The 115343-nt window shown below is 60.3% G+C and carries 94 protein-coding genes, 1 tRNA gene, 6 pseudogenes and 2 riboswitches; of the genes and pseudogenes, 47 read left to right on the top strand and 54 right to left on the bottom strand.

Annotation, left to right across the window (positions count from 1 at the left end; genetic code table 11):
* Nucleotides 1-82 precede the first annotated feature (82 nt).
* The 3 genes and pseudogenes from ASC85_RS01015 to norR all read right to left on the bottom strand — a co-directional run.
* Nucleotides 83-466, bottom strand: a pseudogene (locus ASC85_RS01015) (hypothetical protein); the annotation flags it as partial.
* A gap of 245 nt (nt 467-711) precedes the next feature.
* Nucleotides 712-1062 (bottom strand): hypothetical protein, encoded by a 351-nt coding sequence (locus ASC85_RS01010; protein ID WP_013692885.1) that lies wholly within the window; start codon nt 1060-1062, stop codon nt 712-714.
* 431 nt (nt 1063-1493) lie between these two features.
* On the bottom strand, nt 1494-3017 hold the full coding sequence (norR, locus tag ASC85_RS01005) for a nitric oxide reductase transcriptional regulator NorR (RefSeq protein ID WP_013692882.1): 1524 nt from the start codon (nt 3015-3017) through the stop codon (nt 1494-1496).
* Between the two features lie 163 nt (nt 3018-3180).
* Here norR and norV point away from each other — a divergent pair, with 163 nt between their 5' ends.
* The 3 genes from norV to ASC85_RS00990 all read left to right on the top strand — a co-directional run bounded on the left by norV (nt 3181) and on the right by ASC85_RS00990 (nt 6797).
* Complete coding sequence (gene norV / locus ASC85_RS01000; RefSeq protein ID WP_013692881.1) at nt 3181-4623, top strand: anaerobic nitric oxide reductase flavorubredoxin; 1443 nt, start codon at nt 3181-3183, stop codon at nt 4621-4623.
* Complete coding sequence (gene norW, locus ASC85_RS00995; RefSeq protein ID WP_013692880.1) at nt 4620-5747, top strand: NADH:flavorubredoxin reductase NorW; 1128 nt, start codon at nt 4620-4622, stop codon at nt 5745-5747. The genes norV and norW overlap by 4 nt, the downstream gene beginning before the upstream one ends.
* Before the next feature lie 735 nt (nt 5748-6482).
* Nucleotides 6483-6797, top strand: a complete 315-nt coding sequence (locus ASC85_RS00990; RefSeq protein ID WP_013692879.1) for a c-type cytochrome — start codon at nt 6483-6485, stop codon at nt 6795-6797.
* A 122-nt stretch (nt 6798-6919) separates the two neighbouring features.
* Here ASC85_RS00990 and ASC85_RS00985 read toward each other — a convergent pair whose 3' ends face one another.
* The 6 genes from ASC85_RS00985 to nosR all read right to left on the bottom strand — a co-directional run bounded on the left by ASC85_RS00985 (nt 6920) and on the right by nosR (nt 14721).
* A complete protein-coding gene (locus ASC85_RS00985; RefSeq protein WP_057447879.1) occupies nt 6920-7429 on the bottom strand; it encodes a nitrous oxide reductase accessory protein NosL in 510 nt (169 codons plus the stop codon).
* Nucleotides 7430-7453: 24 nt separating this feature from the next.
* Nucleotides 7454-8284 (bottom strand): ABC transporter permease, encoded by an 831-nt coding sequence (locus tag ASC85_RS00980; RefSeq protein WP_057447878.1) that lies wholly within the window; start codon nt 8282-8284, stop codon nt 7454-7456.
* On the bottom strand, nt 8281-9204 hold the full coding sequence (locus tag ASC85_RS00975; RefSeq protein WP_013692876.1) for an ABC transporter ATP-binding protein: 924 nt from the start codon (nt 9202-9204) through the stop codon (nt 8281-8283). The genes ASC85_RS00980 and ASC85_RS00975 overlap by 4 nt, the downstream gene beginning before the upstream one ends.
* Nucleotides 9201-10442 (bottom strand): nitrous oxide reductase family maturation protein NosD, encoded by a 1242-nt coding sequence (locus ASC85_RS00970; protein WP_156395608.1) that lies wholly within the window; start codon nt 10440-10442, stop codon nt 9201-9203. The genes ASC85_RS00975 and ASC85_RS00970 overlap by 4 nt, the downstream gene beginning before the upstream one ends.
* An 86-nt stretch (nt 10443-10528) precedes the next feature.
* Nucleotides 10529-12466 carry a TAT-dependent nitrous-oxide reductase gene (gene nosZ / locus ASC85_RS00965; RefSeq protein WP_057447876.1) on the bottom strand — a complete coding sequence of 646 codons (1938 nt, stop codon included), beginning with the start codon at nt 12464-12466 and terminating at the stop codon, nt 10529-10531.
* 65 nt (nt 12467-12531) lie between these two features.
* The gene (gene nosR, locus ASC85_RS00960; RefSeq protein ID WP_057447875.1) at nt 12532-14721 is read right to left on the bottom strand and encodes a transcriptional regulator NosR; all 2190 of its coding nucleotides are present in this window, start codon (nt 14719-14721) and stop codon (nt 12532-12534) included.
* 1820 nt (nt 14722-16541) lie between these two features.
* On the opposite strand from nosR, the gene ASC85_RS00955 reads away from it, so the two are divergent.
* From ASC85_RS00955 to ASC85_RS00940, 4 genes are read left to right on the top strand one after another with little or no spacing between them, the layout of a single operon-like run.
* Entirely contained in the window at nt 16542-17399 is an 858-nt protein-coding gene (locus ASC85_RS00955) for a c-type cytochrome (protein ID WP_057447874.1), read from the top strand.
* A 15-nt stretch (nt 17400-17414) separates the two neighbouring features.
* Complete coding sequence (locus ASC85_RS00950) at nt 17415-18782, top strand: cbb3-type cytochrome c oxidase subunit I (protein ID WP_013692871.1); 1368 nt, start codon at nt 17415-17417, stop codon at nt 18780-18782.
* Nucleotides 18783-18796: 14 nt separating this feature from the next.
* A complete protein-coding gene (locus tag ASC85_RS00945) occupies nt 18797-19612 on the top strand; it encodes a CbbQ/NirQ/NorQ/GpvN family protein (protein ID WP_013692870.1) in 816 nt (271 codons plus the stop codon).
* A complete protein-coding gene (locus ASC85_RS00940) occupies nt 19613-21634 on the top strand; it encodes a nitric oxide reductase activation protein NorD (RefSeq protein WP_057447873.1) in 2022 nt (673 codons plus the stop codon).
* Nucleotides 21635-21823: 189 nt separating this feature from the next.
* Here the strand turns inward: ASC85_RS00940 and ASC85_RS00935 are convergent, their stop codons facing one another.
* On the bottom strand, nt 21824-22180 hold the full coding sequence (locus tag ASC85_RS00935) for a hypothetical protein (protein ID WP_013692868.1): 357 nt from the start codon (nt 22178-22180) through the stop codon (nt 21824-21826).
* A 29-nt stretch (nt 22181-22209) separates the two neighbouring features.
* Between ASC85_RS00935 and ASC85_RS00930 the strand changes: the two genes are divergently transcribed.
* The 9 genes and pseudogenes from ASC85_RS00930 (at nt 22210) to ASC85_RS00900 (ending at nt 30013) form a co-directional block, all read left to right on the top strand.
* Entirely contained in the window at nt 22210-22473 is a 264-nt protein-coding gene (locus ASC85_RS00930; protein ID WP_041931148.1) for a hypothetical protein, read from the top strand.
* Nucleotides 22474-22681: 208 nt separating this feature from the next.
* Nucleotides 22682-22801, top strand: a pseudogene (locus ASC85_RS33480) (type II toxin-antitoxin system RelE/ParE family toxin); the annotation flags it as partial.
* A 908-nt stretch (nt 22802-23709) separates the two neighbouring features.
* A pseudogene (locus ASC85_RS33630) lies at nt 23710-24834 on the top strand (nitrate- and nitrite sensing domain-containing protein); the annotation flags it as partial.
* Nucleotides 24835-24987: 153 nt separating this feature from the next.
* Nucleotides 24988-25695 carry a methyl-accepting chemotaxis protein gene (locus tag ASC85_RS33625; RefSeq protein WP_420893660.1) on the top strand — a complete coding sequence of 236 codons (708 nt, stop codon included), beginning with the start codon at nt 24988-24990 and terminating at the stop codon, nt 25693-25695.
* Between the two features lie 250 nt (nt 25696-25945).
* Nucleotides 25946-26113 carry a periplasmic nitrate reductase, NapE protein gene (gene napE, locus ASC85_RS00920; protein ID WP_013692865.1) on the top strand — a complete coding sequence of 56 codons (168 nt, stop codon included), beginning with the start codon at nt 25946-25948 and terminating at the stop codon, nt 26111-26113.
* 35 nt (nt 26114-26148) lie between these two features.
* Nucleotides 26149-26409, top strand: coding sequence for a chaperone NapD (locus tag ASC85_RS00915; RefSeq protein ID WP_013692864.1), 261 nt, complete (start codon nt 26149-26151; stop codon nt 26407-26409).
* Nucleotides 26406-28910, top strand: a complete 2505-nt coding sequence (gene napA / locus ASC85_RS00910; RefSeq protein WP_057447871.1) for a nitrate reductase catalytic subunit NapA — start codon at nt 26406-26408, stop codon at nt 28908-28910. Before ASC85_RS00915 ends, napA begins: the two co-directional genes overlap by 4 nt.
* Nucleotides 28911-28921: 11 nt before the next feature.
* Nucleotides 28922-29407: a nitrate reductase cytochrome c-type subunit gene (locus ASC85_RS00905; RefSeq protein WP_057447870.1), complete on the top strand. Its 486-nt coding sequence runs from the start codon at nt 28922-28924 to the stop codon at nt 29405-29407.
* Nucleotides 29408-29416: 9 nt separating this feature from the next.
* On the top strand, nt 29417-30013 hold the full coding sequence (locus ASC85_RS00900) for a cytochrome c3 family protein (RefSeq protein WP_057447869.1): 597 nt from the start codon (nt 29417-29419) through the stop codon (nt 30011-30013).
* A gap of 58 nt (nt 30014-30071) precedes the next feature.
* Here ASC85_RS00900 and ASC85_RS30675 read toward each other — a convergent pair.
* Nucleotides 30072-30242, bottom strand: a pseudogene (locus ASC85_RS30675) (transposase); the annotation flags it as partial.
* Nucleotides 30243-31087: 845 nt separating this feature from the next.
* Here ASC85_RS30675 and ASC85_RS00895 point away from each other — a divergent pair.
* Nucleotides 31088-31300 carry a hypothetical protein gene (locus ASC85_RS00895; protein ID WP_025214377.1) on the top strand — a complete coding sequence of 71 codons (213 nt, stop codon included), beginning with the start codon at nt 31088-31090 and terminating at the stop codon, nt 31298-31300.
* Between the two features lie 131 nt (nt 31301-31431).
* On the opposite strand, the gene ASC85_RS00890 is transcribed toward ASC85_RS00895, so the two are convergent.
* From ASC85_RS00890 to ASC85_RS00835, 12 genes and pseudogenes are all read right to left on the bottom strand, one after another.
* Entirely contained in the window at nt 31432-31680 is a 249-nt protein-coding gene (locus tag ASC85_RS00890; protein ID WP_057447868.1) for a hypothetical protein, read from the bottom strand.
* A gap of 249 nt (nt 31681-31929) precedes the next feature.
* The gene (locus ASC85_RS00885; RefSeq protein ID WP_047882826.1) at nt 31930-32637 is read right to left on the bottom strand and encodes an RES family NAD+ phosphorylase; all 708 of its coding nucleotides are present in this window, start codon (nt 32635-32637) and stop codon (nt 31930-31932) included.
* Nucleotides 32630-33301: a hypothetical protein gene (locus ASC85_RS00880; protein WP_047882825.1), complete on the bottom strand. Its 672-nt coding sequence runs from the start codon at nt 33299-33301 to the stop codon at nt 32630-32632. Before ASC85_RS00880 ends, ASC85_RS00885 begins: the two co-directional genes overlap by 8 nt.
* Before the next feature lie 601 nt (nt 33302-33902).
* Nucleotides 33903-34223, bottom strand: a complete 321-nt coding sequence (locus ASC85_RS32800; protein WP_057447867.1) for a hypothetical protein — start codon at nt 34221-34223, stop codon at nt 33903-33905.
* A 253-nt stretch (nt 34224-34476) separates the two neighbouring features.
* Nucleotides 34477-34833, bottom strand: a complete 357-nt coding sequence (locus ASC85_RS00865; RefSeq protein ID WP_177343148.1) for an RES domain-containing protein — start codon at nt 34831-34833, stop codon at nt 34477-34479.
* 154 nt (nt 34834-34987) lie between these two features.
* Nucleotides 34988-35254, bottom strand: a pseudogene (locus ASC85_RS30670) (Arm DNA-binding domain-containing protein); the annotation flags it as partial.
* Between the two features lie 225 nt (nt 35255-35479).
* Nucleotides 35480-35555, bottom strand: a tRNA-Gly gene (locus tag ASC85_RS00860).
* Between the two features lie 63 nt (nt 35556-35618).
* Nucleotides 35619-36179: a CDP-diacylglycerol--glycerol-3-phosphate 3-phosphatidyltransferase gene (gene pgsA / locus ASC85_RS00855; RefSeq protein ID WP_018608070.1), complete on the bottom strand. Its 561-nt coding sequence runs from the start codon at nt 36177-36179 to the stop codon at nt 35619-35621.
* 32 nt (nt 36180-36211) lie between these two features.
* Complete coding sequence (uvrC, locus tag ASC85_RS00850) at nt 36212-38035, bottom strand: excinuclease ABC subunit UvrC (RefSeq protein ID WP_018608068.1); 1824 nt, start codon at nt 38033-38035, stop codon at nt 36212-36214.
* A gap of 2 nt (nt 38036-38037) precedes the next feature.
* Nucleotides 38038-38679 carry a response regulator transcription factor GacA gene (gene gacA / locus ASC85_RS00845; RefSeq protein ID WP_003200277.1) on the bottom strand — a complete coding sequence of 214 codons (642 nt, stop codon included), beginning with the start codon at nt 38677-38679 and terminating at the stop codon, nt 38038-38040.
* A 126-nt stretch (nt 38680-38805) separates the two neighbouring features.
* Nucleotides 38806-39240 (bottom strand): GNAT family N-acetyltransferase, encoded by a 435-nt coding sequence (locus ASC85_RS00840; RefSeq protein ID WP_057447865.1) that lies wholly within the window; start codon nt 39238-39240, stop codon nt 38806-38808.
* Nucleotides 39241-39247: 7 nt separating this feature from the next.
* Nucleotides 39248-40009 carry a carbon-nitrogen hydrolase family protein gene (locus ASC85_RS00835; protein ID WP_057447864.1) on the bottom strand — a complete coding sequence of 254 codons (762 nt, stop codon included), beginning with the start codon at nt 40007-40009 and terminating at the stop codon, nt 39248-39250.
* Nucleotides 40010-40163: 154 nt separating this feature from the next.
* On the opposite strand from ASC85_RS00835, the gene ASC85_RS33425 reads away from it, so the two are divergent.
* Complete coding sequence (locus ASC85_RS33425) at nt 40164-40292, top strand: hypothetical protein (protein ID WP_269085234.1); 129 nt, start codon at nt 40164-40166, stop codon at nt 40290-40292.
* Between the two features lie 332 nt (nt 40293-40624).
* Nucleotides 40625-41695: a 3-deoxy-7-phosphoheptulonate synthase gene (locus tag ASC85_RS00830; RefSeq protein ID WP_057447863.1), complete on the top strand. Its 1071-nt coding sequence runs from the start codon at nt 40625-40627 to the stop codon at nt 41693-41695.
* 273 nt (nt 41696-41968) lie between these two features.
* Here the strand turns inward: ASC85_RS00830 and ASC85_RS00825 are convergent, their stop codons facing one another.
* A complete protein-coding gene (locus tag ASC85_RS00825) occupies nt 41969-43069 on the bottom strand; it encodes a hypothetical protein (protein ID WP_236712299.1) in 1101 nt (366 codons plus the stop codon).
* 283 nt (nt 43070-43352) lie between these two features.
* Between ASC85_RS00825 and ASC85_RS00820 the strand changes: the two genes are divergently transcribed.
* The 10 genes from ASC85_RS00820 (at nt 43353) to ASC85_RS00775 (ending at nt 56504) form a co-directional block, all read left to right on the top strand.
* The gene (locus ASC85_RS00820) at nt 43353-44222 is read left to right on the top strand and encodes an esterase/lipase family protein (protein WP_057447861.1); all 870 of its coding nucleotides are present in this window, start codon (nt 43353-43355) and stop codon (nt 44220-44222) included.
* Between the two features lie 96 nt (nt 44223-44318).
* Nucleotides 44319-44600 carry a peptidylprolyl isomerase gene (locus tag ASC85_RS00815; RefSeq protein WP_003200262.1) on the top strand — a complete coding sequence of 94 codons (282 nt, stop codon included), beginning with the start codon at nt 44319-44321 and terminating at the stop codon, nt 44598-44600.
* A 200-nt stretch (nt 44601-44800) separates the two neighbouring features.
* On the top strand, nt 44801-46669 hold the full coding sequence (locus ASC85_RS00810; RefSeq protein ID WP_057447860.1) for an extracellular solute-binding protein: 1869 nt from the start codon (nt 44801-44803) through the stop codon (nt 46667-46669).
* On the top strand, nt 46669-47727 hold the full coding sequence (locus tag ASC85_RS00805) for a microcin C ABC transporter permease YejB (RefSeq protein ID WP_057447859.1): 1059 nt from the start codon (nt 46669-46671) through the stop codon (nt 47725-47727). Before ASC85_RS00810 ends, ASC85_RS00805 begins: the two co-directional genes overlap by 1 nt.
* Nucleotides 47727-48749 (top strand): ABC transporter permease, encoded by a 1023-nt coding sequence (locus ASC85_RS00800; protein WP_018608049.1) that lies wholly within the window; start codon nt 47727-47729, stop codon nt 48747-48749. The genes ASC85_RS00805 and ASC85_RS00800 overlap by 1 nt, the downstream gene beginning before the upstream one ends.
* A gap of 25 nt (nt 48750-48774) precedes the next feature.
* Nucleotides 48775-50355, top strand: a complete 1581-nt coding sequence (locus tag ASC85_RS00795) for an ABC transporter ATP-binding protein (protein ID WP_057448216.1) — start codon at nt 48775-48777, stop codon at nt 50353-50355.
* 142 nt (nt 50356-50497) lie between these two features.
* The gene (locus ASC85_RS00790; protein WP_057447858.1) at nt 50498-51913 is read left to right on the top strand and encodes a sigma-54 interaction domain-containing protein; all 1416 of its coding nucleotides are present in this window, start codon (nt 50498-50500) and stop codon (nt 51911-51913) included.
* A gap of 301 nt (nt 51914-52214) precedes the next feature.
* Nucleotides 52215-53606, top strand: coding sequence for a GntP family permease (locus ASC85_RS00785; protein ID WP_057447857.1), 1392 nt, complete (start codon nt 52215-52217; stop codon nt 53604-53606).
* Nucleotides 53607-53613: 7 nt separating this feature from the next.
* Nucleotides 53614-54390, top strand: coding sequence for a 3-hydroxybutyrate dehydrogenase (locus tag ASC85_RS00780; RefSeq protein ID WP_057447856.1), 777 nt, complete (start codon nt 53614-53616; stop codon nt 54388-54390).
* A 158-nt stretch (nt 54391-54548) separates the two neighbouring features.
* Nucleotides 54549-56504: an acetoacetate--CoA ligase gene (locus tag ASC85_RS00775; protein WP_057447855.1), complete on the top strand. Its 1956-nt coding sequence runs from the start codon at nt 54549-54551 to the stop codon at nt 56502-56504.
* A 191-nt stretch (nt 56505-56695) separates the two neighbouring features.
* On the opposite strand, the gene ASC85_RS00770 is transcribed toward ASC85_RS00775, so the two are convergent.
* Nucleotides 56696-57814, bottom strand: coding sequence for a PilT/PilU family type 4a pilus ATPase (locus ASC85_RS00770; RefSeq protein WP_057448215.1), 1119 nt, complete (start codon nt 57812-57814; stop codon nt 56696-56698).
* 132 nt (nt 57815-57946) lie between these two features.
* On the opposite strand from ASC85_RS00770, the gene ASC85_RS00765 reads away from it, so the two are divergent.
* Nucleotides 57947-60484 carry a hybrid sensor histidine kinase/response regulator gene (locus ASC85_RS00765; RefSeq protein ID WP_057447854.1) on the top strand — a complete coding sequence of 846 codons (2538 nt, stop codon included), beginning with the start codon at nt 57947-57949 and terminating at the stop codon, nt 60482-60484.
* A 48-nt stretch (nt 60485-60532) separates the two neighbouring features.
* On the top strand, nt 60533-60808 hold the full coding sequence (locus tag ASC85_RS00760; RefSeq protein ID WP_003182808.1) for a peptidylprolyl isomerase: 276 nt from the start codon (nt 60533-60535) through the stop codon (nt 60806-60808).
* Nucleotides 60809-60898: 90 nt separating this feature from the next.
* On the opposite strand, the gene ASC85_RS00755 is transcribed toward ASC85_RS00760, so the two are convergent.
* The 14 genes from ASC85_RS00755 to cobW all read right to left on the bottom strand — a co-directional run bounded on the left by ASC85_RS00755 (nt 60899) and on the right by cobW (nt 76953).
* On the bottom strand, nt 60899-61816 hold the full coding sequence (locus tag ASC85_RS00755) for a sugar kinase (RefSeq protein ID WP_057447853.1): 918 nt from the start codon (nt 61814-61816) through the stop codon (nt 60899-60901).
* 154 nt (nt 61817-61970) lie between these two features.
* The gene (locus tag ASC85_RS00750) at nt 61971-63188 is read right to left on the bottom strand and encodes an amino acid deaminase (protein WP_057447852.1); all 1218 of its coding nucleotides are present in this window, start codon (nt 63186-63188) and stop codon (nt 61971-61973) included.
* 40 nt (nt 63189-63228) lie between these two features.
* The gene (locus ASC85_RS00745) at nt 63229-63993 is read right to left on the bottom strand and encodes an IclR family transcriptional regulator (RefSeq protein ID WP_003200234.1); all 765 of its coding nucleotides are present in this window, start codon (nt 63991-63993) and stop codon (nt 63229-63231) included.
* 140 nt (nt 63994-64133) lie between these two features.
* Nucleotides 64134-64523, bottom strand: coding sequence for a RidA family protein (locus ASC85_RS00740; RefSeq protein WP_013692714.1), 390 nt, complete (start codon nt 64521-64523; stop codon nt 64134-64136).
* A 26-nt stretch (nt 64524-64549) separates the two neighbouring features.
* On the bottom strand, nt 64550-65371 hold the full coding sequence (locus ASC85_RS00735) for an amino acid ABC transporter ATP-binding protein (RefSeq protein WP_057447851.1): 822 nt from the start codon (nt 65369-65371) through the stop codon (nt 64550-64552).
* Entirely contained in the window at nt 65368-66030 is a 663-nt protein-coding gene (locus ASC85_RS00730) for an amino acid ABC transporter permease (protein ID WP_057447850.1), read from the bottom strand. The genes ASC85_RS00735 and ASC85_RS00730 overlap by 4 nt, the downstream gene beginning before the upstream one ends.
* A 9-nt stretch (nt 66031-66039) precedes the next feature.
* Complete coding sequence (locus ASC85_RS00725) at nt 66040-66702, bottom strand: amino acid ABC transporter permease (protein WP_018608019.1); 663 nt, start codon at nt 66700-66702, stop codon at nt 66040-66042.
* Nucleotides 66703-66756: 54 nt separating this feature from the next.
* Nucleotides 66757-67605, bottom strand: coding sequence for a transporter substrate-binding domain-containing protein (locus ASC85_RS00720; protein ID WP_003200222.1), 849 nt, complete (start codon nt 67603-67605; stop codon nt 66757-66759).
* A 398-nt stretch (nt 67606-68003) separates the two neighbouring features.
* Nucleotides 68004-68345, bottom strand: a complete 342-nt coding sequence (locus tag ASC85_RS00715) for a hypothetical protein (RefSeq protein ID WP_057447849.1) — start codon at nt 68343-68345, stop codon at nt 68004-68006.
* A 56-nt stretch (nt 68346-68401) separates the two neighbouring features.
* Nucleotides 68402-70048 (bottom strand): phospholipase D-like domain-containing protein, encoded by a 1647-nt coding sequence (locus ASC85_RS00710; RefSeq protein WP_057447848.1) that lies wholly within the window; start codon nt 70046-70048, stop codon nt 68402-68404.
* A gap of 196 nt (nt 70049-70244) precedes the next feature.
* Entirely contained in the window at nt 70245-70802 is a 558-nt protein-coding gene (locus tag ASC85_RS00705; RefSeq protein WP_082534304.1) for a vWA domain-containing protein, read from the bottom strand.
* 101 nt (nt 70803-70903) lie between these two features.
* Nucleotides 70904-71902: an ATP-binding protein gene (locus ASC85_RS00700; protein WP_057447846.1), complete on the bottom strand. Its 999-nt coding sequence runs from the start codon at nt 71900-71902 to the stop codon at nt 70904-70906.
* A gap of 209 nt (nt 71903-72111) precedes the next feature.
* Nucleotides 72112-75885: a cobaltochelatase subunit CobN gene (cobN, locus tag ASC85_RS00695; protein ID WP_057447845.1), complete on the bottom strand. Its 3774-nt coding sequence runs from the start codon at nt 75883-75885 to the stop codon at nt 72112-72114.
* 3 nt (nt 75886-75888) lie between these two features.
* Nucleotides 75889-76953, bottom strand: a complete 1065-nt coding sequence (cobW, locus tag ASC85_RS00690; protein ID WP_057447844.1) for a cobalamin biosynthesis protein CobW — start codon at nt 76951-76953, stop codon at nt 75889-75891.
* Nucleotides 76954-77051: 98 nt separating this feature from the next.
* Nucleotides 77052-77265: riboswitch (cobalamin riboswitch) on the bottom strand.
* A 213-nt stretch (nt 77266-77478) separates the two neighbouring features.
* A riboswitch (cobalamin riboswitch) is annotated at nt 77479-77701 on the top strand.
* A 100-nt stretch (nt 77702-77801) separates the two neighbouring features.
* Between cobW and ASC85_RS00685 the strand changes: the two genes are divergently transcribed.
* The 4 genes from ASC85_RS00685 (at nt 77802) to cobM (ending at nt 79922) form a co-directional block, all read left to right on the top strand.
* Nucleotides 77802-77990, top strand: coding sequence for a CbtB domain-containing protein (locus tag ASC85_RS00685; protein WP_014338677.1), 189 nt, complete (start codon nt 77802-77804; stop codon nt 77988-77990).
* Between the two features lie 11 nt (nt 77991-78001).
* The gene (locus ASC85_RS00680; RefSeq protein WP_057447843.1) at nt 78002-78697 is read left to right on the top strand and encodes a CbtA family protein; all 696 of its coding nucleotides are present in this window, start codon (nt 78002-78004) and stop codon (nt 78695-78697) included.
* A complete protein-coding gene (locus tag ASC85_RS00675; protein ID WP_057447842.1) occupies nt 78694-79098 on the top strand; it encodes a cobalamin biosynthesis protein in 405 nt (134 codons plus the stop codon). The genes ASC85_RS00680 and ASC85_RS00675 overlap by 4 nt, the downstream gene beginning before the upstream one ends.
* A gap of 77 nt (nt 79099-79175) precedes the next feature.
* On the top strand, nt 79176-79922 hold the full coding sequence (cobM, locus tag ASC85_RS00670) for a precorrin-4 C(11)-methyltransferase (protein WP_053187130.1): 747 nt from the start codon (nt 79176-79178) through the stop codon (nt 79920-79922).
* A gap of 180 nt (nt 79923-80102) precedes the next feature.
* On the opposite strand, the gene nfuA is transcribed toward cobM, so the two are convergent.
* Together nfuA and ASC85_RS00660 are read right to left on the bottom strand one after the other, a co-directional pair.
* On the bottom strand, nt 80103-80687 hold the full coding sequence (gene nfuA, locus ASC85_RS00665; protein ID WP_003182850.1) for a Fe-S biogenesis protein NfuA: 585 nt from the start codon (nt 80685-80687) through the stop codon (nt 80103-80105).
* Between the two features lie 115 nt (nt 80688-80802).
* Nucleotides 80803-83094, bottom strand: a complete 2292-nt coding sequence (locus tag ASC85_RS00660; RefSeq protein ID WP_057447841.1) for a fatty acid cis/trans isomerase — start codon at nt 83092-83094, stop codon at nt 80803-80805.
* A 156-nt stretch (nt 83095-83250) separates the two neighbouring features.
* Here ASC85_RS00660 and metH point away from each other — a divergent pair, with 156 nt between their 5' ends.
* Nucleotides 83251-86961, top strand: a complete 3711-nt coding sequence (metH, locus tag ASC85_RS00655) for a methionine synthase (RefSeq protein WP_057447840.1) — start codon at nt 83251-83253, stop codon at nt 86959-86961.
* Nucleotides 86962-87015: 54 nt separating this feature from the next.
* Nucleotides 87016-87234 (top strand): DUF2970 domain-containing protein, encoded by a 219-nt coding sequence (locus ASC85_RS00650; RefSeq protein ID WP_057447839.1) that lies wholly within the window; start codon nt 87016-87018, stop codon nt 87232-87234.
* A 74-nt stretch (nt 87235-87308) separates the two neighbouring features.
* On the opposite strand, the pseudogene ASC85_RS00645 reads toward ASC85_RS00650, so the two are convergent.
* Nucleotides 87309-88447 (bottom strand): annotated as a pseudogene (locus ASC85_RS00645) (ABC transporter substrate-binding protein).
* A gap of 503 nt (nt 88448-88950) precedes the next feature.
* Between ASC85_RS00645 and ASC85_RS00640 the strand changes: the two are divergent.
* On the top strand, nt 88951-90609 hold the full coding sequence (locus tag ASC85_RS00640) for a nitrite/sulfite reductase (protein WP_057447838.1): 1659 nt from the start codon (nt 88951-88953) through the stop codon (nt 90607-90609).
* Nucleotides 90593-91087, top strand: a complete 495-nt coding sequence (locus ASC85_RS00635; RefSeq protein WP_057447837.1) for a DUF934 domain-containing protein — start codon at nt 90593-90595, stop codon at nt 91085-91087. Before ASC85_RS00640 ends, ASC85_RS00635 begins: the two co-directional genes overlap by 17 nt.
* Before the next feature lie 112 nt (nt 91088-91199).
* Here ASC85_RS00635 and sohB read toward each other — a convergent pair whose 3' ends face one another.
* Complete coding sequence (gene sohB, locus ASC85_RS00630; protein ID WP_003200184.1) at nt 91200-92231, bottom strand: protease SohB; 1032 nt, start codon at nt 92229-92231, stop codon at nt 91200-91202.
* Nucleotides 92232-92457: 226 nt separating this feature from the next.
* On the opposite strand from sohB, the gene ASC85_RS00625 reads away from it, so the two are divergent.
* The 4 genes from ASC85_RS00625 to ASC85_RS00610 all read left to right on the top strand — a co-directional run bounded on the left by ASC85_RS00625 (nt 92458) and on the right by ASC85_RS00610 (nt 96394).
* Nucleotides 92458-93168, top strand: a complete 711-nt coding sequence (locus tag ASC85_RS00625) for a histidine phosphatase family protein (protein WP_057447836.1) — start codon at nt 92458-92460, stop codon at nt 93166-93168.
* A 51-nt stretch (nt 93169-93219) separates the two neighbouring features.
* Entirely contained in the window at nt 93220-93534 is a 315-nt protein-coding gene (locus ASC85_RS00620) for an SCP2 sterol-binding domain-containing protein (RefSeq protein ID WP_057447835.1), read from the top strand.
* Between the two features lie 214 nt (nt 93535-93748).
* Complete coding sequence (locus ASC85_RS00615) at nt 93749-95467, top strand: hydrogenase maturation protein (RefSeq protein ID WP_057447834.1); 1719 nt, start codon at nt 93749-93751, stop codon at nt 95465-95467.
* Between the two features lie 63 nt (nt 95468-95530).
* Nucleotides 95531-96394, top strand: coding sequence for a LysR family transcriptional regulator (locus tag ASC85_RS00610; protein WP_003200177.1), 864 nt, complete (start codon nt 95531-95533; stop codon nt 96392-96394).
* Between the two features lie 245 nt (nt 96395-96639).
* Here ASC85_RS00610 and ASC85_RS00605 read toward each other — a convergent pair whose 3' ends face one another.
* Nucleotides 96640-96876: a YdcH family protein gene (locus ASC85_RS00605; RefSeq protein WP_003200175.1), complete on the bottom strand. Its 237-nt coding sequence runs from the start codon at nt 96874-96876 to the stop codon at nt 96640-96642.
* A 217-nt stretch (nt 96877-97093) separates the two neighbouring features.
* Between ASC85_RS00605 and ASC85_RS00600 the strand changes: the two genes are divergently transcribed.
* The gene (locus tag ASC85_RS00600; RefSeq protein ID WP_057447833.1) at nt 97094-97615 is read left to right on the top strand and encodes a DUF4142 domain-containing protein; all 522 of its coding nucleotides are present in this window, start codon (nt 97094-97096) and stop codon (nt 97613-97615) included.
* A gap of 49 nt (nt 97616-97664) precedes the next feature.
* On the opposite strand, the gene ASC85_RS00595 is transcribed toward ASC85_RS00600, so the two are convergent.
* From ASC85_RS00595 to ASC85_RS00565, 7 genes are all read right to left on the bottom strand, one after another.
* Nucleotides 97665-97862 carry a hypothetical protein gene (locus ASC85_RS00595; protein ID WP_233903645.1) on the bottom strand — a complete coding sequence of 66 codons (198 nt, stop codon included), beginning with the start codon at nt 97860-97862 and terminating at the stop codon, nt 97665-97667.
* A gap of 96 nt (nt 97863-97958) precedes the next feature.
* The gene (locus ASC85_RS00590; protein WP_082534281.1) at nt 97959-100070 is read right to left on the bottom strand and encodes a PAS domain-containing hybrid sensor histidine kinase/response regulator; all 2112 of its coding nucleotides are present in this window, start codon (nt 100068-100070) and stop codon (nt 97959-97961) included.
* Between the two features lie 307 nt (nt 100071-100377).
* Nucleotides 100378-103476: an error-prone DNA polymerase gene (locus tag ASC85_RS00585; RefSeq protein WP_430458883.1), complete on the bottom strand. Its 3099-nt coding sequence runs from the start codon at nt 103474-103476 to the stop codon at nt 100378-100380.
* Nucleotides 103452-104873 carry a Y-family DNA polymerase gene (locus tag ASC85_RS00580; protein WP_057447829.1) on the bottom strand — a complete coding sequence of 474 codons (1422 nt, stop codon included), beginning with the start codon at nt 104871-104873 and terminating at the stop codon, nt 103452-103454. The genes ASC85_RS00585 and ASC85_RS00580 overlap by 25 nt, the downstream gene beginning before the upstream one ends.
* 7 nt (nt 104874-104880) lie before the next feature.
* Nucleotides 104881-105513: a translesion DNA synthesis-associated protein ImuA gene (gene imuA / locus ASC85_RS00575; protein ID WP_057447828.1), complete on the bottom strand. Its 633-nt coding sequence runs from the start codon at nt 105511-105513 to the stop codon at nt 104881-104883.
* Nucleotides 105513-106130, bottom strand: a complete 618-nt coding sequence (gene lexA, locus ASC85_RS00570; protein WP_013692700.1) for a transcriptional repressor LexA — start codon at nt 106128-106130, stop codon at nt 105513-105515. The genes imuA and lexA overlap by 1 nt, the downstream gene beginning before the upstream one ends.
* Nucleotides 106131-106412: 282 nt before the next feature.
* On the bottom strand, nt 106413-107456 hold the full coding sequence (locus ASC85_RS00565) for an AraC family transcriptional regulator (RefSeq protein ID WP_057447827.1): 1044 nt from the start codon (nt 107454-107456) through the stop codon (nt 106413-106415).
* A 206-nt stretch (nt 107457-107662) separates the two neighbouring features.
* On the opposite strand from ASC85_RS00565, the gene ASC85_RS00560 reads away from it, so the two are divergent.
* Nucleotides 107663-108607, top strand: a complete 945-nt coding sequence (locus ASC85_RS00560) for a SphA family protein (protein ID WP_057447826.1) — start codon at nt 107663-107665, stop codon at nt 108605-108607.
* 245 nt (nt 108608-108852) lie between these two features.
* Here the strand turns inward: ASC85_RS00560 and ASC85_RS00555 are convergent, their stop codons facing one another.
* From ASC85_RS00555 to ASC85_RS00545, 3 genes are all read right to left on the bottom strand, one after another.
* Nucleotides 108853-110151, bottom strand: coding sequence for a D-arabinono-1,4-lactone oxidase (locus tag ASC85_RS00555; RefSeq protein WP_162254861.1), 1299 nt, complete (start codon nt 110149-110151; stop codon nt 108853-108855).
* Nucleotides 110152-110266: 115 nt separating this feature from the next.
* Nucleotides 110267-110638, bottom strand: a complete 372-nt coding sequence (locus ASC85_RS00550; RefSeq protein WP_057448214.1) for a c-type cytochrome — start codon at nt 110636-110638, stop codon at nt 110267-110269.
* Nucleotides 110639-110936: 298 nt separating this feature from the next.
* Entirely contained in the window at nt 110937-111821 is an 885-nt protein-coding gene (locus ASC85_RS00545; RefSeq protein ID WP_014338655.1) for a LysR family transcriptional regulator, read from the bottom strand.
* A 130-nt stretch (nt 111822-111951) separates the two neighbouring features.
* Between ASC85_RS00545 and ASC85_RS00540 the strand changes: the two genes are divergently transcribed.
* Together ASC85_RS00540 and ASC85_RS00535 are read left to right on the top strand one after the other, a co-directional pair.
* The gene (locus tag ASC85_RS00540; RefSeq protein ID WP_057447824.1) at nt 111952-113595 is read left to right on the top strand and encodes a GMC family oxidoreductase; all 1644 of its coding nucleotides are present in this window, start codon (nt 111952-111954) and stop codon (nt 113593-113595) included.
* A 120-nt stretch (nt 113596-113715) separates the two neighbouring features.
* Nucleotides 113716-115338, top strand: a complete 1623-nt coding sequence (locus ASC85_RS00535) for an MFS transporter (RefSeq protein WP_057447823.1) — start codon at nt 113716-113718, stop codon at nt 115336-115338.
* The last annotated feature ends 5 nt before the right edge of the window (nt 115339-115343 follow it).

Below are 115343 nucleotides of genomic sequence, written 5' to 3'. Positions count from 1 at the left end.
GCTCCCGCAGTTTATGCGTTCAACTAGTGGGAGCGAGGCTGCTTGGGAACAAGAGTCAGGGCTGTTGCCCAGAAAATCCAACTCAGAAGTAATAGCCGATATTCATATACAACTGGTTTTCCCACTGATCACTACCACCAGCCCCCAGACTCTGGGTAAGGCTGCTGCCACCGATGACCGGATCATTCTTGCCGTACAACCATTCCGTGGCGATCCACAGTTTGCTGAGGGAGAACGAGGTGCCGAAAATCATCCGTTGCGAGGTCTTGAAATCGTCTGCGGATTTATCGAAGGCACTGTAGTTGGCGTACAGCTGTACACCGCTGATCTGATCGAACAGGTACTTGCCGCCAACGTCGTAGCTCACATCCGCCACGTACAAGTTGCCGCGACTGGCGACGTTGTAAGTGGCGTCGTAACCGCCGAAAGCCACCAGTTCATCAGTGCCGGGGTTGCGCGGTGACATCGCCCGCTCACCCTGGTCGGCTTCGCCTTATATCCGGTTCTTGTTCATCGGCTCACGGCTTCGCTCCACGCTTCCTCCCCACACTCGGTCGCCCTCATGCAGTTGCGCTTCACTTCATTCGCTGTGGTCAGCTTACGGCGGGACTTTCACCCACAAGATTGCGCCCATGCTGGGCGCACCAAAAAAAGACCCGCAAGCGGGTCTAAAAGGAGTTAGTTTATCACCTGAAACTGTTTAAGCTTTTCTTACTCGTCGGATGCCACCAAACGAGCACCTTTACGCGTTACCTGTTGCCCCACTGCAAAACTCGCATTGGGTGAGCGCACTGTACTTATTTCGCCTTGCGCGTTTTTCACTTCATAAGCGGTTTCAGACTTTCCAATCCCTGCCTGCAACGCGCTGCCTGCAAAAAAACCGCCGGCTGCGCCGACTAATATACCTATCGGGCCACCTGCCGCTCCAACCATCAGTCCCGTCAAGGCGCCGAAGCCTTTGCCGGCGGTTGTGTCGGGAACTTCACGGATTACCTGGTCTGCTTGGCACAACGGAACCAGCATTAGGTACATGGTAAAACCAAGCGCGATTGAACGAGTCATAACATTGCCCTTTCATATTGACGTTAATTGCATTACTTAATACACAAAGCGGGCCAATAATTTTATTGTTACATATCAAATAGTTAGAATAGAAATAGTCATCATGACCCAACCAAAAATTAGTCACAATGACAAAGGCTTAGTCAATATGACTGTTTATTGGGCGCGCCCTGGACGATGTCACAGCAGCAGGTCAGAAGATCTAAATAACGCATTGATGATCGTGAGCGCTGCCAAATTCGCCCGACTGCTTGAAGTAACTGGGCTCTTGCGGGGTGACCGGCCGGCTGGTGGAGATTTGTATTGGGCCCAGCTTTATGAGGGGGGGACTACTGAAAAAAATTTTGGGTCAGCGGCAACATCATTGACCTGCAGCCGCCCCTTCAATCAGCGCTGGGTTCTGGCTGGATAGCCCAGACCGGCAGGGATTACTATTTCAAACCAAGCCGCTTCGCCAGTCGGTGCAAGTTGGCCACGTCTAAATCCAGCATTCGAGCACAAGCAGACCAGTTCCTCATGCACTTTTTCAACGTGTTTTCAATCAGCTGACGATGGAAGTCATCCGTCGCATCCCGCAGTCCCTGGCCCACTTTGAGGAAGGGAACGTCCAGCGCAACAGGCGGCATGTCGACCTGCTCGAGCACTTGATTGAAATGCTGTGATTCAAGCAGCAGTTCGTCACTTTGCTGGGTTGCTCGAGCAATGATTGTCGCTCGATAAATCGCGTGCTCTAGTTCGCGCACATTTCCTGGCCACGTGTACTTTTTGAGCCACGACAGACAATTGGCAGCCAAAGCCACCCGTTTCAACCCCATGCGCTCCCGGCTTTGCTCACAGAAGAAGCCAGCTAGCAACGTGATGTCCTGCTCACGCTCACGCAGTGGTGGTACATGGACAGGAAATACGCTTAAACGATGGAACAGGTCCGCACGGAACCGATTGTTAAACACCTCCTGCTTCAGATCTCGATTGGTCGCGGCAAGCACCCGTACGTTGACCCGCAGGACGTTATCATCACCGACCCGTTGCAGATCACCGTATTGCAATACCCGCAACAGTTTCGCTTGCAGATTCAGCGACAGCTCACCGATTTCGTCGAGAAACAATGTGCCGTTATCAGCCATTTCGAACTTACCGGTGCGATGATGGATAGCGCCTGTGAACGCCCCTTTTACATGGCCGAACAACTCACTCTCGGCGACTGACTCCGGCAGCGCAGCGCAGTTCAGATAGACGACTGGCTTACCAGAGCGGGATGAACCTTCATGTATGGCCTTGGCCACCAATTCCTTACCGACTCCGGTTTCCCCAGTGATCAAAACGTTCAGGTCGGAACCCGCCACCATCTCGATCTCTCTTTTCAACTGTTGCATTGCGTCGCTGAGCCCTACCATTTCGGTACAGGGCTTACCCGCCGGGATGCTACTGACGGAGGGAGGAGTAATGGTCTGGCTTTCCAGTTGTTCCACCAACAACGCATTGGTCAATGCAGCAGAAGCGAGGGCTCCTACCAACCGCAGCTCTTCGTCGCTGAAGTGATCGAATTGCGACGGGTCCATGCCATCTATCGTCAGCGCTCCAATCAATGTCTGGTCCGCGAATAAAGGCAACCCAATGCAGGCATGCACTTTGAGATCTTGCTGGTTTGGTATCAGTCCGTCATAGGGGTCGGGCAAGTGACTCTCTGCCGGAAAGCGCACCACGTCACCGGCACGAGCGATGGCTTCCAGTCGCGGGTGTGCGTCAAGACTGAAGCGGCGCCCCAGTACATCTGGCGCCAAACCGTCAATCGCCAGCGGACGAAACTGTCGCTGTTCATAACGCAACAAGGCAGAGGCGTCGCAACCCAGCAACTGGCGCAAGGTATTGATCAGACGTTGAAAGCGGTCCTGATGAGACATACCGCTTTGCAGCTGGATAGCAATGCCTGTGAGGGATTCAACGGAGAGACTCATGGCTTTGTCACTTTGACAATAAATTAGTCATATGGACAGTAATTGGACTTTGTCATAAAGACAAGCATAGTTTATTTTTTACTTATAAATCAATAGGTTAAGACATGGCACGAACGTTGCCCTCCTCCGGTATAGAACTTCATTTCGATACCGAGGTAAGGACATGTCTATTCACGTAAAAAACAACATTCATTGGGTCGGCCAGCGCGATTGGGAAGTGCGCGACTTTCACGGCACAGAATACAAATGCCATCGAGGTAGCAGTTACAACAGCTACCTGATCCGGGAAGAAAAGACCGTACTGATTGATACCGTCGATCATAGGTTCAGCCGGGAATTCATACAGAACCTGGCGATGGAAATAGACTTGAACACGCTGGACTACATTATCATCAATCATGCGGAGGAGGACCACGCGGGAGCGCTGACAGAGTTGATGGCACTGATACCCCATACGCCGATCTATTGCACCGCCAATGGCGTGGACTCGATCAACGGTCATCACCATCATCCAGAGTGGAATTTCAACGTCGTACATACCGGCGATACCTTGGATATCGGCAATGGCAAACAGCTGATTTTCGTGGAAACACCAATGCTGCATTGGCCGGACAGCATGATGACGTACTTGACTGGTGATGCCGTACTGTTTAGCAACGACGCCTTTGGCCAACATTACTGCGACGAACACCTGTTCAATGATGAAGTGGATCAAAATGAACTGTTCGAACAATGCCAACGCTACTACGCCAACATTCTCACGCCATTCAGTCGCTTGGTCATTCCCAAAATTACCGAGATCCTCGGTTTTAATCTGCCGGTCGATATGATTGCCACTGCTCATGGCGTGGTATGGCGAGATAATCCGACGCAGATTGTGCACCGCTACTTGGAATGGGCGGCGGATTATCAAGAAGACCGCATCACGCTGTTCTACGACACCATGTCGAACAATACACGCATGATGGCAGACGCCATCGCACAAGGCATTTACGAAGTCGATCCAGGTGTAGCGGTGAAGATCTTCAACGTCTCGCGCCACGACAAAAATGAAATCTTGACCAATGTATTCCGTTCAAAAGGCGTTTTGGTCGGCTCATCCACCATGAACAACGTCATGATGCCAAAGGTAGCCGCCCTCCTGGAAGAAATAACCGGGCTGCGTTTTCGTAATAAAAAGGCTTCGGCGTTTGGCAGTTACGGCTGGAATGGCGGAGCGGTAGACCGTATTCAGACGCGCTTGATGGATGCGGGTTTTGAAACCACGTTGGCGCTCAAAGCCAAGTGGCGACCGGACGGTGACTCGCTTGAGGTTTGCCGCGCCCATGGGCGCGAAATAGCCATGCAATGGGCGTTGAATCCACCTACACACGCATGTCTCACGAGCCCCGCAGTCACGGCAACTGCCCCGGTAGAAGCGATTTCGGACAGCGGCCCGCGCATGCGGTGCAGTGTCTGTCAATGGTGTTACGACCCTGCGATTGGCGAACCTATGCAAGACGTGCAGCCCGGTACCGCCTGGTGTGACGTTCCTGATTACTTCCTGTGCCCTGAATGCTCAATGGGCAAATCGGTGTTCGATGAGCTTGCTGCGGAGGCGAAATGAACAAGGAAATTGTCATTGTAGGCTCTGGCTTCGCAGCTCGTCAGGTCGTCAAGAACTTGCGCAAGCTCGATGCAGCGGTGCCCATTCGGTTGCTCGCCGCAGACAGTTGCGACGAGTACAACAAGCCTGACCTGAGTCACGTCATCAGTCTTAATCAGACCGCGGACGACATGACTCGCCAATCTGCGGTGGACTTTGCCGACATGTATGGGCTGACCCTTAATGCTGATCGCCATCTGACTGCAATTGATCGCCTGAACAAGCGTATTAGCGTGGGTAACGAAACCATTAGCTACGACAAACTGATTCTTGCCATGGGCGCACAAGCCATAGTTCCAGCGATTCCCGGGCACGAATGGATGGCGACACTGAACAGTCAACAAGAATACCGTCATGCGCAACATGCTCTGAGAGCGGCGCAACGCGTGTTGATATTAGGGGCAGGCTTAATTGGCAGTGAACTGGCCATGGATATGAATCGGGCCGGAAAGCTGGTGACACTGGTGGATCAAGCCTGCAGCCTGTTAGCGTCGTTGTTGCCTGTCGAGGTGAGTAGCCGCCTGCAGCACCGGTTATGCCAGATGGGCGTGGAAATGGTATTCAACCAGTCTTTAGAATCCATTGAAAAGAAAGACGATAGCCTGTTGGCAACCCTATCCAATCGCCGGCAAATTACCACCGATGTGATCATTGCCTCTGTCGGGTTGAAGCCCAATACGACAATAGCAACGCAGGCTGGACTGCGGGTGGATCGTGGGATTGACGTTGATGATTGCATGCGTACATCTGATCCACACATATTCGCCATTGGCGATTGCGCGCAAATCCAGGGCAAGCTATTGCCGTTTCTGCAACCTATTCAATTAAGCGCCATGACCTTGGCGCGTAACGCACTCGGCGGCAACGAGCAAGTGAAGCTTCCGGCGATGCTGATAAAGATCAAGACCCCGGAAATGCCGCTGCACCTGGCCGGAGAGACCAGCCGTAAGGACTTGCAATGGCAGATCAGCCTTGAGTCACAGGGCTTGGTAGCCAAGGGGCTTGACATGGCAGGGGGGCTGCGGGCGTTCGTCGTTAGTGAAGATCAAATGAAGCAGGCTTTTGCATTGTTGCGGCAACTTTAGTTGTCAGGCCAACCAATCGCACTGAGTGTTTTTGTTCTTTCCCAGCTTATCGATGCCGGTCTGCAATCACCAGATCGGCTTCAAAAAAAACAACAGATCATCTCGGCTAATTGAGCCTAGCGCATGCCACCACCATGCATCTTTCCTTCAGCTAATTCAGACGGTGTGAAAAAACAGTTGGGTTCAATGGGCGAACTCCTATCGGCAATTGATCACTCCTGTCATTACACCAGCCATTGAATTCAACACCCTGCGCTCGCCTGAATTTTAGCTCCTTAAAATAACCGACGGCTGCAAAATTTAAATTTATACCATACGCCATTGATTCCAACCCTTTGAACAACCACAAACTTTCAGCACAAAATCCGAAGCGAAATTTGAGTTACGCTAGCATCCAACCCACTGAATTATAATTATATTTTCGGCAAAAAACCTTGATCCTGGATGATGATTTTGGGAGACATTGACAAAACTAACAAATCGTACCGAACATCGAGCTTCGCTAAAATGTCACATATCTGAACGACCAACTGCAGCGATCCCACCATAAAAGTGAATGCCTCAGTCGAGATACTCAGAAATCCCTACAGAAGTTTATTGAAAATCTCGGAGCCTCAACTACACTTTCCACTGCATCCGAAGCTGACCCGCGCGGATGCTGTATTGATTGATTAAAACGATACAGATTACTGACAAGCGGTACTAGCAAAGCACACCCAGATGAGGAAATAAAAAATGAAGAAAAAACTTATGCATCTTTTTATCCTTGGCACTTTGCTGAACCTTCAACCAGCCCAAGCCGTTGATGGCGAAGCACTGTTCAAGAGCAAACCCTGCGTAGGCTGCCACATGATCGAAGCGAGACTAGTCGGTCCTAGTTATAAGGAGATCGCAGCTAAATATGCCGGACAAGCTGATGCCTCGGCCACCCTGGTAAAAAGCATCAAGGAAGGTAGCTCTGGAAAATGGGGCGCCGCGCCAATGCCGGCCAACCAAGTAACCGACGAAGAAGCGAAAACGTTGGCAGACTGGATCTTGACGCTCAAATAATTTTTGCTAAAGCAAGGTACCGCAATCCGACCGCCAATAAAATCGCAGAAGTGGGTCCAGCTCTCTTCTGCGAGTCGGTTCGGTAAGTTCCTCAGACAGCCCTACTCAGGGAAGCGGCTCAGTTACAGCGCAGGCGTTTGCTGTAAAAGCGTTAAATCGATGTCTTCAAATCGCAATACTCTGCCATCCTGATCGCTGGCCAGCTTGCGCGCGGCGGCCTCCTCGGAAAATGACGCCAGGACCACACCCATGGAACCTTTGAGCCGGGTCCCGACGACATAGTAGGCTTGGGTGGCATCGATCAAGTAATGGTCGTCGGGCTTCTCCCAAGTACTTTTGCCCATGTCGTGCACATACAGTTTCGCCTCAGTGAGGTGATTCTCTGGCTGAAGCCACCAGCCAAGCATTTCTGCGGTGGAACAGAACTTCTTGACTGAACCTTTTGCCACGACTTCACCCTTGGGGCCCGGGAAGTCGGCGATCACCATGCCGCAGACATGACACTCGTCGCTCTGATGGAAAGCCACCGGCGCAAGGGTTTGCTTTTCTTCTGTGCGATCATTACAAGCCGCCAACCCCAAACAGATAATGATGACCAGGGCACGGGCTCCGATCAGGTACAGAGTGTTCATCGCAATAGCCTCGAGCGTAATGAATCAAGTCAGCCGACGGCGAAACATCCAATAAGCCAACAACAGCAAAGCGCCAACCCAGAGCAGCAGGCATAGCCAGAGCAGCGAAATCGACACAGGTAAATCACTGCTCAATGCCATGAGGCCGATGGCATTACCGCTGCCCTCGAAACCAGAGAGATTGATCAGGCGATAGATATCAGTCGGGTTGAGCAGCAGAAGCCACGGTAAGAGGTCCGGGTTGAACCGGCCCTTGCTGAGCACCAGCAACGCCAACAGCGCCAGGTCGAATACCAATACGAAGAGAAACCACACGCCCAACGCCATCCCGGCGGCGCTGGATTTCTCGCCGGCCTTGCTGCTCAAGACATAAGCCAGCGCCAGGAAGACCCAACCCAGCAGCGTGGAAGACACCATGAAGCGACCGAACGCCCAGAGCAGCAGCCCCAACTCGACGTCATCGACCAGCAAGGCGATGGCCACCGCGGCGCAACCAAATCCAATCAAGGTGGCCAAGGCCAGAATCAGTCCATGACCGACAAACTTGCCCAACAGGATCTGGCCACGACCCAACGGGTAGGTCAACAGCAGCATCAGCGTGCCGCCCTCCTCCTCCCCGACGATGGCATCGTAGGCCAGCAGTAGCGCTATCAGTGGCATCAGAAACGTCGCCAGGCTGGCGAGGCTGGCGATGGTCGCCGGGATCGAGGTGAAACCCACTTGCCCGGATGCCGCCGCGCCAAGCCAGGCGATTCCCACCGCCAGAACGGCGAACAACAGACTGATTGCCAGCAGCCAGCGGTTACGCAGGCCGTCGCTGAACTCCTTGGCGGCGATACTCCAAATCTGCGTCATGAATGAGTGCCTTCAGTGGCGGCGCTTGCATGACTCATGTAATAGCCGTAAAGGTCCTCAAGGGACGGTTGTAGGATGTCGATATCCTGCGGTGGGTCCTCGTGAAACAACTGGCGCAGCAGATCGACTTTGTGACCGTTGATCGCCATCACCTCGACTCCGTTGCCCTCCATCGCACTAGCGATGTGTCCAGCGGCCTTCCACCGCTGCAGCCACTGCTCGCGTTGGGCCAGCCCACTGACGCGAATACGCGCCGGCAAGTCAGCCTCCTCACGCAGGCTGGCCAGACTGCCGATCGCCCGCAAGCAGCCATTGGCCAGGATGGCCGCACGATTGATATGCGCTTCGACCCCCGCCAACACATGGGAACAGAGGATGATGCTGGCGCCCCGCTGACGCAGACGGTCGATCAACACGTAAAGTTCTTGGGTGGCGATAGGGTCAAGACCCACCGTGGGTTCGTCCAACAGCAACAGGCGAGGTTCACCGAGCACCGCCTGGGCGAGCCCCAGACGCTGGCGCATGCCTTTGGAGTAGGTTTTCACCCGCCGGTCTGCGGCGTCGGCGAGACCGACCTGCTCCAGTAGCTCGTCCACTTGTGTCAACGCGGCGCCTTTGAGGCGGGCGAAATAGCGCAGGGTCTCGCGACCACTGAGTTGTGGGTAGAACGTCACATTTTCCGGCAGGTACCCCAACTGGCGACGCACCTCGGCTTGTGCAGGGCGGCAACCGAGTACATGCACCTGACCGGTACTGGCCTTGAGCAGTCCCAGGATCAGCTTCATCACCGTGGTCTTGCCGGCTCCGTTATGGCCGAACAAGCCCAGCACCTCACCTTCGCCCAGACTCAGGGTCAAGTCGCGCAGCACGGTCATGCTGCCGTAGCGCTGGCTGACCCCTTCAATGTCGACTGCGTTCATAAGTTCGGCTGCTGTGTCTGGGGCATGGTCGGAAGATTCATCAACGGATAGCTGTCCTTGACCCCCGGCGACTTGGTCACCGGGAAACTTTGCTGCACCCAGCGCAGTAGTTGAATGCTCGGGCTATTCATCAACAGACGGACCTGCGGGTACAACCAGAGCAGGCGGTCAACATTGTCATTGGGCTCATAGATCACGTCGCCAATCCCATCGTTATTGCGATCCCAGCCCAGGTAATCACTCCAGTAATTACCGTGACCGTCGGCCGACCACTCCTGCGTGCGGGTGGCGACGTATTTGACCTGCTGCTGGTTGTCGACGAAGGCGTTGTCGGCAATACGGTTGTCTTCGGAGCCAGCAGTGAGGTGAATACCCACGGCGCTGCGCTCGAAATGGTTGTGTTCGATGACATTGAACAGCGAGTTGTAGATGAACAGCGCCTTGCCCTCGGCACCGCTGACCATACCGCCGTCGGCGGAGCCGCTGCGCACGTCGCTGACGAAGTTGTCGCGCAACTCGGAATAGGTGATGTAGTTCATCAGGATGCCATAGTTCTCGTCCTGCTCGGAACGGTTACCAATCACCATCAGCTTGCGGCTCTGCATCAAGGCATAACCGGTGCGTGTCCGGCGGGTGGTGTTGCCGAGCAACTGGTTGTCGTTGGCGTACATGTAGTGCACGCCATAGCGCAGGTCTTCCAAAGTATTGCCCTGCAGCAGGTTGCCGTTCGAGGTATCGATGTAGATCCCGTCCCGGGTCTGTCGCACGTGATTACCGATAACCTTGGCGCCGTGCACGGCATACAGATGAATCCCATTGCCGCGGTCTTGGGAGCGAATGCTCGGGTCGCCTTCAATATCGTTGTCAATCAGGCTGACGTCATGTGCCCTATCCACCCATATACCAAATCCCGGCCCGTTCATTGTATTGTTGCGTATCATCGCACCTGTCGCTTGAGGGTCGATGAAAATCGCAGCGTTCATCGCTGTCATGTCGCGCCCCCAGTTGAGCAAAGTACAGCCTTCGACGCGCACATCGGGCGCACTGATAAAAAGCACGTTCCCAGCACCTTCAGCGTCAAAGACCGCACCTTTATCACAAACTATCTGCATAGATTGCTCAATAGTAAATTGGCCTTTGTACTCTCCTAAAGGAAGTCTCCAGCGGTTGGCGCCCTCTGCATGCATTAACAATTCAGTGATGGGCCGAGGCGACGAATATGCGAGGGACGTTAACATCAATGAAAATAGAGTTAACGCCCATCGCTTCTTGAACGAGAGATGCCTAGACACTGCATTTTCCTTCTTGGCAGCGCGGGGGCCCGTTAAACTCGCTCGACTTTCATACGCCCAACCATTTCCATGTGCAGTGCATGACAGAACCAACTGCAGTAGTACCAATGCAGACCGGGCTTGTCAGCAATGAAAGTTATCGAGGATGTTTGTTGCGGGCTAATCTCCATACTTACACCATGATTAGTCATGACAAAGCCGTGAGAGACATCCTCAATCTTATCGACATTAGTTATCGTCACAGTAACCTCATCGCCTTGTTTTACGGTAAATTCTTGCATTCCATAGGCAGGGGCCATAGAAGTCATATAGACACGAACTTTCGTGCCCTCTCGGACAACCTTGTTATCAGTCTCCAGTTTAATTCCGTCCTTCGCAGCGATAGCCACGGTTTCTGCAAAAAACGGATCGTTGCGGTCCCAGATCTTTTTTGTCCTGATCTGGTCTCTACGGGCCATGACGCAGTCATGTGGTTCGGCGAAGGCCGGGCCGTCGTGCACCAGCTTCATCTCCTCGCCGGAAATATCGATCAACTGGTCGTTTTCCGGGTGCAGCGGACCGGTCGACAGGAAGCGATCCTTGGAAAACTTGCTGAGCACCACCAGCCACTGGCCGTCGGCATCACGGGTTTCGGTCAGTGACGCATGGTTGTGCCCGGGTTGGTACTGCACATCGAGTTTCTGCTTGATGTAGTTGACCTTCTCGCCCTTGTAGGCGCGGATCGCCTCTTCCATGTTCCATTTCACTACCTGGCTATCGATAAACAAGGTGGTATAGGCGTTACCGCGGCCGTCGAAGGTGGTGTGCAACGGCCCCAGTCCCAGTTCAGGCTCACCGACTACCACGTCCCGTGGGTCTTTGAGCTTGTTATCAAATAAATCGTCGAGCTTGGCAGTTGCAATGATTGTGCATGTAGGCGAGAGCTTGCCGTTGGCGATGAAATATTTGCCGTCAGGCGAGGTATTGAGCCCATGAGGATTTTTCGGCACAGGGATATAGCGGGTAAATTCAGAATCCTTGCCGTCGCTTTTGCGCCCATCCACCACAGGGACCTTAGAACCGTCCAGGGTGATGAACTTGCCGGCCTTGATCGCCGCTTCGATGCGAGGGATGTTGAACACCACCACCCAGTCGCGCTCGTTGCGCATCATACCGCCCAGGTCGTAGGCCTTCTCGGAGTTGTAGCAGGTGCTGGCGGCGTATTTGCCGGTGTAGTCAGCGTCGGTGTTGTCCAGGTTGCCGTCGACGATCACCTGGAAGGCCATCTCCATTTTCTCGGCATCGACAGCGTTGAACATTGTGAAGCTGTTCTTATCCTGCAAGTCGAAGGTGCTACCGTCGTTGGGATGCGGAATAACGAACTCAGCGTTGGCGAACACATACTGAGTATGGGGCACCTTTTGCAGCCGTAGGCCATGGATCGCCTGTACGTTGGGCACAGTAAGCATCTTGTCGCACTTCATAATGTCTAGGCGAATGCGCGCGATCCGGGAGTTGGCCTTGTCATTGATGAACAGGTACTTGCCGTCGTACTTACCGTCAGTCATGGACAAGTGTGGATGGTGGCAATCGCCATTCATGAATCTTGCGCTATCACCCAGTATCCGCTTGCTTTCGTTGGTCAGCCCCCAACCGGTGGCAGAGTCGACGTTGAATACCGGTATGCGTAACAACTCGCGCATCGATGGAACCCCCATGATCCGCACTTCGCCCTGATGGCCGCCGCTCCAGAAACCGTAATACTGGTCCAGTTCACCCGGCGCCACGTGAATTTTCGATTTCGCATCCTTAGCCGCAGCCGCCCAGGATTCGCGGGTGAAGACCACGCTGCCAAGTGCCGATGCACCGGCTAGCGAAGCGCTGGCAAGCGCACTGGTACCGAGAAAACCGCGACGGCTAAGGCCGGGCGATTTAAATTCCTGCGTTGCCTCCTTAGGTTCATGATCAGCATTCGTTTTGTTGTCAGTCATGGTTGCTGCTCCATTGGATGCGGGTGAAAAAACAAGAATCGCAATGTTTCGTCCAGCTTAGATATTCATGGCTTGAATACCTGCACCACCGGAATCAACTCAGTGTGTTCTGGCACCGGCGCCGGTTTGTCCCGCGTCTTGCGCTTATTCTTGAGCACCAACGGCGGGCATTTGTTTTCGTTGTGGTAAGTCATCTGGCAATCCAGACAGTAATGACACTCGTTGACGTTGATATGACCGTCCGGGTGGATCGCTTGGATTTCACATTCCTTGGCGCATAGTTGGCAGGGCGAGCCACATTCCTTGCGTCGTTTAAGCCAGTCGAACAGACGCAGCTTGCTAGGAATAGCCAATGCAGCGCCCAATGGGCAGACGTAGCGGCAATAGACCTTGCGGGTAAAAATGTTGATGATCAGCAGCGCCACGGCGTAAGCCACAAACCACCATTGGCGGTCGAATTTCAGGGTAATGGCGGTCTTGAACGGCTCCACCTCGGCAAATTGCTCGGCGGTACTCATCGACTCAAGCGAGATGCCGAACAGCACTAATAAAATGATGTACTTCACAGCCCATAGGCGTTCATGTAACGCAAAAGGCGGCTCATATTGGGGTATCTTCAGCTTGCGTGAGGCTTCGTTGATCAACTCCTGCAATGCGCCGAAGGGACACAGCCAACCACAGAAGACACCTCTTCCCCATAGCAAAATACTGGCGGCGGTGAAGGTCCAAAGAATGAACACTATCGGGTCGGTAAGAAACAGTTCCCAACGGAAGTTCTCGAACAGGGCATGGGCGAAGGTCAGTACATTAACCACTGAAATCTGCCCCAGCGCATACCACCCGATGAACACGACGGTAAACATCAGGTAAGCGCGACGTAACCAGTGGAGAAAACGCGGGTACTTGGTGAAGGTATCTTGCAGGAACAAGATAATCATCAATACAGCCAGAGCCGTGCAAAGAACCCCGATCTGAAAGGCTTTCTGATACCAGATATTGACCCATGTCGGTCTATTGGCAACCTCGATAGCTTCCAGCTCTTGAGCGGTGGGTGGCGGACGCAAAAGATATTGTTCAGGCAATTGGTAAGGCAGCTCGAAGCTGCTGAAGGTGCCACCGACAGCGCCGGTCTGACGGCGCACCAGCAACTCCAAGGTCCAGGGCGATCCTGGATCGAACCGGACGGGCTCACGAACAACGAAAATGGACATTTCATTGAACTCGGGCATGCCCGTTGCGAACACGTCGGACAAACGTTGATGGTCCATGTCGCGAAAGCTGATGATGTTGCCGAACTGACGCAATTGCACCCTATCGAAAATCCCTCCTCGCACATAACCGGAGCCCTTGTAGGAATAGAGGCCACGACCCAGCACTACGATGGCGTGCTCACCTGGCTTGAGGTCCTGCATCAAGAAGCGATATTGATTATCGCCCAGCAGGTTTCGACCAATGGTGGGTGGGTTTAGATCAGCGGTGTATAGTTCTATGAAAGTATCGTCTTCCTGTCCGGGCGGAGCATTGTCAACCCCCTCGGCCTCAGTACCCTTGAATGCAGCGTCGACTTGACCGCGGGTTAGGCTTAACCGGCGGATTGCGCCGTTGCCGGTCAGTTGCTCCCAGGTGGCAGGCTCAAAAAAATCTTCACGCACGGCGGCAGGTTTCTGCTTAACGCCGCTGTTGTCCTCGATCAGTTGCAACGACACCGCCACTTTATGTGCCGCGCGCATGATGATTTCATTCACCACCATGGCGGTTACTGTGGCTCCGGCTATCCCGTCAACTGTCACCGTCTCTGGATCGCTGGAACGACCCACGACTACCCGTCGATCAGCTTTGATGCCCTTGTATTTATCGTCAAATGCGTGGAGCTTCTCCACTGGAATTCCGATTAACAGAATTGGTTCATGGTGCTCCAATACATATGCATCCAGTATTACGCCTTGAGTGTCAAGAATGACCTGCATATTAATGGGTTTACCCGAATATGCGGGTATATCTACGACATCCTGGCTTTGGAATACGTAACCTTTGATTTTTCCTTCAGACTTTACGACGCGCACCTTAAACTCATCCACCGGCGCGGAAATATCTACATTGCCTGCAAACACTTCGCTGATGCGCTGCTGCTCTATCCCACCGTAATCCTTTGCTTGCAAAGTAATAAAACTAATGACCAGCAATACGCCCACGAATAGCGCCAAGCGGCTGAAAAATAGGATAAATTGCGGATTGGAATTTTTATAATTTTCCATGTGACAATTGCGCCATCCGGTTTACTTTAGTAAAAAGCACGCTTTACAACCGAGTTCTTCCACTCTAACCCTGATTGACCCTAGACTAGATACGTGAACATTACAAGTTTGCAGCTTTACAAGCTAGAGATCTTGAGGACCGCGATTCACACATATAAAACCATTTATGATACAACGGGTTACCGATACTATAGATGCTCCGTCAAAAAAAGCATCCATTACACTCAGCGACCGCTTCTGCATGGCAACACGTGAACATTAAAATCAAGAACAAATTCGAATAACGCTTATCGCTTTTTTGACTAAGGCGAAAAATACCTCCGGCTTGTAGCCCGCTCCTCCGAGCCATAAGCCGCTTGACTTACCCGCCCAGGACATTTCGTGGATTAAAAGCGCTTGTGCCTAAGATACCGAATCAAGACCCATCTGACGATTAGAAAACAGCTCTTAGCCAGTCTAAGATCATAGTCGATGATGTTCGTAGAGAAACCAGACCGAAGCCATGCGCGCTGACCATGAGGTATTTTTTGTTGCATGGAAACTAACGACGCACTCACATACCGAACAACGTTCGAATTAACTGCACAGCCAAAGCTGCTGCCCATTTGGGGGGGTAACCTGAATCGTCAGGGTGAAGGGTAAGGCCGGTCTTTGGCGTAATGTAACCAGTCATTTCGCGCGCGACGGTAGGCTGTTGTCCGTCCCTCGGGCGAACAAAACAACAACCAGATTTTCCAGAGCAATCACACGAACCCGAAGATGAACCAACCCAGTATCCGGCAGTTCAGGAATCTCATAACCCCTGGTTGGGAACGCTTTTGCTGCGTCTTTGGCATTCCAGTTCTAAAACGCCATCCTGAGTTCTTGTGTAACCACCGACGAGTCGGTCTTGTCTTGAGGTATGAGTGTTCTCTGATCGGCTTTTTGATCCGCTCCAGCTACTTTAGGCAACAGTTCTGACTCGGGCAACAAAGCCTAATGAAGTGCGCCGAATACGGCAGGTAGATAGTTTGCAGCTTGGAAGTCGACGGTAGACTGAAGGGGTAAATACTTCCTCATTTAGCTTCTGTGACTGCCTGCGCACGTCTTTTATGCCATAACGACCTTTAGACTCGTCGAAATCGTAGGTTTACTCCGAAATCGACACTAGTAGGCGGCCACTACTGGCTCGCGCATTAGCAAGGTGCTGGCGTAACTACTGGTGGCCCCTGCCCGGGTGTAGCGTTCCCTGGAGCCATTGTCATGAAAGAGACCAGACATCGGCCACAAGATATCATAACGCCATCATACTGTTGCTCATGACTGAATACCATGCGCCTCCGCCCTCAATAGAGTTACGCTGATCATTGCTCCCCCCCCGATTGTTTAAATTTCTTCTGTGCGACCGGGACCATGAATGGTTAAGAGTTATTAAATTTCTTGACAGCCATACGAAGTCTACTACCCTTAAAAACATTCATTTGCACTACTTGGTCCATCGCATGCAAATATGCAGCGCTTGGTATCGGTAATAACTAGTAGCTGTTCTAGGCTAGTCGAATCCTGACCTCGTACAACTCGTCAATGCAGCAGAAGTCGAGGTCGCCTGAGCGTAAAACTGCTGTGCATGCGCCTAACGCTCCTCCTGTTGATTAATACCCAACCGACAAAGCGCTTTTCCGGGAATGTTACAACTGCACTTTCTACTCGGGAGACAGCCGTGCAAAAAGCTTTGAAGATAGTCAGCTATGCCGTGCTCGTGCTGATGGTCAGCGCGGTCGTTTATGCCAGCGTTATCGGCATCACCTATTGGACGGGTATCGGCGTCTAGGGAGTTCGCAATGAACAAACGCCAGACACGCTCATTCGCGCTGATATCGACGGCCATCGCTGCCGTTGTGTTTCTCGGCATGACGGTTGATAGTCACCGGCAGTTTCCAAAATTGACCAACGCTCAACAGATCACGCCAGAAGTCACTCGCGGCAAGGATGTATGGCATGAATACAATTGCATCAATTGCCATACGTTGTTTGGTGAAGGCGCGTATTACGCTCCAGACCTTACGAAAATCACCCAGCAACGCGGCACCCCATATCTCACCGCGTTCCTAAAAGACCCCTCAAAATTTTATGACGAGCAACGTCATCGCCGATTGATGCCGAACCTAAAACTCAACGACGAAGAAATCGCGGCGTTGATCGCCTTTATGGATTGGGTGAGCAAAGTCGACAATCAAGGCTGGCCACCGCGGCCGATCCTGGTCACCGGCACGTCGATTCCCGGCATGGACCTCACCGTTGCGCAACAGAACGTCGCCAGTGGCAACCAGCCACCAGCCGCACGCCCGGTGTCCGGCAAGGAAGACCCTATCGCCTTGGGCGAGGCGCTGTTTCGAACCACTGCCGCACCGGTATGCAGCGCTTGTCATTCGATTGCACCGGGGGTCAATCTCGCCGGACCAACATTGGCCGGGTTGGCTGCTCGGGCCAAACAGGTCATTGCCTCGCCTGACTACAAGGGCAAGGCCAAGGACGTCGAAGGCTTCATCCGCGAGTCCATCGTCACGCCAAGCGCCTACCTGCATCCGGGCGACATGTATTCCGCCAATGGCATGTCTTTCATGCCGGACACCTTCGCCAAATCGCTAACACCCGAACAGATCGATCAACTGGTCGCCTATCTGGCGTCGTTCCAGTAATCAAAGGGGATGACCATGCGTTACAGATCTCAATCCGTCGCTTACTGGTACTTCGCCGTCGCCATGGCGCTATTCGGTCTGCAACTGGTATTCGGCTTGCTCTCGGCGGCCAAATACCTCGGACCGGATCCCCTGCTGGACGTGTTGCCCTTTGATGTCACCAAGGCGATACACACCAATCTGTTGATCGTCTGGGTGCTGACCGGGTTCATGGGGGCAACCTACTGGATGGTGCCGGACGAGTCCCGTGGCGAGTTGCACAGCACCAAACTGGCGTATATCCAGCTCGGGTTGTGGACGGCCATGGGCGTCACCGCCGTGCTGGGCTATCTGTTCGGTTATGGCACCGGGAACAAATTGCTCGAACAACCGCTGCCGCACAAGATCGTGATCGTGATCTGCATGCTGATGTTTCTCTACAACATCGGCATGACCATCAAGAAAGCCGGGCGCTTCACTGCCACCGAAGGCGTTCTTTTGTTGGGGCTGGCCAGTGCCGCCGTGCTTTATCTGCCGGCGCTGCTGCACTATGAAAACTACGTGGTATCGATCTACTACCGCTGGTGGACGATTCACCTGTGGGTCGAAGGTGTCTGGGAAATGATCCAGGGCGGCTTTCTGGCCTATCTGCTGATCAGACTGTCCGGTGCTGATCGCGAGGTCATGGAGAAGTGGCTGTACGTGATTGTCGGCCTGGTTTTCATTGCCGGTATCCTTGGCACCGCCCACCATTATTACTGGATCGGCGTCCCCCATTACTGGCTTCCATTGGGCGGTTTCTTCAGTGCACTTGAGCCTATGGCGCTGGTCGGTATGGCGATCTACGCCTACAACGCCATGCGCCGCTCCGGCCTCTCTCATCCCAACAAACTGGCCTTGCACTGGACCATGGGCAGCGCCCTGTTCACCATGTTTGGCGCTGGCCTCCTCGGTCTGGCTCATACCTTCCCCGACGTCAACAAATGGACCCATGGCACCCTGATTACCGCAATGCACGGCCATGCGGCCTTCTATGGGGCCTATGCCATGATAGTCCTGGCGATGATCACCTACGCACTTCCAGGCATGACCCGTCGTCCCGTGGAAGAAAGCAGTATCGGTTATTGGGCATTTTGGCTGCAGTTGGGAGGGATGTTCGGCATGACCCTGTCATTTGCCACTGCGGGCATTGCTCAGGTGTACCTGGAACGCATTCTCGGCATGGGCTATCTGGATGTGCAGTTGAAGATTCAGGTGCATTTCCTGATGCTGGTGGCGACGGCGTCGATGTTCAGCCTGGGTGTCGGGCTGTTTATCTTCGATTTTTTCCGCCATGCGCCGCAATTCAATGTCGATGAAGCCGATCCGGTTCTGGTGCCTCGTGCATCGGGCGCAGCGTTGTAATGGATCGTTCGCGAATGCAGCAGAACCTGTCGGCCGCAGAATCCACGCCGCAGCAAGGTGAACCCTATTACCAGCCCAGCGGCGACGAGGTGGCGATCTTCGATCAATGCCATGCACAGCAGCTGGCTGTCATGCTCAAAGGACCCACCGGGTGTGGCAAGACCCGTTTTGTCGAACACATGGCCTGGCGTCTCAAGCGCCCGCTGATCACTATTTCCTGCCATGACGACTTGAGTGCCAGCGACCTGGTCGGGCGCTTCCTGATCGGTCACCAAGGTACCCACTGGACGGAAGGCCCGCTGACCCGGGCGGTGCGCGAAGGCGCTATCTGTTACCTGGATGAGGTGGTCGAAGCGCGGCAAGACACCATTGTCGTCCTGCACCCGCTGACCGACCACCGACGCATTCTACCCCTGGACAAAATCGGCGAAATCGTTGAAGCCTCGCCACACTTTCAATTGGTGGTGTCCTACAACCCCGGCTACCAACGAATACTCAAGGATTTGAAGCCGAGCACTCGACAGCGCTTTGTGGCGCTGGATTTCGATTTCCCGCCGGCCGAGCGCGAAATCGCCATTGTCATCCATGAAGGTGGAACCGACTACGCCATCGCCCACGCGCTGGTCACCCTCGCCCAGCGACTACGCGCCCTGCAGGACCGGGGCCTGGCGGAAGTCCCCAGTACCCGTCTGTTGATTGCCACTGCGCGACTGATTACCAGCGGCATTGCTGCGCCCATCGCCTGTCGGGTCGCGTTGATCTCGCCGCTGTCCGACGACGCGGTACTGGTCGCTGCCATGCGCGACCTTGTCGACCTGACATTTATCTAAATGGCCGAAGCCGAGGACCTCATTACCGATGTTGCACGCCACGCGACGGTGTATGCACAGGCATTGTGGCGTCGTCACCGCCCCCCCTCGGAAACTGAAAAAATCGTCACCCTCGGGGATGTCGCACAACACCTCGACTTGCTGATCAAGGCAGTGTTCAACACCCACTATTCGCTGCGCGTCGCGCAACCGCCCTCGCCCCCTACGCTGTTGAAGAAACTTTTTGTGCGTCACGAAAAGCCGTGTCAGCAAAGCGCCGTCCCAGCGACCGATGGCGTGACTATATGGCTACCGCAGGATTTGGGAAGCAGCGAGAATCCGCCCACCCTGAAGCGTTATAGAGCCCTGGCCTTGCAACAAGCGATGCGCGCCCAACGAGGCAGTGCAAACGCCCTGTCAGCCCTCGACAACCCGATGCAGCGCAGCGTCTATCTACTTCTCGAAGCTTGGGCGGCTGATGCGGATTTGATACGCCTGTTGCCGGGATTGGCGCCCTCGATCCATGACTTGCGCCAGCATGCCCTGGCGACCCGCCCGCCGCTTCACACCTTTCCCAGCCAGCGACAACCCCTGGAAAACTTCCTGCGTTTACTGCTGAACAATGAATGCGGCGCGCCTCTGGAAGAGTTGGCGACCCCCACCCACACCGCCGATTCGCTGCAACTGTCGGAAGCACTCGCGCAACGTCTCCTCCTCTGCGAAGAATCTCACGGGCTCGGCGCAGACAGGCTTCTCCTTGATGCCTGGACCGGCGACCTGCGCGAGCCGTCGGCGGGTCAGGAAGTCTCGCCCCCGCCCGGTGAAGTCGACACCGACGATGCCCTGCCACGCAGTGCCCGCCTCACACGTCAGCCCACTGCGCGCGAGGCCTGTGCCGATGAGGACGACGATCAGGAACAAGGCCTATGGATGGTGCAACCCGCCGAACCGCTGGAAAAAGCCGAAGACCCCATGGGCATGCAGCGCCCGACCGACCGGGATACCGATACCCCTGCGGCTGATTTCGCTGAGTCTTTGTCCGAACTCAACGAAGCCCGGCTGGTGGTGACGGCAGGTCGCCCGAAAGAAGTGCTGCTGTCCCTCGACCCGCCACGGACTCGATTTCAGCACCGTGCACAGGACCTCGCAACCCACGCGATCAGCTATCCCGAATGGGATTATCACCACCAGGTGTACCGTGATCCGGGGGCGACCCTGCAACTGTGTCCTGTTCGGGAAGGCCCGCAGCAATGGGTCGAGCGAACCCTTGATGCTCATCGTCCGGTGCTGGATGCCATCCGTCGGCAATTCGAAAGTCTGCGGGCCCAACGCGTCAGGCTACGCAAACAATGGGACGGCGACGAAATCGATCTGGAAGCGTATATCGACGCTTGCGCCGAGGCCCGCGCTGGCCTGAGCATGCCGCAGGCGCTGTATCAGACCCAGCGTCGTGGCCGTCGCGACATGGCGATCATGTTGCTGATCGACGTCAGCGGTTCCACCGACAGCTGGCTGTCCTGCCATCGTCGGGTCATTGATGTCGAGCGCGAAGCGTTGCTGCTGGTCTGCCTGGCGCTAGAGAGCCTGGGCGAGCCCTATAGTGTGATGGCGTTTTCCGGCGAAGGGCCGCAGCGGGTCACGATCCGAACTCTGAAAGCCTTCGATGAGCTTTACAGCCTTGAAGTCGGTCGGCGCATCGCGGCTCTCGAACCGGAACGCTACACCCGGGCCGGCGCCGCCCTGCGCCACGCCAGCACGTTGCTGATGCGCGAAGCTGCCACGCACCGTCTGTTATTGCTGATCTCCGATGGCAAGCCCAACGATGTTGACCAGTATGAAGGCCGCTACGGCGTCGAAGACATGCGTCAGGCCGTAACCGAAGCCAAGCTCCAAGGCATCTATCCCTTCTGTTTGACTATCGATCGCCAGGCGGCGAACTACCTGCCAGCGGTATTCGGCTCGCGGCAATATGCCTTGTTGCACAGACCCGAGTTGCTACCCAGTGTGCTGCTGGACTGGATCAAACGACTGGTATCAGCGTGAACGAGAGACGCCCGCCAAGGTTTTTTCATGGCAGGCGATTTTCGGCTCATGACTGAGTTTCCCGTCAGTGGGGAGATGACTTCATGACTGCGCCTTTTCCTGATTCCATTGGTGACGCACACAATAGCTTCTAAACCTAATCTTTGAATGCAGGGCAAGCTTTGTCGCACAGGCCAGGCCGCTCAGTGCTCATATTTCCGACAGCTTTCGAAATCTCACTGCACGGTCGACGCTGTTGACCATTTGGGATGCGGCATGAATCGTCAAAGGGTGCTGGGTAAAACCCGGTCTAGGCCTAATGTAGCCAGCCATTTCCCGGGCGACCGTAAGCTGTTGATCCGTCCCTTGGGCGAGCAACGCGATAACCAGATTTTCCAGAGCAATCACACGAACACGAAGGTGAACCAACTCGGTATTTGATAATTCGGGAAGCTCATGAGTGCCTTGGGTGGGAAAAGCTTTTGATGTGTCTTCAGTGTCCCATCTCGAAAGCGTCATCTGAAGTTGTTGTGCAACAACCGACGATGGGGTCTTGTTTTTAGGCATAGAAGGGTTCTCCAAAGAGAAGGTGAATTGTGGAAGTTAAAGCCATCACCAGCTTTTTGAACCATTTTCAGCAACACGCCGAGCAACAACTGGGGTCTGGGCAAAGGCGTACTGACGCGCGCCGAATACCGCTAGGAGATAGCTTGCTGCCCGCCTGTCGATCGATAGTCAAAACAGAAGGAATAGATGCCTTGGAGCTTGGCTTCGGTTACGGCCTGGCTCATGTCTTCTACACCATAACGACCCTTATGCTGATCGATATCATTAGGTTTGCCATCGGAAATCAACAATAGCAGACTATGACTGCTCACTTCGCGCATCGTAAGGTGCTGGCGTGGCTTATGGCGAACCCTGCCCCGGTGTAGCGTTCCGGTTCGAGTGCGGCAATGCGCAGTCCGACATCGTTGCCAGCCGCGAATGCTTGAGGCGCTGGTAGTGAGTTCCGCCGGGGAGCGCCTGCCGACGATCTGAACAGAATCATCAACATCAGGTAAATGGTGTGGGACGGTCAAGTGCCCACGCCATAACGAGTTCTATCGTGTGGCAAACGACGACGTGATCGAAGTCGTCCGACTCCTGCATGACGCCCTAGAAGTGCAACTGCACCTGACCAACGACTGAACACGGACCTGGCTCAAGGGGTTAACTGGCCATGAACAGCGAAAGTCAGCCCCCTCTACATCTGAACCTGAGCGCCTAGCTGTCAGTCGACGGGGCAGTCAATTGAAGCGGGAGGTTCTGGGTCCGACCGGATGTTTGAGGCCCGCAACCAGAAACAATATGCTCAACTTGCATACCACTTTCAATGCTGAGCAACCGCTTTTTAGGCATTTTTCATGACCAGGAGCCTAACGATCAGCACCCTGGCAACATCACACAGAACGGGTGCATCCCAAGACCAATTTCAGGATAGGTACTAAGCGAAATACGAGGCTGCTTGTCCGCCCGAAAAAGCGGAGTGCAAGTCTTAGTAGCCTTCGTATTCACGAAAAGCGCGAGACCATCTACGTCAGGAAAGGAGTAGTTTTGGGCGCGATATATGGCGTGCCGGATCGCCGCAATCAAGCATCAAGAAGACCCAAATCCACGCCGCATCAGTTCCCTCCACCCGTGGACAAACAGTAGGGAAGTGTCCACTCCGGACAGCTAGACGGTGCTTATGATGGGATGACGACGTTTTGTATATCCGGAAAAACGTCAGGAGACAGAACCGACATGGGGCTTGTCGCATAGTTAGGCAAGCCGCCCGCATCACCACGAGTCGCTGCTAATGTTGGGACTGTGCTGGGGCACTGTTACTGGATCCCTGAAGCACCGAGTGTTCGTAGCTGACGAAAGCCACTTGTCAGATTTGATCGATTGGACAGGTTCTTCCCACTGAAACGACTCAAGGCGATAAGAATCTGACCGATAAACAGAGCAGCAAATCAGCATACCTGCGTGCGGCAGCCTCATCGCCGTCTCTCCTGTTCACATGCATCCCCTATAAGCATGACTGCAGAGTTTCTCCCCAACCTCGCAACACACTGATGCGAATGAGAAGGAAATTAATCGTGCTCAGAAACATTTCATTGAGCTTTAAGTTGATCCTGATTTTGGTATTCCCATTGATCGGATTCCTTTGGCTCGCAACTCTGCAAGTCATCGAGAGCTATCACACGCTTCGAGAAATGGAGCAGACGCAGGAGGCTAGTACCGCTGCACAGACGTTTAGCCAGTTGATCACGGTTTTGCAGCGTGAGCGCGGTGCGAGTGGCGTTTTCCTGGCCAGTAAGGGAACGTCTATGCGCGACGCGTTACATGCGTTGAGACAGCAGACAGACGAAGCCATTAATGCAACTCACCGTCTACCTACGCTGGACAATGATCAAGTCCGCCAAGCCATTGCGGCGCTGGATTCTTTGCAGGCCACTCGCGGTCAGATTGATGCGCTGGCGGTTAGCAACCGAGAATCGGGCGCTCGGTTCACAAAAATCATTAAGTCCTTGATCGCCTACACTCATGCACTTCAACGCAGTGTGGAAAAGCCAGAGTTGGCGCGAAGCCTTTCCTCACTCAACCAGTTCATCGAGATGAAAGAGCGAGCCGGCCGGGAGCGCGCGACATTGGGGGTGGTGTTCAACCAGAACCGTGTAGATTCAGAACTGCTCTCAACCTTCAGCCGAAACCTCGGCGAATTTTCAGCTTATGCTGAGGGCTTTCGCGGCAGTGCCGATGAGGCCTACGTCCGTCAACTGGACGATAAGATGGCGGCAGCCGACGCTATGGAAGTGGCTAGGCTTCAGCGACTGATTTTCGAAACGCCCATGGGCCACTCGCTCGACGTCCCAGCCGAGTCTTGGTTTAAGCTATCGACAGCCAGAATAGACCAGATGAGTGACGTCGAAAATGCGCTCAGCCTGCACATACGCAAGTTGGCCAATCAGGCGCACGACCACGCATATTTCGTGTTATGGGTTGTCCTAGGCTCGGTTGGCGGTGCAGTGGCGGCAGTGACCCTGCTGTCGTACTGCATCATCCGTAACATTAGGGCAGCAGTAGGCGAAGTCAATAACGTGCTGATCGCTCTTTCCGAAAGAGACCTCACCAGCCGCGCCACTTATGAGGGGCGGGATGAGTTCGGCACAATTGCCAACAACCTAAATCGCACGGCCACCGAGCTCAGTCAAATTATTCAAGAAATTGGAACCGCGACCGCGCAAGTGGCCACTGCAGCAGAAGAGTCTTCGGCTGTCACATTTCAGACCAGCCAGAGCCTTGAACGCCAACGCCAGGGAACGGAACTGGTGGTCACGGCCATCAATGAGATGAGCGCTACGGTTCGTGATGTTGCGCAGAGCACCGGCGATGCGGCAGCCCTATCACAACAGGTGAGCCAAAGCACCGAAAAAGGCAGAAAAGAAATCGAGGCGACCGTCCGTGTCATCCAAGACCTGTCCGAGCAAGCGGATCAAACCGCCGCCATCATTGGCGAGCTGAAAAATGAAAGTGATTCGATTTCCACTGTGCTAGACGTTATCCGTGGCATCGCCGAACAGACTAACCTGCTGGCTCTGAACGCAGCCATCGAAGCTGCGCGGGCCGGCGACCATGGACGTGGTTTCGCGGTGGTCGCGACTGAAGTGCGTACGCTTGCTCAAAGAACCCAAGAGTCCACTGGAAACATCCAAGACATGATCACCAAACTGCAGGCTGGCTCGGATCGCGCCACCAGTTCGATGCAGGAAACCTTGAGCAAGACGCGCACTGGTGCCTCCAATATCGAGTGCGCGGGGGAACTACTGGCGGAGATTGCCGTGGGCGTTTCGAGCATCAGCGACCGCAACATGCAGATCGCCACCGCTGCCGAGGAGCAAAGTGCCGTTGCGGAAGATATCAACCGAAATGTTATGGAAATCAACGATGTCGCCATTCAGGTCAGCGCCGGAGCTGATCAAACAGCAGCGACTAGCCGGGAGCTAGCGAGGTTGGCAGAACACCAACAAGTCATGGTGAGTCGTTTCAAAATGACTTGATATTCTTATGTACCCAGCTCGTTGGTGAATACTGATCTTTACTATTTTCTAACTCAAGCGCAGCGATAGGACGTCGCTGCGGAACCGGGAGCAAGCTCCCTCTCCCTAGAAAATAAATAGTAGATGAAGAACAGGACTTGCCGCTGTTGGACTCATATGGGACATAGCCGCTCGTCATAAAAACTGGACAAATAGGCCAGTTTGATTTTTCTGTCCTAGTATAAATTCAGGTTCGGCTGGAGAAGCCCCAATGTCGTTGGCTGAAGAACGCAAATCTGATCGCCGCAAGGAAACCCGGCTGTTCCTCTTCCTTGTCGTGTTCCTCTTTCCGCTGCTGTCGGTCGCCATCGTCGGCGGCTACGGTTTCCTCGTCTGGTTTTTCCAGATGCTGTATGGCCCTCCTGGCCCACCCCACTGACTGGTGGCTTTTTCTTGAGGCTATTGGAGCCGTTCATGGACGAAACCCTGCATATCGCCAGTCTTGTTGTACTTGCCCGACCGGAGATGTTCGACGCGGTCAAGGCCAACCTGCGCCTGCTCGATGGCCTGGAACTGCATCAGGAAAGTGCCGCCGGAAAACTGGTGGTAGTGCTTGAAGCCGTGCATGAAAACCAGATCCTGCAACGCATCGACCAGATCAACAACCTGCCCGGCGTACTCAACGCGGCGTTGATCTATCACGAACTCCTCGAGCCCGAAGGAGACATTGAATGAGCATGACCCGCCGTGCATTCGTCAAGACCCAGGCCGCCGCCATTGCAGCCGCCGCTGCGGGTCTGCCGATCGTAACCTCTGCCAGCAACCTGGTGACCGAAGCGGACATGGTCACCCTGGACTGGAACAAGGCGCCTTGCCGGTTCTGTGGCACCGGGTGCAGCGTGATGGTCGCGACCCGGGATAACCGGGTGGTCGCCACCCATGGCGACGTGAAGGCCGAAGTCAATCGTGGGCTCAACTGCGTGAAAGGCTATTTTCTTTCAAAGATCATGTATGGCGTCGATCGCCTGACCCAGCCGTTGTTGCGCATGAAGAACGGTCTGTACGACAAGCAGGGTGAATTCCAGCCGGTCAGTTGGGAGCAAGCCTTCGACATCATGGAGCTGAAGTTCAAGCAGGCCCTGAAAAGCAAGGGGCCGGAATCGGTCGGTATGTTCGGCTCCGGACAGTGGACGGTTTGGGAAGGCTACGCCGCCAACAAACTGATGAAGGCCGGCTTTCGTACCAACAACATCGACCCCAACGCCCGCCATTGCATGGCCTCGGCGGTGATGGGTTTCATGCGCACCTTTGGCGCCGATGAACCCATGGGTTGTTATGACGACATCGAAGCCACCGATGCCTTCGTGCTCTGGGGCTCGAACATGGCCGAGATGCACCCAGTGCTCTGGAGCCGGGTGACCGATCGCCGCCTGAGCCAGCCCCATGTGAAAGTGGCGGTGCTGTCCACCTTCGAACATCGCAGTTTCGAGTTGGCCGACATCCCCATGGTGTTCAAGCCGCAAACCGACCTGCTGATTCTTAACTACATCGCCAACCACATCATTGAAAGCGGCGCGGTGAACCAGGATTTCATCAGCAAGCACACCCGCTTTGCCCGGGGTGCCGACGACATCGGATACGGCCTGCGTCCTGACGACCCACGGGAAACCAGCGCGAAGAATGCCGGCAAGGCCAACACATGGACGGATATTGACTTCGAGGCGTATGCCGCCTTCGTCAAGCCTTATACGCTGGAGCGAACCGCCAGGGAGACGGGGGTTGCGCCTGAGCGACTGAAAAGCCTGGCCCAGTTGTATGCCGACCCCAAGCGTAAAGTCGTGTCGTTCTGGACCATGGGGTTCAACCAGCACACGCGTGGCGTCTGGGCCAACAACCTGATCTACAACATCCACCTGCTTACCGGCAAGATCAGTGAGCCGGGCAACAGCCCCTTCTCGTTGACCGGTCAACCGTCGGCCTGTGGCACGGCACGTGAAGTGGGGACTTTTTCCCACCGACTGCCGGCCGACCTAGTGGTCACCAATCCCAAGCACCGCGCCACCGCCGAGAAAATCTGGAAACTGCCCGCCGGCACCATCCAGGAAAAACCCGGTTTCCACGCGGTGGAACAGAGTCGCATGCTCAAGGACGGCGTGCTCAACGTGTGCTGGACCCAGGCCAGCAACAACATGCAAGCCGGGCCGAACATCATGCAGGAAGTCCTACCGGGTTGGCGCAACCCGGACAATTTCATGATTGTCTCCGACGTCTACCCTACCGTTTCCGCCCAGGCCGCCGACTTGATTCTGCCCAGCGCCATGTGGGTGGAGAAGGAAGGCGCCTTTGGTAACGCTGAACGACGCACGCAATTCTGGCATCAGTTGGTGACGGCACCGGGAGACGCCCGGTCGGACCTGTGGCAGTTGATGGAATTTTCCAAGCGCTTCACCACCGATGAAACCTGGCCCGCCGAATTACTCGCCAAGGCACCTGAGCTCAAGGGCAAGACCCTCTTCGACGTGCTGTTCAAAAATGGTCAGGTGGACCAGTTCCCTGTCGAGCAGTTGGAAGCCGGCTACAAAAACGATGAAGCCAAGGCCTTTGGGTTTTACCCGCAGAAGGGGCTGTTCGAGGAGTACGCCCAATTCGGTCGCGGCCATGGACATGACCTTGCCGCATTTGACCGTTACCACAGTGAACGGGGCCTGCGCTGGCCGGTGGTGGACGGCAAGGAAACCCGCTGGCGTTATCGCGAGGGGCTGGACCCCTATGTGGAGAAAGGCAGCGAGGTGCAGTTCTATGGCTATCCGGACAAGAAGGCGATCATTTTCGCCCTCCCCTACGAACCGCCGGCCGAGGCACCGGATGCGGACTACCCGTTCTGGCTGAGCACCGGGCGCGTTCTTGAACACTGGCACACGGGCAGCATGACCCAGCGAGTCGAAGAACTCTACAAAGCCGTGCCGGATGCGCTGGTGTACATGCATCCCGAGGATGCCAAGGCCTTGAAAGCACGGCGCGGCAGTGAAGTGAAGCTGATCAGCCGACGCGGTGAGATCCGTGCGCGCATCGAAACCCGCGGGCGCAACAAGCCGCCTCAAGGATTGGTATTCGTGCCGTTTTTCGACGCCAACAAGCTGATCAACAAGGTCACGCTCGATGCCACCGACCCGATCTCCAAGCAAACCGACTACAAAAAGTGCGCGATACGCATCGAGTTGGTCAGCGTGGCCTGAGGAGAACCCTGATGCTTTTTCGAATGCTGCCCTTGTTTCTGCTTGCCGCGATTGGCGTGGTGATCGCGGCTGAAATCAACTACCCGCTCGACGCGCCAGCTCCGGATGGGCGTCGCACCGGCGGCACTCTGTCCCAGAACATGCCCGCCCCGCCCATTACCGATGAAGAAAACAAAGACCTCAAACGCGAGCGTAATTACCCGGATCAGCCGCCGACCATTCCCCACACCATCCGTGGCTATCAGGTCGACGCGAACGGCAACAAGTGCCTGTCCTGTCACAGCCGTGCCAACAGCGCACGGACCCAGGCAACGATGATCAGCATCACCCACTACATGGACCGCGATGGCCAAGCGCTGGCGGCCGTCTCACCACGTCGGTACTTCTGCAACCAGTGCCATGTGCCGCAGGCGGACGTGAAGCCTTTGGTGGGAAACAATTTCGAGACAATCGACAAACTGCTGCAAGAAAACGCCAACGCCACGAAGAAACCTTGAGGAGGCAACATGAAAGCACTGTTCGCCTTGCTCAAGGACTACTGGGGCGTCCTGCGTCGTCCGAGCCTGTATTACAGCCTGGGTTTCCTAACGCTTGGGGGCTTTATCGCCGGTATCGTTTTCTGGGGCGGCTTCAACACTGCCCTAGAGGCGACCAATACCGAGACGTTCTGCGTGTCCTGCCATGAAATGCGTGACAACGTGTATGTCGAGCTCAAGGACACGATCCACTACACCAACCGCTCCGGCGTACGCGCCAGTTGTCCGGACTGTCACGTGCCACACGAGTGGACCCATAAGATCGCGCGCAAGATGCAGGCCTCCAAGGAGGTCTGGGGCAAGATTTTCGGTACCATCGACACCCGCGACAAATTCCTCGCCCTGCGACGTGAACTGGCCGAGCACGAATGGGCCCGACTCAAGGCCAACGACTCGCGAGAATGCCGCAATTGTCACAACTTCGAATTCATGGACTTCACCCGGCAAAGCAAGCGCGCCTCGAGCATGCACTCGACCTCACTGGCCAATGGCGAGGCAACCTGCATCGATTGCCACAAGGGCATTGCTCATAAGCTGCCTGACATGAGTGGGGTGAAAGGTTGGTAATCAAAGTGGTCGGGAGCCAATAGTCTTTTGTGAGAATGAATCCCCTCCATCGATATCAGTGCAAGGTGCTATTGGCAGCACGGTCACCGCCTCGATTTATGCGATGGCGACTGAACTGTCCTGAAGGTGTCTGGACGGGGCTGACGCCACAAAGGGAAGCAAAACTAGATCCCGAGCGAAAGCAATCGCTGTTGTCTCCAGCTGTCGGTAGAAGCTGGGCGGCTGTCTCCTTTTCGATATACATCGCCCCAACAGATCCAGCAGCTACGCTTCACTTCTCTACCCCCTTTGTCTAAATTGATTTTAGGAAAAACGGGTTAGGTTTCTCCGAATTCGAATGCACACCAAGCCTTTGTCGCCCAGCCCGACCGATGGGCAACATAGTCGATGGCGCACGCTCTCCGGAGCAACAAGCAAAATGATTTCGAAACCTACTTCGTCTGATAGGGTCGACGGAAATAGAGGGCGATAACGCCTCAGCCAGCGAAGGGCAAACTTGCGTGTACGGAGTACGGAACGTCCAGCGAACCTTTCGATTAGCCAGTCGGGGCGTTATGTAGTGGCTGGCTAACCTGGACGGCAGAATTCCCTCGCCGGCCCTCCACTCATCCCGATGCATAGATAGGCTTAAGGGAGCACGCCGTGCCGTCGGTCAGTGCAATGGCGTAGAGGCGTGAGTCTATGGGCACAAAGTTAGCATTCAGATGTATTGAGCGCGATCGCTCTCAAGCCCGGCAACGGTAGACCGACGGTGTTGGCATAACCCGATTCAGCATTGCTTGAACCCCAGCGCACGACGGCAACATCTTCGGGTGGTGCCGCGCCCCTCTCCCAAAAGCCGAGGATTTGCAGCACATCAACGCTAAAACGACGCTCAGGAGGTGTTTTGCAGGTTCAACAGCTTGGCATTGCGCTCCAGGCGCCGCTGATCGCGGGGATCGATACCCTTCGCGACTAGCGCCCTGGCGATATCACGCAGAGCGCGAGCATCGCGTAGCGCTCGCTTATTCAACCGCCCTTTGTTTCCACCCCTTCCGCTGCTACGCTCTTGAGTCCTTGATTGGAGCCAAAACGATGCCCAGCGAATATTCACTTTCTGATGTTCTTGAGCGGCTATATCAAAATCAGCTCGCCTTGGAGGCTGCGGTGATGGAACTGACCTTGAAGGTAGAAAACCAAAGTGCAACAGATATTGGCGCCAACGTCCGAGGGGCACTTCACACGATCGGCGAGAACGCCGGACATATCAAACAGGGCTTGGCTAAGCTGAGAGCCCAGGGTCACTGATCAGCGGACCCAACGCGCCGGCGAGCTTGGCGGTTATCCTGCACAGCATAAAGGCTGGACTCGCCGAAGTCTCAGACTTCCCGCGCGTTGCGCGGCGACATCGTTAAGATACGGGGGCTCTCAACCTTTCGTTATAAGAAGCGGCGCACCTTGAAAATCTTGCCCGAAGCTACCTTATGCTTGGGCTTGGCCACTCGAATAACCTTGTGCTGACCATCGCCTACTGTCTCAACGAGCACGCCATCCCTGATTTCCATCACACTGAGTCCGGCCGCCAGCGTATTGATATAGGCCGCCTTAATCGCGCCTTTCGCCATGGCTGGAATTTTCTCTTCCAGCCGGCTCACCAGTTCATCACTTAACATCTGGTTGACGTCCATAACGAGCTCCGCATTTCTAGGCCAGCACGGAACCAGCCATCGTTGTTGCTGCGCTCTGTGGCAGGCGCCGCCCCTTCCTTGGGATGTACGCGAAACGTGTCTGGCCGTCGACACCACGTAAAATTTGTACGGAAATTACCATTAATGCCCCTATTAAAGCCCCCGTCTTTAGCAAGATCTTATGACTATTGAATGGCGATTTCAGCCTCAGAGAGCGGATTCCAGAGGCCACTGTTCGGTCATTTTGACTCAGCTTTTTCCCGCAATGATAACGACCCCAATCCGCTCTGCCAGATTGAGCACCGTGTCGAACACAGTCGAGTCGCCGGTCAAGCTGCATGACGCCCCCTGCGGATGGAGTGCGCCGTCAGGAATCCGGTCACCAAAGAGCACCACCGCACGTGCCGAATCATCTTGTCGCGACACCCAAGACAGCCCTTGGGCATCTGGACACTGACGGTGGATAGCCTCGGCCCATTTGCGCGTCGCAGGATATTGATCTTTCTCAGTGTCGATCAATTGTTTGCGCGTGATGCCCAGTTTCCGCAGTGGCACGCTGGATAGATCAACCAGGTGCAGCGGTTGGCTAACCTGGACGGCAGAATGCACCTGTCCAGTCAGCTTGCCTTTGTCGAAGCTTTTAAACCCAGCCGTATGGGGAACGTCGTGGAAGACGGTCTCCATCAAGGCGCAATCGACTGTCGTGCCTCCATACAAGGTGGGAATCGCCCGCCCCTGATCATCCTGGATCGGGCTGAAGCGTGCGTTGCCGTGCACACCAGGATTGAATTGATCAGGCTGATACTTATCCTGATGCACACGGTGAAGCACATCGCCTTTGGCGATCACGGTGAAAGTGACGTGCAACGTAGCCGCAGGCACTGGGGTAACGGACGCCGCCAAATCCGTGGAAGGCGTCGCCCTACCCTCACTGGACTCGGTACGCTGCTTAGCCATGGACAATGCCCTGGATTTCATCCAGTGCAGCAGCAATCACCCGATCAGGCGCCGATGCCAACAGGTCCTGAGGTCTTTTGCCGCCCAGAAAACTATTATCGGAGCGAAACCAGTAAGCCATCCCCCAGCCGTCCTTGTGGCCAGCGAAAGCCTCAATGATTTTGGCCAGTGCCTTGAACGGCCGATAGCCCGCGTCCGGGTCCAAGCCGTAGCCAGGGAAATAGTCGACCCCACCGTGGCTGATGGCAAAGATCTGCCCCTGCTTTTTCCATTTGTTGGGCTGGGCACTCGGGTTTCTAGTACTCAACTGGGCCACCTGGGCGATGTCTGCGGCGGTCAGCCAGTCACCGCTTTCCAACACCGCTTTGCGAGCCTGTACCAGCATTGCCGCTTCCTTGAGCAAGCGAGGCGAAGGCGGCTTACGCGTCACAAACACCTCGGCCAGTCGCTCCAGCGACTTCGGGTCCTGACGCTCCTGCAGCACCTCGTACATCGAAGAAGCCACATTGGCGAAGTTTTCCGCCAACGCCTCAAATACGCTGAGGTTAACCTGATCGAAAGACACGACCAGCACTCGGTCCGCATGCGAGCGGCTTAAGCTAGCCCGAATCTCCTTAGGCGTACCGACCAAGGTGGAGACGCCCGACTGCTCTGTAACGCTCATGGAAATCTCCTCATCAGTTATCTGCGCTATCCAATCCTAGCATATCTTTGATAACCCCAGCCCTAGCCTAGCCTCCATTCATCTGGATGCATAGATAGGTTTGAGGGAGCGCGCCGTGCCGTCGCTCAGCGCATGGCGTTGGGGTGAGAAGCCTAAGGACACGATCTTGGCATTCAGGTGCTGCGAGCGGACTTGTTCAAGACATGCGTTGAAAACCGCAAGAAGTCGCGTAGCACAGTGGCGCTGTCAGCAGACCACGATCTCGATTTAATTACAGTCCGGTCACCGTCGTCGGTGATATCGATTCGTTGAGCATGCGCCGGGGCGAGTTGGGCTCTGCTCCTCCATGAATCACGGCGTCGGTGGCGGTAAGCACTGAGCAGCCATCGACTGAATTCTCGAGGAGGACTGACAGCTGCCGGTCAGAAGTGGCAAGGCGGTCACGTAGACGAGCCTGATTCGTTGTGCATCGCTCAGTTCCTTAATGGGTCTGTTCGTTGGCCGACAGACGCTGCTCCAGCTCCAGGCGCCTTCCAGCTCAGGACCCGCCGCTCCACATGGCCTAAGTAATCTACAGGGCTACATTGAGGAATTGTAGGCATCAAGCCTTGCGATAAATACCCAGTCGAGCCGTAGATGGAAGGGGTAACAGCTTCGTCGACGTGAGATTCATTGCCCTCCCTACACCGAACGCTAGCGCTGTACTCATAGACTCCCCCGGCCGCTCCTTGTAGTACTCCTCAAAAAGCATCGAACCTTCTCCGTCGTAGGCACCAACAAACAATTGAACCGCCCCGGTGCGGGAAGTCCGCACCTGCACATCAATCTGCCCACCGTCTGAGAGCAAGCCATCATGACAACGATTGTGAAGCTCGCTATCGGACCACTCCCAAAACACTCGCCTTCGTTGTTTTAAATACATCTGTCGTGGCCTTGGGGATTATTTGTATCTTTTACTCCTTATTTTATTTGGAAAGTAAGGAAATCGAACTTTTTATTGAACTATAATCGCACTGCACGGTACTCGCGCGCCCGTACCTCTTCTTACCTGCCTGCCGGTGGACCGCGGGCGAGAAATTCTTACGCCCGATAAAAATCGGCTGCGCGATGCTGCGATTGGCGCCAAGTTCGGCTTTAGAGAGCGAATTCAAGGGGCGCTGCTCGGTCATTTTGGCTCAGTTTTTCCCGCGATGATGACGACCGATCAGGTCCGCCAAATCTAGCACCGTGTCGAACACAGTCGAATCCTCAGTCAAGCTGCGTGACGCCCCCTGCGGATGGAACGCACCCTCAGAAATCCGGTCACCGAAAAACACCACCGCACATGCCGGGTCATCTTGTCCCGACACCCACGACAGCCATTGCACATCAGGGTAGTGACGGAGGGTCGCCTCTGCCCATTTGCGCGACGCGGGGCATTGATCTTTCTCAGTGTTGATCAATTGCTTGCTGGTGACGCCCAACCTACGCAGGGGCACGCTGGACAAATCAACCAGGTGTAGTGGCTGGCTAACCTGGACGGCAGAATGCACCTGTCCGACCCTTCACTCATCCCGAGGCATAAATAGGGTTAAGAGGCACGCCTTCGAATGATGCCGCGCCCCTCTCTCAAGGACCGAGGATTTGCAGCACATCAACGCTAAAACGATGCTCAGGAGGCGCTTTGCAGGTCAACAGCTTGGCATTGCGCTCAAGGCGTCGCTGATCGCGGGGATCGATACCCTTCGCGATCAGCGCCCTGGCGATATCACGCAGAACGCGAGCATCGCGTAGACCTATTTCAGGATAAGTACCGAGCGAAATACGAGGCTGTTTGCCCGCCCAAGAAAAACGGAAGTGCCAGCTCTTGGTGCCCTTCGTATTCACGAAAAGCGCAAGGCCGTCAAAGTCAGAAAGGGTGTAGTTTTTTGCGCTAGGTTTGGCGTGCCGGACCGCCGTATCGGTAAGGACCATTGTACTAACTCCACTCATATGAATGAAGGAGTGTTGTACCGCTTTCAGAGTGCCAAGCAGCTCTAAAAACTGATTTACCAAGCGTCGAATTGATGTACTAAAAAATGTACTAAAAAATCGCGGATGCCAATGTAACAAAATAGACTTTACTGGAACCAAAAAAGAGACCTAAGCCTCTTCTTTTTGATCTCTACATACTTCGGTGGAAGTCTATAGCAAAATAATTGGAGCGGGAAACGAGACTCGAACTCGCGACCCCGACCTTGGCAAGGTCGTGCTCTACCAACTGAGCTATTCCCGCGTCTTGGTGTGGCGCATTCTATAGATTCAGATTACGCCGTCAACCCCTTGATTCAAAAAAGTTTTATTTCGGCTCTACATCCGTCCGCAGATGCGGCCAGGCGGCGCGCAAGTATTGGACCATCGACCACAGCGTCAGCCCAGCGGAAACCAGCAACAGCGCATAGCCCAACAGCACCCAGAAGCTGAAGTCCGAAGGGTTGGCCAGCAGGATCACCAGGGCGAGCATCTGCGCGGCGGTTTTCCATTTGCCCAGGTTCGACACGGCGACCTGGGCGCGGGCGCCCAGCTCGGCCATCCACTCACGCAGCGCCGAGACGACGATTTCGCGGCCGATAATCACCGCCGCCGGCAAGGTCAGCCAGAGGTTGCCGTGTTCCTGTACCAGCAGCACCAAGGCCACTGCGACCATCAGCTTGTCGGCCACCGGGTCGAGAAAGGCGCCGAACGGCGTGCTCTGCTCCAAGCGTCTGGCCAGGTAACCATCCAGCCAGTCCGTCGCGGCGGCGAAGGCGAAGACCGAGGCGGAGGCCACGTAGCTCCAGTGGTACGGCAAATAGAACAGCAAAATGAAGATCGGAATGAGCAGAACGCGTAGGACGGTAATCAGATTTGGGATATTCATCGGCACAACTGGCTGCGAGGTTGACGGGCATTCTACTCGCTGTGCAGGTTTGCATAAATCGACTCAGCGAGCTTTTTACTGATACCGGGTGCTTTGGCTATCTCCTCGATGCTGGCACGAGACAGTTCCTGCAATCCACCAAAATGTTTCAACAAGTCGCGGCGGCGCGTCGGACCGACGCCTGCCACACCTTCCAGTGTAGACGTCCGGCGCGTCTTGCCACGGCGGGCACGGTGTCCGGTGATGGCGAAACGGTGGGCTTCGTCGCGGATCTGCTGGATCAGGTGCAGCGCCGGCGAATCGCCCTTGAGGGTGAACTCATGGGCGGCGTCGTTCAGGTACAAGGTCTCGAAACCGGCCTTGCGCGTCGCGCCCTTGGCCACGCCCAGCAGGATCAGGTCGGGCACCATCAGTTCATTGAGCACATCGCGGGCCATGGACAACTGGCCCTTGCCACCGTCCACCAGGAGGATGTCCGGCAACTTGCCCTCCCCGTCCTTGAGCTTGCCGAACCGGCGCATCAATGCCTGATGCATGGCAGCATAGTCATCGCCGGGGGTGACGCCTTCTATGTTGTACCGGCGATAATCGGACTTGATCGGGCCTTCCGGACCGAACACCACGCAGGACGCCACGGTTGCCTCGCCACTGGAATGGCTGATGTCGTAGCATTCCAGACGCTGCGGCGGCTCATCCAGGTTGAGGACATCGGCCAGGGCATCGAATCGCGCCGCCACGTGCTGACGGTTGGCCAGGCGCGCGCCCAGGGCCTGTTCGGCGTTGGTCACGGCCAGTTGCTGCCAACGGGCACGGGTGCCGCGAACGCGGTGGCTGATGGTCAGTTCACGACCGCGAAGCTTGTCGATGGCTTCGATCAGGGCCGGGAAATCCTCGTGGACCACGTTGACGATCAACTCGGCAGGCAAGTCGCGTTCCGGGCTGCTGATGTAGTACTGGCCCAGAAACGCCGCCATGACCTCGGCCACGTCCTCCTCGATACCCACTTGGGGAAAGAAGTTCTTGCTGCCCAGCACGCGACCGCCACGTACGCTGATCAAATGCACGCAAGCGCCGCCCGGGTTGATGAACGCGGCGATCACATCGACGTCACCGCTGCCACCTTCCATGCTCTGCTGGTCCTGAACGCGGCGCAGCAGGCCAATCTGGTCACGCAGCTCGGCGGCCCGTTCGAACTCAAGGTTGACCGCCGCGTCTTCCATGGCTGCCGACAGTTCATCGGTCAGCGCATTGCTGCGGCCCTCCAGGAACATCACCGAGTGACGCACGTCCTCTGCGTAGACCTGCGGCTCGACAAACCCCACGCAAGGCGCCTTGCAGCGCTTGATCTGGTATTGCAGGCAGGGCCGGGTACGGTTCTTGTAGTAGCTATCTTCACACTGGCGAACGAAAAAGGTCTTCTGCAGCAGGCTGAGGCTCTCACGAATCGCCCCGGCGCTGGGATAAGGACCGAAATACCGACCCTTGGCCTTTTTGGCGCCCCGATGAATGCTCAGGCGCGGAAAGGCCCCGTCGGACAGAAACACGTAGGGGTAGGATTTGTCGTCGCGCAGCAGGATGTTGTACGGCGGGCGCCATTCCTTGATCAGCGTCTGCTCAAGCAGCAGCGCCTCGGTTTCATTGGCGGTGATCGTCGTTTCGATTTGCGCGATGCGCCCCACCAGGGCGGCAGTCTTCGGGGCGAGGCCGGTCTTGCGAAAGTAACTGGCCAGGCGTTTCTTGAGGTTCTTGGCCTTGCCGACATAAAGCAGGCGTGCGTCGCCGTCGAACATGCGGTACACGCCGGGGCGACCGCTGCAAGTGGACAGGAACGCGCTTGGATCAAACAAATCAGTCATTTTCAGGCGCTGGCATCGACCATGCCGTGGCGCACCGCCAACAGTGTCAATTCGACGTCACTGCTGATCGAAAGCTTCTCGAAGATACGGTAGCGGTAGGTGTTGACGGTCTTTGGCGACAGGCACAGCTTGTCGGAGATGATCTGCACCTTCTGGCAACCGACAATCATCAGGGCAATCTGGATTTCCCGCTCCGACAGCGCATCGAAGGGAGAATCGTTGGTTGGCTGGAACGACTTGATCGCCAATTGCTGGGCGATCTGCGGGCTGATGTAGCGTTGCCCGGCAAAAACCAGACGAATGGCTTGGACCATCTCGTTCAAGCCAGCACCCTTGGTGAGGTAGCCCGCCGCGCCCGCCTGCAACAGCCGGGTGGGAAACGGATCCTCTTCGCACACGGTCACCGCGACCACCTTGATGTCCGGGTGACTGCGCAGCAGTTTGCGCGTGGCCTCAAGGCCGCCGATGCCAGGCATCTTGACGTCCATCAACACCACGTCAGGTTTCAATTCACGCGCCTTGATCAGGGATTCTTCCCCGGATTCAGCCTGGCCAACTACCTGCAGGCCATCGATGTCAGCCAGCATTCGTGTAATGCCCGTACGGACGAGATCATGGTCATCGACCACTAACACCCTAATCAAGCAGACACCTCACGATTTGGTCTTATTTGGGTTGCACAACACCTTAGCAAAAAGCATCCGGCAGACCTAGCGCAAAGGGACAGATAAAAGTTACAACACATCTTTATTGGCACAACGTCCGAGGCTTCAAGCACCGGCGTTTCGCTGCATCCTCAGGAAACACTCGTCCTCGCCCACAACGCACAGGCCCATGCGTTCGTACAACGCCCTGGCAGGATTATCCTTGAACACCGTCAGGCGCAGCGCCGGTCGGCGCTCCAGCCCCACCAGGTCCCAAACCTGTCCGATCGCCCAGGTACCGGCGCCCTGCCCACGAAACGCTTTATCTACCTGCAGTTCCCGGATGTACAACGCCCGGGCGTCGCGGCTGAGGCTGACAAAACCCAACACCAGGCCTTCACGACTGATTATCCAGTTCTGGCGAATGATCCAGGCCAAGTCGAACGCTTCGTCCTGCCAGAGCAAATCATGCTTGAGGTAATAGGCAAGCATGTTGTCGCAGGTCAGCTGTCGGGCGAAGTCGATGTCCCCGGCCGTTGCGGCACGCCACTCGAAGCTCATGAACACCTCATCCAAGCACTTCCACCGGCACGACTTGCCCGGCCCAGCCGTTGGCATCGCGGCGGGCAATCACCAACAGCTCGCCCGTGCCCGGCGCTGCCGCAAGCAGCGAACCGTCCGGGCCCCAGATAGCACTGCGGCCGGCCGATTCCCAGCCTCCGGTGGCGCCGCCATGATTGGCCATCAGCACGGTCATGGCATGCTGCCGGGCATATCCTTGCAGCAATGTCGTATCGGGCACGTAGCCACCCTCGGTGATCAACACCCCCGCCGCATATAGCGTAGCGCCCTGCCCGGCTGCCGCGGCAGCATGGCTGGCGTGGGAAAAATCGGCGCATACCGCCAGGGCGATGCAATCCTGCCCCATCGCCAGTATCGAGCCGCCATGCCCCGGGGCGAAGGCGACTTCTTCCCCAGGGTGCAGATGCTGCTTGCTGTACACCCCGAGGGAACCGTCAGCGCCGAGGACCAACGCACCGATCAACACCGGGGCGTCCGCCGACAGGCGAATCGGCATGCCCACCACCGCTGTCAGGCCGAGCTCGCGGGCCAAGTCGCGCAGCGGTTGCAATACGCCATCCTCCAGCAGGATGGCCAGGTCCGCCGCCAAGCCACGTTCGTAGCCGGTGAGCGACAGCTCAGGAAACACTAGCAACTGCACGCCCTGTTCAGCGGCCGCCTGCATGAAAAGCTGATGACGCACGAGGTTGGCACGAACGTCCCCCGCGATGGAGATCGACTGGGCGGCGGCGAAGGCTGGAGCGGTCATGGGTCATCCTGGGAGGCGCTGCAAACCTGAAGTTTGTCACAAAGCCCAGCGGACTCAAGCCAGGGCGAACAATTGCATGCCCTCGATAGAATTTTCTGATTGAACCGGCGCACCGTCCTCAAGTAAGCTCAGGGCCATCCATCGGAGACAGACCATGTTCAACGCCCTCTCACCGCTTCAAACCGCCAGCGCCCCGCGCTCGGTTGCGGCTGCCTGGGTGAACAGTGTTCAAACTCCGGTCAGCTTTTATTTTGGGTATTGGTTTAGCCACTGGCGCGCCTGATACCCAACCGGCGCCCACTTTAAACGGGTCGCCTTCCAGAGTTTTCCAAACCCCCGGTCGGCCTCCCGACCGGGGGTTTTGTTTTTTCAGGCCCCACACATTTGCAGCACCAGACAACTTGAGGATTGAGCCATGAACTACGCCACTTATTACCGTCACGACAGTTTTTCCGCCTGGCGATTTACCAGCCACCGCTCGGGACAGCCTGCCGCCTCCGATCGGTCACCAACCGGTGGCAAGCCTCAATTGCGGGCCAATCCGGCCAATTGTCGAACACCCCACTAGGACCGGCGCGCGGGAATGAACCCGCTGCCCGTCCAGGAAGCCAGATCATGAATTCGTCCGTCTCCGCTTTGCCGCTGTCCACGCTCAACCCTGCCAACGAAGCCCTGACCCTGCGTCTGCCGAGCTCGTTGCAACTCAAGCACCAATTGCCGCTCAGCACCGCGTTGAGCCACCAAGTGAGCGCCCATCGCCAGGCCATCCGCGCGATCCTCGACGGTGAGGACTCCCGCCTGTTGGTCATCGTCGGTCCCTGCTCGATCCACGACCCGAAATCCGCCCTCGAATACGCCGCCAACCTGGCTCGCGTGGCCCATGAAGTGCGCGACAGCATGCTGCTGGTCATGCGCGCCTACGTGGAAAAGCCCCGCACGACCGTAGGCTGGAAAGGCCTGGCCTACGATCCTGGCCTGGATGGCAGCGACGACATGGCCGCCGGCCTGACCTTGTCCCGGGAACTGATGCGCGAAATATTGCAACTGGGCTTGCCCGTCGCCACCGAACTGTTGCAACCCATGGCCGCCAGCTACTTCGATGACCTGCTCAGTTGGGTGGCCATCGGTGCACGCACCACCGAATCGCAGATCCATCGGGAAATGGCCAGCGGCCTGGGCATGCCCGTGGGGTTCAAGAACGGCACCGACGGCGGGGTCGGCATTGCCTGCGACGCCATGCGCTCTGCCGCCCATCCCCATCGGCATTTCGGCGTGGACAGCCAGGGGCATCCGGCGATCATCCAGACGCCAGGCAACCCCGACACCCACCTGGTGCTGCGCGGCGGTCATCGCGGGCCGAACTACGACCAGCAGAGCGTCACGCAGATACACCACGACCTGACCCGCCTCAAGATACCGGCCCGGATCATGGTGGACTGCAGCCACGCGAACAGCGGCAAAGACCCGCTGCGCCAACCGCAGGTGTTCAATGACGTGCTGGAACAACGGCTGCAAGGAAATCGTTCCCTGATCGGCATGATGCTCGAAAGCCATCTGTTCGAAGGCTGCCAGCCGTTGGGGCCATCGATGCGCTACGGCGTATCGGTCACCGACGGCTGCCTGGGCTGGGAGTCCACCGAACAGTTGTTGCGCGAAGCCCATCGCAAGCTGCAATTGCCAACCTGAGCTCCGAGCGCGCCCTCTTCTGGGGTAAATACTGTGGCTTGTCAGGATCATTGTGGTGAGCACTTGCTCCCGTTGGACTGCGCTGTAGGAGCTGTCGAGTGAAACGAGGCTGCGATCTTTCCATTGCCAATTGAGTCTGGAGCGAAAGATCAAAAGATCGCAGCCTCGCTTCGCTCGACAGCTCCTACACAGCCCAGCGGGAGCAAGCTCCCTCGCCACAGATCTATCGCCCCTCCCAAGTGAACAGCATTACGTCCTCTGGGAGCGCCTCGCTCAGCCAGGCGTACTGGAACGAACCTGGACCGTCACCCACTCGGAACGCTGGCTGACGTCATCCAGGCGCTCGACCTGATAGAACACGCCCACCGACCTGTCGCCTTGATCCTGCCAATACGCCGCAGGAATCACAAAAGCGAGCGGTTGGCCTGCCGTGGCCTCGGTGATTTCGCGTTCACGGACATAAGACGAGTTCCCGTTGCACTGCAACCAGACCAGTTCGCCCGCCTCAAGCCCGGGATCATCGATGACAATCGTCACCCCCTCTTGCAAATCGTCGACATTCAGCCACCCGTCGTTCATCTCCCGAATCCTGGGCGCCTTCAACGCAGGACGCTGCAGCGGACCGATGCGCAACGACAAGGGCTCGGCGCGGCGCACCGAATGTCCACGCCTGACGACATAGGCCAAGGCCAGGTTGTGTCCTACATGGGGAGCGATCAGCGAATGATCGATCCAGAGCGACACCTCACGACCAACCGCATGGGCTTCTATCTCCAGCACATCGCGCCAAAGCGCGTTGGAATCCTTGCTGGCCGTCAGGATCAACCGATCGCCAACCGCCATCCTGGCGTAGGGCCGAACGGTCACCCACGTTCCGTCAGGCACCCGACTCGGATCAAGGCTGCCGCCGACCGCATCGTTGGCAATGGCAGGCAGCAGTTGCGGTGATACATCGCCGATATCCAGTTGCAGGTGTTGCGAAACCAGGGTGGCCGGCAACTGTTTGCCCGTCACCTGGTAGGAGAGCTCCAGCGAGCCACCGTCCAACTCGGCAATATGCGGTTCGCGCACGACGAACACGACGTCTCGTCCTACTTGCCGCTCCGTGACGAACCCGGCCACTTCATGTCGGTAAGGCTCACCCTCGTTGTTGAGCCCATGCCAACGCAACAGCACCTCATCCCCGCACGCCATCATCGGATAAGGCTTGACGGTAACGACGGCCTTGCGCCAAGCGGGGTCGATCACCCCGTCCCGGGCCGCTGCCAGGACCGGTGGCGGCAGCCTTGTTCCTGAGGTTGAACGGGATCGTTGAAGAGAGGGGTAAGTGATCATGTGCAGGTTCCAGTCCTTGGATGAAGGCACCGTTTGCATAACGGCGCTCGATGGGGCATTAAAACCCGCTCGCGCCAAACCCACAGCCAGACAAGACGACAACGCCGGTGGTCCCTGGCGTTCAAAGCTGTAGCTGCAAACGACTCGGGTTATAGGAGACCTCCTACACATTTAGCCATCGCCGGGTGATTACCCATTCTTCCCACTTTTTCTATTCCGGTTTCCCCGGTTCAGCGCGGTTTTTTCCTACACCGTCCATTACGGGTCTGGATTAGAGTGAGGTCGCAAATTCACCGTGAACCTCTTCGAAAAAGGTACGAACATGCAACGGAATGCAACCACTCAATTTCCCATCCTGTTGGTCCATGGGTTGTTCGGGTTCGACAGGATCGGCGGTTTCGAACTTTTCCATGGCATCAAACAAGCCCTGCGCGCAGGCGGTGCCCGGGTGTTCATCCCGTACCTGTCGGCCACCCATTGCAACGAGGCCAGAGGCGAACAACTACTGGCGCAAATCGATCGGGTCCTGGCCGGCACCGGTGCGGCGCGGGTCAACCTGATCGGCCACAGCCAGGGTGCACTGGCCGCCCGATATGCTGCCGCGCTGGCACCCGACAAAGTTGCCTCGGTCACGTCGGTCAGCGGCCCCAACCATGGTTCCGAACTGGCCGACTTCCTGCGCAAGGCCCTTACCCCCGGACGGTTGCCAGGGCATGTGGCAAGAGACGTCGCCACACTGTTCGCCGATTTCATCTCGCTGCTTGACGGACAGGCGCAGCTATCGCCCACCGCCGTCGCCGCGCTGGCGACGTTGACCACTGAAGGCGTGGGCGCCTTCAACGACAAATACCCCCAGGGCCTGCCGAAGCACTGGGGTGGGAACGGCCCGGACCGGGTCAATGGCGTGCGCTACTACTCATGGAGCGGTACGTTGCCCGAGGCTACGGGGGAAGCATCGGAGCCTTTGCAAGGTTTCTGCCGCGCCTTTTCCGACTACTTCATCACCGAAGCCGAGCAGAACGACGGCCTGGTCGGGCGCTTCAGTTCGCACCTGGGCAAGGTCATTCGCTCCGACTATCCAATGGACCACATGGAGGCCATCAATCCAGGAGTCGGCACATTACGCAAGGGTACAGACCCCACAGAACTTTACCTGCGCCACGCCGAGCGCCTGCGCAAAGCCGGCCTTTGATCGCCGGCCCCAAGGTTTTGACGCAATTTTGACAACAACCCGTCAATGAATCCGGTAGGCTCAACACCTTTAAATACAGCGAAAGGAATTTCCCCCATGGCCAAAGCCACTGCCCGCCACATCCTGGTTTCCACCGAAGACAAGTGCAACGAACTCAAGGCCCAGATCGAAGCCGGCGCCGATTTTGCCGAAGTTGCCAAGGCCAACTCCTCCTGCCCATCCAGCCGTCAGGGTGGCGACCTGGGTTCGTTCGGCCCGGGCCAGATGGTCAAGGAATTCGACACCGTGGTGTTCAGCGCACCAATCAATGTGGTCCAGGGTCCGGTCAAGACTCAGTTCGGTTACCACCTGCTGGAAGTGACCAGCCGTCAGGACTGATGGCTCCTTGTGGGAGCAAGGCTTGCCCGCGATGAACGATAACGCGGTTTAGCTGTTGAACCGCGGCGCGGCCATCGCGGGCAAGCCTTGCTCCCACAGGCCTTGCTCCCACAGATAAATCCCTTCGCCATAAGGACTGGCGATCCACGCGCCGCTCGCGTACAAATCGTGTCATCGATCACCCGGCTTTAAGGCTGACAATGCGACTGGCGTTCCCTTCCCTGCTATTGACTGCCGTGGTCCTGCTGACAGGCGCCGTCGGCGTCGATGCAGCACCGCAACATGCCCTGACCGTCTATGGCGAACCGGCCAAATATGCCGAAGGCTTCGGCCACTTCGCCTACACCAATCCCCAGGCCCCCAAAGGCGGGACCATGCGCCGCTCGGCCATCGAGATCGGCCATTTCGACCATGTGCTGCCGTATATCGACAAAGGCATCGGCGTCAGCCAGATCGATGGCCTGCTGTATTCGCCACTGGCCCAGCGCTCGCTGGATGAGCCCTATACCGTCTACGGCCTGGTGGCGCAGAAGATGGAACGCGCCGAGGATGGCCTGTCGCTGCGCTTCTACTTGAACCCCAAGGCACGCTTCGCCGATGGCAAGCCCATTACCGCCGAGGACGTGCGCTACAGCTTCGAGCTATTGATGACCCAAGGCAGCCTGCGCTATCGCACCCAGTTCGCGGCGGTCAAGGACGTCGTGGTCGAGGACAAGCGTACCGTGCGCTTCAACTTCAAGAACAACGAAAGCCGCACCCTGCCCCTGGACATCGCCACCTTGCCGGTCTTCCCCGAACATTGGTGGAAGACCCGCGATTTCGCCAACGGCGGCGGCTACGAGGCGCCACTGGGCAGTGGCCCCTACCGGGTGAGCAAGGTCGATTCGGGGCGCAGCATTACCTTCAAGCGCAATGCCGATTGGTGGGGCAAGGACCTGCCGGTCAGTCGTGGGCTCTACAATTTCGACCATTTCAGCATCGAGTATTTTGGCGACACCGACGTCGCCCGCCAGGTGCTGCGCGGCGGTGCCTATGACTACAACCGCGAATTCTCCGCCACCGGCTATGCCATCGGCTATGACAGCCCGGCCCTGCACGACGGTCGCCTGCAAAAGGCCCACCTGGCCACCGAGGCCCCCCAGTCCGCCCAGGGTTTTGTCTTCAACCTGCAAAAACCGCAGTTCCAGGACCGCCGCGTGCGCCAGGCCCTGGCCATGCTCTGGGACTTCGAATGGAGCAATCGCCAGATGATGCGCAACGTCTATGTGCGTCAGCAGAGTTACTTTTCCAACACCGACCTTGCCGCCCGGGAACTGCCCGATGCCGGCGAACGGGCGATCCTCGAGCCTTTGCGCGGGCAGATTCCCGACGAAGTCTTCACCCAAGTCTTCCAGGCCCCGAAAACCGACGGCAGCGGCGTGATCCGCGACAAACAACTGCAAGCCCTGGCGCTGCTGGAACAGGCCGGCTGGAAACCCGACGGCGACCGCCTGGTGAATGCCGAGGGCGAGCCGCTGAGCTTCACGTTCCTGAACAGCCAGAACGGTATCGACCGCCTGCTGCTGCCCTATAAACGAACCTTGGCGCAAATCGGCATCGACATGAGCATCCGCCGCATCGACGCGTCCCAGTACGTCAATCGCCTGATGAGCCGCGACTACGACATGATCATCACCGGCTACCCCGTCAGCACATCGCCGGGCATGGAACTCTACAATTACTTCGGCTCGGCGGCCGCCAACGATCCGGGGGCCAACAACTACATGGCCTTGAAGAACCCGGCGGTGGACACGCTGATCGACGGGCTGGTCAAGGCCACCACCCAAGCCGACATGCTGCGCCATGCCCACGCCCTGGACCGGGTGCTGCAATGGAATTACTACTGGATTCCCAACTATTACCCGCCGGGCAGCTCGACCGTGTGGTGGAACCGCTTCGGTATCCCGAAAGTACAGGCCAGCAATGACGAAGCCATCGAAAGCTGGTGGGAAGTGAGCAGCACACCGTTGACCAACGAGCAGATGCGCGCCGAACTCATCAGGCGTGGCACACCCGGAGGGCGGCATTGATGTGGGCTTATATTGCGCGGCGCCTGCTGCTGATCATTCCGACCCTGGTGATCATCCTGCTGGTGAACTTCGTCATCGTGCAGGCCGCGCCCGGCGGGCCGGTGGAACAGGCCATCGCCCACCTGCAAGGCATTGGCGGCACCAGTGTCGGCGGTTCGGGCAATGCCATGACCGGCAGCTCCCGCGCCAGTCGCGGCCTGGATCCGCAACTGATCAAGGACATCGAGAAACAATACGGCTTCGATAAACCGGCCCACGAACGCCTGTGGCTGATGCTCAGCAGCTACGCTCGCCTGGACTTCGGCAAGAGTTTCTTCCGCGGCGCGACGGTCACCGACCTGATCCTGGAAAAGATGCCGGTGACCATTTCCCTCGGGCTCTGGGCCACGCTGCTCACCTACCTGGTGTCGATTCCCCTGGGCATTCGCAAGGCCGTGCGTCACGGTTCCGCGTTCGATGTGTGGAGCAGCACGGCGATCATCATTGGCTATGCGATGCCGGCGTTCCTCTTCGCGATGTTCCTGATCGTGGTGTTCGCCGGCGGCACCTCGCTGAACTGGTTTCCGGTGCGCGGGCTGGTATCGGACAACTTCGAGTCACTGTCGACGCTGGGCAAGATCGCCGATTACTTCTGGCACCTGGTGCTGCCGGTCACGTCACTGGTGATCGGCGGCTTCGCCACCCTGACGATCCTGACCAAGAACTCGTTCCTCAATGAAATCACCCGCCAGTACGTGGTCACCGCGCGGGCCAAGGGCATGAGCGAACGCCGGGTGCTGTACGGCCACGTGTTCCGCAACGCGATGCTGCTGGTGGTATCGGGTATTCCCCAGGCGTTCATCAGCGTGTTCTTCGCCGGCTCCTTGCTGATCGAGGTGATTTTTTCCCTCGACGGCCTGGGACGCATGAGCTACGAGGCCGCGGTGTCCCGGGATTATCCGGTGGTGTTCGGCTCGCTGTTCATCTTCACGTTGTTCGGTCTGCTGATCAAACTCATCGGCGACCTCTGCTACACCCTGGTGGACCCGCGCATCGACTTCGCCGCGAGGAACGCCTGATGTTCAAGTTTTCCCCCTTGGGCCGCCGGCGCTTCGAACGCTTCAAGAAAAACCGTCGCGGCTGGTGGTCGCTGTGGCTGTTCATCGGCCTGTTCATCCTGAGCCTGGGCGGCGAGTTGATCGCCAATGACAAGCCGCTGGTGGTCAGTTACCAGGGCTCGCTGTATTTCCCGGTGTTCAAGCGCCATACCGAGCAGGAGTTCGGCGGCCAACTGCCGTTCCAGGCCGACTACCGCAGCAGCTACGTGCAGAATCTGATCCACAAGGACGGCGGCTGGCTGTGGTTTCCACCGATCCCGTTCAGCGACGACACACCCAACTATGATCTCAACCAACCGGCCCCGAGCCCACCCTCGACCGTGAACTGGCTGGGCACCGATGACCAGTCCCGGGACGTGCTGGCCCGGGTGATCTTCGGCGCGCGAGTGTCGATCCTGTTCGCCCTGGCCCTGACCGCCATCAGCGCGCTGATCGGCATCGCCGCCGGGGCATTGCAGGGCTATTACGGTGGCTGGGTGGATTTGCTCGGGCAACGCTTGCTGGAAGTCTGGTCCGGGTTGCCGGTGCTCTACTTGCTGATCATCCTGTCCGGCTTCGTGGAGCCGAACTTCTGGTGGCTGCTGGGGATCATGGCGCTGTTTTCCTGGCTGGCCCTGGTGGACGTGGTCCGCGCCGAGTTCCTGCGCGGGCGCAACCTGGAATACGTGAAAGCCGCCCGAGCCCTGGGTTTGTCGGACCGCAAGGTGATCGTGCGACATATCCTGCCCAACGCGATGAACGCCACCCTGAGCTACCTGCCCTTCATCCTCACCGGGGCGATCTCCACCCTCACCGCCCTGGACTTCCTCGGTTTCGGCATGCCGGCCGGCAGCGCCTCGCTGGGCGAATTGATCGCCCAGGGCAAGCAGAACCTGCAAGCGCCATGGCTGGGGCTGACGGCGTTTTTCACCCTGGCGCTGATTCTTTCTCTACTGGTGTTTATCGGCGAAGCGTTGCGAGACGCGTTCGACCCACGATCATGAAACGGCCATGAAGCGGAACCTTGAGATGAGCGACAACCTGATCGAAATCCGCGACCTGAGCGTGGCCTTCAACGACAACACCGTGGTGCGCAACCTGTGCCTGGACATCCGCCCCGGCGAATGCCTGGCCCTGGTGGGCGAGTCCGGCTCCGGCAAGTCAGTGACGGCCCACTCGATCCTGCAACTGCTGCCCGAGACAGAAGCCCGCACCACCGGCAGCATTCGCTATCGCGGCCAGGAACTGGTGAGCGCCGACACCACGGCCCTGCGGGAGCTGCGCGGCAACCGGATCGCCATGATCTTCCAGGAGCCGATGACTTCGCTGAATCCGCTGCACAGCGTCGAAAAGCAGATCGGCGAAACGCTGATGCTGCACAAGGGCCTGGGAGGCAAAGCCGCGCGCCAGCGCATTCTGGAGCTGCTGGCCCTGGTTGGCATTCAAAACCCCGTCGAGCGACTCAAGGCCTATCCTCATCAACTGTCCGGCGGCCAGCGGCAGCGGGTCATCATCGCCATGGCCCTGGCCTGCGAGCCGGAACTGTTGATTGCCGACGAACCGACCACTGCATTGGACGTGACCGTGCAGCGCAAGATTCTGCTGCTGCTCAAGTCGCTGCAGCAACGCCTTGGCATGTCCATGCTATTGATCAGCCACGACCTCAACCTGGTGCGCAGCATCGCCCAACGGGTGTGCGTGATGAAGGATGGAGAAATCGTCGAACAGGCGCCCTGCGAAACCCTCTTCAACGCGCCGAAACACCCCTACAGCTGTGAGCTGCTGCACGCCGAACCGGAAGGCCAAGCCCTGCCCCGGGACGAGCGCGAAGAGGTGCTGCAGGTACAGGACCTGCACGTCAGTTTCCCCCTGGGCGGCGGCCTGTTCCGGCGCAAGGAATACTTGCGCGCCGTGGACGGCATCAGCCTGTCCATCCAACGGGGCAAGACCCTGGGCATCGTCGGCGAATCCGGTTCCGGCAAGTCCACGCTCGGCCAGGCGATCCTGAGGTTGATCGAATCCGAAGGCAGCATTCGCTTCCAGGGCCAGGCCCTCGATCAGCTGTCGCAAAAAGCATTGCGGCCGTGGCGCAAGCAGATGCAGGTGGTGTTCCAGGACCCGTTCGGCAGCCTCAGCCCGCGCATGTCGGTGCAGCAGATCATCAGCGAAGGCCTGGAGGTCCACCAGCCTTCCAGCCCCGAACAGTGTGAAGCCCGAGTGATCCAGGCCCTCAAGGAGGTCGGCCTCGACCCTTCGACCCGTCATCGCTACCCCCATGAGTTCTCCGGCGGCCAGCGCCAGCGCATCGCCATTGCCCGGGCCCTGGTGCTCAAGCCAGCGTTGATTCTGCTGGACGAACCCACCTCGGCACTGGACCGCACCGTGCAGAAACAAGTCGTCGCCCTGCTCCGTCAGCTCCAGGAGAAGTACGACTTGACCTACCTGTTCATCAGCCACGACCTGGCGGTGATCCGTGCCCTGGCCCATGACATGATCGTGATCAAGGACGGTAAAGTGGTCGAGCAAGGCGCCAGTCATGACGTGTTCGACTCGCCCCAGCATCCCTATACCAAGGAGTTGTTGGCGGCGGCGCATACGGGGTGGGCATAATCCTGCGCAAGACTTGGTTCCGCGTCGCGCCCATCGCGAGCAGGCTCGCTCCCACATGTGATCTTCGGTGTGCTGAAGACCCACTGTGGGAGCCTGCTCGCGATGACGGCGGCACTGACATCACCTATTCGGGACGATATTGATGAACCCCACCGAAAGCCTCAAGGATTACAAGCGCGTGCGCACGCTGGCGATCCGTTCGTTGTTCGAGATCATCGAGCAGTCCAGCGAAGGCACGGTGATTGTCGACCGTGACGCGAACATCGTCTGGATGAACGAACGCTACGCTCGCCGCTTCGGCCTGAACTCGGCGCAGGAGGCGATTGGCCGGGCGTGCGAGAGCGTGATTCCCGGCAGCCTGTTGCGTGAAGTTGTGCGCACCGGGCGCCCGATCCTGCTGGACATGCAGGACACGCCCAAGGAACCCTTGGTGGTGATGCGCCTGCCGATCCACGACAGCGCGGGCGCGGTGATCGGTGCCATCGGCTTTGCCTTGTTCGATGAATTGCGCAGCCTCTCTCCGATGCTCAAGCGCTACCTGAGCATGCAGGAAGAACTGGCCTCCACCCGCTCGCTGCTGCGGGCGCGGCAGACCAAGTACAACTTTGCCCATTTCATTGGCACCAGCAACGCCGGCCTTGAGGTCAAGCGCCGTGCCCGGCGCAGCGCCAGCGCCGATTCGCCAGTGCTGCTGCTCGGCGAAACCGGCACCGGCAAGGAACTGCTGGCCCAGGCCATCCACAGTGCTTCGCCGCGCGCCCACAAGGCGTTCGTCAGCATCAACAGCGCGGCGATTCCCGAGTCGCTGCTGGAAGCCGAATTCTTCGGCACCGCGCCAGGGGCGTTTACCGGGGCCGACCGCAAGGGCCGCGCCGGCAAACTGCAGATCGCCCAGGGCGGTACGCTGTTCCTCGACGAGATCGGCGACATGCCGCTGCCGCTGCAAAGCAAACTGCTGCGTGTGCTCCAGGAAAAGGAATACGAACCGGTGGGCTCCAACGAGGTGCTGCAAAGCGACGTGCGAATAATCGCCGCTACCTCCATGGACCTGGAAGCCGCGATCAAGCGCGGAGAGTTCCGCGCCGACCTGTATTACCGCCTCAACGTGCTGCCGATCCACGTTCCGCCGTTGCGCGAGCGCCTGGATGATTTGCCGGCCCTGAGCGAAGCGATCCTTGAAGAACTGCGCAGCCAGCACGAACTGAACCCCGCCGCCCTCGACCTGCTGCGGCAACACGCCTGGCCGGGCAACATCCGCGAACTGCGCAACGTGCTGGAACGGGCCGCGCTGCTCAGCGACGACCTGGTGCTCACGGCAGCGGACATCCGCGCCGCCATCGGCACGTTCATACCGGTAACCCACACGGCAAGTCCAAGCCTGGAACCGTTGCCGCAAGAAACTTTCAGCCAGGCCCGGGCACGCTTCGACCGGCAGTTGATCGAAACCACCCTCGCGCAATGCGGGGGCAAAGTGGTTGAAGCGGCCGAGCGGTTGGGGCTGGGACGGTCGACGTTGTACAAGAAGATGGTGGCGTTGGGGATTGCAGAGTCTCAATAAAGAGACTTAATTCTCGATAGGTAGACTACTGATTTTGGAGCGCTTCGCGCTCATCGCGAGCAGGCTCGCTCCCACAGGGCAAGGTGTTCCTCCATTCAACACGATCAACTGTGGGAGCGAGCCTGCTCGCGATGAGGCCAGCCAAGCCCCTAAAAATCTCCAAACAGAGATAAAACCCTCGCGCCCGCCCTACAAACCCAAATAATCCCCTTATATTTCAGTCAGTTACGCACCTGGCACAAAACTCGCTAAAGCCCTCCCCACAGCTTCACCACAACAATAACAATCCAGGAGACACACCATGAGTGTGATCATTGCCTTGGCAGCCCTCACGCTGCTGATGGTTGCCGCCTATCGTGGCTACAGCGTTATCCTCTTTGCCCCCATCGCCGCCCTCGGCGCCGTCCTGCTCACCGACCCGTCCGCCGTCGCCCCCGCCTTCACCGGGGTGTTCATGGAAAAAATGGTCGGCTTCATCAAACTGTATTTCCCGGTATTCCTGCTTGGCGCAGTGTTCGGCAAGTTGATCGAGCTGTCGGGCTTCTCCCGCTCCATCGTCGCCGCGGCGATTCGCTTGTTGGGTACGCGCCAGGCGATGCTGGTGATCGTGCTGGTCTGTGCCTTGCTGACCTATGGCGGCGTGTCGCTGTTCGTCGTGGTGTTCGCGGTGTACCCGTTCGCCGCGGAGATGTTCCGCCAGAGTAATATCCCCAAGCGCCTGATCCCGGCCACCATCGCCCTCGGCGCGTTCTCGTTCACCATGGACGCCCTGCCCGGCACGCCGCAGATCCAGAACATCATCCCCAGCACGTTCTTCAACACCACTGCCTGGGCCGCACCGTGGCTGGGCGTGATCGGTACGATCTTCGTGTTCAGCCTCGGCATGCTGTTCCTGCAACGCCAGCGCAACAAAGCCCAGCGCGTGGGTGAAGGCTATGGCACCGAGTTGCGCAACGAGCCGGAAACCGCCGAAGACATCAAGCTGCCAAACCCCTGGATCGCCGTTTCGCCACTGCTGGCGGTAGGCCTCATGAACCTGTTGTTCACCCAATGGATTCCCCAGTGGTATGGCAAGACCCACAGCCTGGCGCTGCCGGGCATGGCGGCGCCAGTGACCAGCGACATCGCCAAGCTCACCGCGATCTGGGCGGTGCAGGCGGCGTTGCTGGTGGGCATCATCATGGTCCTGCTGTTCGGTTTCCGGGCCATTCGCAGCAAGCTGGCCGAAGGCAGCAAGAGCGCCGTGGGCGGCGCGTTGCTGGCGGCGATGAACACTGCGTCGGAGTACGGCTTCGGCGCGGTCATCGCATCCTTGCCGGGTTTCCTGGTGCTGGCCGACTGGCTCAAGAGCATTCCCAACCCACTGGTCAACGAAGCGGTGACCGTCACGCTGCTGGCGGGCATCACCGGCTCCGCCTCGGGAGGCATGAGCATCGCTTTGGCGGCGATGTCGGAAACCTTTATCAGCGCCGCCCACGCCGCCAACATTCCTCTGGAAGTGCTACACCGGGTAGCCGCCATGGCCAGCGGCGGCATGGACACCCTGCCCCACAACGGCGCGGTGATTACCCTGCTGGCGGTGACCGGACTGACCCACCGCGAAGCCTACAAAGACATTTTCTGCATTACGCTGATCAAGACCCTCGCGGTGTTCTTCGTGATCGGTGTGTTCTACGCCACTGGCATTGTGTGAGGTTCCCATGACAACCAATCTTTCGGGCAAGACCGCCCTGGTCACCGGTTCTACCAGCGGCATCGGCCTGGGCATTGCCCTGAGCCTGGCCAAGGCCGGGGCCAACCTGATCCTCAACGGCTTTGGCGATGCCTCGGCGGTGATCGCCGAGGTGAAACAGTTCGGCGGCAAGGTCGGTCATCATCCAGCCGACGTCAGCAACCCGGCGCAGATCGCCGACATGCTCGCCTACGCCGAGCGCGAGTTCGGCGGCGTGGACGTCCTGGTGAACAACGCCGGGATCCAGCACGTGGCCGCCGTGGAGGATTTCCCGGTGGAGCGCTGGGACTCGATCATTGCCATCAACCTGTCCTCGGTGTTCCACGCCACCCGCCTGAGCCTGCCGGGCATGCGCGCCAGGGGCTGGGGGCGGATTATCAACATCGCCTCGGTGCACGGCCAGGTCGGCTCGGTGGGCAAGGCGGCGTATGTCGCGGCCAAGCATGGGGTGATTGGCCTGACCAAGGTGGTCGGCCTGGAAACCGCCACCAGCAACGTGACCTGCAACGCCATCTGCCCGGGCTGGGTGCTGACGCCGCTGGTGCAAAAACAGATCGATGATCGCATTGCCGCCGGCGTCGATCCGCAACAGGCACAGCATGACCTGCTGGCCGAGAAACAGCCGTCCCTGGAATTCGTCACCCCACCGCAGCTGGGGGAACTGGTGCTGTTCCTGTGCAGTGAAGCCGGCAGCCAGGTGCGCGGCGCGGCGTGGAATATCGATGGTGGGTGGTTGGCTCAATAACCCTCTCTACTGGATACTGATCGTTCCCACGCTCTGCGTGGGAATGCAGACAGGGACGCTCTGCGTCCCAAGAACGGAACGCGGAGCGTCCCCAGAGGCATTCCCACGCAGAGCGTAGGAACGATCGTCAGGCCCGACAAAAGAACAAGAGGCACCCCATGTCCGACATCCTCTGGCAACCCAGCCCCGAACGCATCGCCCAGTCGCGCATGAACGCCTTTCGCCTGTTCGTCAACGCGCGACATCACCTGCAACTGCACGACTACCCGGCCCTGCACGCCTGGAGCATCGACCAGCGCGAGGCCTTCTGGCAGGCCATTGTCGATTTCTTCGAGATTCGCTTTCACCAAGCGCCCGACGCGGTATTGGTGGAAGGTTCGCAAATGCCCAGCGCCCAGTGGTTCCCTGGCGCCACGCTGAACTTTGCCGAACACCTGCTGCGCCGCCGCGATGATGCCGTCGCCGTGGTGGCGCTCGACGAAAACGGCGGCCAGGAACAACTGACCTGGGCCGAACTCGCCGCCCATGTCGCCGGCCTGCAAACAAGCCTCAAGGCCGCCGGCGTCACCCAGGGCGATCGAGTCGCCGCTTGCATGCCCAACACCTGGCAGACCCTGGTCGGCATGCTCGCCACCACCAGCCTGGGCGCGATCTGGTCGTGCTCGTCGCCGGATTTCGGCACCCAAGGTGTCATCGACCGGTTCGGCCAGATCGAGCCCAAGGTGTTGATCACCTGCGCGGGTTATCGCTATGCCGGGAAAATCATCGACCAGCGAGCCAAGGTCAACGAAATCCTTGAACGATTGCCGTCATTGCAGCAATTGATCGTACTGCCTTATGCCCAGCCTGACGCCCGCGTCGAGGACTTCAAGACCTCGGCCGCTGTCGCGCTGTGGAACGACTTTTATCAAAGCGGTGGCGAACCAGCGTTCGTCAGCGTGCCCTTCGATCACCCGCTGTACATCCTGTATTCCAGTGGCACCACCGGCGTGCCGAAGTGCATCGTCCACGGCACCGGTGGCGTGCTGCTGCAACACGTCAAGGAACATGGCCTGCACGTCGACCTCGGGCCCGAGGATCGGCTGTTCTACTACACGACCTGCGGTTGGATGATGTGGAACTGGCTGGTGTCGGCCCTCGCCGTGGGCAGCACGGTGGTGCTCTACGATGGTTCGCCGTTCCACCCCGGCCCCGAGCGCCTGCTGGACCTGATCGATCAGCAGCGCATCAGCGTATTCGGCACCAGCCCCAAGTTCCTCGCCGCCCTGGAAAGCGAGGGCCTCAAGCCCCGCCAGACGCACCGTTTGGACAGCCTGAAAACCCTGCTCTCCACCGGTTCGGCACTGGCGCCCCATAGCTACGATTACGTGTACCGCGACATCAAGGCCGATGTTTGCCTGGCCTCGATGTCCGGCGGCACCGACATTGTGTCCTGCTTCGTCAACGGCAACCCACTGTCGCCGGTGCGCCGGGGCGAGATGCAGGGCAAGAGCCTGGGCATGGCCGTGCAGGTCTGGAACGAGGCCGGCAACCCGGTCATTGGTGAAAAAGGTGAGTTGGTGTGCATCCGGCACTTCCCGGCGATGCCCATTGGTTTGTGGAACGACCCGCGGCAGGAAAAACTCCGCGCCTCCTACTTCGCCCAGTTTCCCGGCGTGTGGGCCCAAGGTGACTACGCCGAAGAACTGCCCCACGGCGGTTTCCTGATCCACGGACGCTCCGACGCCGTGCTCAACCCCGGCGGCGTACGCATCGGCACGGCGGAAATCTATCGGCAGGTGGAAAAAGTCGAGCAGGTGCTGGACAGCGTCGCCATCGGCCAGCAATGGCAGGGCGATGTCCGGGTGGTGCTGTTCGTGCGCCTGCGCGATGGCGTGACGCTGGATGAAGCCCTGGAGCAAAGGATCCGCCAGGTCATCCGGGCCAACACCACACCGCGTCATGTGCCGGCGAAGATCCTCGCGGTCAATGATATTCCGCGAACCATCAGCGGCAAGGTGGTGGAGCTGGCGGTGCGCAACGTGGTGCATGGCGAGGTGGTGAAGAACACCGATGCCCTGGCCAACCCTGGGGCTTTGGAGCAGTTTCGGGATCGGCCGGAGCTGGCTACTTGAACTGAGCAGGCCTCAGACCTGTGGGGAGCAAAAACACTTGTGGGAGCCAGGTCTGTGGGAGCAAAGCTTGCTCGCGATACAGGCAACGCGGTTTTTCAGACCTACCGCGTCATCGTTTATCGCGAGCAAGCTTTGCTCCCACAGGCTCATCACAGGCTTTGCTTCCACAAGTGTTGTTCCCACAGAAGTACTCAATCCATAAGCCCCCACTCTCCCGCCGCCGGATCGGCCGGTGGCGCCGCCGCCCCCGACTCGCTATGCAACTTCAACCGCAACCGCAGGTTGTTCGCCGAGTCGGCATTTTTCAGCGCTTCTTCCTCATCGATGGCGCCTTCGACCACCAGGTTGAACAGCGCCTGATCGAAGGTTTGCATTCCCAGTTCCTCTGACTTCTCCATGATGCCCTTGAGCTCGCCGAGCTCGTTGCGCCGGATCAGGTCGGCCACCGTCGGCGAGCCCAGCATGACCTCCACCGCCGCCCGTCGCTGGCCGGTGCGGGTGCGCACCAGACGCTGGGAGACGAACGCCTTGAGGTTGTTGCCCAGGTCATTGAGCAACTGCGGCCGGCGTTCTTCCGGAAAGAAATTGATCACCCGGTCCAGGGCCTGGTTGGCGTTATGGGCATGCAAGGTGGAAATCACCAGGTGCCCGGTGTCGGCGAAGGCCAGGGCATGTTCCATGGTTTCCCGGTCGCGAATTTCGCCGATCAGCACCACGTCCGGGGCCTGACGCAGGGTGTTTTTCAGCGCCGCATGGAAGCTGCGGGTGTCGACACCCACTTCCCGTTGATTGATGATGGATTTCTTGTGCCGATGGATATACTCCACCGGGTCCTCGATGGTGATGATGTGACCGCTGCTGTTGCGATTGCGGTAATCGATCAGCGCCGCCAGGGAGGTCGACTTGCCCGAGCCTGTGGCACCGACGAACAGCATCAACCCCTGTTTCTGCATGATGGTGTCCAACAGCACCCGGGGCAGTTTCAGGTCTTCGAAGCGCGGGATGTCCAGCTTGACGTTGCGTATCACCATGGACACGTCATTGCGTTGCTTGAAGATATTGACCCGGAACCGCCCGACGCCGGCCAGGGAGATCGCCAGGTTCATTTCCAACTCCCGATCGAACTCAAGACGCTGTTCGGCGTCCATCAGAGACTCGGCGAGCCTGGCAATGTCGCCGACCTTGAACGCCTCGTTCCCCAAGGGCTTGATCACGCCCTCGAAACGCGCGCACGGTGGCGCACCCGTGGACATGTAAAGGTCGGAACCATTCTGGCTCGCCAGGATTCGCAACAACGGATCGATTTCCATGGACTGAAACTTCCGCGAGACATCAATGAAACAAGCTGAGCCGAACATGAAACCCTTCAGCCCCACCCGTATGTACCCTCTTCTGAGGATAGTCGACACCGTGGCACAGACACGACAGCCAGGGATCGCCTGATGAACGCGACACCCGCCGGCAGCGATACGCAACGCCTGATCAGCCAGGTGGACTGGGCCCTGACCCCGCTGGGCACTGCCCAGAACTGGCCGCAAAGCCTGCGTACCGCCGTGGACATTGTGCTCCATTCACCCATGCCGATGGCCTTGCTGTGGGGACCGCAGCTGTCCCATCTCTACAACGACGCCTTCGGCCGACTGGCCGGTGACAAGCACCCCCGGGCGTTCGGCCGACCGACCCACACAGCATGGCCTGAACTCAAGAGTGCGACCGAAGGAATTTATCACCGTGTGTTGCAAGGCCAGACGCACACCTGTCGCGACCAGCAATGGCGCGTACCCTTCGCCGGCCGTCTCTGCGATGTCTGGCTGGACCTGACCTACAGCCCGGTGCGTGACGAAAGCGGCGGCGTCGCCGGCATCCTGGTCACCGCCATCGAAACCAGCGAACGACGCCGCCTGGCCATGGAGTTCGAACGCCGCTCCGAGGCCAGCCTCAAGGCCCAGCACGAAAGCGAAGAACGCCTGCAACTGGCCCTGGCCGCCGCCGATGCGCTGGGCACCTGGGACTGGGACATCAGCGAAGACCGCTTTATTGCCGACGCCCATTTCGCCCTCTTGCATGGTGTCGATCCCAACCTGTCCCGCCAGTTGCCCATCAGCGCCTATCTCGAAGGCGTGCACCCCGAGGACCGGGCGATGGTTGCCCGCAGCATCAAGCACTGCATCACCCATGGCACCGAATACGCCGAGGAATACCGGCTGTTGCAGCCCGACGATGAGTTGCGCTGGGTGTACGTGCGCGGCCGTTACTACAAGGATCGCCACGGCCGACCCAAGCGCTTTCTTGGTGCGGCGCTGGACCTCACCGAACGCAAGCGCACCGAGCAAGCCCTGCGCCAGAGCCAGACCGAGCTGCAGTTGATCATCAATGCCATGCCGATCCTCATCAGCTACGTGGACCGCGAAGAGCGTTTCCGGCTGAACAATAGCGCTTACCTGGACTGGTACGGCCTGACCCCGCAGGAGCTCTACGGCAAGACCATCCGTGAAGTGCTCGGTGATGAAGCCTATGCCGCCCGCGCCCAACAGATCGCCGACGCCCTGGCCGGCAAGCCGTGCAGCTTCACCGTGCAGATGGACCATCGCGATGGGCGTCCGCGCCATTCACTGATCAACTACCTGCCTCGCCATGGGCCGGACGGTGCGGTGAACGGTTTCTACATCTTCGTGATTGACGAAACCGAGAGCCGGAAAACCGAGGAGGCTCTGCGCAACCTCAACGAAACACTGGAAGAACGGGTCATCGCCCGTACCCAGCAACTGGCCGAAGCCAATCACCGGCTGCAAAGCGAGATGTTCGAACGCGAGCGCGCCGAAGAAGCCCTGCGCCATGCACAGAAAATGGAAGCCGTGGGCCAACTCACGGGCGGCATTGCCCATGACTTCAACAATATGCTCACCGGCATCCTCGGCAGCCTCGACCTGATGCAACGCTACATCGCCGCTGGTCGCACTGACGAGATCGGGCGCTTCACCGAAGCGGCGGTGTCCTCGGCCAACCGCGCCGCGGCCCTGACCCATCGGTTGCTGGCCTTTTCCCGGCGCCAGTCCCTGGACCGCAAGCCGCTGGACGCCAATGACCTGGTGCACTCGCTCGAAGACCTGCTGAGCCGTACCACCGGCGATCACATCGTGCTGCGGCTGCAACTGGCCAGCGAGCTGTGGCCGGTCAACACCGACGCCAGCCAGTTGGAAAACGCCCTGCTCAACCTGGTGATCAACGCCCGCGATGCCATGCCCGAGGGCGGCGAACTGATCGTCGAAACCGCCAACGTCTATCTCGACGGTACGGACATCAACACCCTGGAACCGGTCAAGGCCGGGGACTACGTGATGATCGCCGTCAGCGACAACGGCAGCGGCATGACCCCCGCCGTGCTGGCCAAGGCCTTCGATCCATTTTTCACCACCAAACCCATCGGCCAGGGCACCGGCCTGGGTTTGTCGATGATCTACGGTTTTGCCCAGCAGTCGGGTGGGCACCTCAACCTCGACAGCGTGCCGGGCCAAGGCACGCGGGTGCAGTTGTACCTGCCGCGCTTGCACGTTTCGCCGACCCAACCACCCGAAACGCCAGAAACGGTCGTCGTACCGCCGGCCATCGCCGGGGAAACCGTGCTGCTGGTGGAGGATGAACCCGCCGTGCGCATGCTGGTGCTCGACCTGTTGCAGGCCTTGGGCTACACCGCTCTCGAAGCCCGGGACGCCGTGACCGCGCTTCCCGTGCTGGAATCGGACCAGCGCATTGACCTGTTGGTGACCGATGTCGGGCTGCCAGGCATGAATGGCCGGCAACTGGCGGAAATCGCCCGCCAGCACCGCCCGGGGCTGAAGGTGCTGTTCATGACCGGTTACGCGCAGAAAGCCGCCGAACGCCAGGGGTTCCTCGACCAGGGCATGGACATGGTCGCCAAGCCCTTCTCCCTCGATCTGCTGGCCAACAAGATTCGGACGATGATCAACCATGGCAACTGACTTGAGGCATAATCGCCGCCCCGTCGCACCGTTCAGGTCACCGCAGCAATGAAAGCCCAAGCCCGCCATATCCTGGTGAAAACCGCCGAAGAAGCCGAACAGCTCAAGCAACGCATCGCCAAGGGCGAAGCTTTCGACGTGCTGGCCAAGAAATACTCCACCTGCCCGTCGGGCAAACGCGGCGGCGATTTGGGTGAAGTAAGGCCGGGGCAGATGGTCGGGGTGATCGATGCGGTGATTTTCAAGAAGCCGCTGCGGGTGGTGCATGGGCCGATCAAGAGCAAGTTCGGCTATCACCTGGTGCAGGTGTTCTACCGGGACTGATCGGTCACTTTGTCAGCGAAGCCTGTCTGTGTAAACAAAGCTTGCCTGTGGGAGCAAAGCTTTGCTCCCACAGGTACATCGACAGCCCAGTCAGGCCCGGGGCATCAACGCCCCCGGCACCTGGATCACCCGGCTCGCCAACAGGTGCCCTGCCTCGGCCGCTTCCACCGGGCTGCCGCCCAGCAAACGACTCGCCAGGTACGCGGCGCTGAAGGAATCCCCCGCCGCCGTGGTGTCGACGACGCGCTCGACCCGCAGGGCGGGCACCTCATAGGACTGGCCATCGCAACGAATCAGGCAGGCCTCGGCACCGCGCTTGAGCACCACCTCGGGCGTGCCGAGCTGCGCATAGGCGGCGAACACCGCCTCGCTGTCGGCATGAGCGAACAATGCCTGCTCATCCTCTACGGTCAGCAGCGCCAGCTCCACATAGGGCAAGACGCTGCGATACGCCGCCCGCGCCGCTTCGATCGAGGCCCAGAGCCGGGGCCGGAAGTTATTGTCGAACACCACCAGCGCCCCGCGCCGACGGGCTTCGACCAGGGTTTCGATGAGTTTGCCACGCCCCTGCTCGCCGAGCACCGCCAGGGTCACACCGCTGAAATACAGCACATCGTAATCCAGCAACGCGGCCAGGATCGGCCCGGCGGCCGGGGTGGTAAAACAATCGCGCACCGCCGCCTCGTTGCGCCAGTACAGGAATCGCCGCTCGCCCGCCGCATCGGTCTGGATGCAATACAAACCCGGCAAACGTCCAGGCAAGCGCTGGACCCTCTCCAGCCCGATGTTCTCGGCGGCCCAGTTTTCACACATGGCATCACTGAAACTGTCGTCGCCCAAGGCGGTGACGTAATCCACCGCGCCCCTGTCGCCCAAGGCGCGGGCCAGGTACACCGCCGTGTTCAGGGTGTCGCCGCCGAAGCTTTGCAGGAGGCTGCCGTCGGCGCGTTGTTGCAATTCGATCATGCATTCGCCGATCAGGGCGATGCGGGGTTTGGGGTTGCTCATGGATGATCCTGATAATTCAGCGGTGTCTGGAAGGTCGCTATCGCGGGCAAGCCTTGCTCCCACAGGGGATCTTGGGTAAACACCCATTTTGTGTTCACAGTCGATCAGTGTGGGAGCAAGGCTTGCCCGCGATAGCCGCGACTCGGTCTAAAGGCTAGAAACACGTCTCCATGCTCTCCACCACCCGCAACTGCTCATCCACCAGGCACCCCACCCGCCACTTGTCGAACGTCAGGCACGGGTGAGAAGTACCAAACGAAATGATGTCGCCCACACGCAACTCAACCCCCGCCGCCACGGTCATGAACGCATGCTGGTCCATCACCGCCGTCACCTTGCAGCCACTCACATCGTCACCCGCCAGCGAGTCCGATCCGGGCTGGTAGCGCTTGAGCGGCACCGGCAAGCCGGCGTCGTAGGCCACGTCGCGCTTGCCCAGGGCGATCACCGCGAAACCCGGCTCCGGCAGCGATTGCACATGGGCCCAGACTTCCAGCGCCGGGCGCAGGCCTTCGTGCAAATCGCTGCGGCGCTCCAGCACGCAGCACTGCGCCTCTTTGTAGATACCATGGTCATGGGCCACATAGCTGCCGGGGCGCAACACGCTGAGGAAACGCCCGTGGGCATTCTGGGCTTCGAAGGATTCGGCGATCAGGTCATACCAGGCCGACCCCGAGGCGGTGATGATCGGCTTGTCGATGGCGAACGCGCCGTTGTCCTGCAACTGCACCGCCAACCGCACCAGGGACGCCGCGAACGCACGAATGCCACTGATGGCGTGGTCACCGTGGATCACCCCTTCGTAGCCCTCGATGCCGGTCAACGCCAGCGCCGGTTGCGCCTGGATCGCCTCGGCCAGGGCCAAGACCTCGGCTTCGGTCCGGCAGCCACACCGGCCGCCGACCACGCCGTACTCGATCATCACATTGAGCCGTACGCCGCGCGAGGCGAAGTAAGCGCCCAGGTCAGCGACGTTGTCCGGATGATCGACCAGGCAGTGGAATTCGAACGCCGGGTCGGCGAGCAAATCGGCAATCAGCGCCATGTTCGGCGTGCCCACCAATTGGTTGGCCATCAACACCCGGCGCACGCCATGGGCGTAAGCGGCACGGGTCTGCACGGCACTGGCGAGAGTCAGGCCCCAGGCGCCGGCCTCCAGTTGCCGGCGAAACAGCGCCGGGGTCATGCTGGTCTTGCCGTGGGGCGCCAGTTCGGCACCGCTGCTGCTGACGAAATCCTGCATCCAGCGGATGTTGTGCTCCAGCGCCGCGCGATGCAGCACCAGCGCCGGCAGGCTGACGTCCCGTAGCAGGTGGGCGCCGACGGTGGCGGCGCCCTTCTCGACGCCGGCATTAAGGATGGCGGAAGGCATGTTCGAACTCCTCGCACACGGCCGCTAGTGCCGTTGCTGTCTATTCATTGATACGACGGGCCAGGTGGTTGGCGCTTTCGATCAGCACCCGGCGGTAGTCGGCGTAATTGTTCTTGGCGTCGGCCCGTGGCGCGACGATGCACAGGGTGGCAATGGCCACGCCATTCGGGTCTTTGACCGGTGCGGCGAAGCAGTGGGTGAAGGTGTCGGCGACACTGTCGAAGGAGAAAAACCCATCGAGGCCGGCCTGGCGGATTTCCTTGAGAAATTGCTCCAGGGGCAGGCGCTCGCCGTCCGGCAAAATGAAATCGTCGGGGTCGATCAGGTCGACGATCTGCTGGTCACTCAAATGCGCCAGCAACAGGCGCCCGGACGCCGTCCACGGGATCGGCGCGTTTTCCCCGATGTCCGAGGAAATGCGAAAATGCCGCTCGCCTTCCTTCATCAGCGCGACGGTGTATTTGCGCCCGTTGAGCAGGCACATCTGCGCCGTTTCCCGAGTCTGGCGCACGATCTCCTGCAAGGCCTGGTCGGCCTCGCGGCTCAGGTCGAAATGCCGCAGGTGTGCCTGCCCGAGAAAATACAACTGGCGGCCCAGGTAGACATGGCCGTCCTTGCCCACCGGCTCGAGGATGCGCCGCTCCAACAGCGACGCCACCAGTTCATAGACCGTGGACTTGGGGCTGCCGATGCCGCTGGCAATATCGTTCGGGCGCAGCGGCTGGCCGATTTCCTTGAGGAAATCGAGGATATCGAACGCCCGATCCAATCCCCGGGCCCGGCGTTTGATGGTGTCTTCGGTCATTTATTGCATTCCCGTTCATTGGTCGTAGGAGCTGTCGAGTGTAACGAGGCTGCGATCTTTCCCCAGCCAATTGAGTCATGAGCGAAAGCCCGAAAGATCAGGATCAAAAGATCGCAGCCTTCGGCAGCTCCTACAACGGTTCAGGCCTTTTTCTTGTAGGCCACGCAGTCGATCTCGACCTTGCAATCGACCATCATGCTCGCCTGCACGCAGGCCCTGGCCGGGGCGTGTTCCGGGCTGAAGTACTCGCCGAAGACCTTGTTGAAACTCCAGAAATCCCGCGGGTCTTCCAGCCACACGCCGCAGCGCACCACATCTTCCAGACCGTATCCAGCCTCCTCGAGAATGGCGACCAGGTTCTTCATGGTCTGATGGGTCTGCTCGACGATCCCGCCGACAATGATCTCGCCGTTCACCGCCGGCACCTGGCCGGACACGTGCAGCCAGCCATCGGCCTCCACGGCGCGGGCAAATGGCCGTGGCTGACCGCCGCCTGCGGTGCTGCCGGTGCCGTAGCGCGTAATGCTCATGGGTTATCTCCTTATTGAATGAAAAGTTAAAAACGCGTGTTCTTGAGAAATTCCGCCAGGCGTGGCGATTGCGGCCGCTCGAACAGTTCTTTGGGTGGCCCCTGCTCTTCGATGCGGCCCTGGTTCATGAACACGATCTTGTCGGAGACCTCGAAGGCAAAGCGCATTTCGTGGGTCACCAGCAGCATGGTCATGCCGTCTTCGGCCAGGCCCTTGATCACGTTCAGCACCTCGCCGACCAATTCCGGGTCCAGGGCCGAGGTGACTTCGTCGAACAGCATCAGGCTGGGGTTCATGGCAATCGCCCGGGCAATCGCCACGCGCTGCTGCTGGCCGCCGGACAACTGGCCGGGAAAGTGATCGCGCCGCTCCAACAGGCCCACCCGCTCCAGCCATTTCTCGGCCAGGGCCACGGCCTCGTCCTTGGCCAGCTTTTTCACTTTGAGCAGGCCCAGGGTCACGTTCTGCAACGCGGTCAAATGCGGGAACAGGTTGAATTGCTGGAATGCCATGCCGGTCATGGCCCGGTGCCGGGCGATGACTTTTTCGGCGTGGCGCACGCGCTTGCCGTCGATGTCGTCGTAACCGATGGATTCGCCGTCGAGCATGATCTGCCCGCCCTGGAATTCTTCCAGCATGTTGACGCAGCGCAGCAGCGTGGTCTTGCCCGAACCGCTGGAACCGATCAGCGTGACCACGTTGCCGCGCTGCATGCTCAGGTCCACGCCCTTGAGCACTTCCAGCGGGCCGTATTGTTTGCGCAGGCCGCGAATGTCCAGCAGCGGCCGGGTGTTGGAGAGCTCTGTGTTGGAAAGCTCCGTGTTGGAGAGATTCGAAACGTCAGTCATGGCAAGGCCACCCGCTTTTCAATGTGCCGCCCGAGCAATTCAATGGCGTAATTGATGATGAAAAAGAGAAACCCGGCGAACAGGTAAAACTCCAGGGTCATGAACGTCCGGGCGATGATCTGCTGGGTGCTGAGCAGCAGTTCGGCAACGCCGATCACCGACAGCAGGGTCGAGGCCTTGACGATCTCGGTGGAGGAATTGACCCAGGTCGGCAGGATCTGCCGCAACGCCTGGGGCAACAGCACATAACCCAGCGCCTGGTAGAACGTCAGGCCGATGGCCTGGCTCGCCTCCATCTGCCCACGGGGCAATGCCTGCAAGGCCCCGCGCACGATCTCGGCCACGTGGGAGCCACAAAACAGCGTCAGGCCCAGCACGCCGGCCTGGAACGCGCCGATCTGCCAGCCCAGGGCCGGAGCCATGTAGAAGCAGGCCAGCACCAGCACGAACACCGGCGTGCCGCGAATCAGGTCGACGTAGAAACGAAACGGCGCGCGCATCCAGGTCCGACCATAGGTCAGCACCAGCCCGGCGACCAAGCCGATCAACGTGCCCAACACAATCGCCAGCAGCGAACACTGCACACTGGTCAGGAAGCCGGCCCACAGGGTCTCCCGGGCAACCCATAACTCATGCAACCAACTGGGTGATTCGTACATGGGAAACTCCTAACGGCGAATCGCCAGGCGCTGCTCGAAATAGCGCAGCACCATGGCAATGAGGTAACAGGCCGCGACATACAGCGCCGTGGTCACCAGCCAGGTTTCGATCACCCGGTAGCTCTCCACGTTGATCTTGCGGGCGTAATAGGTCAGCTCCGGCACGGCAATCGCCGCCGCCAGGGAGGTGTCCTTGAACAGCGAAATGAAGTTGTTCGACAACGCCGGCAACACGTTGCGCAGCATCACCGGCACGGTGACGTAGGCCTTCACCTGCCACTCGCCGAGGCCGATGGCCAGCCCGGCTTCACGCTGTCCCTTGTGAATGCTCAACAACCCGCCGCGAAACACTTCGGTCAGGTAGGCCCCGGCGTACAGCGAGAGGGTGATGACGAACGACGGCAGCTTGTCCAGGCGGATGCCCAGGCTCGGCAAGGCGAAGTAGATCAGCAGGATCAACACCAGGATCGGCGTATTGCGGATCACCGTCACATACACCGACGCCAACACCCGCAAGACCCGATGTTTGCTCAGCAGCGCGAACGCCATCGCCAGGCCGATCACGCAACCGATGGCGATCGACACCAGTGCCAGGGAAAGCCCCAGGCCAAGCCCCGCCAGCAGCGTGTCGAAATCGCGCCAGACGGCGGCAAAGTTCAACTGATAATTCATGGTCGGCAGTACCTTCGACGGAGCGCCCGCAAGTGGCGCCCCGGGCTCACAGGGTCATTTGAATTCAACGGGGAAACCGATCGCTGGCGACGGCAGCTCGACACCGAACCACTGCTTGAAGGACGCCGCATAGGTGGGGAATTCCACGCCGGTCATGGCTTCATGCAAGGTGGTGTTGACGAAGTTCAGCCAATCCTGGTCGCCGCGTTTGACCGCACAGGCGTAGGTTTGCGGGCTCCAGGCATAGGCCGGGCTGCGATAGCGGCCAGGGTTCTGCACCATCAGGTACTTGACCGAGGACTGGTCAGTGGCGGCGGCATCGGCGCGGCCGGAGTTCACTGCCTGGTACATCAGGTCGACGCTGTCGTACTGGTCGACCTTGGCCTTGGGCAGCGCCTGGTGCACCAGCTCCTCGGCGTAGACGTTCTGCAGCACCGCCACGGTGACGCCGTCGCCGGCAGCCTTGAGGTCTTCGATTTCCTTGTACTTGCTGTTGGCCGGCAGCAGCAGGCCCACGCCTTCGCGGTAGTACGGCAGGGTGAACGCCACTTGCTGGGCGCGGCTGGCGGTGACGGTGATGAACTGGCAGCTCATATCGACCTTGTCGGTCAACAGGTTGGGTATGCGCGCATCGGAAGACTGCACCACGAACTCGACTTTCTCCGGGTCGTTGAACAGGCCCTTGGCGACCATCCGCGCAATATCGATATCAAAGCCCTGCAACTTGCCATCCGCTCCCTGGAAGTGCCACGGGGCATTGGTACTGCCCGTGCCCACGATCAATTTCCCCCGCTGCAGCACGCTGTCCAGCTTGCTGTCGGCCGCCTGAGCGACCCCCATGGCAGCCGTCGTGGCTGCGAAGAGAAAAACACACGCTTTGAACAAGGAAGGTCGGCGTTGCATGGCAAGCACTCCAGAATGAGTTTATTCCGTTATACCGGAACATGGTATGTAACAACGGAATAGACAGCAGAAAGTGTGCCACAGGCTCTACGACCCTGGGAGAGAAAAATGGAAATTGAGGGAAATCAGGGAGATGGGGAAAACAGGCGCCCCGGACGGTGGCGTCCATGTGCGAACGCTGTTGCTACCGTTGGCCACGACGCACGGGTAACAAGGCCCCAATCCGGGTACTCGGCGCACCCGACGCACCGAAACGGAGCCACTCTGGAACTTTTAAATGGATACCCTGTGGGAGCGAGCTTGCTCGCGATGGCGGTATATCAGTCAATATTGATGGCGACTGACCTGACGCTATCGCGAGCAAGCTCGCTCCCACAATGGTTCGGCGGTGTGCCTGGCTATTTGCGCTTGTAGCTCTTGCTGCCACCAGGCGTAAGGCAATAGACCCCGCCCCGGGGGCCGACGCAGTAATTGCCACTACCGCACTGGCAACCGTCGACGGACTTGAGCAACGACTGCGGTTGAGCTTCGTTCCGAAGCCCCAGCACAGCGGAACAGGACTTCTTCGAAGCACTGATGGAACCGTCATTGCACAGGAAGGTATCGCCGTCACACCCGGCAATCCCGCCCTTGCGCCCGGAACACGGTTGATTGGCGGCAAGGGCCGAAGTGCCCAGGGCCAACAACAGGATCGCGACACAGGCGCGAAGTAAGGCGGACGTTCCGTGACAGCGCTTCATGGCAGCTTCCAGGCTGATTAGATGGCCCTATGCTAGCACCGGATAATCTACTGCACCTAACGCCCGCAAAACCTCACCCTGGATAACATCCGCAAATCCCCCTCGCGGTAATAGTCATCGCTCCAGCTGTCATCCACCGCCAGTGGCTTGACCTGCTTGAGGGCGAGTTTTTTCGCGAAGTAACGAAAGCGGTAATGCTCATAAAAGCGCAACAGCTCCAGCCCGTAACGGTCGGCCAGGTCGGTGTCGCCCTGGATGATCAGGTAATTCTCGTCGTTGCCGCTGCTGGCCGCGGCGCTCAGGTTGTGGCTGCCGCTGAGGATGGTCGGCGTGTCGCTGGTGAAGTCGGTGACGATGGCTTTGGTGTGCACCAGCAGGTTGCCCTTCTGGCCTTTCATGTTTTCCCGCAGCCAGCCTTCAAGACCGGTGTTGAGCAACGCGGTGGCGGCGAATTCGGCGGTGCGGTCGGCGTGAAAGCCGGTGATGCGGCTCTTGGTGTTTTGCAGGCCGTAGCGCAACACGTCGTCATTGGGGGCGCCGAGCAAGGCGTCGAGGATGCGCTCGGGCAACACAAAGGCGGTGACGAACAACAGGTCCTTTCGCGCACCCTTGATGATCTCGACGAAGCGATCCAGGTCGCCCTCCCCGGTGCGCGGCGAGAATCCGGCGAACAATGCCTGCTGCGGATCCATGGCATTGTTGTCGGTCAGCCACTGGCGAGTGGCACCGACGTCCTGGGGGTCGGCCCAGATCTGCTCGAACACCTGGAAGTAGCTGCCGCTCACCCGAGGGTCGTCCAGCACATGGACCACGTTGGCCTGGCGGTAGACACCGTTGGCGGTGAAGTTGGTGCTGCCGCACAGCACCGCCTCTGGTTGCAAGGAACCGTTGCCATCCACCTTGCTCAGCACAATGAACTTGTTGTGGAAAATGTTGTGGGTGACCCGCCCACGCTTGTTGGCCGCCGGCATTTTTTCGAGGCTGGCTTCGTTACGCGCCGTGGTGTCGTCGCCCGGTTCGGCGTGGTACAGCACTCGTACTTGGGCGCCGCGAGCGTGAGCGGCAGTCACCGCATCGACGATCACCGGCAGTTCGTATTCATAAATGGCGACGTCCAGGGCCCAGTGGGCATCCAGTGCCCGATCGATAAAACCGGTCAGGCGCCCCAGCAGGCCATTTTCCAACCAGCGACGCGGGGCGTCTGGCCAGTCATCGATGGACAGGTGCTTGTTGGCGCCGATCAGCGCATCCACTTCAGGAAACTTGCGCTGGAACGCCTGGCTGGCGGCCACCGCACGGTTGAAGATCACCCGCTGGTTGGCCGGCTGCCCGTCGTCGCTGGTGACGGTGACTTCCAGGGATTCGCCCAACTGCGGTGCATCGGGGCTGCCGTAGGCCAGATGCACGCGGTAGTGCATCGTTACGCCGGGGTTGACCGCGTAGTCGGCCCAGCGAAATTTCTGCAAGGGGGCCTTGTCGCTGGGGGTGGCGTGGAACTGAGGAAAGGTGTGGACCTTGTCGGGGAAGGTCAGGCTGTTGAACAGGAACAGCCAGGGTTTGTCCCCCTGCTGCTTCTCGATGGCAAAACCCAGCAGCCCTTTGCGTCGGGATTCCGCCAGGTCCATGGCGAGCAGCACGCCGTTGGTGCCGGCATAGGCCTTGACCCGAAAATCGTCCTGGGCGTTGGTGACGAGTACGCGCATGGTTCACTCCTGTGAGGGGGCTGCCTGAGCATAGTGCAGCGATACAGGTCAGGTGGTCAGATCAGGGACCGAAGTGATGCTGATCGCGAGCAAGCTCCCACAGGGGGCTGTGGTGTTCATCAGTTATGTGTGCACAGCGAAACCAAATGTGGGAGCGAGCTTGCTTGCGATGAGGCCTTCACAGTCGAAGAGCATTTCAAGTGGTCTCATCGATATGCCGATACTCAGCCCCCAACCGCCCCGCCAACTGCCGGGCCCGGCCCAGGCGAATCGGGCCTCTTTCGATGTCGATCAACAGGCTCGGGCAATCGAGCAACGGCAGTGAAAGCCCCTCCTTGACTCGCCCATCGGTCATCACCAGCACCCGTTGCTGCTCCGCCGGAAAGCGCTTGCGCCGCGCTACCAGCCAGCGCCCGGCCTCGTTCAACGCCGCCAGCAACGGCGTTCCACCACCGGCACCCAGCCCATCGAGCCAGTCGCGCAGACCGGCCGAGGCCTTGAGCCCTTGCACCTGCCAGTTCGGCTGCGTACCGCTGGCCGTCAACAGCGCCAGGCGGGCGCGTTGGCGGTAGGCGTCGTCGAACAACTGCGCCAGCAGGCCTTTGCCGTCACTCAAGGCGCGATAACGACGGGTCGAGGCCGACGCATCGACAATGACCAGCCACAGCTCATGGGGCGAGCGCTGGCGACTGTGAAAGCGCAGGTCTTCGTACAGACGTGGCCGGCCATTGAGCAACGTCCCTGGCCAGTTCACCAAACCGCTGGCCGCCGCTTTGCTGCGGCCCTGGCGGCCCTGCTCGAGTCGTCCTGCACGGGGTCTGGCATTCGCCCCCACTGGCGAACGGGGGCGAATGCCTAGGGCTTTTTTGGCCAGCTCGGCACGTCACGCCGAGCACCGGTCGGCAATGCCCGGGCCGGCAGATCACCCCACTGGCCCTGGCCCTCGCTGGGTTCAGTGGTTTTTTCCGCGCCGGTCGGCGCCTGGGACGGTGTCGGTGCCGAATGCCCGCGCCGCCGGTGCCGCAAGGCAAACTCGGCGACCGCATCGATGTCTTCATCGGCTATCGCGCCGGCCCCGCGCCAGGCCGCATGGGCCCGGGCCGCCCGCAGCCAGACCAGGTCGGCGCGCAAGCCATCGACCCCGGCGGCAAAGCAGCGCTCGGTGATCTGCGCCAGCGCCGCGTCATCCAGGGCGATCCCGGCCAAGCGGTCGCGTGCCTGTTGGCAACGTTCGCGCAACTGCTGCTGGGTCGTCTCCCACGCCGCGCAGAACGCCTGAGGATCGCTGTCGAAATCCAGCCGCCGCCGGATGATCTGGCCGCGCTCAGTCGGTGCGGTGTGACCGTCGAGGGCGACGTTCAGGCCAAAACGGTCGAGCAACTGCGGGCGCAGTTCGCCCTCTTCCGGGTTCATGGTGCCGATCAGCACAAAGCGCGCCGGATGCCGATGGGAAATGCCGTCGCGCTCGATCAGGTTGATGCCGCTGGCGGCCACATCGAGCAGCAAGTCCACCAAGTGATCGGGCAGCAGGTTCACTTCATCGACGTACAGCACGCCACCATCGGCCTTGGCCAACACGCCGGGAGAAAACTGCGCGCGCCCTTCCCCCAGCGCTGCGTCCAGGTCCAGGGTGCCCACCAGCCGTTCTTCGGTAGCACCGAGGGGCAAGGTGACGAACTGACCGCTGGCCAGCAGGTCCGCCAGGCCCCGGGCCAGTGTGGACTTGGCCATGCCCCGCGGCCCTTCGATCAGCACACCGCCGATTTTCGGATCGATCGCGGCCAGGCACAGGGCCAGTTTCAGATCATCGGCACCGACCACGGCGCAGAGCGGGAAATGGGGGGTGTGGGTCATATCTAATTCTCAAGGGTGGTCGGTAACGTCAATGTCAAAAGGGGACTTGTGGGAGCAAGGCTTGCCCGCGATGAACGAAAACGCGGTTTAGCTGCTAAACCGCGGCGCGACCATCGCGGGCAAGCCTTGCTCCCACAGGGTGGAGATAAATCCCTTTGCCACAGGTCAACCCATCACAGGGGTTGTGTCTCGCCTGCTCAGTAGGCACGTCAGCCATCTTCTTCTATGTCCAACAACAAATTTTCCAACGCCTCGCGATACTCGCCTGGATCCTGCCACATCCCCCGCTGCTGCGCTTCGAGCATGCGCTCGGTCATGTCCCGCAGGGCGTCGGGGTTGTGCTGGCGGACGAAATCCCGGGTGTCCGGGTCGAGCAGGTAGGCATCGGCCAGCAAGGCGTACTGGTGATCGTCGATCAACCGGGTGGTGGCGTCGAAGGCAAACAGGTTGTCCACCGTCGCCGCCAGTTCGAACGCGCCTTTATAGCCGTGACGCTTCACGCCGTCGATCCACTTCGGATTCGCTGCGCGGGAACGGATGACGCGGTTGAGCTCTTCTTTCAGGGTGCGGATCCTGGGCAAGTCTGGCTGGCTGTGATCGCCATGGTAACTGGCCGCCGCATCACCGCTGAGGGTCTCGACCGCCGCCAACATGCCGCCCTGGAACTGGTAGTAATCGTTGGAATCGAGCAGGTCGTGCTCACGGTTGTCCTGGTTCTGCAACACCGCCTGCACCTGGCTCAAGCGCCGGGAGAACTGCTCCCGGGCGGCAGTGCCTTCATCGCTGGCACCGTAGGCATAACCGCCCCAGTTCAGGTACACCTCGGCCAGATCCTCGCGGCTCTGCCACAAGCGACCGTCAATCGCGCCCTGCACGCCCGCGCCATAGGCACCGGGCTTGGCGCCGAAGATCCGCCAGCCGGCCTGGCGCGCCGCGGCTTCCGGCTCAAGACCCGATGCCAGCAAGACTTCGCGTTCGCCACGCACCTTGGCCGCCAAGGGATTCATGTCCTCCGGCTCATCGAGGGCGGCGACGGCCTGCACGGCGGCATCGAACAAGCGGATCAAGTTGGCAAAGGCGTCACGAAAGAAGCCGGACACGCGCAGCGTGACATCGACCCGAGGCCGGTCCAGCAGGCTCAGCGGCAGGATCTCGAAGTCATCGACCCGTTGGCTACCCGTGGCCCACACCGGACGCACGCCCATCAACGCCATGGCCTGGGCGATGTCATCGCCACCGGTGCGCATGGTGGCGGTGCCCCACACCGACAGGCCGAGCTGGCGCAGATGGTCACCGTGGTCCTGCAAGTGCCGCTCAAGAATCAGGTTCGCCGATTGGAAACCGATGCGCCACGCCGTGGTGGTGGGCAGGTTGCGCACGTCCACCGAGAAGAAGTTGCGCCCGGTGGGCAACACATCGAGGCGCCCGCGGCTCGGCGCACCGCTGGGGCCGGCCGGCACGAAGCGCCCGCTCAAGGCATCGAGCAGGCCGCGCATTTCCGCCGGGCCGCAAGCGTCCAGGCGCGGGGCCACGACGGATCGCAGGTTTTCAATGATGCTGCCCACCACCTCCCAACCCGGCGCGTCGAGCTGCTCCACCGCACCGTCCAGCGCCTGCTCGATCAACTGCACAGCGAACAGCTCCAGGCGCTCGCGGGTATCGCCGACGGTGCGCCAAGGTTCGGCGCTGACCTGGCGCAACGCCTCGGGACAGTCGCCAGTCCAGGGCTCGGCCAAGGCACAATCCAGCGGATCGAAACCCAGCCCGAACGCCTTGGCCAGCGCCCGCAACAGGCTCGACTGCGCGCCCTTGCCGTCGCCCCGGGGAATGCGCAGCAACGCCAGCAACGTGTCGATGCGCAGCCGTCCGCTGGGCGACTCGCCAAAGATGTGCAGGCCGTCGCGGATCTGCGACTCCTTCAAGTCGCACAGGTAAGTGTCCAGGCGTGGCAGCCAGATCGCGGCGTCGGCGTCGCTGTCGAGCCCTGCATCGAGTTGCAGTTCGCGGTCGATGTGGGTCTCGCGCACCAGGTTGAGGATGTCCCGTTGCAGCTCCCGGGCACGGCGCGGATCGAGCAATTGCGCCTCGTAGTACTCGTCCGCCAACAGCTCCAGGTTACGCAGCGGCCCATAGGTTTCGGCCCGGGTCAGCGGCGGCATCAAGTGGTCGATGATCACCGCCTGGGTGCGACGCTTGGCCTGGGCGCCCTCACCCGGGTCGTTGACGATGAACGGATAGATATTCGGCAGCGGCCCCAGCAGCACGTCCGGCCAGCAGTTTTCCGAGAGCCCGACGCCCTTGCCCGGCAGCCATTCGAGGTTGCCGTGCTTGCCGACGTGGATCACCCCGTGGACGCCGTAGGCGTGGCGCAACCAGAAATAAAACGCCAGGTAACCGTGGGGCGGCACCAGGTCCGGGTCGTGGTACACCGCACTCGGATCAACCTGATAACCCCGCGCCGGCTGGATGCCAACGAAGGTCAGGCCCAGGCGCAGACCGGCGACCATCAAGCGTCCCTCGCGGAACATCGGGTCCTGCTCGGGCGAGCCCCAGCGCGCCAGCACCGCTTGGCGATTGGCTTCGGGCAACGCGTCGAACAAGGCCTGGTACTCGCCGAGGGCCAGGCTCTGGTGACAGGGACGCAAGTCGAGGCTGTCCAGGTCGTTACTGACCCCGCCGAGCAATTGCTGGATCAACGCGGTGCCGCTCGCCGGCAGTTCAGTTGGCAATGGATAGCCCTCGGCCTGCAAGGCCCGCAGGATATTCAACGCCGCCGCCGGGGTGTCCAGGCCGACGCCATTGCCGATACGCCCGTCGCGAGTCGGGTAGTTGGCGAGGATCAGCGCCACACGCTTTTCTGCATTGGGCAGGCGCGCCAGGGTGGTCCAGCGTCGGGCCAGTTCGGCGACAAAATCCATGCGCTCGGGCGCGGCCCGGTAGCAGACCACGTCGCTCTGGCTGCGCTCGCTGCGCCAGGCCAGGTCCTTGAAACTGATCGGGCGGCTGATGATCCGTCCGTCCAGTTCCGGCAAGGCAATGTGCATCGCCAGGTCCCGCGGTCCCAGGCCCTGCTCGCTGGCCCGCCAGCCGGGTTCGTTGTCCTGGGCGCAGATCGCCTGGATCACTGGGATGTTGCGGCGAAACGGACGCAGATGCGGAGCTTCGGGGCTGGATTGAGCGAAGCCGGTGGTGTTGAGGATCACCCCCGCCTGCACCTCGTCCAGCCAGTCCTCTACAAATGCGAGGCAACCAGGCTCTTTGAGGCTTGCCACGGCAATCGGCAGCGGATTGAGCCCCGCCGCTTGCAGGCGCTGGCAGAACACGTCGATGAACGCGGTGTTCGCCGCTTGCAGGTGGGAGCGATAAAACAGCACCGCCGCCACCGGCTGCCCGGCGCTCCAGTCGGCTTGCCAATCGTCGAGACTGGCGCTGGTTTTTGCCGGGTGATAGATGGCCGTGCGTGGCAAGGCCTGCGGCTCGGCCCACGGATAATCGCGGCCAAACCATTGGCTGCCCAGGTTGTGAAACAGATCCAGGGCATTGCCCAGCCCGCCCTGGCGCAAGAACTGCCAGAGTCGGTCGCGGTCCTCAACGGGCACGTTGCTCAGGTCGCTGAGTTCCGGGTCCGGACGATCATCCCCCGGCACCAGGATCAGCTTCACCCCGCGCCCCGCCAGTTCCATCAGGCGCTCGATGCCATAGCGCCAATAGCCGATGCCGCCATGCAGCGACAACAGGATGACCTTGGCGTGTCGCAGCACGTCTTCGACATACAGATCCACCGAGGCGTGGTTCTGCACCTGCATCGGGTTGGCGAGGCGAAACTGCGGATAATCGCCCGGCAACTGCTTCGCCGCTTCGGCCAACAGCGCCAGGCTGGAGTCGCCGCTGCACAGGATCACCAGTTCGGCGGGGGTTTGCCCCAGGTCGGCGATGTTGTCATCCGACACGAAACCGCCGGGCTGGGTCCTGAGCAGGTGCATGACTTAGGCGCCGAGGGCGGCGCGCAACTGCGCTTCGAGCAGCGCGGCGTCAAGCGCCTGGCCGATCAGCACCAGACGGGTGACCCGCACTTCCTCGGCGCCCCACTGGCGGTCGAAATGCTTGTCGAAACGCGTCCCGACACCCTGGATCAACAGGCGCATCGGCTTGTTCGGAATCGCTGCGAAACCCTTGACTCGCAGTACGCCGTGCTGGACCACCAGTTGCGTCAGCGCGTCGAGCAACAGGCTTTCGTCAGCCTGGGGCAGTTCGATGGAAATGGAATCGAAGGCGTCATGATCGTGGTCATCATCGTCACCATCGTGGTGATGGTCGTGATGGCTGTGGCGGCCGTCGATGTGTTCTTCGGAACCGGCGCCCAGGCCGATCAGCACGTCGAGCGGCAGGCGACCGCTGCTGGCTTCGATGACCTTGACCGCCGGTGGCAGCTCTTCGGCGACTTCCAGGCGAACTTTGGCCAGGCCTTCAGGGCTGATCAGGTCAGCCTTGTTGAGGATCACCAGGTCGGCGCTCGCCAGTTGGTCGGCGAACAGTTCGTGCAGCGGCGATTCGTGGTCCAGGTTCGGGTCGAGTTTGCGCTGGGCATCGACCTGGTCGGGGAACGCGGCAAAGGTACCCGCGGCTACGGCCGGGCTGTCGACCACGGTGATCACCGCATCGACGGTGCAGGCACTGCGGATTTCCGGCCATTGGAAAGCCTGGACCAGCGGCTTGGGCAGGGCCAGGCCGGAGGTTTCGATGAGGATGTGGTCGAGGTCGCCACGCCGGGCCACCAGTTCGCGCATCACCGGGAAGAACTCTTCCTGCACCGTGCAGCACAGGCAGCCGTTGGCCAGTTCATAGACGCGGCCGTTGGCTTCTTCTTCGGTACAGCCGATGGAACACTGCTTGAGGATCTCGCCGTCGATGCCCAGCTCGCCGAATTCGTTGACGATCACGGCGATACGCCGGCCCTGGGCGTTGTCGAGCATGTGCCGCAGCAAGGTGGTTTTACCCGAGCCGAGGAAACCGGTGACGATGGTGACGGGGAGTTTGGCCAGTGTTTTCATCGGATGCCCTTTGGCAAGGTGGCGGGCAAACGGGACGACAACCGCTGGCACAGGCGTGCGCGGAAGATTTCGCCACCGGATCACCCCGCCCGGTTGTAGTGAGAATCTGTCTCGAGGCAGGTCTCCTGGCTGACGGCGGGCCAATCTTTCGACTGGCAATTGCTGCGCCTTCCCGTGCGCCCGTTTAAAAGGGCATGCACAGTGGCCTTGCAGAAACAGCACCGTTCACAGTTGCGGGGGCAGCCGCGGCTTGGACCGCGTTCCCTTCTTAGCTCCGGCACGTGCCGAAGAACCTCGAAGGCGCAAGGCTACGCAGGGTGTGGGGGCGGGTCAATCGCCAGAGTGTTCTGCGGTGTATGTCCGGGCCTCATCGCGAGCAGGCTCGCTCCCACAGTTGATCTTTGTTGAACATGAGTTTTGTGATCGGCGAGATTCATTGTGGGAGCGAGCCTGCTCGCGATGGGCGCAACTCAGTGTCAGCCTGAAACCCCATGCCAATTGACGGCCCAGCCCCGCCCATGCTCTCCTGTGCGCCTTGTAATGGGTGCCCTTCACAGGGTGAAACGGGAAACCGGTGAATCGTGTGCTTTACTCCAAAGCCACGTCAGTCCGGTGCTGCCCCCGCAACGGTAAGCGAGCGAAGCGTCTGAACCACTGTGTCCCCGGACATGGGAAGGTGACGCTTGCAGGCCAGGCACAAGCCCAGCCCCTCGCGAGCCCGGAGACCGGCCCATGACTCATGCATCAACAAACCCGCGGTGGGCGGGCGCTGTTCGAACCTTGGCGGGCTTTCGCCCGGGGTCTCATCGCGCTCGAATCCCCACTGAACAAGAACAGAGGGAAGCGCCATGTCGACCATCAGCAGCACCGCCCGCACCGCCAGCAGCACCACCACCCTGAGCCAACGCCTGAGCGCCGCGATCCTTGCTTCGATCCTGGGCGCGGGGCTGGTCTATTTCGCCGGTTTCTCCCACATCGAAGCGGTGCACAACGCCGCTCACGATACCCGTCACAGCGCCGCTTTCCCGTGCCATTGAGAACTGACGACATGATCAAGCGTATCGCGCAGACCGCTGGTTTCAGCGGCTTGCTGGCCGCCCTGCTGCTGACCCTGCTGCAAAGTTTCTGGGTATCGCCGCTGATTCTCCAGGCGGAAACCTTCGAGAAGCCCCCGGCGACCGAGGTCCATGAACACGCCGACGGGGCGGCTCATACCCATGATGCCGAAGCCTGGGAGCCGGAAGACGGCTGGCAGCGCGTGCTGTCCACCACGGGCGGCAACCTGGTGGTCGCCGTGGGGTTTGCCCTGATGCTGGCGGGCCTGTACACCTTGCGCGCCCCGACTCGCACATCCCAGGGCCTGCTCTGGGGCCTGGCCGGTTATGCCACGTTCGTCCTGGCGCCGACCCTCGGCCTGCCGCCGGAACTGCCTGGCACCGCAGCGGCCGACCTGGCCCAACGGCAGATGTGGTGGATCGGCACCGCGGCGTCCACGGCGGTGGGCATTGCCTTGATCGCCTTTGGCCGGCATTGGCTGCTCAAGGTACTGGGCGTGGCGACGTTGCTGGTGCCCCATGTCATCGGCGCACCGCAACCCGAAGTCCACTCGATGCTGGCGCCCGAAGCGCTGGAGAGCCAGTTCAAGATCGCCTCGCAGCTGACCAACGTCGCGTTCTGGCTGGCCCTGGGCCTGATCAGCGCCTGGCTGTTTCGCCGTGACGGCCAAGCCCACCACGAGGCATGAGCGCCGAGCCGATCCTGGTGATCGGTCTGGGCTGCCAGCGTGGTTGCCCGGCCAGCACGCTGCGGGCCTTGCTCGACCAGACGCTGCTGGCCCACGGCATCGAACTTCATCGGGTACGGGCCCTGGCCAGTATCGACCTCAAGCGTGACGAGCCCGGGCTGCTGGAGCTGGCCGGGCAACTGGCCCTGCCGCTGACCTGCTTCAGTGCCGAACAGTTAGCCGATTACGCGCAACGGCTCAGTCACCGCTCCGAGATCGCCTTCGAGCGAACCGGTTGCTACGGCATCGCCGAAAGCGCCGCCCTGGCCTTGGCGGACCAGTTGGGCACGATGCCCGCGACGCTGCTGATTCCTCGCCAGAAAGGCCCCAAGAGCACGTTGGCATTGGCGGTCGTGGCGTAAATCCCGATAATCGGCGCCCAGGATCATGAGCGATCTTCATCTGGGCGACGCTCACCCACCTTCCACAGGAGCCGGTCATGACCGTGTACTTCATCGGCGCCGGCCCCGGCGACCCGGATCTCATCACCGTCAAAGGCCAGCGACTGATCCGCCACTGCGCGGTGATCATTTACGCCGGCTCGCTGGTGCCAACCGCCGTCCTTGAAGGCCATTGTGCCGAACAGGTGATCAACAGCGCCGAGCTGCATCTGGAACAGATCATCGAATTGATCAAGAGCGCCCATCTCAAGGGCCAGGACGTGGCCCGGGTGCATTCCGGCGACCCGAGCCTGTACGGTGCCATTGGCGAGCAGATTCGTTGCCTGCGGGAATTGGACATCCCTTTCGAAATCATCCCGGGGGTGACCGCGACCTCAGCCTGCGCCGCCCTGCTCGGCGCCGAACTGACCTTGCCGGACATTTCCCAAAGCCTGATCCTCACCCGCTACGCCGACAAAAGCCCGATGCCCGCCGGGGAGGAATTGGGCAGCCTGGCGCAGCACGGGGCGACCATGGCGATTCACCTGGGGGTCAATCATCTGGAAAAAATCGTCGACGAACTGCGGCCCCATTACGGCGCCGATTGCCCGATTGCGGTGATCCACCGGGCGACGTGGCCGGATCAGGATTGGGTGATGGGGACGCTGGACGATATCGCGGCAAAGGTACACGCCAAGGGCTTTCGCCGCACGGCGCTGATTCTGGTGGGACGTGTGCTGGGCAACGATGTGTTCAGCGAATCTTCGCTGTACCGCGCTGGACATGCGCATCTCTACAGGCCCTGACTCGCCAGAGAATCCACCTGGATTCCCCCGTGGGAGCGAACCTGTGGGAGCAAGGCTTGCCCGCGAAGGCGTCGCCTCGGTTTATCAGCTACACCGAGGTGTTTGCATCGCGGGCAAGCCTTGCTCCCACAAGCTCGCTCCAACAGGTTACGAGCTGATCGCAAGATTGTATCGCCACAATCAGTAGTAGGCGTTTTCTTTCTGCGTGTGGTCGGTCACGTCACGCACGCCCTTGAGCTCCGGAATGCGCTCGAGCAAGGTGCGCTCGATGCCTTCCTTCAAGGTGACGTCAGCCTGGCCGCAGCCCTGGCAGCCGCCGCCGAACTGGAGCACGGCGATGCCGTCTTCCACCACGTCGATCAGCGAAACCTGGCCGCCGTGGCTGGCCAGCCCCGGGTTGATTTCGGTTTGCAGGTAGTAATTGATGCGCTCGTTGACCGGGCTGTCGGCATTGACCATCGGCACCTTGGCGTTTGGCGCCTTGATGGTCAGTTGGCCGCCCATGCGGTCGGTGGCGTAGTCGACCACCGCATCGTCCAGGAAGGCTTCGCTGAACGAGTCGATGTACGCGGTGAAGCTCTTGAGCCCCAGCGCGGTGTCTTCGGGTTTTTCTTCCCCCGGCTTGCAGTAGGCAATGCACGTCTCAGCGTACTGGGTGCCGGGCTGGGTGATGAAGATGCGGATCCCGATACCAGGCGTGTTCTGCTTGGACAGCAGGTCGGCCAGGTAATCGTGGGCGGCGTCGGTAATGGTAATGGCGGTCATGGAAACTCCTCGCAGGCTTGCCGGCAGTTTACGCCAATCATCGCGCCGGACAAAGTCCCAGTATTTTTGTCAGGAAAGCGCCCGGCGGCACGGAGTTTGCCGCCGGAGCTGTCGATCAGAGGTTCTGGTAGCGATTCATGTCCAGCACACCGCTTTCCACGGGCTCCGTCTCCTGGATGTACTGGCTCAGGTCATGGAAGTACTGCCAGAACTGCGGGTGGCTGCGACGAATGCCCCAGCGCTCGACAATCCGCTCGAACGCCGGTGCATCCTGGGCGCCTTGCATGGCCTCGACGAACGCCGGCACTTGCCCGGCCGGGATGTTGAACATGAAGTTCGGGTAGCTGCTGAGCACGCCCGGGTAGACCGTCAGCGTGTCCAGCCCCGGCTGGTAGCGCGCCTCCTCGCCCAGCAGGAACGCCACGTTGCTGTGGGCTCGGTTGCGCAGCAGGCTGTAGACCTCGCGATGACCGCTGGCGGTTTCGACACGCAGCAGGGTCGCTTCCGGCAGTTGGTCGATCACCTTGAGCCCCGCCGCCGGGCGTGACACCAGCCGACTGAGGGCCTGTTCGGCGTTCTGTAGCGCCGGGTCGATGTTCGGGCGCGAGCAGTAGGCCCCGTCGCAGCGGTTGATCGGATCGGGGCTGGCATTCAGCTCGCCATAACGGGCCAGCAGTTGCTGGGCGAAATCGCCCTTGGGGTCGCGCTCGTCGAGCTTGAGGGCGGTCGGCTTGTCATCGTCGATGGTCTCGTAATCGAGCCACATCTTGAATTTGCCGCCGGCCTGGTACCAGTCGTCAAGGTAGCCTTCCCGGGAGTCGGCCGGCATCAGGCGCAGGAAGTTCTGCTCCGCACCGTTGCGGATCAGATCGAAATACAGCCGGGTCTGGGCCTGGTGGGACACGTTGCCGAACACATCGAAGTTCACCGCCAATTGGTAATAGGTGCGCTCCAGCAATGGGAAGTCGAACAACCACATCGTCTGCGGCACTTCGCCGATCAGTCCCTTGTTGACCGAGGCACTGTCGAAGTGCCGGAAAATGCTCAGCAACGCATTGTCATTTCCGGCCCACAGCGCCGACCAGCTCGGCGCCGGCGCATCGGCATAGACGTCGCGGCGCAAGGCTTCGTACTCGTTGCGCTTGTCCCGGTAGTCGAGCCACAGGCTGACGACGCTGCCCACATCGTCGTTCTGCCCCGGCATCGCCAGCAGCGGCGTGGCCTGGCCGCGATAGTTCGGATCGGTGATGTACAGATCGTGTTCAGGAGCTTGGAACAACGCCCAGAAATTGTCGCGGATCACGTCCGTGGCGATCTGGCCCCGGCACACCGGCCCGCGGATGAAGGTGCGCACGAAATACTCGGCGTTATCGAGCATGAACTGGTAGCGAGCCTGGGCCGGGATCGCTTCGAAGGTGGAAAACGGGTTGGCTCGGCGCTCCGGACCGTAGCCCGGCAACGCGGAAACCTGCCATTTGCCGCTGTAGAACAGGCTCTTGATGCGCGCCATCTTCGCCGCGCTCAAGCCGTAGGTGATGTGGGTCTTGTGCACGATCACCCCTTGCACCGGCCAGAGCCGGTAATAGACGCTGGTGCCGGGGTCATCATTCGGACGGCGGGTATTGATCAGGTCGATCGGCTGGCCGGTGGGCGTGCGCGAACGGACCCACTGGAAGAAATGCCCCGGCTCACCGTCCTTGAAATAGATGTGCGCCAGGAACCAATGCTCGAACAACCAGCGGCCCACCAGGCTTTCCCGGGCGCCAGGGGCATTGAGCAGGTTTTCCCATTGCACCACCTGCAAGGCTTCGGCGGCACTCGGGGCCAGGGCCTGCTGATCGATGGGGGCGCCTGCCGCCAGCCAGCGCTGCAGGGTCTGGTATTGCTGGTCGGTCAGGCCGGTGACGGCCAGGGGCATGCCTTCCTTGGGATGGCTGCCTGCGTATTCGTTGAATTGATCCGGCATCGCGCAACTGTTTTCACGATTGAGGCCCAGCACGATCTCTTCAGGCAGCTTGGCGTTGGGCTGCAACGGCGTGCGGTGGCCCAACTCCAGCATGCGCGCCATCAGGGCAGCCTGGCTGCCTTGTGCATCGAGTACCGAATAGAAGCCCTTGCGCTGCCAGGCGCGCTGGCCGGAGGCGTCATAGAACAAACGGGTCGGATCGGCCGCCTGGCGCCGTTCGCCGTCGTACACCGACAGCTTGCTCGCCCCCCTTGCCGCACCTTCGCCACTGCCCAGGTTCAATTGGCAGGCGGAGTCGTAGCAGGCATGACAGGCCACGCATTTTTCCGTGAAAATCGGCTGGATGTCGCGGGTGTAGGAGATCGCGGGAGCGGGACTCCCGGCGGCTGCGGTAAAACACAACAGCAGCAACAGACTGCCGAATAAGACGCGGTACGGCATGTCTCGGGTCCCTAAGAGATAATCCGCCGATTCTACCGGGCCAGCATCGCCTTGCAAACATGAGCGATATTCATGCAAAAGCCCATCATGATCAAATCCTGCACAGGTTTGCTATCATCGGGGCCTTCGTAATGGTCTTTTTTTCCAGGTAGTCCTATGTCTGATCGCAGCGCTCGCCTTTATCTTCTCCAGCAAGCCCTCAAGGAACGCATCCTGATCCTCGACGGCGGCATGGGCACGATGATCCAGAGCTACAAGCTGGAAGAACAGGACTACCGCGGCAAGCGCTTCGCCGACTGGCCGAGCGACGTCAAGGGCAACAACGACTTGCTGGTGCTCAGCCGTCCCGACGTGATTGGTGCCATTGAAAAAGCCTACCTGGATGCCGGCGCCGACATCCTGGAGACCAACACCTTCAACGCCACCCAGGTGTCCCAGGCCGACTATGGCATGCAGAGCCTGGCCTACGAACTGAACCTGGAAGGTGCGCGCCTGGCCCGTAAAGTGACCGACGCCAAGACCCTGGAAACCCCGGACAAGCCGCGCTTCGTCGCCGGCGTGCTCGGCCCGACCAGCCGCACCTGCTCGCTGTCGCCGGATGTGAACAACCCCGGCTACCGCAACGTGACATTCGATGAACTGGTGGAAAACTACACCGAGGCCACCAAGGGCCTGATCGAAGGCGGCGCCGACCTGATCCTGATCGAAACCATTTTCGACACGCTGAACGCCAAGGCGGCGATCTTTGCCGTGCAAGGGGTCTACGAAGAACTGGGCGTCGAACTGCCGATCATGATCTCCGGCACCATCACCGACGCCTCCGGTCGCACCCTCTCGGGCCAGACCACCGAAGCTTTCTGGAACTCGGTGGCCCACGCCAAGCCGATCTCCGTGGGCCTGAACTGCGCCCTCGGCGCCAGCGAACTGCGTCCGTACCTGGAAGAGCTGTCGAACAAGGCCAGCACCCACGTATCGGCCCACCCCAACGCCGGCCTTCCCAATGAGTTCGGTGAATACGACGAACTGCCAGCCGAAACGGCCAAGGTCATCGAAGAGTTCGCCCAGAGCGGTTTCCTGAACATTGTCGGCGGCTGCTGCGGCACCACCCCGGCGCACATCGAAGCCATCGCCAAGGCCGTGGCCGGCTATGCGCCGCGGCCAATCCCGGAGATCCCACGGGCCTGCCGCCTGTCGGGCCTGGAACCGTTCACCATCGATCGCAGTTCGCTGTTCGTCAACGTCGGCGAGCGGACCAACATCACCGGTTCCGCCAAGTTCGCCCGGCTGATCCGCGAGGACAACTACACCGAAGCCCTGGAAGTGGCCCTGCAACAGGTCGAGGCCGGCGCCCAGGTGATCGACATCAACATGGATGAGGGCATGCTCGATTCGAAGAAGGCCATGGTGACCTTCCTCAATCTGATTGCCGGCGAGCCGGACATCTCCCGCGTGCCGATCATGATCGACTCCTCCAAGTGGGAAGTGATCGAAGCCGGCCTCAAGTGCATCCAGGGCAAGGGCATCGTCAACTCCATCAGCATGAAGGAAGGCGTCGAGCAGTTCATCCATCACGCCAAGCTGTGCAAGCGCTACGGCGCCGCCGTGGTGGTGATGGCCTTCGACGAAGCTGGCCAGGCCGACACCGAGGCGCGCAAGAAGGAAATCTGCAAGCGCTCCTACGACATCCTGGTCAATGAAGTCGGCTTCCCACCGGAAGACATCATTTTCGACCCGAACATCTTCGCCGTCGCCACCGGTATCGAAGAGCACAACAACTATGCCGTGGATTTCATCAACGCCTGCGCCTACATCCGTGACGAACTGCCCTACGCACTGACCTCGGGCGGGGTGTCCAACGTGTCCTTCTCGTTCCGCGGCAACAACCCGGTGCGCGAGGCGATCCATTCGGTGTTCCTGCTCTATGCGATCCGCGCGGGCCTGACCATGGGCATCGTCAACGCCGGCCAACTGGAGATCTACGACCAGATCCCGGTGGAGCTGCGCGACGCCGTGGAAGACGTGATCCTCAACCGCACCCCCGAAGGCACCGACGCCCTGCTGGCCATCGCCGACAAGTACAAGGGCGACGGCAGCGTCAAGGAAGCGGAAACCGAGGAATGGCGCGGCTGGGAAGTCAACAAGCGCCTGGAGCATGCGCTGGTCAAGGGCATCACCACCCACATCGTTGAAGACACCGAGGAATCGCGACTGTCGTTCGCCCGCCCGATCGAGGTCATCGAAGGCCCGCTGATGGCCGGCATGAACATCGTCGGCGACCTGTTTGGCGCCGGCAAAATGTTCCTGCCCCAGGTGGTCAAGTCCGCCCGCGTGATGAAGCAGGCCGTGGCCCACTTGATCCCGTTCATCGAGGCGGAAAAAGGCGACAAGCCGGAGGCCAAGGGCAAGATCCTGATGGCCACGGTCAAGGGCGACGTGCATGACATCGGCAAGAACATCGTCGGCGTAGTGCTCGGTTGCAACGGCTATGACATCGTCGACCTGGGCGTGATGGTGCCGGCGGAGAAGATCCTGCAGGTGGCCAAGGAGCAGAAGTGCGACATCATCGGCCTGTCCGGCCTGATCACCCCGTCTCTGGATGAAATGGTGCATGTGGCGCGCGAGATGCAGCGCCAGGACTTCCACCTGCCGCTGATGATTGGCGGGGCCACCACCTCCAAGGCCCACACGGCGGTGAAGATCGAGCCCAAGTACAGCAACGATGCGGTGATCTACGTCACCGATGCCTCCCGCGCCGTGGGCGTGGCGACCCAGTTGCTGTCCAAGGAACTCAAGCCGGCTTTCGTCGAGAAAACCCGCCTGGACTACATCGACGTACGCGAGCGTACTTCCAACCGCAGCGCCCGCACCGAGCGCCTGAGCTACCCCGCCGCCGTGGCCAAGAAGCCACAGTTCGACTGGAGCAACTACCAGCCGGTCAAGCCGACCTTCACCGGCGCCAAAGTGCTGGACAACATCGACCTGAACGTCCTGGCCGAATACATCGACTGGACACCGTTCTTCATTTCCTGGGACCTGGCCGGCAAATACCCGCGCATCCTCACCGACGAAGTGGTCGGCGAAGCCGCCACCGCGCTGTACGCCGATGCCCGGGCGATGTTGCGCAAGCTGATCGACGAGAAACTCATCAGCGCCCGCGCCGTGTTCGGCTTCTGGCCGGCCAATCAGGTGCACGACGATGACCTGGAAGTCTACGGCGACGATGGCAAGCCACTGGCCCGCCTGCATCACCTGCGTCAACAGATCATCAAGACCGACGGCAAGCCGAACTTCTCCCTGGCCGATTTCGTCGCGCCGAAGGACAGCGGCGTGACCGACTACGTCGGCGGTTTCATTACCACCGCTGGCATCGGTGCCGAAGAAGTCGCCAAGGCCTACCAGGAAGCCGGCGACGACTACAACTCGATCATGGTCAAGGCCCTGGCCGACCGACTGGCCGAAGCCTGTGCCGAATGGCTGCACCAGCAGGTGCGCAAAGACTATTGGGGCTACGCCCAGGACGAGAGCCTGGACAACGACGCCCTGATCAAGGAGCAGTACACCGGCATCCGCCCTGCCCCCGGCTACCCTGCCTGCCCGGATCACACCGAGAAGGCCACCCTGTTTCGCCTGCTCGACCCCGAGGCCAGCGAACTGAAGGCCGGGCGCAGCGGTGTGTTCCTCACCGAGCACTACGCCATGTTCCCGGCAGCGGCGGTCAGCGGCTGGTACTTCGCCCATCCCCAGGCGCAATACTTCGCCGTGGGCAAGATCGACAAGGACCAGGTCCAGAGCTACACCGCACGCAAGGGCCAGGACCTGAGCGTGACCGAACGCTGGCTGTCGCCCAACCTGGGTTACGACAACTAAGTCCGCAGCAATTGGCTATGCTCTCCACATACGACCTTGTGTATGGAGAGCATCATGGACGAACCAAGCGAAAATAAGGCGCCCACCCTCTGGCAAATGCTCCACAGCGTGGGAGCGGCGGCCTTCGGCGTGCAAAGCGGAAAAAACCGCGCCCGCGACTTCACCCATGGCAAGCCGAGCCACTTCATCATCCTCGGCATCCTGTTTACGGTGATTTTCGGGTTGACGTTGTATGGAATCGTCAATCTGGTGTTGTACTTCGCGGGCGTATAGAACGTCTGCACAGTATGGAAACAGCTCTCTTGCAACCCGAAACAGCCATATCGCCCGTCTCGATCTGAGCCACTCTAGCGCCGCCCCAGTGTATCGAGCGAAAAGGCATAGCGCTCGCCATCCGGGTGAGACACCTGGCTGAAGCGCTTGAAATCCAGACGATAGTCCTTGGCGGGATTCATGTTCAACCACGCGCGGGCGCGGGCCGGATCGAGCGATTGCATCAGGTCGATCTGCTGGTTGTAGCCGCATGACGCGCGAGGTCGACGCCTCGGGCATGATCATGGAGCAGCACCATGGCCCACCCTCCCAAGCTGAAGTGCCCGGTGAACAGGACGCTCAAGCGCCCGTCGATACGGGCCTGAAGCGCCGGCCTGGAGCTGTTCATGGCGCTGAACAACACATCCTTGCCCGGCTGGCGACCTGCCTCCTCGAACGCCTGCATGGGGCCCAGGGCCATTTCATCGTTGGCCGACCAGACCAGCGCGGTCTGTGGATAGCGCTTGACCAATTGGCTCGCCTGCTCGTGAGCCCGTTCGCGATTCCACTCGCCATAGACCAACTGGCGCAGATGCACTTGCGGGTGCTCGGCCAGCGCCCGGAGCAGGCCTTTCTCGCGCAGTTGCGCCGAAGGGGTGAGTTTCTTCCCGGAAAAAGCCAGCAGGTCGAGCGTCTGCCCAGGTGCCAGCGGTCCGTATTGACGCAACAGTTCCTTGAGCATCAGGTAACCGCTGCGCTCATCATTGGGCACCAGGCTGCCGAGCAACTCGGGAGGTGGGACGCCGCTCTCTGTCAGCAGGCGAGTCTGATCGCTGGTCAACGTGTTGTTCACCAGGAACAGCTTGACGCCACTGCCCTGCGCCAACTGCAGGATCCGCGGGGCGACATACTGCTCGTTGACCAACACCAGGTAGTCCGGACGGTCCTTCGCCGTGAGGGCCTCGCGCGCCTGGCGAATCATCAGTTGGGGATCGCGCTCGGCATACTCCACGCGCAGCCGCAAACCCAGCCCGCTTGCCGCCGCTTGCATGAATTCGCTGTAGCTGACCCAGAAGGGCTCGGTGGAATACCCCGGGTTCAGGAACACGACCGAAGGGGCAGTCGAACTGCCAGGCAACGCCTCGGACGAAGAGGAAACCACATGGGCAGCCTGGACCTGTGCCCAGAATGACAGGCATAACAGCCCCAGTAGCCTACTGATAAACTTCGACATCCCGCCCGCCCCAAATAATACGCCACCCAGTATAACGACCCGGGTGGCGAACGGGCACATTAGCGCGAGACCTTCATGTGGTCGGCAACGGCTCGAACTTATTGATGACTGACCCAGAACACTGCGGTGCCCACCACCAGGATAATCAGGAACAAAATGGCCCAGGCATCAACAGAACTGTCGCTTTTCCTTGCTTTGGTCGGATTGCTCATTGCATCGCCTCTTGTCGGTTTTGTAGGTGATTGCATAGGGACTCGACCACAGTTAAGACGATGATTGCCCGCACGACAAATGTGGGTTAGGCAATAATCAATCTCATTAGTCGATTTGGTTCTTTACATATACTCAAACATCACTTTTGCGCATAACTCAAAACAGGTATCTTGCACCGGCTCCTCTAGGAGTGCGCGGCCGTGCGCGCAGAATTGCCGAGGCAGAACCCGATTCCAGCGAGCCAACATGCAGCTGTTTCTGATCGGCCCAAGCCTGAGACCGAGACTTATATGTACGTATATGACGAGTACGATCAGCGGATCATCGAGGACCGCGTCAAGCAGTTCCGTGATCAGACCCGACGCTATCTGGCAGGCGAGCTGAGCGAAGAAGAATTCCGCCCTCTGCGCTTGCAGAATGGCCTGTATATCCAGCGCTTCGCCCCGATGCTGCGCGTGGCTGTGCCTTATGGCCAGCTGACTTCGCGCCAGGTGCGCAAGCTGGCGCAGATTGCCCGCAACTACGACAAGGGCTACGCCCACATCAGTACCCGGCAGAACGTCCAGTACAACTGGCCAGCCCTGGAAGATGTGCCCGAGATCCTCGCCGAACTGGCCACCGTGCAGATGCATGCGATCCAGACCAGCGGCAACTGCCTGCGCAACGTCACCACCGACCAGTTCGCCGGTGTCGCGGCCGACGAGCTGATCGACCCGCGCCCATGGTGCGAGATCGTCCGCCAGTGGACGACTTTCCACCCGGAATTCGCCTACCTGCCGCGCAAGTTCAAGATCGCCATCAACGGCTCGACCTCGGACCGTGCAGCCATCGAAGTCCACGACATCGGGCTGGAGACGGTCTACAACGCGGCCGGCGAGCTGGGCTTCCGTGTGCTGGTGGGCGGTGGCCTGGGGCGTACGCCGGTGGTCGGCGCGTTCATCAACGAGTTCCTGCCATGGCAGGACCTGCTGAGCTATCTGGACGCCATCCTGCGGGTATACAACCGCTACGGCCGTCGAGACAACAAATACAAGGCGCGGATCAAGATCCTGGTCAAGGCCCTGACGCCTGAAGTGTTCGCCGAGAAGGTCGAAGCCGAGATGGCTCACCTGCGTGGCGGCCAGACCACCCTGACCGAAGCCGAAGTGCATCGCGTCGCCAAGCACTTTGTCGACCCGCAGTACAAGGCGCTGGACAACCAGGACGCCGAACTGGCGGCCCTCGACAAGGAACACCCGGGCTTCGCCCGCTGGCGCACTCGCAATACCCTGGCCCACAAGAAGCCGGGTTATGTCGCGGTGACCCTGTCCCTGAAGCCGACCGGCGTCGCACCCGGCGACATCACCGACAAGCAGCTGGACGCCGTGGCCGACCTGGCCGAGCGCTACAGCTTCGGCCAGCTGCGCACCTCCCACGAACAGAACATCATCCTGGCGGACGTTGAACAGAGCCAATTGTTCACCCTGTGGGGCGAGCTGCGCGAGCAAGGCTTCGCCACCCCGAACATCGGCCTGCTGACCGACATGATCTGCTGCCCGGGCGGCGATTTCTGCTCGCTGGCAAACGCCAAGTCGATCCCTATCGCCGAATCGATCCAGCGTCGCTTCGACGACCTGGACTACCTGTTCGACATCGGCGAGCTGGACCTGAACATTTCCGGCTGCATGAACGCCTGTGGTCACCACCACGTCGGCCACATCGGCATCCTGGGCGTGGACAAGAAAGGCGAAGAGTTCTACCAGGTCTCCCTGGGCGGCAGCGGTAGCCGCGACGCCAGCCTGGGCAAGATCCTCGGCCCGTCCTTTGCCCAGGACGACATGCCTGACGTGATCGAGAAGCTGATCGACGTGTACATCGAACAACGTACCGAAGACGAGCGCTTCATCGACACTTACCAACGTATTGGCATCGACCTCTTCAAGGAACGCGTCTATGCAGCGAATCATTAAGAACAACGAGGTCATCGACGAAACCTGGCACCTGCTGCCCAAGGACGCGACCCTCGATGGCATCTCCAACTGTGACGACCTGATCGTGCCCCTGGCCCTGTGGCGCGATCATGCCCACGCCCTCAAGGCCCGCGATGGCGGCCTGGGCGTGTGGCTGGACGCCGACGAGGAAGCCGAGGAAATCGGCGAGGACGCCAACCAGTTGCAGGTCATCGCCTTGAACTTCCCGGCCTTCACCGACGGGCGCAGCTACTCCAACGCTCGCCTGCTGCGTGACCGCTATGGTTTCAAGGGTGAATTGCGGGCAATTGGCGACGTACTGCGCGACCAGCTGTTCTACATGCACCGCTGCGGCTTCGACGCCTTCGCCTTGCGGGCCGACAAAGATCCCTACGAAGCCCTCGAAAGCCTCAAGGACTTCTCGGTGACCTACCAGGCAGCCACTGACGACCCGCTGCCGCTGTTCCGTCGTCGCTGAAACCGCCCCATGAAAAAGCCCTGAGCCGGGTGTACCGGTTCAGGGCTTTTTTGTCGCCGAATGATCGATGCCCAGCTCCCACAGGGTTTAGTGGTGAGTACCCGTCCCCGAATTACCAGAACCGCTGCTGGGTCAGGCGGCTCCACCAACTGAGCAGCACACGATCCACCGAACCGCTGGCCGCCATGCCGATGCGTTCCTGCAGGCTTTTGCGTTCGGCATAGTGCAGGTGGTACAGCTCGGCACCCTTGGCGCGTTCGGCCAGGTATTCATCGCTGGTTTTCAGCTCGTCCACCAAGCCCTTGCCCTGCGCCGCGACACCCAACCAGACCTCACCGGTCGCCACTTCATCGATGGCCAGTTGCGGGCGGTAGTTGGACACGAAGTTCTTGAACAGCTCATGGGTGATGTCCAGGTCTTCCTGGAACTTCTCCCGGCCCTTCTCGGTATTTTCGCCGAACACCGTCAACGTGCGTTTGTATTCCCCGGCCGTCAACACTTCGAAATCGATGTCATGTTTCTTCAGCAGTCGGTTGACGTTGGGCAATTGCGCGACGACGCCAATGGAACCCAGGATCGCGAAGGGAGCGCTGATGATCTTCTCGCCGATGCACGCCATCATGTAGCCGCCGCTGGCCGCGACCTTGTCGATGCAGACCGTCAACGGCACGCCGGCCTGACGGATCCGCGCCAGTTGCGACGAGGCCAGGCCGTAGCTGTGGACCATGCCGCCACCACTTTCCAGGCGCAGCACCACTTCATCCTTCGGCGTCGCCAGGGTCAGCAGCGCAGTGATTTCATGACGCAGGCTCTCGGTGGCCGAGGCCTTGATGTCACCGTCGAAATCCAGCACGAACACCCGGGGCTTGGCCGCCGGCTTGTCCTTGTTTTTCTTCCCGGCCTTTTCAGCCTTGCCTTCGGCCTTGCGCAACGCCTTGAGCTGATCCTTGTCCAGCAGCGTCTGTTCCAGGCGCTCGCGCAGCCCCTTGTAGAAATCGTTGAGTTTGCTCACCTGCAACTGGCCGGTCGACTTGCGTCGCCCCTTGCTGCGCAGCGCCGCAAAACTGGCCAGCACCACCAGGATGGCGATCACCAACGTCACGGTCTTGGCCAGGAAACCGGCGTACTCGATGAAAAACTCCACAGCAACTCCTTAAATGCAATGCGCCACTGAACGCAGGCGCGTAACGGCCCCAGCATACCCATGCGCCTGCGTCGCGACCAGTCATGAAACCGCTGGTTACCTTAACGCGAGCGAGGCAGGACAAGGCTGCAACGGGCATTTCAAACAAGCGTATGTTTTTTCATTGACAGCTCACCGCCATCCCCATAACCTCGCCAAACCTTCAACGTACCGGGATGACGCGGACGTGGGCAGTATCTATCTGATTCGACATGGCCAGGCCTCCTTTGGTGCGGACGACTACGATGTCCTTTCACCCAATGGCGTGCGCCAGGCGCAAGTGCTCGGCGGCCACCTGGCGGAGCTCGGTGTCGTATTCGATCGCTGCCTCTCGGGTGACCTGCGTCGCCAACAGGATACCGCCATCGGCGCGCTGGGCCAGTTGTCCGCCGCCGGATTGCCGGTTCCCAAGCTGGAAATCGACGCCGCGTTCAACGAGTTCGATGCCGACGCGGTCATTCGCGCCCTGCTGCCGGACATGCTTGCTCAGGAGCCCGAGGCGCTGCATATCCTGCGCAACGCTGCGCAGAACCGCGCTGAATTCCAGCGCATCTTCGCACTGATCGTCGAACGCTGGCTCAGCGGCCAGTATGACCCGCCGGGCCTGGAAAGCTGGCTGGGTTTTGTCGAGCGGGTCCAGGCGGGCCTGCAGCGCATCCTGGAGCAAGCCGACAACACCCATAAAATCGCCGTGTTCACCTCCGGCGGCACCATCACCGCCCTGCTCCACCTGATCACCCAGATACCGGCCCGACAGGCCTTCGAACTGAACTGGCAAATCGTCAACACCTCGCTCAACCACCTGAAATTCAGGGGCCGCGAGGTGGCCCTGGCTTCCTTCAACAGTCATGCCCACCTGCAACTGCTGAAGGCCCCGGACCTCATCACCTTTCGCTGAGTCCGGATTACTGTAGACCCTTGCTGTACCACCCAAATAAGGATCGAAACCATGACCTCCGTAGCCGACGCCGTACAAGCCATGAAAGCCAAGTTCAACCCAGCCGCCGCTGCCGGCCTGGACCTGGTATTCGGTTTCCGCATCGACGATACCAAGAGTTTCTCGCTGATCGTCAAGGACAGCACCTGCGAACTGCAGGAAGGTGAGAACCCGGACGCCCAGGTGACCCTGGTGATGGACGGCGAAACCCTGCAAGGCATCGTCGACGGCAGCACCGACGGCATGCAAGCGTTCATGGGCGGCAAGCTGCGCGCCGAAGGCGACATGATGCTGGCCATGAAGCTGTCCGAGCTGTTCCCAGGCTGAGACTGCGCTCGCGTTCTTCGCGGGCCTTTGATTGCAAACGAATCCCGCCCCCGTGGCGGGATTCGTGTTTTTGCCCTCCCCTGATCCTGCGTTGCACTCACAACCTTGATCCCTGTCAGTTGTTGCTCTTCCCCCAGCCGCTAACGTAGCGCTTCCATCAAGCCAGGGACGGCTCATCGGGAGCCGGCACCTGCTCATCTCACGGAAGAGACTCATGCCCACACTGAAGATCATTTTGCTGTCGAGCGCCTTCAACGGCCTGACCCAACGCGCCTGGCTGGACCTGCGCGAGGCCGGCTATCGCCCCAGCGTCGTGCTGTTCACCGATCCGGCCTCGGTCTGCCGGCAAATCGAAGAAAGCGGCGCCCACCTGGTGATCTGCCCGTTCCTCAAGGACCGCGTACCCGAGCAGTTATGGCGCAACCCGCGGCGCCCGGTGGTGATCATTCATCCCGGAATTGTCGGCGACCGCGGCGCCAGCGCCCTGGACTGGGCAATCACTCGGCAGCCCGAACGCTGGGGTGTCACGGCGTTGCAGGCGGTAGAGGAAATGGACGCCGGGCCAGTCTGGGCCACTTGCGAATTCGACCTGCCCCAAGGCCTGCGCAAATCCGAGCTGTATAACGGCCCGGTCAGCGATGCGGCCATTCGTTGCATCCGCGAGGTCGTGGAAAAATACCTCGACGGTTTCATCCCGGTGCCACTGGACTATGACCGTCATGACGTGGTCGGACGCCTGCAACCGAACATGACCCAGGCCCATCGCACCTTCAGCTGGCACGACAGCACCGGCTTCATCAAACGCTGCATCGATGCCGCCGACGGTCAACCCGGAGTGCTGGCAAGCCTGGCCGGCGAGCAGTTTTACCTGTACGACGCCCATCCGGACGTTCGTCACGGCCTGCCCGGCGAACTGCTGGCCGTGCGTGACGATGCGGTGCTGGTGGCGACAGGGGATGCAAGCCTGTGGATCGGCGCCCTGCGCCGCAAGCCGCAGCCCGGCGAACAGACCTTCAAGCGTCCGGCGCGCCACGTATTGTCGAACCGGCTCGAAGGCGTCCCGATGCTCGACGGTTCCCTGGCTCGCCAGCCGTTCAGCGATGAGCCTTACCAACCCATTCGCTATCGGGAATGCGGCCATGTGGGAGAGCTGACGTTCGAGTTCTATAACGGGGCGATGAGCACTGAGCAATGCCAACGGCTGGTGGCGGCATTGCGCTGGGCCAAGTCCCGGGACACCCAGGTGCTGTTGATCCGCGGCGGGCGCGGCAGCTTTTCCAACGGTGTGCACCTGAACGTTATCCAGGCCGCCGCCGAACCCGGCCTGGAGGCCTGGGCCAACATCCAGGCCATCGATGACGTTTGCCTTGAGTTGTTCAGCGCACGGCAACTGGTGGTCAGCGGCCTGACGGGTAACGCCGGGGCCGGCGGTGTGATGTTGGCTCTGGCGGCCGATATCGTGCTGGCGCGCCGTGACATCGTGCTCAACCCGCACTACGCGACCATGGGCCTGTACGGCTCCGAATACTGGACCTACAGCCTGCCCCGCGCGGTCGGCCCGGACATGGCCTGGAAACTCACCCAGGACTGCCTGCCGATCAGCGCCCTCCAGGCGTTGCGCTACGGCATGGTCCAGGAGATCGGACCACGCTGCCCCGACGAGTTCGGCCTGTGGCTGCTGCAGCGAGCCAACAGTGCGCTGCTCGATCCGAACTATGAAAGCATCCGGGTTCGCAAGGCCGAGCGGAGCCTGTCAGCGATCCAGGCGTGCCGCGATGGCGAACTCGCGCAGATGCGACATGACATGGTGGACAATCGCCACGGCTTCGCCGACAAGTGCCGTGGGTTCGTCTTCAAGCACAAGGCCTGCCGCACGCCAGAACGCCTGGTCGCCCCTTGGGCGCGAACAGCACAGGCCCAAGCCGTCCAATAATGCCCGGTATCGGCGAGGCGCGGCAGCTCTTACAATGCCCGCTTCCCCCGTATCGGCCTGAACATGGACATCGACCTCGCCCGCACCTTCCTGGAAATCGTCCGCCACGGCAGCCTCGCTGCTGCGGCCGAAAAGCTGCACGTGACCCAGACGGCGATCACCGCCCGGGTGCAGAAGCTCGAAAGCCAGCTCGGCTGCGCGCTGTTCGTGCGCAACCGTGCCGGCGCGCGCTTGACCAGCGACGGCGAGGCGTTTGTGGTCTACGCCAACCAGCTCGTGCAGACCTGGGAAGCAGCCCGCCGGGACCTGCCACTGCCCGAGGGTTATCGCAACGTCTTGCACCTGGGAGGCGAGGTCAGCCTGTGCAATCCCTTGATGCTCGCCTGGGCCGGCGAACTGCGCCAGAAAATTCCCGGCCATGCCCTGCGCATGGACATCCGCGACGGCGAGAAACTGCTGCAACAGCTGGAGCTGGGGCTGCTGGACGCGGCGGTGGTGTATCAACCCGAATACTGGCCGCGCCTGCAGGTAGAACAGCTGCTGGAAGAAAAACTCATCCTGGTACGCCTGGCCGCCCGTCCCGAGCCCTACGTGTACATCGACTGGAGTGCTGACTTCCGGCGCCAACACGACACCGCGCTACCGGACAAGGCCAAGGCCGCCGTGACCTTCAACCTCGGTCCCCTGGCCTTGCAGTACATCCTGGAAAACGGCGGCAGCGGCTACTTCCGCACACGGGTCGTGCAGAGCTACCTGGACAGCGGCATCCTGGAACGGGTGCCCAAGGCACCGGAATTCAACTACCCCACTTACCTGGTCTACTCCCGCGATCGGGATTCAGCAGCGTTGCAGCAGGCATTCGAGGTGTTGCGAGAGATCGTCAAGACCGGCAGCGACTGGTCACAGCGCTGGGATCCATTGACCTGACAGGTTGGGAGGCAAGGCATGAAGGGCCGTCGTGGCCAGAGCTTGCTCCCGCGTTGTAGGAGCTGGCGAAGCCTGCGATCTTTTGATCTTTTGATCTTTCGCTTGAGATTCAAGTGGCAGGGAAAGATCGCAGCCTCGTTGCACTCGACAGCTCCTACACAGCTCCTACGCATCTCCTACATAGCTCTTACATAGCTTCTACGGCCCAGCGGGAACAAGCGCCCTCGCCACAAAAGCCCTTCGCACTACCGCTGCATCTGAGCCACGATCTCGTCCTTGACCAGCAATCGCTTCTTCTTGAGCGTCTCCAAAGCATCGTCGGACAGCGCGCCGGAGGACGGTTTCTCGGCTTCGACCACCTCGGCATCAAGTTGGGAGTATTTTTGAATTAACGAGTCGAGCCTTGGATTCTCGCTGCGTTTTTGCTGGATGTGGTCTTTTGTGCATTTGAGATCCTGGCACAAATCGTGGGACACCGGCATGGAACACCTCCTTCGATGGGTCGGTGGCAGACGCCCTTGCGGCGCCCGTCGATTATCAGAATGGCCTCCTCGACAGGGTTCTGTCGACCGCCAATCCGACCAGCGGTGACCGTTCGTCGTACCGGATCGCTTGGCGATCAAACCTTTGCCGGTGCGTCGCCCTCCATTGAACAGAGACGACAAGAATCGCTCGTTCAACTTGTGTGGAGACTTACCTATGGACAGATTCACCCTGCGTCAACTCGGCCTGGCAGTTGCCCTGAGTACCAGCATGGGCATGGCATGGGCCGCGACTTCCAACGACTTTGTCGACAACGCGGCGGCCGGTGGCATTGCAGAAATCGAGACCAGCAAACTGGCCTTGGAAAAAAGCCAATCGGCGGACATCAAGGAGTTCGCCAACAAGATGATCACCGACCACACCAAGGCCAACGAAGAGCTGAAAGCCCTGGCGCAAAAACATGACATCGAAGTACCCGACGACACCACGTTGATGAAAAAAGCCAAGGCGAAGATTCTCGATGTGCGCGATGAGTCTTTTGATGCGGCCTACGCCAACAACCAGGTCAAGGCCCACGAAGAAACCATCGCCCTGTTCAAGAAAGAAGCCGAAACCGTTACCGACGACAAGAAGGCTGGCAATACCGAACTCAAGGCGTTCGCCCAGAAGATGCTGCCAGACCTGCAACATCACCTGGATGCCGCCAAGAAACTTCAGGCAGCGCATCCAAGCAAGTAGCGAAATACAAAAAGCCCCGTTCTAAAAAGAAAACGGGGCTTTTTATAGGCTAGCCACCATCGGTGTCGATATCAGCGTCAGTATCCTCGCCAGATTTCGGCCGATCCGGATCAGGCTTGAAGCCGGGGCTGAAGGTGTTGTCATTGTCCCTATGACGATTCTTCTGATCGACCTCCGTGGCGGCGCTCTGGGCCTGGTCCGTCCCGGCAGGGCGGACTGGCTGGGTGTTTACTGGATCGTCGTTCATAAGCACCTCGTTCATGGCAGGGCCGGGTGGATGACCGGTCTTGAACATTCGAAGGTGACGCGACGGCTTGGGTTCCATTTGTTTGCAGCACCGCGATCAGCCGCCCAGCACACTCCTCACCATCCGGGTCAGCGCGTCCGGGCCGTAGGGTTTGCTCAACAAATGGGTATCGGGGCTCAACTGATGGTTCCGGGAGATGATGTCCCGGGTGTGTCCCGAGGTGAACAGCACCGGGACCGGCGGGTTCTGCACCTTGGCCCAGGCGGCCAGGTCGGAACTCTTGATCAGGCCGGGCATGACGACGTCGGTGAAGATCAGGTCGACCGAGATGCCTTCCAGCAGCAGCTTCATCGCCTCATCGCCGTTGGCGGCCGTGAGGGTCCGATAGCCGGACTGTTCCAGCAGTTCCACCGACGCGCTGCGCACCTCGTCGTTGTCCTCCACCACCAGGATCGTCTCTTGCCGGCCGGACTGGAGCACGTCGTGCTGCTCGGTTTCCCCCGCTTCGGGCGCAAGGCTTCGAGGGAAATACATCCGTACCCGCGTGCCCTCGCCCAGGTCGCTGGAGATCTCGATATGGCCGCCACTCTGCTTGACGAACCCGAACACCATGCTCAATCCAAGCCCGGTGCCCTGGCCATCGGTCTTGGTGGTGAAAAACGGTTCGAACACCTGCTTCAGGATCTCGGGCGGCATGCCGGCACCGCAGTCGATCACCGACAGCCGGACATAGTCGCCGGCCGGGATCCCCTTGCCGGCACAGAACGCCTCATCGAGCGCGATGTTCTCCCCGATCAGGCGGATAGTGCCCTCGCCGCCCATGGCATCGCGCGCATTGATCGCCAGGTTCAACAGGGCGTTTTCCAATTGATTGCGATCGACGTGGATGCACCAGGGCTCCTGGGGCAGGCTCACTTCAATCTGGATGGTTTCACCCAAGGCCCGTTGCAGCAGTTCACCCATGCCATCGTAGATGCGTCGTGGGTTGTAGACCGCCGGGGACAATGGCTGGCGCCGGGCAAAAGCCAGCAGTTGCGATGACAACTTGGCCCCCCGCTCCACGGCTTCGATGGAGGCACTGACCCGCCGTTGCACGTTGACGTTGTCCCGTTCGTGGCGGGCCAGCAAGTGCAGGTTGCCGGCAATCACTTGCAGCAGATTGTTGAAGTCATGGGCCACGCCGCCAGTGAGACCGCCAATGGCCTCGAGCTTTTGCGACTGACGCAACTGCTCTTCTGCCGCCAGCCGCGCCTGCACCTCGTCGGCTACCCGCTGTTCCAGGTCGCGGGTGAATTTGAGCAGCGAAGCTTCGGCTGTCTTGCGTTCATTGATGTCAATCAGCACACCTGGAAAACGCAGGGGCTTGCCCGTGGCATCGAATTCGCAGCGACCGCTGGCCAGCACCCACAGGTAATCACCGCCCACGCGGCGCACCCGATATTCAGCGCTGTAGGGGATGCCCGTGCGCACGGTCAGTTCGACCCTCTGGTTGACCTCTTCGAGGTCATCGGCGTGGATGCGCTGGCGGGCAATTTCGATGGGCAGTGCGTCCAGCGAACAGTCTGGCGGGTAGTTGAAGGTACGGGCGAAACGCTCATCGCCCGATAGTGTGTCGGCCTGGATGTCCCAGACGAACGACCCCAGCAATGGTCCGGCCGAGAGGGCCAACTGGATGCGCTCGTTGACGGCTCGGTAACTGCGTTCGGCCTCTTGCCGGGCGCGCTCGGTCAACACGAGCTCGGTGGTTTCCACCACAATCGCCAGCACGCCCGCCGGGGACTGGTCGTCATCGGGCACCGGGCTGTAATAGAGGTCCATCCACACATCTTCAGGCTTGCCATCGCGCAGCAGGACCAACTCTTTGCTGCGGTAGGACAAGGTGCCGCCGGCCAGGCAGACGTCCAGCACATGCCGATTGAATTCGGCGACCTCCGGCCAACCCAACTCCACCGCGCACCCCAGCAGGTAAGGATGGCGGCCACCGGCGAACTCGGCATAGGCATCGTTGTAGATCATGAAGCCCTGGCGGCCCCACAACATCACCATCGGCAGGGGCGAAGCCAGCAACAACTGGACGGCGCTGCGCAGGCTGGCGGACCAGTGCTCGATGGCGCCCAACTCGGTCCGGCTCCAATCGAACGCCCGGATACGCCCGGCCATTTCACCGCCCCATCCAGGGCACCCGTGATTTTGGGATAGAAACTGCATGGTCGATTCTGAACCTCAAAATGCCTGCCGGGAGTCGGCAGACACAAATCCCTTGCGATCAGAGCTTCGAGCGCTGGGTTGGCGTTTGGTTTCATGGTGATCGGTTTGCGCACGATCCCTGTGGTCAAGGATTGCTCCTGCTTGGCCCTGTAGGAGCTGGCGAAGCCTGCGATCTTTTGATCTTGATCTTTCGCTTGAGACTCAAGTGGCTGGGGAAAGATCGCAGCCTCGTTTCACTCGTCAGCTCCTACACACCGCCGAGCGGGAGCAAGCGCCCTCGCCACAGAGGGTGCGGTGTTGCTGAGGCTCAACGGAAATCGCGGCTCTGCACCTGGATGCCCGCCAGCAACTCGGTCAGGTCGCTCAGGCGCCCGGCGATCAGGTGGCGGACCTCGCCGACGCTTTCCCAGCGCCCGTCGACCCTGAGCAATTGCGAGCCCACCAAGGTCTTGCGCTGGCGCTCGGCCAAGTCGCGCCAGACCACCACGTTGAGGTTGCCGAATTCATCTTCCAGAGTGACAAAAGTCACGCCGCTGGCCGTGCCCGGACGTTGGCGGCCGGTGACCAGCCCGGCGACGCTGACGTTGCGGCCATGTTCCACGTCCTGCAATTCCCGGGAGCTGCGGCAGCGCCGGGCGCGCAGTTCGGGACGCAGCAGGGCCAGTGGATGAGGGCCCAGCGTCGTGCCGAGCGTGGTGTAATCGGCAAACAGGTTTTCCCCCAGCGTGGGTTTTGGCAGGGCCACGGGCGGTTCCTCCTGGCTGGGCAAACCGGCGAACAAGCCCAGTTGTTTCTGCACTCCGGCCACTTCCCAGCGGGCACGATGGCGATCACCGGCCAAGCCCTGCAAGGCCCCCGCGTCGGCCAGTTGCGCCTGGGCCCGGGCATCGAGCTGCGCGCGCTCGCCCAAGTCGGCCACGTCGCTAAAGGGCCGATGCCGGCGGGCCGCTTCGATACGGCGGGCATCCTCTTCGCGAAAGCCCTTGATCATGCGCAGCCCCATGCGGATCGCCGGCTGCCGACCGTCCATGGGCTCGAGGCTGCAATCCCAATCGCTGGCGCGCACGTCCACCGGGCGGATCGACAGTTGATGCCGACGGGCATCCTGGAGGATCTGGTCCGGGCTGTAGAACCCCATGGGCCAACTGTTGATCAGGGCACAGGCGAACGCCGCCGGTTCGTGGCATTTGAGCCAACTGCTGGCGTAGGTCAGCAAGGCGAAACTGGCGGCGTGGGATTCCGGGAAACCGTAATTGCCGAAGCCTTTGATCTGTTCGAAGATTTGCGCGGCGAACTCAGCGGTGTAGCCGTTTTTCTTCATCCCCTGCGCCAGACGTTCCCGATGGGGCTCCAACCCACCGTGACGTTTCCAGGCAGCCATGGAGCGACGCAATTGGTCTGCTTCACCCGGGGTGTAGTCGGCCGCGACGATGGCGATCTGCATGACCTGCTCCTGGAACAAGGGAACACCCAGGGTGCGGTTGAGCACTTCCTTCAAGGCTTCAGAGGGATAAGTCACCGCCTCTTCTTTGTTTCTGCGGCGCAGGTACGGATGCACCATCCCACCCTGGATCGGCCCGGGCCGTACGATCGCCACTTCGATGACCAAATCGTAGAAGGTCTTGGGTCTCAGCCGAGGCAACATCGACATCTGCGCCCGGGACTCGATCTGGAACACACCGATGGTGTCGGCGCGGCTGATCATTTCGTAGGTCGCCCGATCCTCCTGAGGCAGCGACGCCAGGGCGTAGCGCTGGCCCCGGTAGTGTTCGATCAGGTCGAAACAGCGACGAATCGCACTGAGCATGCCCAAGGCCAGGATGTCCACCTTGAGTAGCCCGACCGCGTCCAGGTCGTCCTTGTCCCACTGGATGATGGTGCGTTCGGCCATGGCGGCGTTTTCCACCGGTACCAAGGTGTCCAGGGGTTGCTCGGAAATCACGAAGCCGCCAGGGTGCTGGGACAAATGCCGGGGGAAACCGATCAATTGCCGGGTCAGGCTCAGCACCCGGCGCAACACCGGGCTGTCCGGGTCGAAGCCGCCTTCACGCAAGCGCTCCACTGGCGGCGCCTCGTCGCTCCAGCGGCCACAGCAATCGGCCAGGGCGTTGACCTGGTCCGGCGGCAGGCCCAGGGCCTTGGCCACATCGCGCACCGCCCCGGCGCCGTGGTAACTGCTGACCACCGCCGTCAACGCCGCTCGATGACGACCGTAGCGCTGGAACACGTACTGCAGCACTTCCTCGCGACGGTCGTGTTCGAAGTCGACGTCGATGTCCGGCGGCTCGTTGCGCTCCCGGGACAGGAAGCGTTCGAACAACAGGCTGGTAAGGTTGGGGTCGATTTCGGTGATACCCAAGGCGTAGCACACCGCCGAGTTGGCCGCCGAACCGCGCCCCTGGCAAAGGATATGGCGGCTGCGGGCGAAGCTGACGATGTCCTGTACGGTGAGGAAATAACTGTCATAGCCCAACTCGGCGATCAGGCTCAGCTCCTTGTCGATCTGTGCCCGCACTTTGTCTGTCACGCCGTCCTTCCACCGCTCGCGCATGCCCCGCTCGGTCAGTTCCCGCAGCCAGGACGCCGGGGCATGGCCCTCGGGCACCAATTCGCGGGGGTATTGGTATCGCAGTTGGCCAAGATCGAAGGTGCAGCGCCGGGCGATGTTCAGGGTTTCATCGAGCAAGGCTCGCGGGTAGAGATCGGCCAGATCCTTGCGGCTGCGCAAGTGGCGCTCGCCGTTGGGGTGCAGGCGCTGGCCAGCCTCGGCCACCGTGGCGTGGTGACGGATGGCGGTCATGGTGTCCTGCAAGGCACGACGCCCGCGCACATGCATGTGCACATCGCCACTGGCCACAACTGGGAGATCCAAGCGCTCGGCCAGCGCCAACGAGTCTGCCAACCGGCGGCGGTCGTCCTGTGCGCAATGCAACTGGACCGTCAGCCACAGGCGCCCGGCAAAGATCGACTGGAGCCAACGGCCATGTTCCTCGACGTCTTTGCCCGCGGCTATCCACAACGCCAGCAGCCCCGACAAGGGCTGGTCGAAGTCCTCTCGCACAATGCGATAGTGGCCCTTCTCGCTGCGACGCCGGGCGCGGGTGATCAGCCGGCACAAGGCTTGATAGCCCTCAAGGTTTTCCACCAGCAACACCAGCTTCGGGCCGTTCTCGACCTGGATTTCGCTGCCGACGATCAGTTGCAGTTCCAGCTCCTTGGCCGCCTGCCAAGCCCGGACGATTCCGGCCAAAGTGCATTCGTCGGTGATCGCCAGGGCCTGGTAGCCCTCTTGCCGGGCCCGACGACACAACTCCAGGGCACTGGAGGCGCCACGTTGGAAACTGAAGTTCGACAGGCAATGCAGCTCGGCATATTCAACGCTCATGCGAACCAGCCTTGCAGCCACAGCGGCCCACCCTCGCCCACCGGTCGATAGGCCCAGCCGCGTTGCCCGCTGCGGGTTTCGATCAGGTAGTAGTCGCGGCGTACGTCGGCACCGTCCCACCAGCCGGTCTCGATGCGCTCCGGGCCCATGAGGACTCGCGCCTGGCTGTCCTGCAGCACCTGGGCCTCATTCAGCAGCCAGCCGGGACGCTGCACGCCAGCGCGCACCGGACAGGCCTGGGGCCGGGGTTGGGGCGTCATTTGCCAGGCGCATTCAGGTCGATGGTCATCGCGAAACCCCAGGCCCTGCACCGCGTCATCCCCCAGCCGCGCCCGCAGCCGTTCGCGCAGTTGCTCCCAAGGCAAGGACTGTTGCGGGCGCTCGTCGAACAGCTCCAGGCGCTGGGGCACGAAACTCGGCAGGTCCTCGGCACACAAGCGAAAACCCCGCACCGGGGCCGCGACCTGCACCTGTTCCAAGCGACCGCGGGCCAGTTCGAAGAGCATCGCTGGATCCCGTTCGGCGCTGAGCAAGCCGACCTTGATCAGTGTGTCCGGCAAAGCGGCATGCTCCAGGTGCAGGTCGAAGCGCTGCACGCCACTGTCGCGACCGCACAGGAAGGCCGACAAGTCACCGGTCAAGCGCCGCAACGGGAACAACAGCGCCTGATGGGATTGCACGTCATAGTTGAGTTCGATGCGCACATCGAAACGGTCCGGCGGCAGGTAGAACGACAGCGCCAGGGTGCGACTGCCCGTCAGAGCGTCGAGGTGCTTGAGCACCTGGGCCTCGAAGCGCCGAGCCAGGGTCTGCCGGGGCAAGGCCTGGACCTGGCTCAGGCGGCGCAGGCCCATGCGCGACAGCGCCGTGGCGACCTCGGGTTCCAGGCCGATCCGCTCCACGGGCATGTCTCCCAGGCATTGTTGCAAGGTCTCGGCGTCGGGCACCACCAGGGCGTCATAGGCATTGGCCAACACCCGCGCCGCCACCGGATTGGGTGCGGCGACGATGCGATGACGAAAGCCCAGCTCGGTCAGCTCGGCCCGCAAGCGCGCCTCGAACACCGGCCAGGGGCCAAACAGGCCCAGGCTCGACTCGATCTCGAACAGCAGCGTACGCGGGTAATGCACGCTGACCTGGGAGCTGAAACGGTAGGCCCAGGCCGCCAGGAACTGTTGCCAGTGTTCGATCTGCGCCGCGTCGTATTCGGCGGTGGCAAAGCCTTTGCTCAAGGCCTGGGCGGCGGTCATGGTCTGGCCGGGACGCAAGCCCAGGGCCCGTGCCGGCGCATTCACCGCTTGCAGCACCCGACGCTGGGCCGGGCCGGTCAGCAAGGCCAGGGGCTGGTCAGGATCGGGGCGCTGACGCAGCGCGGCGTCCAGCGCCAATTGCGGGAAGAGAATACAGACCCAGCGCATCGCAACCTCAATGCCCGGTTTGTGGGGCGAGCGTGGCAAAGGCAATCGGCGCCGAACGAGCCAACCCGCCGCGGCACTTGAGCACGCGCAATTGCGCCGGCCGGGTATCGATGGCGATGCGCAGGGCCGCCGGCGACGGGTTGATGGCCTCCTGGATCGAGCGCCAGGCGAACGCCAGGGTCTGGCCGGTTTCCGCTGCCACTTGCAAGCGGCGCAAGGCCCGGTCATCCGCCTGGCGGGGCCAGCACAGGACCGCGCCACAACTGCCCGAACGCAGGCATTGTTCGGTGGCCCACAGGGCATCGCGCTCATCGGCGCGGATCACCGACAACTGGCGCAGGTCGACGCCAGCGTTCTGCCAGGCCTGGGGATAGGGCACGAACGGTGGCGCCACCAGCACGATCCGCTCCCCCGCCGCCGCCAGCCGCGCCAGGGTCGGCCACACCAGTTGCAACTCACCCACGCCCGGCGCGGCGATAAGCAGTTCCGTCAACGCCGCTTCCGGCCAGCCACCACTGGGCAACGCCGCGTCCAGTGCCGCATGGCCGGTGGGTTGCGGGCTGGCGGCTGGCGGCGCAGGCCGGCCCTTCCAGACCTGGCCGCCGTTGAACAGCGCGTCCAGCGCAACGACAGCGCCCATCAGCCTTGCCTCACCAAGCCACAGAACACCCCTTCTATCGCCAGGTCCTGGTCGGCCTCGACGATGATCGGCTGGTAGGCCGGGTTGCGCGGCAATAAACGCACCCGCTCGCCAATGCGCTCGAAGCGCTTGATGGTGACTTCACCGTCCAGACGCGCCACGACAATCTGGCCGTTGGCGGCCTGCGGCGTGCGCTGCACGCCCACCAGGTCACCGTCGAGAATGCCGTCCTCGATCATCGAATCGCCCTGGACCCGCAGCAGGTAATCCGGCGCCTTGGTAAAAATCGCCGGGTCCAGCATCAGGCGGCTGTGGACCTCGGCATCGGCGCCGATCGGCAACCCGGCGGCCACTCGCCCCAGCACCGGCACGTCCAACAGCTCGGGTCGTGGTGGCTGGTTCAGCAAGCGAATGCCCCGGGCCTGGTGCGGATTGACCTCGATGAAACCGGCTTCGGTCAGCGCCAGCACATGCTTGCGCGCCACACTGCGGGAGGCAAAACCAAACGCCTCGCTGATTTCAGCGAGGCTGGGAGGCTGGCCCTGATCGGCGATGCGTTCGCGGATGAAAGTCAGAATGGCGGTACGGCGGGGAGTGAGAGTCGTCATGGAGTACATTTGTACTCTTTCGGGAATTTTCTGACAAGCGCCGCCAGTCAGTTCACAGCGGGAGCAATCTCTGGCCACAGGTATCAGCACTTTTCCTCAAGTGAACAGCATTACCTTGTAGGAGCGAGCCTGCTCGCGAAAGCATCAGCACACTCGACATCCATGCAAGCTGATCCACCGCCATCGCGAGCAAGCTTTGCTCCCACAGTTGGATCGAGGTACGGCTGCAGAACCAGGCCGGCTGTCAGGTCGCTTCCCACACGGTTTGAGAAATACTGTTTGGACATATCCTTAGAGCCGGGCGTCGGCGCTCTCATTGCGAAATGCGCTCGGGCTCATGCCTGTCCAGCGTCGGAACGCCCGGCGGAAACTGCGCACATCGCTGTAGCCGACTTCTTCGGTGATGCGCTCGATGGACAGTCCAGGGTTGGCCAACAGGTTCAGGGTCCGGCCACGGCGCACTTGTTCGAGCAAGGCCTCGAAGGTCAGGTTGTGTTCGGTAAGGCGCCGACGCAGGGTGCGGCTGCTCATGTTGAGATCGCTGGCGATTTTCTCGATGTGGCTGCCCCGGGTCAGGTCCCGGGCAATCGCCCGTTCCACGGTCTGGATCAGATCGATTTTCTGGTGCACCTCGATGGCCTCCTGCTCCAGCAAGGCCAATGCCTGGCGCAGGGCCAACGGGTGGTGATTGGGCAAACGCATATCCAGCCAGCGCACGTCGATAAGCATGCGATTGTGTCGGCAACCGAAGTGCACATCCGGTCCAAAAATCCGCTGATATTCCTGGGCATAGGACGGCGCGGCGTGCATGAACTCCACGGCCTGGGGCTTGAAATCGGGCCCCGCCAGCGCCCGGCCATAGACCATCAGGCTGGCGAAGAACTCTTCCACGGCAAACACCTGGATCTCGGCGAAAGGCAGCCGGCAGGTCGCCTCGACCATGATCCGGTCAGTGGCTTCTTCGACGCTGGCCACGGCGATGCCGCCGCTAGTGTGCTGGTAACGGACGCCCAGGGCGAAGGCATCGCGCAGGGTTTCGCACAGCGATAAGACGTGGCCCAACAGGCCGAGGGTGCCCAGCACGTTGCGGTCACCCACCCACAATCCCAGCCCCTGGTCGGGCAACAGCTTGAGCGCCCGTTGAGTCATGACCACGGCCTGGCGGTAGGAAATGCGCTGGGCGGGATCTTGCAGATCATCGAGGCCGAACCCCAGGCCGCGACACAGGCTGGCGGCATCGAAACCTTTGTCCAGCACCACCTCGGCCAGGGTCTGCAGCAGGAATGGCGATACCAGCGCCAATTCATAGGTCGGGTCGATGACTTTCATCTGCATGGGGCGGGTTCCGGAGCACGTTAGGTGGCGTTTTTGTAACCGGTTGTTTCACAAAGTTAGCATGCCCCGGTGGATCGAGGAGGACAAAAATCTGGCCGCCCAAGTCCCCTGTATGGCCGCCAATACCCTGCCCTGTTGGCGGCGAACGGCTTATTTGTATGGCTCGGACTTTCGGTGCATCGCCAACAATAATAATGAGCCCCCACATGAACCCGATCCGCACGACACTCGCCTTGCAATTGACCCTCGGCCTGGTCTGCGCCAGTGCCTTGCCGGCCCTGGCTACCGAAGCCGGAGTCGACAACATCGGCCCCGGTACAGATGGCTTCTTCATGCTGCCGCTGGAGGTCGACAGCCTTCCGGACAACATGGTTGCGTTCAACGTCTACTACAACCACTACAAGGCCCGGAAGCTCAACATCAGTTCGTTGGGCGGCGAAGTGCCGAATGTCGAAATCGAATCCACGGCGGTGATCCCGCGCATCGATTACTTGAGCCCGTTGCGGGTGGCCGGTGGGCGCCTGGGGATCTACATCGCCCAACCGTGGCTCAAACAGGAAGTCTCGGTGTTCGGCCTGCATGACACCCGCGAAGGCATGGGCGACACCACGATTTCGCCCATCGTGCTCTGGGACATGGGCAAGAACCTGACCCTGGCCGCGGCGGTGGAAATCACCGTGCCGACCGGCGAATACAGCACCGATCGACTGGCCAACACCAGCAACAATTTCTATACCTACAAGCCGCTGTTTTCCTTAACCTGGCTGCCTACGGAAAACACCGAGCTGTCGTTGAAAACCACCTACAGTTTCAATCGCAAGAACAAGGACACCGACTACCGTTCGGGGCAGATTTTCCACTTCGATTATTCCGCCAGCTACCGCCTGACCGACAACGTGATGCTGGGGCTCAACGGCTACTACCTCAAACAGACCACCGACGACAAACAGTATGGCCGCACGGTGCAATTCGCCGGGCAAGACGTGGACGACGGCGTACGCGGCCAGGTCTTCGCCATCGGCCCGGCGCTGCACCTGACCTTCCTCAAGTACGCCAGCGCCGAGATCCGCTGGGCCAAGGAGTTTGCGGTGGAGAACCGCACCGAGGGCGAAATGCTCTGGGCCAAGATCAGTATTCCGTTTGCGTTCTAGAGTGCTCCACAGCACCTGTGTCGGGGGAGCTTGCTCCCGCTCGGCGGCGTAAGGCTAGCTATGTAGGAGCTATGTAGGAGCTATGTAGGAGCTGTGTAGGAGCTGTCGAGTGCAACGAGGCTGCGATCTTTCCACTGATAATTGAGTCGAGAGCGAAAGATCAAGATCAAGATCAAGATCAAAAGATCGCAGGCTTCGCCAGCTCCTACATCGCCATCGCGAGCAAGCTCCCACAGGTTCTTCCTTCAGCTCAAACCCAGAATCGATGAAAGATGCCCATTGAGGAACTTGCCGCCAGGGTCCAGCACCTGGCGCACCTCGGTGAATTCCGTCCAGCGCGGGTACAGCGCCTGGAGCGCCTTGGCGTTCAGGGAATGCAATTTCCCCCAATGCGGACGGCCCTGGTATTTCCAGAAGATCGGCTCGATGGCGGCAAAGAAATTGTGATGGTCCATCTGGTAATGCTGGTGCACGGAGATCGAGCAACTGTCCCGGCCTTCGAACATGCTCAAGGCAATGTCGTCGGCCTTCACGTAGCGGTATTCGATGGGAAACCAGGTGCGCAGGTCCTTGTCGCGGATCAGTGCCAGAATCTCTCGCAGGCATGCCGGGCCGTGTTCGGCCGGCACCGAGTACTCCATCTCGTTGAAGCGCACGGTGCGAGCGTTGGCATAGATGTCATGGGAGTCGCCGACCCGATCATCGAAATCGGCCACCAGCCGCAGGCTGTTGAGCAGCGTGCGCCGGATCGTTGGAAAGTCGCTGCCGTACTTGTCGAGGTTTTCGATCAGGCTGACGAATTCGTTGCCGCCCTCCTCCTCGGGGCTGATCGGCGGCGTGGCCGGATCGGAGGTTTCGTTCAAGGCGATCGACAACGCATAGTCGGAATGGGTGACGACCTGCATTTCCCAGTGCTGGTTGTCCCGGGTGTTGGTGTCCACGTCTTCGAGCAACTCCTCGGTTTTCGCCACCCATTGATGCTCGCGCAAGCGATAGGCGGCGCGGTTCTGCAGGCGCACGCGGGTCACCAGTCCCAGCGCGCCAAGGGACACCCGAGCGGCCTTGAACACTTCAGGATGACGCCGGGCATCACAATCGAGGACCGCGCCGCTGGCCGTCACCAGTTGCAGGCCGACCACTTGGGACGCGTACGAGCCGAAGGCCTTGCCAGTGCCGTGGGTCGAGGTAGCGATGGCACCGGCCAGGGTCTGGTAATCCACGTCGGCCATGTTCGGCAGTGCCTGGCCGATGGCCTTGAGCGCCGGGCCCATGCGGGACATGGGCGTGCCGCCGCCGAACTCGGCTTGCAGGCTGGCTGCATCATGAGCCAACAGGCCGCTGAAAAAACTCAGCGACAACAAGGTGCCGTCAGTGGGCACCAGGGCACTGAAGGAATGCCCGGAACCCACCGGACGAATCCGCCCTTCGGCGCGTCTCACCACGTTCACCAGTTCATCGAGGTCCTTGGGGGCCAGGCGCGCCGCCGGCAGGCAACTCTGCGCACCGGACCAATTGCGCCAGGGGATCAGCCGCGGCGCGCGCATCAGCTCGGCCAGGGCGCCCTGGCTGCCCAGGGCCGTAAAGGCTGCGACAACGCCGGCCTGTTGCAGCAACCGGCGCCGTGAGGAGTCCATCGTCATGCCGTAGTACCCGTATTTATTATTGGAAGTGTTGGCCGGACATGAAGGCGATCAGGGCCAGGAACTGCTCTTCGGAGCAGTGCATGCACAGGCCCATCGGCGGCATGCCGTTGTAGCCGTTGATCGCGTGGTCCAGCAGGGTGTCGGCGCCCTGGGCCACCCGTGGCGCCCAGGCGTTCGTATCGCCGGTCAACGGCGCCCCGGCACCGGGGTTGGCGTGGCAGAGCTTGCAACTGCTGTCGTAGACCTGGGCCAGCGCCGCATCGCTGGGCATGGCCGTGAACACCGTGGGCGCGGGCGGCTTGGCCTCTTCGCCGCACCCTGTGAGCAGGGTGCCGAGCAGCACGATGAAGGCTGAGTGGAACACGGTTGAAGGCGTGGTAGCCGGCATAGAGGCCCTCTCGGCGGCGCTTTTGTTGTGGGTCAACACTAAGGCACGCCACTGCGTCGGCTTGAGGTCATTGGGGGCCATAAAAGGGGGCTTGGGCGGCCAGTTGCGGGAGCATCAATGACCTTTGTGGCGAGAGGATTCATTTGTGGGAGCAAGGCTTGCCCGCGAAGCAGGCGACTCGGTTCCAGATAGATCGAGTGTTCTTCATCGCGGGCAAGCCTTGCTCCCACACAGCCCACACAACCTTGCTCCCACAGATCTCCCCCACAGAGCGGCTCGCCACAGGAGCATCGCGTGCTCAGGGGAGTAATAACCCCTGCTCCCGTTCGCACAACTGCACCACGTAATCCCACAGCACCCGCAAGCGTACGGATTTGTGCAGTTCGCGGCGGGTGCTGATCCAGTAGCTGCGGCGGATGGTTTCGTCCGGCAGCAACCGCACCAGCGTCGGGTCGCCGCTGGCCATGTAGCAAGGCAGCACGGCGATCCCCAGGCCCGAGCGCGCGGCCTGTTGCTGGGCGATGACGCTAGTGCTGTGGAAGACCACCCGGGGGTTGCGGCAAAAGCTGTTGAGGAACATCAGTTCCTGGCTGAACAGCAGGTCATCGACATACCCGATCCAGGCGTGGCGGGCCAGGTCCTCGCGGCTGCGCAGTGCTGGCGAGCGGTCCAGGTAGGCCTGGCTGGCGTACAGCGCCAGGCTGTAGTCGGTGAGTTTGCGGGTGACCAGCAGGTCGGCCGCCGGGCGCTCGAGGTGGATGCTGATTTCCGCCTCACGGTTGAGGATGCTGACAAAGCGCGGCACCGCCACCAGTTCCACTTCCAGCCCCGGATAGCGCTGGAACAGCCCGTCCATGCGACTGGCGAGGAACATGATGCCCAGCCCTTCGGTCACCCCCAGGCGGATCTTGCCCAGGGGCGCACTGGACTGGGTGATGTCCTCCTGGGCCAGCAACGCCACGTTCTCCATGGCTTCGGCGTGCTTGAGCAGCGTCTCGCCGGCCGGGGTCAGTTCATAGCCCTGGGCATGCTGGACAAACAGCGCGGTGCCGAGGCTTTTTTCGATGGCCTCGATGTGCCGGGCCACGGTGGCGTGGGTGGTGTTCAGCCGTCGTGCAGCCGTCAGCAGACGCCCGCTGCGTTGCAGCTCCAGGAAATAACGCAGGTCATTCCAGTCGAACATGAGGCGATCCTTGAACGCGCCCGAAGGCATGACTGTTTATAAACGCACAGCCGCTGCGCAAAAACTAACATTCTTTTGACGAAAACTAACAACTAGGATGGACCCCACAAAAACAAGAATGAGGTCGCGAATGCAACCTGTCGTCGATGAATACGATTACGTGATCGTGGGCGCCGGCCCTGCCGGATGCCTGCTGGCCAATCGGCTTTCGACCAACCCGCAACACCGGGTGCTGCTGCTCGAAGCCGGCGGGCGCGACAACTATCCGTGGATTCACATCCCGGTCGGCTACCTGTTCTGCATCGGCAACCCACGCACCGACTGGTGCTTCAAGACCGAAGCACAACCAGGCCTGCAAGGGCGCGCCCTGAGCTACCCCCGCGGCAAGGTCCTGGGCGGCTGCTCCTCCATCAACGGCATGATCTACATGCGCGGCCAGGCGGCGGACTACGACGGCTGGGCCGCCGAGGGCAATGCTGGCTGGGCCTGGAACGACGTGCTGCCGCTGTTCCGCCAGAGCGAAAACCACTTTGCCGGCGCGTCCGAATTTCACGGCGCCGCTGGGGAATGGCGGGTCGAACGCCAGCGCCTGTCATGGCCGATTCTCGATGCCTTCCGCAGTGCCGCCGAACAGAGCGGCATCCCCAACGTCGACGACTTCAACAGCGGCGACAACGAAGGCTGCGGCTACTTCCAGGTCAACCAGAAAGCCGGGGTGCGCTGGAACGCGGCCAAGGCGTTTCTCAAGCCGGTTCGCCACCGCGCCAACCTCACGGTGCTGACCGACGTCGAGGTCGACCGCGTGTTGCTGCGCGACGACCGCGCCCACGCCGTCAGCGCGCGCTGGCAAGGCAAAGGCATGACCTTCAAGGCCCGCAAGGAAATTGTCCTGTGCGCCGGCGCCGTTGGCTCGCCGGGCATCCTGCAACGCTCCGGGATCGGCCCGCGCAGCCTGCTGCAACGCCTGGGCATCGGCGTGACTCATGAGCTGCCCGGCGTCGGCGGCAACTTGCAGGACCACCTGCAACTGCGGCTGATCTACCAGTTGGAAAACGCCCGCACCCTGAACCAGATCGCCGGCACCCTGTGGGGCAAGATGGGCATGGGCCTGCGCTACCTGTACGACCGCAGCGGCCCGCTGTCCATGGCCCCCAGCCAACTCGGCGCATTCGCCCGCTCGGGTCCGGAGCAGGCCTCGGCCAACCTCGAATACCACGTACAACCGTTGTCCCTGGAACGCTTCGGCGAACCGCTGCACAGCTTCCCGGCGTTCACCGCATCGGTCTGCGACCTGCGCCCGCAAAGCCGTGGCCGGGTGGACATTCGTTCGGCCGACCCGCACGAAGCGCCGCTGATCCAACCCAATTACCTGAGCCATCCCGAAGACTTGCGGGTCGCCGCCGACGCCATCCGCCTGACCCGACGCATCGTCGCGGCCCCGGCCCTGAGCGCGTTCAAACCGGTGGAATACCTGCCGGGCCCCAGCCTGCAAACCGAAGAGGAACTGCACCAGGCCGCCGCCCGGATTGGCACGACGATTTTCCACCCGGTCGGCACGTGCCGCATGGGCCAGGATCGCGACGCGGTAGTGGATGCGCAACTGCGTGTCCACGGCATCAAGGGCCTGCGCATCGCCGACGCCTCGATCATGCCGCGCATCACCTCGGGCAACACCTGCTCGCCGACCTTGATGATTGCCGAGAAGGCGGCGCAGATGATGCTCGAGGCAGACACAAGAATCACCACGCCCCAGAAGGAGCCGGCCACGGTCTGAAAAACAACAAAAGCTCCCACAAGGGGGCTGAGTCGATTCAAGGAAAGTGTGTCAAATCAGGAGACGCCACCCCGGCGTCGCAGTGGAACAACAAAAACAATCACTGTGAGGGATACCGCTATGTCCGAGCATGTTCAGTCCCTGGAAGCCACGCGCAGCGTCGGCACCAGCCAGGAAACCCAGAAAGTCATCTTCGCCTCGTCCTTGGGGACGGTGTTCGAGTGGTACGACTTTTTCCTCTATGGCGCCCTGGCGGCGGTGATCAGCAAGCAGTTCTTTGCCGGGGTCAACGACACCACCGCGTTCATTTTCGCCCTGATGGCATTCGCCGCCGGTTTCATCGTGCGGCCGTTCGGGGCTCTGGTGTTCGGTCGGTTAGGGGACATGATCGGGCGCAAATACACCTTCCTGGCGACCATCATCCTCATGGGCCTGGCGACGTTCTGCGTCGGCCTGCTGCCCAACTACGCCAGCATCGGCATCGCCGCGCCGATCATCCTGGTGGTGTTGCGCATGCTCCAGGGCCTGGCCCTGGGCGGTGAGTACGGCGGCGCGGCGACCTACGTTGCCGAGCACGCGCCAATGGGCAAGCGCGGCTTCCATACCAGCTGGATTCAGTCCACCGCCACCCTTGGGCTGTTGCTCTCGCTGCTGGTGGTGCTGGGCTGTCGCTACTTCACCGGCGATCAGTTCGAAGTCTGGGGCTGGCGCATTCCGTTCCTGCTGTCGATCCTGCTGCTGGGCATCTCCACCTGGATTCGCCTGAGCCTGCACGAGTCGCCGGCCTTCCTGAAAATGAAAGAGGAAGGCAAGTGCTGCAAGGCGCCGATCCGCGAATCCTTCGGCAAATGGGAAAACCTCAAGGTGGTGCTGATCGCCCTGTTCAGCATCAACGCCGGGCAAGCGGTGACCTTCTATGCCGCGCAGTTCTACGTGCTGTTTTTCCTCACCCAGTTCCTGAAGATGGACCCGGCCCTGGCCAACAGCCTGCTGATCGTCAGCGTGGTGATCGGCGCACCGTTCTTCATCTTTTTCGGCTGGCTGTCGGACAAGGTCGGGCGCAAACCGGTGCTGATGATCGGCCTGCTGCTGGCCACCGCGCTGTACTTCCCGATCTTCAAGACCCTGGCCCACTACGCCAACCCGGCCATCGACCAGGCGAGCCGCCAGGCACCGATCTCCGTGGTCGCCGACCCAGCCACCTGCACCTTCCAGTTCGACCCGGTGGGCAAGGCGCGTTTCGACAGCCCTTGCGACAAGGTCAAGACCTTCCTGGTCAAGCAAGGCCTGCCCTACAGCAGCGTTGCGGCCCCAGCTGGCAGCACGGTGCAGGTCAGCGTCGGTGACGTGACACTCGAAGGTTACGACGAAGCGGCCCTGCGCGGCGCGGTGACGCTGGCAGGCTACCCGCAACAGGCCGACGCCCAACAGATCAACCGACCGATGATCGTGGCCTTGATCGTGGCGCTGATCATCATCTCGGCGATGTGCTACGGACCGCTGGCGGCGTTGATGGTCGAACTGTTTCCGACCCGCATTCGCTACACCTCCATGTCCCTGCCCTATCACATCGGCAACGGTTGGTTCGGCGGTTTCCTGCCCACCGTGTCGTTCGCCCTGGTGGTCTACACCGGGGATATTTTCTATGGGCTGTGGTACCCGGTGGTGATCACCGGGGTGAGTCTGGTGGTGGGCATGATCTGCCTGCGGGAAACCCGGAACGTGGACCTGGATAAAAACTGAGGACG

The organism is Pseudomonas sp. Root401 (assembly GCF_001425105.1).
Lineage (GTDB): Bacteria > Pseudomonadota > Gammaproteobacteria > Pseudomonadales > Pseudomonadaceae > Aquipseudomonas > Aquipseudomonas brassicacearum.
Note: the sequence above shows the minus strand (reverse complement) of the source record. Positions and strands in the feature narration are given on the sequence as shown.

Excerpts from the sequence above, each read along its gene's own strand:
- ASC85_RS01010 (WP_013692885.1), bottom strand. The coding sequence starts at position 1,062 with ATGACTCGTTCAATCGCGCTTGGTTTTACCATGTACCTAATGCTGGTT.
- norR (WP_013692882.1), bottom strand. The coding sequence starts at position 3,017 with ATGAGTCTCTCCGTTGAATCCCTCACAGGCATTGCTATCCAGCTGCAA.
- norV (WP_013692881.1), top strand. The coding sequence starts at position 3,181 with ATGTCTATTCACGTAAAAAACAACATTCATTGGGTCGGCCAGCGCGAT.
- norW (WP_013692880.1), top strand. The coding sequence starts at position 4,620 with ATGAACAAGGAAATTGTCATTGTAGGCTCTGGCTTCGCAGCTCGTCAG.
- ASC85_RS00990 (WP_013692879.1), top strand. The coding sequence starts at position 6,483 with ATGAAGAAAAAACTTATGCATCTTTTTATCCTTGGCACTTTGCTGAAC.
- ASC85_RS00985 (WP_057447879.1), bottom strand. The coding sequence starts at position 7,429 with ATGAACACTCTGTACCTGATCGGAGCCCGTGCCCTGGTCATCATTATC.
- ASC85_RS00980 (WP_057447878.1), bottom strand. The coding sequence starts at position 8,284 with ATGACGCAGATTTGGAGTATCGCCGCCAAGGAGTTCAGCGACGGCCTG.
- ASC85_RS00975 (WP_013692876.1), bottom strand. The coding sequence starts at position 9,204 with ATGAACGCAGTCGACATTGAAGGGGTCAGCCAGCGCTACGGCAGCATG.
- ASC85_RS00970 (WP_156395608.1), bottom strand. The coding sequence starts at position 10,442 with ATGTTAACGTCCCTCGCATATTCGTCGCCTCGGCCCATCACTGAATTG.
- nosZ (WP_057447876.1), bottom strand. The coding sequence starts at position 12,466 with ATGACTGACAACAAAACGAATGCTGATCATGAACCTAAGGAGGCAACG.
- nosR (WP_057447875.1), bottom strand. The coding sequence starts at position 14,721 with ATGGAAAATTATAAAAATTCCAATCCGCAATTTATCCTATTTTTCAGC.
- ASC85_RS00955 (WP_057447874.1), top strand. The coding sequence starts at position 16,542 with ATGAACAAACGCCAGACACGCTCATTCGCGCTGATATCGACGGCCATC.
- ASC85_RS00950 (WP_013692871.1), top strand. The coding sequence starts at position 17,415 with ATGCGTTACAGATCTCAATCCGTCGCTTACTGGTACTTCGCCGTCGCC.
- ASC85_RS00945 (WP_013692870.1), top strand. The coding sequence starts at position 18,797 with ATGCAGCAGAACCTGTCGGCCGCAGAATCCACGCCGCAGCAAGGTGAA.
- ASC85_RS00940 (WP_057447873.1), top strand. The coding sequence starts at position 19,613 with ATGGCCGAAGCCGAGGACCTCATTACCGATGTTGCACGCCACGCGACG.
- ASC85_RS00935 (WP_013692868.1), bottom strand. The coding sequence starts at position 22,180 with ATGCCTAAAAACAAGACCCCATCGTCGGTTGTTGCACAACAACTTCAG.
- ASC85_RS33625 (WP_420893660.1), top strand. The coding sequence starts at position 24,988 with ATGAGCGCTACGGTTCGTGATGTTGCGCAGAGCACCGGCGATGCGGCA.
- napE (WP_013692865.1), top strand. The coding sequence starts at position 25,946 with ATGTCGTTGGCTGAAGAACGCAAATCTGATCGCCGCAAGGAAACCCGG.
- ASC85_RS00915 (WP_013692864.1), top strand. The coding sequence starts at position 26,149 with ATGGACGAAACCCTGCATATCGCCAGTCTTGTTGTACTTGCCCGACCG.
- napA (WP_057447871.1), top strand. The coding sequence starts at position 26,406 with ATGAGCATGACCCGCCGTGCATTCGTCAAGACCCAGGCCGCCGCCATT.
- ASC85_RS00905 (WP_057447870.1), top strand. The coding sequence starts at position 28,922 with ATGCTTTTTCGAATGCTGCCCTTGTTTCTGCTTGCCGCGATTGGCGTG.
- ASC85_RS00900 (WP_057447869.1), top strand. The coding sequence starts at position 29,417 with ATGAAAGCACTGTTCGCCTTGCTCAAGGACTACTGGGGCGTCCTGCGT.
- ASC85_RS00895 (WP_025214377.1), top strand. The coding sequence starts at position 31,088 with ATGCCCAGCGAATATTCACTTTCTGATGTTCTTGAGCGGCTATATCAA.
- ASC85_RS00890 (WP_057447868.1), bottom strand. The coding sequence starts at position 31,680 with ATGGACGTCAACCAGATGTTAAGTGATGAACTGGTGAGCCGGCTGGAA.
- ASC85_RS00885 (WP_047882826.1), bottom strand. The coding sequence starts at position 32,637 with ATGGCTAAGCAGCGTACCGAGTCCAGTGAGGGTAGGGCGACGCCTTCC.
- ASC85_RS00880 (WP_047882825.1), bottom strand. The coding sequence starts at position 33,301 with ATGAGCGTTACAGAGCAGTCGGGCGTCTCCACCTTGGTCGGTACGCCT.
- ASC85_RS32800 (WP_057447867.1), bottom strand. The coding sequence starts at position 34,223 with ATGTATTTAAAACAACGAAGGCGAGTGTTTTGGGAGTGGTCCGATAGC.
- pgsA (WP_018608070.1), bottom strand. The coding sequence starts at position 36,179 with ATGAATATCCCAAATCTGATTACCGTCCTACGCGTTCTGCTCATTCCG.
- uvrC (WP_018608068.1), bottom strand. The coding sequence starts at position 38,035 with ATGACTGATTTGTTTGATCCAAGCGCGTTCCTGTCCACTTGCAGCGGT.
- ASC85_RS00840 (WP_057447865.1), bottom strand. The coding sequence starts at position 39,240 with ATGAGCTTCGAGTGGCGTGCCGCAACGGCCGGGGACATCGACTTCGCC.
- ASC85_RS00835 (WP_057447864.1), bottom strand. The coding sequence starts at position 40,009 with ATGACCGCTCCAGCCTTCGCCGCCGCCCAGTCGATCTCCATCGCGGGG.
- ASC85_RS33425 (WP_269085234.1), top strand. The coding sequence starts at position 40,164 with ATGTTCAACGCCCTCTCACCGCTTCAAACCGCCAGCGCCCCGCGCTCG.
- ASC85_RS00830 (WP_057447863.1), top strand. The coding sequence starts at position 40,625 with ATGAATTCGTCCGTCTCCGCTTTGCCGCTGTCCACGCTCAACCCTGCC.
- ASC85_RS00825 (WP_236712299.1), bottom strand. The coding sequence starts at position 43,069 with ATGCAAACGGTGCCTTCATCCAAGGACTGGAACCTGCACATGATCACT.
- ASC85_RS00820 (WP_057447861.1), top strand. The coding sequence starts at position 43,353 with ATGCAACGGAATGCAACCACTCAATTTCCCATCCTGTTGGTCCATGGG.
- ASC85_RS00815 (WP_003200262.1), top strand. The coding sequence starts at position 44,319 with ATGGCCAAAGCCACTGCCCGCCACATCCTGGTTTCCACCGAAGACAAG.
- ASC85_RS00810 (WP_057447860.1), top strand. The coding sequence starts at position 44,801 with ATGCGACTGGCGTTCCCTTCCCTGCTATTGACTGCCGTGGTCCTGCTG.
- ASC85_RS00805 (WP_057447859.1), top strand. The coding sequence starts at position 46,669 with ATGTGGGCTTATATTGCGCGGCGCCTGCTGCTGATCATTCCGACCCTG.
- ASC85_RS00800 (WP_018608049.1), top strand. The coding sequence starts at position 47,727 with ATGTTCAAGTTTTCCCCCTTGGGCCGCCGGCGCTTCGAACGCTTCAAG.
- ASC85_RS00795 (WP_057448216.1), top strand. The coding sequence starts at position 48,775 with ATGAGCGACAACCTGATCGAAATCCGCGACCTGAGCGTGGCCTTCAAC.
- ASC85_RS00790 (WP_057447858.1), top strand. The coding sequence starts at position 50,498 with ATGAACCCCACCGAAAGCCTCAAGGATTACAAGCGCGTGCGCACGCTG.
- ASC85_RS00785 (WP_057447857.1), top strand. The coding sequence starts at position 52,215 with ATGAGTGTGATCATTGCCTTGGCAGCCCTCACGCTGCTGATGGTTGCC.
- ASC85_RS00780 (WP_057447856.1), top strand. The coding sequence starts at position 53,614 with ATGACAACCAATCTTTCGGGCAAGACCGCCCTGGTCACCGGTTCTACC.
- ASC85_RS00775 (WP_057447855.1), top strand. The coding sequence starts at position 54,549 with ATGTCCGACATCCTCTGGCAACCCAGCCCCGAACGCATCGCCCAGTCG.
- ASC85_RS00770 (WP_057448215.1), bottom strand. The coding sequence starts at position 57,814 with ATGGAAATCGATCCGTTGTTGCGAATCCTGGCGAGCCAGAATGGTTCC.
- ASC85_RS00765 (WP_057447854.1), top strand. The coding sequence starts at position 57,947 with ATGAACGCGACACCCGCCGGCAGCGATACGCAACGCCTGATCAGCCAG.
- ASC85_RS00760 (WP_003182808.1), top strand. The coding sequence starts at position 60,533 with ATGAAAGCCCAAGCCCGCCATATCCTGGTGAAAACCGCCGAAGAAGCC.
- ASC85_RS00755 (WP_057447853.1), bottom strand. The coding sequence starts at position 61,816 with ATGAGCAACCCCAAACCCCGCATCGCCCTGATCGGCGAATGCATGATC.
- ASC85_RS00750 (WP_057447852.1), bottom strand. The coding sequence starts at position 63,188 with ATGCCTTCCGCCATCCTTAATGCCGGCGTCGAGAAGGGCGCCGCCACC.
- ASC85_RS00745 (WP_003200234.1), bottom strand. The coding sequence starts at position 63,993 with ATGACCGAAGACACCATCAAACGCCGGGCCCGGGGATTGGATCGGGCG.
- ASC85_RS00740 (WP_013692714.1), bottom strand. The coding sequence starts at position 64,523 with ATGAGCATTACGCGCTACGGCACCGGCAGCACCGCAGGCGGCGGTCAG.
- ASC85_RS00735 (WP_057447851.1), bottom strand. The coding sequence starts at position 65,371 with ATGACTGACGTTTCGAATCTCTCCAACACGGAGCTTTCCAACACAGAG.
- ASC85_RS00730 (WP_057447850.1), bottom strand. The coding sequence starts at position 66,030 with ATGTACGAATCACCCAGTTGGTTGCATGAGTTATGGGTTGCCCGGGAG.
- ASC85_RS00725 (WP_018608019.1), bottom strand. The coding sequence starts at position 66,702 with ATGAATTATCAGTTGAACTTTGCCGCCGTCTGGCGCGATTTCGACACG.
- ASC85_RS00720 (WP_003200222.1), bottom strand. The coding sequence starts at position 67,605 with ATGCAACGCCGACCTTCCTTGTTCAAAGCGTGTGTTTTTCTCTTCGCA.
- ASC85_RS00715 (WP_057447849.1), bottom strand. The coding sequence starts at position 68,345 with ATGAAGCGCTGTCACGGAACGTCCGCCTTACTTCGCGCCTGTGTCGCG.
- ASC85_RS00710 (WP_057447848.1), bottom strand. The coding sequence starts at position 70,048 with ATGCGCGTACTCGTCACCAACGCCCAGGACGATTTTCGGGTCAAGGCC.
- ASC85_RS00700 (WP_057447846.1), bottom strand. The coding sequence starts at position 71,902 with ATGACCCACACCCCCCATTTCCCGCTCTGCGCCGTGGTCGGTGCCGAT.
- cobN (WP_057447845.1), bottom strand. The coding sequence starts at position 75,885 with ATGCACCTGCTCAGGACCCAGCCCGGCGGTTTCGTGTCGGATGACAAC.
- cobW (WP_057447844.1), bottom strand. The coding sequence starts at position 76,953 with ATGAAAACACTGGCCAAACTCCCCGTCACCATCGTCACCGGTTTCCTC.
- ASC85_RS00685 (WP_014338677.1), top strand. The coding sequence starts at position 77,802 with ATGTCGACCATCAGCAGCACCGCCCGCACCGCCAGCAGCACCACCACC.
- ASC85_RS00680 (WP_057447843.1), top strand. The coding sequence starts at position 78,002 with ATGATCAAGCGTATCGCGCAGACCGCTGGTTTCAGCGGCTTGCTGGCC.
- ASC85_RS00675 (WP_057447842.1), top strand. The coding sequence starts at position 78,694 with ATGAGCGCCGAGCCGATCCTGGTGATCGGTCTGGGCTGCCAGCGTGGT.
- cobM (WP_053187130.1), top strand. The coding sequence starts at position 79,176 with ATGACCGTGTACTTCATCGGCGCCGGCCCCGGCGACCCGGATCTCATC.
- nfuA (WP_003182850.1), bottom strand. The coding sequence starts at position 80,687 with ATGACCGCCATTACCATTACCGACGCCGCCCACGATTACCTGGCCGAC.
- ASC85_RS00660 (WP_057447841.1), bottom strand. The coding sequence starts at position 83,094 with ATGCCGTACCGCGTCTTATTCGGCAGTCTGTTGCTGCTGTTGTGTTTT.
- metH (WP_057447840.1), top strand. The coding sequence starts at position 83,251 with ATGTCTGATCGCAGCGCTCGCCTTTATCTTCTCCAGCAAGCCCTCAAG.
- ASC85_RS00650 (WP_057447839.1), top strand. The coding sequence starts at position 87,016 with ATGGACGAACCAAGCGAAAATAAGGCGCCCACCCTCTGGCAAATGCTC.
- ASC85_RS00640 (WP_057447838.1), top strand. The coding sequence starts at position 88,951 with ATGTACGTATATGACGAGTACGATCAGCGGATCATCGAGGACCGCGTC.
- ASC85_RS00635 (WP_057447837.1), top strand. The coding sequence starts at position 90,593 with ATGCAGCGAATCATTAAGAACAACGAGGTCATCGACGAAACCTGGCAC.
- ASC85_RS00620 (WP_057447835.1), top strand. The coding sequence starts at position 93,220 with ATGACCTCCGTAGCCGACGCCGTACAAGCCATGAAAGCCAAGTTCAAC.
- ASC85_RS00615 (WP_057447834.1), top strand. The coding sequence starts at position 93,749 with ATGCCCACACTGAAGATCATTTTGCTGTCGAGCGCCTTCAACGGCCTG.
- ASC85_RS00610 (WP_003200177.1), top strand. The coding sequence starts at position 95,531 with ATGGACATCGACCTCGCCCGCACCTTCCTGGAAATCGTCCGCCACGGC.
- ASC85_RS00605 (WP_003200175.1), bottom strand. The coding sequence starts at position 96,876 with ATGCCGGTGTCCCACGATTTGTGCCAGGATCTCAAATGCACAAAAGAC.
- ASC85_RS00600 (WP_057447833.1), top strand. The coding sequence starts at position 97,094 with ATGGACAGATTCACCCTGCGTCAACTCGGCCTGGCAGTTGCCCTGAGT.
- ASC85_RS00595 (WP_233903645.1), bottom strand. The coding sequence starts at position 97,862 with ATGAACGACGATCCAGTAAACACCCAGCCAGTCCGCCCTGCCGGGACG.
- ASC85_RS00590 (WP_082534281.1), bottom strand. The coding sequence starts at position 100,070 with ATGCAGTTTCTATCCCAAAATCACGGGTGCCCTGGATGGGGCGGTGAA.
- ASC85_RS00580 (WP_057447829.1), bottom strand. The coding sequence starts at position 104,873 with ATGCGCTGGGTCTGTATTCTCTTCCCGCAATTGGCGCTGGACGCCGCG.
- imuA (WP_057447828.1), bottom strand. The coding sequence starts at position 105,513 with ATGGGCGCTGTCGTTGCGCTGGACGCGCTGTTCAACGGCGGCCAGGTC.
- lexA (WP_013692700.1), bottom strand. The coding sequence starts at position 106,130 with ATGTACTCCATGACGACTCTCACTCCCCGCCGTACCGCCATTCTGACT.
- ASC85_RS00565 (WP_057447827.1), bottom strand. The coding sequence starts at position 107,456 with ATGCAGATGAAAGTCATCGACCCGACCTATGAATTGGCGCTGGTATCG.
- ASC85_RS00560 (WP_057447826.1), top strand. The coding sequence starts at position 107,663 with ATGAACCCGATCCGCACGACACTCGCCTTGCAATTGACCCTCGGCCTG.
- ASC85_RS00555 (WP_162254861.1), bottom strand. The coding sequence starts at position 110,151 with ATGCGCGCGCCGCGGCTGATCCCCTGGCGCAATTGGTCCGGTGCGCAG.
- ASC85_RS00550 (WP_057448214.1), bottom strand. The coding sequence starts at position 110,638 with ATGCCGGCTACCACGCCTTCAACCGTGTTCCACTCAGCCTTCATCGTG.
- ASC85_RS00545 (WP_014338655.1), bottom strand. The coding sequence starts at position 111,821 with ATGTTCGACTGGAATGACCTGCGTTATTTCCTGGAGCTGCAACGCAGC.
- ASC85_RS00540 (WP_057447824.1), top strand. The coding sequence starts at position 111,952 with ATGCAACCTGTCGTCGATGAATACGATTACGTGATCGTGGGCGCCGGC.
- ASC85_RS00535 (WP_057447823.1), top strand. The coding sequence starts at position 113,716 with ATGTCCGAGCATGTTCAGTCCCTGGAAGCCACGCGCAGCGTCGGCACC.